Genomic DNA, 115,343 nt, shown 5'->3' on the forward strand with positions numbered 1-115,343 from the left:
GTCAGTGTCCGCTCCGGGTCAGGCCAGTGCCTCCCGGGTCTCCCCCGCGATCTGGAGGTCCTCCCGTGCGGTGATCACGAACACGCGCACCCGCGAGCCCGGACCGGTCAGCTCCGCGTCCGGTTCGGCCTCGGCGTTGGCCGCCTCGTCCAGACGCACCCCCAGGAAACCGAGCCCGCCGACCGCGCCCGACCGCACCAGGGGCTGGTGTTCGCCCACTCCCCCGGTGAAGACCAGGGTGTCCAGCCCGTCCAGGGCGGCGGCCATCGCCGCGACCTTGCCGCGCAGCCGGTACAGGTACACGTCCACGGCCAACCGCGCGTCCGCGTCGCCCGCGTCGGCCCGCGCCACCACCTCGCGCATGTCGGGGGTGCCCGCCAGACCGGCCAGGCCGCTGCGGTGCGTCAGGCCGAGGTCCAACTCCTCGTAGGTGAGCCGTCCCTCCCGCAGCAGCCACAGCACCAGGCCCGGGTCCACATCCCCCGGCCGGGTCGCCATCACCAGGCCCTCCAACGGCGTGAAGCCCATGGTGGTGTCCACGCAGCGCCCGCCACGCACCGCCGACAGCGACGCGCCCGCGCCCAGGTGGGCGACCACCACCCGGCCCGGGTCGCCGCCCACCAGGTCGGCGGAGCGACGGGCCGCATAGGCGTGCGACAGCCCGTGGAAGCCGTAGCGGCGCAGCGTGTACCGGTCACGCCACGAGGCGGGCAGCGCGTAGGTGGCCGCCGCCTCCGGCAGGTCGCTGTGGAACGTGGTGTCGAAGCAGGCCACGTGCGGCACGTCCGGCAGCAGCTCACCGAGCACGTCGATCGCCGACAGCGCCTGCGGCTGGTGCAGCGGCGCCAACTCCACCAGGGACCGCAGCCTCCGGCGCACCTTGTCGTCAATACGCACCGCCGACCGGTAGGCCGTGCCGCCGTGCACCACCCGGTGCCCCACCGCGTCGACCCCGCCGAACCCGCGCAGCGCCTCGGCGACGTCGTCGGCGGGCAGACGGCCGTCGACGACGTCGAAGTCGCGCCGCTCCAGCAGCGTGTCGTCGGAGTCCAGCAGCCGCAGTTTGACGCTGGTGGACCCGGTGTTGACAACAAGGATCCGCATCAGTGCTCCCACACCCAGTCGCGGATCTCGGGGGCGTCCTCGCCGTACTTGCGGGTGTACTCGCGGCAGCGCAACCGCTCGTCCTGCATGCGCTGGCGCAGCCCCGCCGCGCGCACGCCCAGCCCCGGCACCCGGTCGATCACGTCCATGACCAGGTGGAAGCGGTCCAGGTCGTTGAGCATCACCATGTCGAACGGGGTGGTCGTGGTGCCCTCCTCCTTGTAGCCACGCACGTGCAGCTTGGCGTGCCCGGTACGGCGGTAGGTGAGCCGGTGGATCAGCCACGGGTAGCCGTGGAACGCGAAGATGACCGGCTTGTCGCGGGTGAACAGCATGTCGTACTCGCTGTCGGGCATGGCGTGCGGATGCTCGCCCTCGTTGCTCAACCGCATCAGGTCGACGACGTTGACCACGCGCACCCGCAACTCCGGCAGGTGGCGGCGGAGCAGGTCGGCGGCTGCCAGCGTCTCCAGGGTCGGCACGTCGCCCGCGCAGGCCAGTACCACGTCGGGCTCCTCGCCGTCCTCGGTGCCCGCCCACTCCCAGATGCCCGCACCGCGCGTGCAGTGGGCGATGGCCTGGTCCATGGTCAGGTAGGTCAACTGCGGCTGCTTGCCCGCCGTGATCACGTTGATGTAGTTGCGGGAGCGCAGGCAGTGGTCCATGGTGGACAGCAGGGTGTTGCTGTCCGGCGGCAGGTAGATCCGGACGATCTCCGGTTTCTTGTTGATGACGTGGTCGATGAAACCGGGGTCCTGGTGGCTGAACCCGTTGTGGTCCTGCCGCCACACGTGCGAGCTGAGCAGGTAGTTCAGCGAGGCGATGGGCCGCCGCCACGGCAGGGCGCCGCTGGCCTTCAACCACTTGGCGTGCTGGTTGACCATCGAGTCCACGATGTGGATGAACGCCTCGTAGGAGTTGAACAGGCCGTGCCGCCCGGTCAGCAGGTAGCCCTCCAGCCAGCCCTGGCACAACTGCTCGCTGAGGACCTCCATGACCCGCCCGTCGGGGGAGAGCTGCCGGTCCACGGGCAGGCGGCCGGTGTTCCAGGTCCGGTCGGTGGCCTCGAAGACCGCGCCGAGCCGGTTGGACTGGGTCTCGTCGGGGCCCATGATCCGGAAGGTGCGCGGGTTGGCGGCCACGACGTCGCGCAGGAAGCCGCCGAGGACCCGGGTCGCCTCGGACTTCTTCTCGCCGGGCCGTTCGACCTCCACGGCGTAGTCGCGGAAGTCGGGCAGGATGAGGTCGGTGAGCAGCAGTCCGCCGTTGGCGTGCGGACTGCCGCTGATACGGCGCTCCCTGCTGGGCACCACGGCGGTCGTCTCGGACCGGGGCGCGCCGTCGGCGTCGAACAGTTCGTCGGGCCGGTAGCTGCGCAGCCACTCCTCCAGGCTCCGCAGGTGGTCGGGGTTGTCCCGGGTCTCGGTGAGCGGCACCTGGTGGGAGCGCCAGGTGTTCTCCACCTGCATGCCGTCCACGGTCTCGGGGCCGGTCCAGCCCTTGGGAGTGCGCATGATGATCATCGGCCAGCGCACGTCCTCGGCGGTGCCGTCGCCGTGGCGGGCGCGGAACCGGATCGCGTCGATGCGTTCCAGGCAGGTGTCCAGAACTCCGGCCATCTGCTGGTGGACGGTGTCCGGGTCGTCACCCGCGACCACGTGCGGTTCGTAGCCGTGGCCGCGCATCTGGGCCAGCAGGTCGTCCTCGGGGATGCGGGCCAGCACGGTCGGTCCGGCGATCTTGTAGCCGTTGAGGTGCAGGATCGGCAGGACCGCGCCGTCGCGCACCGGGTTGAGGAAGCGGGCCGACTGCCAGCTTCCGGAGAGCGCCCCGGTCTCGGCCTCGCCGTCGCCGATGACGGTGGCGACCACCAGGTCGGGGTTGTCGAAGGCCGCGCCGAAGGCGTGGGAGAGCGCGTAGCCGAGTTCGCCGCCCTCGTGGATGGAGCCGGGCGTCTCCGGCGCCGCGTGGCTGGGCACCCCGCCGGGGAAGGAGAACTGGCGGAACAGCTTGCGCATGCCCTTGGCGTCCAGACCGACGTCGGGATAGGTCTCGGAGTAGACGCCGTCCAGCCACGCCGTGGCCACGGCCGCGGGTCCGCCGTGTCCGGGACCGATGATCCACACCATCTCGGTGCCGCGGCGGCGGACCTGGTGGTTGAGGTGCGCGTAGATGAAGTTGAGGCCGGGCGTGGTGCCCCAGTGGCCGAGCAGCCGCGGCTTGATGTGCTCGGGAGCGAGCGGTTCGCGCAGCAGCGGGTTGTCCATCAGGTAGATCTGGCCGACGGACAGGTAGTTCGCGGCTCGCCAGTACCGGTCGATCTCCTGGAGTTCGGTGGCGGTGAGCGCCTGTCTGGGAACGGACTCTGTCGCGGTCATGCGGTTTCCCTCTGGTTCGGTGGATGTCACCTTTCCACTACCGATGTCGGCGCCGGTCCATGCGGGCCCTTGGTCGCCCGCGGGTAAGTACTCCCTCCCGGTTTCGGAGGAAAAACGGGGTGCGCGCGGTGACCGCGCCGGGTGATAGTGCGGTCATGGAACGAGACGATCCGATTCCGGTGGCGCACCCCTCGACCGAGGAGCTGGCCCGTGACCCGCTGCCGCTGCGCGGACGGGTCGCCCTGGTCACCGGGGTGAGCAGGCGGGAGGGCATCGGGTTCGCGGTGGCGCGGCGGCTGGCCGCCCACGGGGCGAGCGTGTTCTGCCACCACTACCGGCCGCACGACGAGGAGCAGCCGTGGGGCCCCGACGACGTGGCCTCCGTGCTGGCGGGGGTGCGTGCGGCGCTGGCCGGTCCGGGGGCGCGGGTGGCCGACGTGTCCGCGGACATGGCCGATCCGGACGCGCCCCGACAGGTCATGGCCGCGGCGGTCGCCGAGTTCGGGCACGTGGACATCCTGGTGGCCAACCACGCGCGCAGCGGCGGCGACGGCCGACTGCCCGAGGTGGACGCGGCGATGCTGGACGCGCACTGGGCCGTGAACACCCGTTCCGCGCTGCTGCTGGCCGGGGAGTTCGCCGCCCGGCACGACGGCCGCGAGGGAGGGCGGGTGATCTTCATGACCTCCGGGCAGGTGCGGGGGCCGATGCCGGACCAGATCTGCTACGCCGCCGCCAAGGGCGCGCTGGCCGCGATCACACCGAGCGTCGCCGCGGAGTTGGCCCGCCGCGGCATCACGGTGAACACGGTCAACCCGGGCCCGGTGCAGACCGGGTACATGACGCGGGAACTGGTCGAACTGCTGCTGCCGATGCTGCCGTTCGGCCGCTACGGCTTCCCCGACGACCCGGCGCGGCTCATCGCCTGGCTGGTCACCGACGAGGCGCGGTGGATCACCGGCCAGGTCATCAGCAGCGAGGGGGGATTCACCTGGTGATCTCCTGCGTGGTCCGCCCACGGCGGTGCGGGGCGGACCACGGTCTCGGGGTCAGCCGATCGGGACGTCGGGCCGCTCGTCGAGGAACCGGTGCGCCCGGTCTTCTCCCGCTCGGGGATCAGCCTCCGGTGTTTCCCCACCGGTGCCCGCCGGGGTCCCACCCGCGCTGCGCCATCGAACAGCGGCCGCGTCCGCCTGGGCAAAGGCACCGGCCCGGTTCACCACCCTGAAGAGCGGAGCGCTCCCGGACAGAACCGGTAGCGGTCAGTGACCGAGTCCCTTCCGGAGCCCCGGTGCGCGCACCGGAGTATCGGGTGGGGCTTGACAATTCGCCCTTTTCTGCCGAATGCTCACGGCAGTCCACCGGCCCCGTCACGGAGCACACCCCCATGAACGAATTCCTGCTCGTCCTGGCGGGCGGCGCGGTCAGTCTGGTGACCAGCGCCACCGTCACCTGGTTGCAGGGACGCTACGCCCGCAGGAGCGAGACGCGGCTGGCGGCACGCGACGCCACCCGGCAGTTGACCAGCCTGCTCATCGCCCAGCGCGACGCCCCCGAGGGCACTCCCTCGACCACCGTGCTGGCCGAGGCGGAACTTCTCGCCGCCACCATCACCACGCGCCGCACCCGCGAGGCCGTGCAGGAGGTGATCCGACTGCTCCGGGAGTGCGAACTGCCGGAACTCGAACAGCTCAGCGGGGTGCGGGCGGCGCGGGCCCGCCAGATCCTGTGCGACCACGGCCTGGCCGTCCTCGGCGCGCACCTGCGCGGTGACCGACTGCCGTCGGTTCCCGAGACCGTGCGCAGCATGCGCAGCGTGGAGAACGAAGCGCTGAACATCCGCGCGGGCGGCTCCCCCGCCTCCTCCGCGGCCACGTCCCTGCCCCCGGTTCCGGACGTCACGAGCGATCCCGCCCCCGCCGGGGAGACCCCCGCGTCGGACACCCCCGCGGTCTCCTCCCGCAAGGTGCGCAGTCGGCCGCGCGCCTCCCGCAAGAGCGGTGCCACCGAACCCGACCCCCTGGACTGACGCGGCCCCACGCGCGGACCGGACGTCCTCGGACCGCTGTCGGTCCCCCCGGCGGCGACCTCCGCCCCGGCGGCACGTTCCGTTCCGAGGGCAACGCCAGCGGGGGAATCCCGCGCCGCGAGCCGCCCCGCCCGCTCGGGACCACCTGGGTCTGCGGGGAGCCCACCGGCCACGGGGTCGAACTGCGACTGTCGCCCGCGGACGGCGGTGGCACCGTGCTGGAACTCGAACGACTTCTTGCCGAACGGGGTGTTCGACCGCCTCAACGATCCCGCGAAGGGGCTGTGGGGCCTTACCCGAACGCGGTCAGGAGGCCGCCTCCCGGAGGAACGCGGTGACGCGGGCGGTGCCCGGATCGGCGAACCAGTCGACGCGGCCCTCGGGACGCAGCACCCGCTTGGCCGCCGCGGTGCTGTCCGACGCGAGTGCGGCGGCCGACTCGCCCGCGCCGGTCAGGTCGACGGCGTCGACGTCGGCGTGCGCGGTCAGCAGCGGGGCGAGTTCGGCTGTACGCCCGGTCAGGATGCCCACCACGCCGTCCGGCAGTTCCGCCTCGGCGAGCGCCTCGGCGAGGGTGAGCGCGGGAAGCGGTGCGCGTTCGCTGGCCACCACCACCGCCGTGTTGCCGCCCGCGACCACCGGGGCGAGCAGCGACACCAGTCCCAGCAGCGGCCCGAACGGCGGCGCGACGATCGCGACGACACCGACGGGCGCCTTCCCGTCGCACGCTCCCCCGATGATCCGGTCCGCGTAGTGGGTCCACCGGTCGGCGGCCGTGGTCACCAGCCGTTCGGCCAGGTCGGGAGCGACCCCGTCGGCGTCGACGACCTCCTGGACGAGTCGGGCGTGCCGGTCCCGCAGCGCCTCGGCCACCCGGACCAGGGACCGTGCCCGCCGGTCGGCGGCGTGCTCCGCCCAACCGCCGAAGGCGGTGCGCGCCGCGCGCACCGCCTCGTGGGCGTCCTCCTGCGACGCTCGGGGCACGTGGCCCAGCGGGGTTCCGTCCGACGAGGTCACCGGGTAGCTGTCACCGGGGGCCGACCGTGCGGACGCGCCGTCCGGGGAGGCGGCCACGGTCGCACGCGTCGCCGGGTCGCCTGTGAACTCGGTCATCGAAACACGTCTTTCCACCGGATACGCCGCTCGCGCGGCCGCGGGGGCCATCGCCCGGGGGCGGTGGCCTGATCGTCGACGACGAGAGTAGTTCATCCGCCGCACGGGGTTCCTCCGGTTTCCGGCAACACGGCGCCGTTCCGCCGCCTCCGGCGCGCATCTTCCGGGCGCTCTCGGGCAGTCGTCGGGTGTCCAGAGAAATCGGGAGGTAAGCATGGAGATCGGCGGTGGATTCTTCGGCACCATCATCAGTGCCCTCGTCGTCGGCCTGATCGTCGGTGCGCTCGGACGGCTCATCGTCCCGGGCAAGCAGGACATGCCCATCTGGTTGACGATTGTCATCGGCATCATCGCAGCCCTGCTCGGAACCGCGATCATGGCGAGCTTCACCGGTTCCTTCTGGCTGATCCTGATCGTGCAGGTGCTCCTGGCAGCGGCCGGCGTCTACCTCGTCTCGATGATGCGCGGCAGGCGGCGTCGGCAGACCCCCGTCTGACACATCCCCCAGCACCCGGAGTGGGTTTCCGGACACACCACGAGCCCGCGGCTTCGGCCGCGGGCTCTTCCGTTATGCGAAGAAAATCAACTTTCGTCGTTTTTGGTGATGGACCGGACCCGACCCAACGGAAGAATCAGCGATAGTGCGGGACCGTATCCCACATGTCCGCACCATCGCACCCCAACCTTCTCTGACCTTGGGAAATCCCCCTATGTCTCTCTTCCTGTCCCCGGGCCGCCGCAACGGACTCTCCCGGTCCCGCGGGGCCGCCGCCGTCAGCGCCTCGACCGCGGCCCTGCTGGCCTTCGGCTTCTGCGCGGCCCCCGCCGCCCTGGCCGCCCCCATCACCGTCAACCCCGTCTCCGGCAACCACGGCTTCCTCGTGATGACCGAAGCCGAGGCCATGCTCGCCAACGGCCGCTCCGAGGGTCCCGTCGCGGTGGGCGGAGACCTGGAGTTCATGGACTACAGCGTGGCCACGGCCACCGCCGGATCGTTCGTGGCCCCCGGCGACGACCAGCCGTCGGCCCTGGTGGTCGGCGGCACGGTCGGCACCGCGCTGTCCGGAGGCGACCTCGAGGTCCGCAACGGCGGCTACGTCAAGATCGGCGACCTCGGCGACGCCACGGTCGAGACCATCGACACGCACACGGCCATCTCCCTCACCGGTGAGGGCAGCGCGCGCATCACCCTCACCACCCAGCAGCCGCAGGAGTCGGTCCAGGGCTCCCCGATCGACTTCGCGGCGGCCTTCGCCGAGTACCGCACCCGCTCGGCCGCCCTGGCCTCCTGCGAATCCACCGTGGTACCGATCGACACCGACGGTGGGGAGCCCTTCGGCGACTTCCCCATGGCCGAGCGCACCGCCCGGATCGTCCTGGAGCAGGGCAGGCAGAACGTCTGGAACGTCTCCGCCGAGGACCTGTCCAGCCTCATGGGCATCGAGTTCGGCGACGTCACGCCCAGCGCCGACACCCCCCTGGTGATCAACGTGCTGCTCCCCGAGGGGAGCGAGGAGGACGCCTCCTTCCTGTTCGTCCCGCCCATGACCGGGGTCGGAGCGGCGGAGGCCCCCTACATCCTGTACAACGTCTCCGGCGCCCACAACCTGCTCCTCGGCAGCGCGGGGGAGGCTCTGCCGGGCACCGTGTTCGCGCCCGAGGCCACCGTTGTCGCGCTTCTGGAGAGCGGCCTGCGGGGCAACGCCATCGCCAAGCGCTTCGGGGTCTTCTTCCCCGAGGATGTGGTTCTGACCGAGGAGACGGAGACGGTCGAGGAGTTCCAGGCCCTCGAGGAAGAAGCGACTCAGGGGGAAGCGGAGGAGCAGTTGGAGGAGGTGGAGAGGGTCCGTAACACGCTGTACAACGTCCCCTTCGCCGCCGAACTGGAACTGTGCGGCACGGAGGCCCCCGACACCGGCTCCGGAGACGGCGGGCAGGACGGACAGGACGGGCAGGAGACCGGAGGCGGCGGGACCACTCCCCCGCCGGGCGAGGGAGGCCAGGACTCCACCCCCTCCCCGACCCCCGTCGCGGACGGCCCGAAACCCGGTGACACCACCGACCACAAGGACGACGGCGGCCTCCCGGTCACCGGCGCCAGCCTCGTCGGCCTGATCGCCGCCGCCGTCACCGCCGTCCTCGGAGGCGCCGCCGCCCTCGTCCTGGCCCGCCGCCGCAGGAACGCCTGACCCCACGTCACGGCGCGGTACCGGGGGCCCGGCGACCGCCGGGCCCCCGGCGCGCTTCCTCTCACCCGCCACCACCACCGGATTGGACAAAGAGCAAAAAACTGGGACGGGACTGCCGTTCCGGGGCGTTATCACCCGATTACCGGGTAGCCGTCTTCACGTGTGACCGGTGCGACGCCCAGGAATTGGTGATGCCCATGAGCGATGACGCCCGAGGCCCTATCCAGGCGACGCGGACCTTCCCCGGAACGGCCGAGAACTGCGGCAGGGCACGTTCCTGGGTCCGCTCCCTGACCCTTCCCTACCCAGACGTCCGCGACTCGGTGGAACTGGTCGCCAGTGAACTCTTCACCAACGCGATCAGACACACGCGGTCAGGAGATCCAGGAGGGTTGGTCCAGATGACACTCAGCACCGAGGACGACCCTCCGACGCTCCTGCGTCTGGAGATCACCGACGGGGGCCTGAGAACGGACCTCCCCAAACAGGTGGCCCACGCCCTCCTGCCGCCCAGTGACGCGCAGAGCGGCCGCGGCCTGTTCATCGCCTCTGTGCTGTCACGCGCCTGGGGACGCTTCCCCGCCCACGGCAACGGCGACCACCTGTCAGGCGCCGCCCTCGGACCGCACAGCGGTTCCATGACCACCTGGGTGGAGTTCTCCCTCCACCCGGAACTGGAGATGGCCGGAAGCCGATGATCGGCTTCCGGCCATCTCTGTGCGGCGCAACCGCGGACGAAGAGCCGGGGACCTGTCCACCCGACGGTCCCCGGCCTGTTCAGAGGGCCTGCGTCACGGTGGCGACCAATCGGAACTCGGTGGTCGTCCCGGTGTAGGCCCCGGTGTCGTCCACGCCGACGAACCGCAGCTTGAGGTAGAGGTCCCGGGTGGCTTCGACGGGCAGTTCACCCAGTTCCGAGGCGATGACGCGGCCGTCGGGTTCGAGATCGGTGGCGACCTGCCGCCAGACCAGCGCGGGGTCGTGCCAGTCCTGCCCCGGGTCGGCGCTGACCGCGACCTCCAGCACCCTGCTCAGCGGCCCGGCGCCGCCGGGGCCGTCGTCGGCGACCTCCACCGTCTCCAGGCTGCTGACCACTCCGGCAAGGTCCCCGGTGTTGCGCAGCGACACCGAGAACGCGCCCTCCGTCGGCCACATCAGGTCCGGGCCGACCTCGGAGAAGTCGACCAGGATCGGCTCCTGCCCCCCGGAGGAAGTGAACAGCTCCACGTCCAGACGCCCCGCCGAGATCGGCAGCGACCCCGCGGTGGTGTGCGCGGTGAACGCGGCCTGCGTGGTCACCAGCACCCCGCACACCGCCGTCGCCGCGGCGGCGACGCTGACCGCCACCAGCACCGGCTTGCGGAGCTTCATCCTCTTCATCCGGACTCCCGTCACGCCTGACCGAGACTGACGTCGAACACGAACTCGGTTTCGGCGCCCTGGAAGCGATTGTCGTACTCGGGGTCGCTGTCGGGCCACCGGAGTTGGAAGTGTAGTTCGCTGGACCCGCCCGGCCGGACCAGGGCGGGCCGCCCGGGCAGATGGTCGAGCACCGGTCCCGAGTCCAGTCCGATCCATCCGCTGCCGCGGGACCAGTTCGGGCCGCGGCCCTCGGCGGTGAGACTGTACCTGGCCTCCAGGGCCTCACTGAGGTTCGGCCGAGTGCCACCGGTGACCACGACGTCGATGGAGTCGATCAACGCGGGCAGCGAACCGGTGTTGCTGATCACCAGGGTGTAGGACTCGGTGGAGGAGGCGGGCCAGCGTCCCCCCGGAGCGGCCCCGCCGAGACCGACCAGCCCGCTGGCCCCGCCCGGACCGTGCTCGTCCACCTCCACCGTGAGGTCGCCCGCGGTGATCTGGCCGGGCTGGGAGACCGCGCTCGCGGAGAAGTAGGCGTAGGTCCCGCCGGCGGACAACAGCAGTGCCGCACTGGCCGTGGCGACGCCCAGGGCCAGAACGGTCCTCTTCCTCATGCTCGCGCCTCATCTCCCCCGGGTTCCGGTGACCGTGGACGGCCCCGCACCGGGATTCCACCGGTGCGGGAGACACCACGGCTAGTTCCCCTGGTTGAACTGGTCCAGGTTCACCTGGAACTTGAAGGAGGTGGTCGCGTTCATGTACGGGTTGTCCTCTTCGGGACTGCCGTTGGGCCACTCGATCTGGAAGTAGACGTAGACGGAGCTGCCCGCGGGCACGAGCTTGATGCCGGGCAGGTTGTCCAGCCTGCCGCTGTCCAGCGGCTCGAAACCGGGGTTGCCGAACGAGCCGGGCTCGAAGTCGAGCTGCCTGACGACGGCGCGGATCTGCAACCGGTCGGCCAGGTTCGGGTCGCTGCCGGCCAGGTCGACGATCTCCAGGGAGTTGATCTCGCCGTCGATGCTGCCGGTGTTGGTGACCTTCATGCGGTACCACTTCTGACCGATGAAGGGGAAGGTCAGGTCCTCGACGTAGACGTCGCCCGGGGCGGCGTTGGTGACCTCCACCGGCTTGTTCGACACACCGTGGCCGGACTGGTCGACGCGCACCTCCAGGTCACCGGCCTCGATCGACTGCTCGGCGGTCTGCGCGCTGTCGGTGAAGTAGGCGTAGGTGCCGCCGGTGATCGCCACCGCGGCGCCGATCACCGCCGCCGCACCCAAGCCCGCAACGAGTCTTTTGCTCTTGTTCATCCCGGTGGCCACGACGGCCCTTCCTTTCACGCCGTTGTCGGCGAAGCTGGGGGAGGTTCGCAGGGCGAGCCGGAAGGCGGTGGCCCCGAGGGTGCGCCGGGTGACGGAAGCCGTACGCCGAACCGTCCCGTTGCCGTCTTCGTCGCTGTCGCGTCGACAGAGCGGGACCGTCAGGGGGATGTGACGCGGCTCCATGTCCAGAGACGCCCATCCAGCGGCGTTGCCGCCGTGGTGCGCGTTCTCCGCCACCGGGCCTTCCGGTTCTGCCGTGTAGAACTCTGCCGACGGGGACGGCCCCGGTCATCCCCAAAGTGAACGAAGTCGTTTCCCTCTTTTTTGGCGATGAGTCGCGGCCTCGCCCGGTGCAGTCTGGGTCAGCGACACCCGTAGTGGTCGTGGACGAGATCACCGCCCCGGCGATGCGACCCCGCTTCGAGGATCGAGAGCATGAACGTGAACCGTGCTGACCGCGGCGTCGACGAGTCGACGCGACGGCCGGGCCCGTTGGCCGCGGCAGGCCGCCTCATCGGCCTGGTCGTGCTGTTCACCGCCGTGCTCCCCGCGGTCGCGCTGTCCCTGCCGTCCGCGGAGAGCACGGTCGCCGCCTTCACGGTGCGCGCCACCACGCCCGTCATCGAGGCGGTCGCTCCCACGCCCACGGCCTCTCCGAGCCCGTCGGCCTCCCCGTCGACGCTGTCGACTCCCGCACCGACCGCGACGCCCTCCCCCACACCCTCCACGACACAGGAGCAGGAGGAGTACGACGACCCGGAGCTGTCCCCGCAGAGCCCCCAGAGCGATCCCTCGGGAACGGACGTCGAGGACCGCTCCCCCCGTTCGCCGGGGCACCACGGGTCCGAGAGCCCCCACAGCGGCATGAACCTGTACGGTTCGGACACGCCCTCCGTACGAGGGCCGAGAGGTGACGACCTTGATCCGGCGTGAACCCTCCAGCCCCCGTTCGATCGCCGTGCGGACCGCCTCGTTCGTGCTGTGCCCCGTCCTCGTCCTCTCCTCCTCCGGTGCGCCCGCCCTCGCCGACCAGCAACCGCGCCCCGGAGGGGTGATCCGGGTCGGCGAGCAGGTGGACGTGAGTGGTCTGCACGGCGTCAACGTGTCCGACATCGCCCCCGGCTACCGGGAGTCCTGGCTGGTCACCGTGGCCAACGAGCGGAGCGAGTCGGTGACGCTCGGGGTACGGGTGGACGGGCTGGCCGACGACGACAACGGGTGCAACGACCCCGAGTCCCGGGTGGACGACTCCTGCGACGGCAGAGGGGAGTTGGGCGACCACCTGGAGCTGCACCTCGGCGTCCCGGACAACGTCCGCATGTTCAGCGCGTCCCTGAACGAGGCGACGTCGGGCAGCGGCCAGGTCGTCACCGTTCCCGCGCGGGGCGAGGCCGAGGTGGTGCTCGGGTTGACACTGCCCGCCGCCACCGGAAACGAGGTCCAGACCGACTCGGTGGAGTTCGTCCTGGTCTGGCGGGCCGAGGCGGTCCCCGGCGCTTCGCCGGACTCCTCCGAGGACGGTGTCGAACTGCGGTCGACAGTCGTGGGCGGCGGCGACTCCGCGAACCTGGCGCTGACCGGGGCGCGGGTCATGCTGCTGGTCGGACTGGCGATGGCACTGGTCGCGGGCGGAACCCTGCTGTTCCTGGTGGTGGGGCGCGAGCGGGAGAAGCGGCCGACGGACCGGGCCGCCGACCGCTGAGAGCGCTTCGGCCTTTGCCGCCCACGGGTGCGGTCCCTCTGGGAAAATCCAAAGACTGTGCGATACCTCCCCCTTCAATATCAATTCTCCGTAAAATTGCTGACGGGCGACACAATCCGGTGCCGCTGTTTCCGTCCGTTCGACGCATCACGCGGGAACGGGCTCTCCGCCACACCGCCCGGATGCGGTCCCAGGCGGTGACCAGGCCCGCGAGGCACACGAACGCGAAGGGGAGACCGCATGGGCAACAGCCTCGATCCGCACGGTGGCGGCTCTCCGCCAACCGGTGACTCCCCCCGGAACGATCGGGAAGAGGGGCTGCCGGACCCCCGACCCAAGAGGCGTTCCGTGATTCTGCGCGTTCTCTCCGCGCTGTTCCGGGTCGTGGTGACGGTCCTCGTGCTCGCCGCGCTGGCGGTCGTCTTCTCGGTCTCGGTGCTGCCGCGCGTCACCGGGGCCCAGGCCCTGATCGTGCTCAGCGGAAGCATGGAGCCCGCGCTCCCGGTCGGTTCGGTCGCGATCGCCGGTCCTGTCGATCCCACCGAGATCGAGGTGGGCGACGTCATCACGTTCACCCACAGCGCCCCCGCCCAGACGGATGTCACCGACGCCCGGTCCGTCCCCCTGGTGACCCACCGGGTCATCGGCATCGAGGAGACCGCCGACGGTCGACTCTTCCACACCCGGGGCGACGCCAACACGGTCCCCGACGACCCCCCGGTGCCCGCCGCCGACGTCCGGGGGAGGCTGTGGTACCACATCCCCTACTTCGGCTACGCCCAGCAGGCCCTGGTCCAGGGACCGACGCTCGTGTTCGTTCTGGCCGGTCTGCTCCTCGTCTTCGGCGTCTGGCTGCTCAGCGTGGCCCTCAGCGACGACGAGTCGTCCGAGAAGAAGGAACGGCGGGCGACGACGCACCACACGACGGAGGACGGGGACGCGTCCCGATGACGAGTCGTGTTCCGGCCCTCTCCCTGTGTCGAAGGACGGTTGCACCGTGCGCAGACTCGTTATGGAATCGGCCGTTCTGCTGGCCCTGGTGGTCGGCGGCGCGCTTCTGCTGTCCTCCCTGGAGATCTGGCTCCCCCTGAGCTCGGGAGCGATGGCGACCCTGGCGATGTTCGCGGCGGCCACCGCGGTCGCGGCGGGCTTCGCCGCCGAACTCGTCTCACGGTTGTCGGAGCAGCCCTCCCTGCGTCGGATCGCGGCCGCCATGATGCTCTACGGGATGGTCGTCATCCCGACCACGGCCTCGGGCCTGGCCACGGCGACCGTGGACACCATCGTGGTCGCCACGATCCGGCACACCGCGACACTGCTGACGATCGGTCTGCTGCTGCTCGCGGTGGCCCCCTTCGACCGCCCCCGCCCCTGGCCGGTGCGGCCGCTGCGCACCCCGGCGACCGGTCTGCGCGGGCTGCTCATAGCGGTGGTGTGCTCCTTCGCGGCGGGAGTCGCCGCCGCGGCGTTTCCCGAGACCGCCTACTCGATGATCCGCTCGCCCGTGCTGCTCTACGGCACCGCGCTGCTGTGGTTGAACGTCGGCCTGGCGACCCTGGTGACGGGGGTCCTGCAGCGTCGGCGCGTGCTGGTGTGGCTCGGTTTCGGACAGCTCTCCGTCGTCATGGGGCACGCGCCCCGGTTCTGGAACGGCGATCCGCTGCTGTACTCGCCCCTGATGGTCCCCGGCGTCCGGGCCCTGGGAACAACCCTGATCCTGCTGGCCGTGCTCCAGATCGCCTACCGGACCTACCAGCGGTTCCAGCTCGATCGGGAACGGCTCGCCGAGGCGGAGGCCGAGGCCGTGGAGGCTCGGCAGCGGCTGTCGACGCAGGCGCACGAGCTCCGCAACGCCCTGGCCGGTGTGGACGGGGCCGCGCAACTGCTCACCATGGACGATCCGGAGGGGAGGATCGACCGTGCCGCGCTGAGCGCCGCGCTGTCCGCGGAGCTGAACCGGATGCGGGCGATGCTGTCCCCGCGGTCGGAGCAGGCCCGCCGGGAAAGCACCCGGCTCAGGCCGCTGCTGGAGCAGATGGTGCTGATCCGGCGCGGCAACGGCACCCGGATCGACCTCACGGTCGAAAGCGACCCCGTCGTCGCCGTGCCCCAGGACGTCATCGCGCAGGTGGTCACCAACATCCTCGCGAACTGCGAACGGCACGCCCCCGGGGCGCACGTGTGGGTGGAGGCCCACCTGCTCGGTGACACGGTCCGGGTGCGGGTCCAGGACGACGGTCCGGGCATTCCTCCCGGTCAGGAGCGTGAGGTGATGCGCCGCGGGGTCAAGGGCAGCGGCTCGGTCGGGGAGGGCATCGGTCTGGCCGTGTGCCGGGAGCTGGTCGTCGAGCACGGGGGACGGCTGCGCCTGGCCCCCAGCCGCCCGGACCGCCCTGGCTGTGTCGTCCTTATCGATCTGCCCGTAAAGTCACGTTCAGCGCAGGAGCCCGAGCCGGGTCGACGCGGCCATCGCGGTGCTTCGGCCCGCGGGTCCGGACGTTCCTCCGAGCCGTCCACCACGTCCACCACGAGTATCGGGAGCGGCAATGTCGAACCCTGACCGCCCGGTTTCCCCCGCCGTACTCATCGTCGACGACCACGAACTGTTCAGCGCCGCGGTCGAGACGATGCTGCGCAGCCGGGGCATCAACGCGGTGCGCGCCCCTTCCCTGGAGCCGCAGGAAGTGCTCGCTCTGGCCACCGAGACCCAGCCGTCGCTGGTCCTGCTCGACCTTGACCTGGGAACCGACGCCTCCGGGCGTCCGATGGACGGGGTGACGCTGGCCCGGGACCTGACCCACGACGGCTGGCAGGTACTGCTCGTGACCGGAAGCACCGAGCGGCCGCGGATCGCCGAGGCGATCGCCGCCGGAGCCGCGGCCTGGCTGTCCAAGGCGGTGCCCTTCGACGAGCTGATCTACGCCATCCTGGACGGTTTCGCGGGCCGCCCGATGATGGACCCCAGGGAACGGCAGCGCCTCCTCTCCGAACACCGCGCCCTCCAGTCGCAGCAGCGCTCCGCCAAGCAGATGTTCAACCAGTTGACCAAGCGGGAGCGTCAGGTGCTCGCCGCCCTGGTCGAGGGCAAACGCGCCAAGGTGATCGCCGAGGAGTCGTACGTCTCGATCGCCACGGTCCGCTCGCAGATCCGGTCGATCCTGGCCAAGCTCAACGTGAAGTCGCAGCTTGAGGCGGTCGCGCTGGCCAAGTCACTGGGCGAGTGAAAGGTCCGTCACCGGCCCGGGAAGGCGTCTCGCACCGCGTCCTCCCCGGTGGGGCGTCTCCCGGAAGATTTTTCCGGCCGGATGTTTGGGCCACCCCCTCTCGGTCAGGACTGCTAGCGGGGGGATGGCAGCGGGCGGTGGTTTCCGGGGGGATGAACCACCGCCCGCCTTCCTTTTGCCCGTGATCGGACCGGAGGAGGAACCGCGATGGCAGAGGCTTCGGAACGCGAGACCGAACGGCAGCGGGACCGCTTCTTCGCCCCGGTGGTGCGCGCCGACGACGAGCCGCAGGCCTCCGACCGTGCCCGTGCCCGTGGATACAAGGTGACCGGCACGGGGGTGCCCACCCGGGTCCCCGCCGAGGACGGCGACACCGAGGCCCGCTCCGGCCTGGAGGGCCCTCCGGACAACGACTTCGCCCCGGACCGCGGCGAGGATCAGGAACGCAGGTAGTGCTCCCTGGCCGGACGGGTCAACACCAGCACGGCCACCGCCACCGGCAGGACGAGCTGGGTGAGGACACCGTCCTGTCCGGGAAACAGCAGTGTGGCGGAGGCGGTCAGCGACTGCACGACGATGACGGCGGCCAGCACCGGCCACCCGCGCTGGTGCATCAGCAGTCCGAGAATCAACTGCGATCCGCCCGACGTGCCCGCGAACACCAGGTAGCCGACCGCCTCCGACGTCAGTCCCACCCGCAGCAGTTCGACGGCGCTCAACGCGAAGACGAGCCCCGCCAGTACGAAGACCAGGATTCTGGCCCAGCGGACGGGGCCGGGCAGGACGTCTCGCATCGCTCTCTCCACTGTCACACTCCCCGGTCAGTGCCGTTTCGGAACGGGAGCGCCCGGTCTGGGACCCGTTCCGGGCACCCGCTGGGGAAGCCGGCCGCCCGGTGCGTTCTGGTTGCTGCGGACCGCGGACTGGGACGGACCGGCGTAGGTCGCCCAGGACGGCCGCACTCCCCAGGACTGTCCGGGGCGCTCCTCCGTCTCGGGCTCCTCCTGGTACGGACCGTCGATGTCGTCGAACTCGACCAGCACCCCCTCGCCGGTGGCCGTGGCCCGGGTCGCACGCTTCAGGTGCTTGCCCGCGACCCTGCCCGCCGCGACGGCACGCTGCTGGTCCCGGTCGGTGAACGCGTCCAGGATGACACGCGGATGGCTGCGCAGCCCGTCCGCGATCCGCTCGACCAGATCGGGCTGCCGCTCGCCGTCGGAGACAGCGGACAACCGGAGGGGCTCACCATCGGTGGGAAGGGAGGAGACAGGCATTCAGAAGTCCGGTTTCACACACTGAGTTGCCGCTTGCTCGTTCGTCCGGCGAATCCGAGCGGTGGCGTGCGGGAACAGGACCGATCGCCCGGACTCCCGTCCACCCTAAGCCACCGGAACCGCTGTTTTCCGCGCGGTACCGATCTGTAACCCGGGCTGTCCGATATCGAAGCCTCTTCGTGTGCCTCGGAGGAGGATCTCATGGGATCATCTTCTAACCATCCCTTATCGTCCGTTGTGCACCTTTCGAGCTGGTGCCCCGGCCAGGCACACCGACCCCCGGAGTCCCACCCCTCTCGCGGAAAGCTCTCATGTCCGACGACGCCCCCACGCCCGCAGACTCCTCCCCAGACGCCCCGCCGCGCCCGCGCCGCCGCGGCAAGCGGCGGGTGGTGCTGTGGACCTCCCTGGTAGTGGTCGTGGCCCTGTCCGCCTGCCTCGGCACGGCCTACGCCTACTACCGGTCACTGCGCGCGAACATGGTCCAGCACGACCTCGCCACCGTCCTCCCCGAGGAGGAGCGGCCGCCCAAGATCGGCGACGCCGTCAACATCCTCTTCATCGGCTCCGACGGCCGGGAGGGCGGCAACGCGGCCTACGGCGGCCGGGACTTCGTCGGCGAACGCTCCGACTCGCTGCTGCTGGCGCACATCTCCCCCGGCAACGGGGTCACCGTCGTCAGCTTCCCCCGCGACTCGCTGGTGCAACTGCCCCAGTGCAACCCGTACGGAGAGACCGAGGGAACCCACGGCTACTACGGCATGATCAACGCCGCACTGTTCCACGGCGGACCGCCCTGCGTGGTCAGGACGATCGAGTCGCTGACCGGGATCCGCGTCGACCACTTCGTGCACCTGAGCTTCGTGGGTTTCCGGGAGATGGTGGACGCGATCGGCGGCGTGGAGATGTGCATTCCCGAACCGATGCACGACGAACGCGCCAAACTCGACCTGGAGGCGGGAAACCAACTGCTGGACGGCGAGGACGCGCTCGCCTTCGTGCGTGCCCGCTACGAGATCGGCGACGGCGGCGACCTGGGCCGTATCGACCGCCAGCAGATGTTCCTCGGCGCACTGGCCTCACAGGTGCTCAGCAGGGACGTCCTGGGCGACCCCGGCAGGCTGAACGCGCTGCTCACCTCGGTCACCCAGTACACCGCGACCGACTCGGAACTGACCCTGGACACCATGCTGTCGATCGGGTTCACCATGTCCGACGCCAGACCGAAGGACATCACCTTCTACACGGTGCCGTCCTGGCCCGCCCCCTGGGACCCCAACCGGGTGGTCTGGAACGAGGAGAAGGCCGAGCGGCTGTTCCGCGCCATCCAGGAGGACAAACGGGTGGACGACGCCCTGCTGGAGACCGGACGGCCGCAGGCCGATTCCAGCCCGTCGGCCAGTCTCACCCCGTCCTACCCGGCGGAGCCCTCCACCGAGCCGGAGCCGACCCCGTCCGCGACCCCCGCCGACGCGATCGAGGGACGCGACGCGACCGCGAACCCGTGCGTCAACGGCCTCGGCCTGGGCACGGAGGACACGGGCGCCTAGGCGGGCGAGGCGACACACCGCGTGACAACGACGAAGTCGGCCGGGTCCGCGCTCCCGGCCGACTTCGTGAGCGGCGCGTATCGGCTGCGGAGCCTGCCCGGAACAGCCGAGAGGAGTTCCCGCGCCCGCCCCCTGGGGGGCCTTCTCAGTGCGGCGGTCGAGGACCGCACTCCCGACCGCCACCATCAGTCAACCCCATCCCACGAGCGCGCAACATCGGCACAAAGACCGCATTCTCCCGGGGCTTTGGTCCCACGACGCGACTGGTCACGGCGTTTTCCGCAGAACCGGCCACCCACGGGGCCGCGTTCGTGCTACGGTCACTGACCACAGCGGGCCGTCACCTTGCGTAGGCAAAACATCACCCAAGGGGCCCGCGTGTCGTCGCACACCCGGAGGACGCCATGGCGTGGAGGAGACAGGAGGGACGCACGTCGCGTCTCCTCGCCGTCGCCCGCGCCGCCCGCTCCCTTCCGGTGCGGCGCGCCCTGGCCATCGGAGGTCTCACGCTGACCGCCTGGGCGCTCGGCTCGGCGGCTCCGGCGCTCGCCGACACGTTCGACACGGTCACCGAAACCGCCCGGCTCCGGGACGGCCAAGCCGTGGAACAGCACAACGTCGAGTTCACCGCCATAACCGAGACCGTGACGCCCCCGGTCGACCCCGACACCACTTCGGTGCCAGCGGTCGAATCCCCGCAGATCATCGACGTCGACCCGTTGCTCGACCTGGCCACGACGGAGACGGACGCGCTCCCGGTCCCGCCGGTCGAAAGCGCCCCGGGCGTGTCGGAGACCGCCCGTACCTCCGACGAGGACACGGACTCCCCGGCCTTCCACGACGACTCCGCGACCGGTGCCGCCACCGGTGCCGCCAAACACGACGCCGACCCCGCGCCCCACGAGCCCGAACGGTCATCCGCCGTCGAGGCCACCCCGGACACCGACGACTCCGCATCGGAGCCGTCGGTGTCCGCGGCGCCCGCTCCCACCCAGCCCGCCCAGGCACAGCAGCAGGGCCCCTCGTCCTCCGGAGCGCTCGCCGGCTACCTCACGTACCCGCCCGCCGCGCCGCGCCGCGACGCGCTCACCTCCACGGTCGGACACTCCACCGCGCTGCCGCCGCAGCAGCACGTGGCCGACCCGTTCTTCTCCCCCGACTAGGCCGCATCGGCCCCGGGCCCGCAGTCGCGCGCCGATCCCGGCACCCGCTCACGCCGTGACCGCGCCGCCTGTCCGGTGGCCGACCGGTCCCGTCAGAACCGAGCGACGTCCTCCGCACCCGATCCGGCCCGCGTTCCCAGCCCGCTCTGGGGGTTGACCTGAGTTCCGCGCACCCGTCCATCGCGGGGTTCAGGTCAGCCGGGCGGCCCGTCGAACCCCTCGGCTGACGCGCCGGCGCAACGGAATCGCGCACCCACACGCAGACTCCAGCGCACGGTCGCACATCTCGTGTCATTCCCTTCACAACGATCAGGGAGGAATCCCCGTGTCCGAATTCATCCGCTCCGCCGTGAAGACCTTCGTCCTCTCCGCGGGAACCGCCGGTCTCCTCGCCCTGGGCGGCGGCGTCGCCTCCGCCGCCGCACCGACCGCCGACGACCTCACCAACCCGCTCGACGGGATGGGCGTCAGCCTGCCCGGCGAGCAGCTTCCCACGGACTCGCTGCCGGGCGACCTGGCCGGAAACGAGATCGTCGACATGAGCGCGCCGGTCGTGGAGTCCGAGGACGAGCCGATGGTGTCGGGCGACCTGGCCGTGCTGCCCGAGGGTAAGGACACCCTCCAGGTCATGCTCGACGAGATCGAGCACCAGTCCATGGTCCACCAGGGTGAGGTCGAGTCGCTCCTCGGCGGGGCCACCGAGCAGACCTCCACCAGCGACACCGTCGGCTCGGTCACCGGCTCCGCGCCGGGCGTCGTGCCGCAGCGCGGCGCCGCTCCCGCGCAGCCCGCCGCCGAGGACCCCGCCAAGTCGCTGGGCCTGTCCACGGAGGGCCTGGTGGGCAAGGGTCTGCTGGGTGAGGGCCTGCCGCTGTAGCCACCGTCGACGGGACGGCCCGGGGTGTGCCGGCCGCGCGGACCGGCACACCCTCCAGAAGAATCAGGTCCCGTTCGGAGGAGTCCAGTCCTCCAGGGACCACGCCATCTCCCAGAACCGCACCTCGTAGTGGCAGCTGGCCACGAACGCACGCTCGATCCGCTCCCGCTCGGCGGGACCGGCCTCGGCGGCCAGCACGTCCAGCCGGGAACGCAGCGTGAGGAGCTTCTCCGTCATGGAACGCTCGACGTAGAAGTCCCACCAGCCGTGGAAGGGGTGGTCGGCGGCGAGAGGAGTCTCCTCGGTGAAACGCCTCGCCGCCCACAGGTAGGTCCACGGGCACGGCAGCAGCGCGGCCAGCAGCACGCCGAGCGTGTCGTGCCCCGCCGCCGTCATGTGGTTGATGTAGGCCTGCGCGCTGGGAGCGAGCCGGTCGACCTGCGCCTCCTCGTAGGAGACGCCCGCGTACTCGCACAGCGCCTCGTGTGCCCGGCTCTCCTCACCGAGGATGAAGGCGGCGCTGTCGTGGAAGAACCGCATCCACTCCCGGTCGGGCGACAGCGCCAGTCCCAGGCCGTAGCAGCGGACGTAGGCGGTCAGGTACTGGTGGTCCTGACCGACGTAGTGCAGCACCTGCTCCTTGGCCAGGGTTCCCTCGCGCATGCCCTTGAGGAAGGGATGCTGGTAGAAGGCTTCGAACAGGTCCGAGTGCCGACGCCCCAGGTCGGCGGTGAAGCCGGTCTCATCGGCGGCAACAGGAAGTACGCCCACCGTTCCTCCGCTCGTGCTAACGAGATCAGGTTCGACGGGTTCGGGCCCGCGGCCCGTCTCAGTCCCCGTATGGGACACCCCGCGTGGTTACGTCCGCCACTCTAGCCGTTCCGCTCCGCGTCCGACAGTGAGGGGTACGCGATGGCCGCCGGACCGGCCGAGCGGGCGGTCGCCGCCGGCCCCGGGGAAGGGGGATCGACGGAGGAGCCGCGGAGGAGGTCAGCGCCTCGTCGGGATGCGCCGCCCGGTGACGATGTCGGTCACGATGCGGATGTAGTGCGAACGGGACCCCGGCGCCCAGGGGTTCAGCGGCAGCGCCTCCAGCACCGCCCGCTCCGCGGGGTCGTCGACCGCCCGGCCGAGACCGATCACCATGACCGACCAGCCGGTGCGTTCCGTCACGTCGTAGTCGTCCACCTCGAACGCGACCACCGTGTCCTGGGTGGCCTGCGCGAGCTTGGACCCGGGCGACGTGCGGATGATGATGTCCGTTCCCAGCATGGCGAAGTTGACCGGCTGGACGGCGGGGAGCGCCTGGTCGGTGAAGACGATGCGTCCGATCGGGGCCTGGGACAGCAGCCGCAGGCACTCCTCCCGTGCGAGCACCTCCAACCCGGCCGTGTCGGTGGCGACCGCGTTGTGCCCCTCCACGTTCATGCGTGTTTTCCCTTCTGAGCGCTCTGTCCTCCCGGGGAGAGTCAGATCTCGTTCTTCGCCCGCAACTGCGCGACGAGCACCGCCGCCTGGGTGCGACGCTTGAGGTCGAGCTTCCCCAGGAGGCTGGAGACGTAGTTCTTCACGGTCTTCTCCGCGAGGAAGAGCCGCTCCCCGATCTGCCGGTTGGTCAGGCCCTCCCCGATGAGGTCGAGGATCTGCCGTTCCTGCGGGGTGAGCACGGCGAGCGGGTCGGGCCTGCCGCTGTTCTCACGCAGCCGCTCCAGCATGCGTCCGGTGCTTCGCGGATCGAGCAGCGAACCGCCCGCCGCGACCGTGCGCACCGCTCCGACCAGGTCGGATCCGTGGATCTGCTTGAGCACGTATCCGGCGGCGCCCGCCATGACCGCTTCGAACAGCGCCTCGTCGTCGGCGAAGGAGGTGAGCATCAGGCAGGCGATCTCGGGGTGACCGGACCGGATCTCGCGGCACACCTCGACCCCGGAACCGTCGGGCAGCCGCACGTCGAGCACCGCCACGTCCGGCCTGACCACGGGAATCCGGTGCAGCGCCCGCTCCGCGGTACCGGCCTCGCCGACCACCCGCAGGTCGCCCTCGTCCTCCAGCAGCGAGGCGACGCCTCTGCGCACCACCTCGTGGTCGTCGACCAGAAACACCCTGATCGGGTCAGGCGTGCTCGCCTGCGGCATGGCTGCCTCCCTGGTTCTGTCTCCTCCCTTCGACCGTAGCGGCCCCGGTGCGGGGGCGCCGCGCCGAACGACTCGATTACCACTGCCAAAGGTCCCGAACCCGGTGCCCGCCACCCGGTGGAGCCCTCTCGGGCGCACCGGAGGCGCGGGAGAAAAAAGTTTCCGGCTGGGGAATGATGCGAGTAGCCACCCTGTTGTGCAGGGTGTGGGTCGGTGCGGTAGCAAGTGTCCCCCGGGCTCCAACCCTTAGCCTTCGCGGAATACCGCGTCCGGACACCACCTCGGTGGCGTCCCGGACGGTCTCCGGAGCCGCGTTGCGCACTCCGCCGTGAGGCGACCGCCGCACCAACCCACAGCAGTGAAGACCCCGCCGGCGACCTCCCGCCCACGGGCGCACCGGAGGCGCGGGAGAAAAAAGTTTCCGGCTGGGGAATGATGCGAGTAGCCACCCTGTTGTGCAGGGTGTGGGTCGGTGCGGTAGCAAGTGTCCCCCGGGCTCCAACCCTTAGCCTTCGCGGAATACCGCGTCCGGACACCACCTCGGTGGCGTCCCGGACGGTCTCCGGAGCCGCGTTGCGCACTCCGCCGTGAGGCGACCGCCGCACCAACCCACAGCAGTGAAGACCCCGCCGGGTTCGCCCGGCGGGGTCTTCGCGTCTCACCGGTCGGTCACAGTCCGGCGATGCCGACGTACTTGGTCTCCAGGTACTCGTCGATGCCGACGGTTCCGCCCTCGCGTCCCAGCCCGGACTGCTTGACTCCCCCGAACGGGGCCGCCGGGTTCGACACGATCCCCTGGTTGAGTCCGACCATTCCGGTCTCCAACGCCTCCGACACCCGCAGCGCCCGCCCCAGGTTCTGCGTGAACACGTAACTGACCAGACCGAACTCGGTGTTGTTGGCCTCGGCCAAGACCTCCTCCTCGGTCTCGAAGGGGATGACCGGCGCGACCGGGCCGAAGATCTCGGTGCGTGACACCTCACTGTCCTTGGGAACGTCGGCGAGCACGGTGGGCCGGTAGAAGTAGCCCGCGCCGTCCTCCTGTTCCCCACCGACCAGCACCCGCGCACCGCGGTCCACCGCGTCGTCGACGAGCCCCTGCACCTTGGAGCGGGTCTTCTCGTCGATCAGCGGTCCCACATCCACCTCGGCCTCGGTGCCGCGGCCGACCCGCAGCGCGGCCATGCGTTCGCTGAGGCGGCCCGCGAACTCCTCGGCCATCCCGGCCTGCACGTACATCCGGTTGGCCGCGGTGCACGCCTCACCGGTGTTGCGCATCTTCGCCAGCATCGCCCCGTCCACGGCGGCGTCCAGGTCGGCGTCGTCGAAGACGATGAACGGGGCGTTGCCCCCCAGTTCCATGGAGGTGCGCAGCACCTGGTCGGCGCTCTGCCTGATGAGAGTGCGCCCCACCTGGGTGGACCCGGTGAACGACAGTTTGCGCAGGCGGCCGTCGCCCAGCAGCGGCCCGGTCAGCCCGCCCGCGTCGGTGGTGGTCAGCACGCTGAGCACCCCGTCGGGCAGCCCGGCCTCCCGCAGGATCTCGGCGAGCGCCAGAGCCGACAGCGGGGTCTGCTGGGCGGGCTTGAGGATCATGGTGCAGCCCGCCGCCACCGCCGGACCGATCTTGCGGGTGCCCATCGCCATGGGGAAGTTCCACGGCGTGATCAGCAGCGACGGCCCCACCGCCTGACGCATGACGAGGAAACGGGTCTGCCCGTTCGGGGAGACGGAGTAGCCGCCCCCGATCCGCACCGCCTCCTCGGCGAACCAGCGGAAGAAGTCGGCGGCGTAGGCGATCTCCGCCCTGGACTCGGCCACCGGCTTGCCCATCTCCAGGGTCATGAGCAGCGCCAGATCGTCCTGGCGGTTCATCAGCAACTCGTAGGCGCGCCGCAGGATCTCTCCGCGCTCCCGGGGCGGGTGAGCGGCCCAGGAGGACTGCGCGTCGGCCGCCATCTCCAACGCGTCCATCCCGTCGGCCTGCCCGGCGTCGGCCACCTCGCACAGCACCGCCCCGGTCGAGGGGTCCTCCACCTTGAACGTCGCTCCGGACCGGGCGTCCCGCCAGTGTCCGCCCACACACAGCTGCTTGGGTACCTGCTCGACGATCCGCGCCTCGCGCTCTGTCGTGGTCATGACCGGGCTCCTCTCGGTCGCGCTCACGGTCTCGCGGTACGCCCTTCCCTCCATCCCCCACGGCTAACGGCTGTCCGACCTCACCCCCGGATTAATCCGTCCGAGCCATCCCCCGCGCTGTGCTACAGTTTTTCGTGTCGGCGCGCGGAGCAGCGCCGCAGCACAACACAGTCCAGCACTCGTAGCTCAACGGATAGAGCATCTGACTACGGATCAGAAGGTTGGGGGTTCGAATCCCTCCGAGTGCGCTCGCTGAGACCAGCTAGACCAAGGCCCTGAACTGCGGAAACGCAGTGGCAGGGCCTTCGTCGTGTGTACGGGTGCCGTCGGGCGGTGTCGGGGGTGTGCGGGGGCCGCGCCAGATACGCGACAAAGCTTCGCGGGGTGGTGGCGGTTTCTGCCCGTCCGCGCGGGGGCAGCCGACCAGGGCACACCAGAGCCTCCGTCACACCCGGTACGGAACACTCTGAGCCGAACTCACGAAGTCGTTGGCGATGATGCCCCGCCGGAGCCGTCCACGGCGAACTTCGCCCCCTCGCGGCGCTCTGACGTTTCCTGGCACTTCTTCCCGGAGGAAGAAGACTCATACGACGGCAACCCTGCCGCGAGGCAGGAACAGCCACAGCACCGGCGACGCCGACTACGCGAAGATCGGGGTTTCCGGCACCGTGGCGATACGTGACTCCCGCAACCGCGACGCAGGCCACCGAGAAACCAGAACTGCTCCTCAGCCACTAAGGGAAAACCAGTACCCCCAGCCAGATGACGGAACCCGTGGGAAGCCGTTGGCCTCCCACGAGCGGTCGGTCAGAGTTCGTCGAGTCCTGCGGTGAAGGCGGTCCACTCCGCAGGGGGAAAGCCGAGGACGGTCTGTCGGGGATGCACGGAGTCGCGCAGGCCGATGGTGTCGGGGGTGTGGTGGGTGATGGCGGCTTCGACGCAGCCGAAGTCGCCGCTGCGGTCGGACTTGCGGAAGTCGGCGTCGGTGAACAGGTGGTCGGTTATGGGCGCTCCAGGGATTGGTCAGCGTTCGGCTGACAGGCCAACGGTTTTGAGGTAGTCGTCCAGGGGGATCGCGGCGGTCTGGGCGGTGCGCCGCCAGTCGGCGTGCTGGGCGGCGCGAGCTGGATCGGCGAACTCGACGCCGAGGAACTCGCCGTCGTCGTCGTAGTGGAGCAGTGCCGAGCGTTCGTCGTCGAACAGCCAGTAGTCCTCCCCGTCGGGCAGGCCCAGCGAGTCGGCGGTTGCCCTGCTGAGGATGCGTACGTCCTCTCCGGCGTCGACGCTGGAGGGGTAGGCGCAGGTGAGTTCGAACTTCAGGTAGTCGGTCAGTTCGTCGGGGACGATGTGGACGCGGCCTATGCCGCGTCCGCTGGTTCGGATGTCGCGGACCAGTCGCTGCCAGGGGCGCCGCCACCCCAGGTCCTGGGGGAGACCCGCCAGGAAACGGCGGTAGGGTTCGCGTTCGTTGCCGGCCACATAGGCGTCGAGGGTTTCCAGGCGGAACACCGAGGTGTGGAACCAGGACAGGAACCGGAGACGGAACCCTGTTCAAACGGACCGGCGGCGCTGAGGTGCGCGTCGAAGCAGACTTCCAGCGCATGCTGGCGGACCGGGGATTCCCGGTGTCCCGAATCGTTGAGACGGGAGAAGAACGGGGAGGGTTCTTCTTCGTCGAGCAGAGCGTCGGCGCGGAGTCGCTGCACGACGTCGCGATACGCGACGCAGGACGAAGACTTCGAGCAACGCCTCACGCAGGCGGTCACCGGCCGGACGCCGCACGAGCCGCTCATCCCTGCGCTACGCCGAGAGATCCAGACCCTGGTGCGACACTGCACGGTGGACAGCGCCGCCCCGATCTGGCGCATGGTCGACGAATCACCTGCCCTGCGGGAGTACGAGGAGTCGATGAGGCTGCGCCACGCGGAGTCGCTGGCAACGGCCATCGCCGCCGATCTCGACCTGTCACAGACCACGACGGCCTGCCGGGCGATCGCGAGGTTCGTGGTCGACGCCTATTCGCTGGCCCGTGAGGCGGCCGATCCGGAGGCCGCGGTGGACGACGTCTTCCGGATGATCGAGGCGGCCTGGGAGGTCACCTGCCCTTCTCAACGTGCGTGAGGAACTGCTCCTCCAGGTAGGACAGGGGCCGGTCGGGCCGTGGAGAACCCGCCGTGGAAGCGGCAGGATGCGAGCATTGGCGTACGGGTTCCCCGGTGAAGCCGTCCGGGAGTCTCGGAACCCGCGCGCCTGCGTCCGCGACTCCGGCGAGACCGTCGCCGTCGACCCCCGCCACGTGCGCGCGCTGTCGCACACCCTGGAGGCCACCACCCGCCCCGCGCCCGCCGTCCCGGGGAGACCCGGACCCTACTGTCCGACGCGCCGCACGGCCGGGAATCCGACACGGCGGCCTGGGTACCGCCCGCAGAACCCCTCTGCGCCGACGATCTGGAGGTCCACGTCCTGGACGAAGAGGGGTCGATCTCCTGTGCCCACCCGGCCGTGGCCGCCGAACACCACGTCCAGCGCCAGATCACGCCGTAGACCCCGCGCACCGACGCCGCCATCGAGGCCGGAGTGGCCTGCCCGCCCCCTCCCCGTCGCGCCTGACCCCCGGGAGAGACGGATCACGAGCTACTTTGCGGCTCGCCGTAGCTTCGGGAGAACTGGGCCTACCGGGCGGCCGCCTGACGCCGACCCGCCGCGCCGACTCCCGATCCCCTGCCCACCCGGGAACGCCTGTGATCGGAGCCACTCAACCCGTGGCCGCGATCGTCGTTGACCTTGCCCTTAGGTCAGGGTGAAAACCCCGCCCTTCGGTATGCCTCACCACCAGACTGCCGGAAGAACCGACCCACGCCCTGTCGGCCCCATCAGCAAGAATGGCACCCGTGGCAGGCAACGGATGGACCCCAACCGAGAAGGGCGCCCACCTACGTGGCAGGCGGACCAGCAACACCAAACCCGAGGTTGATCTGCGACGTGCGGTGCATGCGCTGGGGCTGAGGTTTCGGCTGCACCAGCGCGTTGTCGGCCGCTGCACCCCCGACTTCGTGCTTCCCCGGTGGAGGCTTGCGGTCTTCGTCGACGGGTGCTTCTGGCACGGCTGCCCGAAACACTCACCCGCCGAGTTCAGGGGGCCGAACGCCGAGAAGTGGCGGGAGAAGATCGACACCAACCGTGTCCGTGACCTCCGGAACAACTCCCTGCTGGAGGAGGCCGGCTGGCGGGTCCTCCGTGTGTGGGAGTGTGAGGTCAAACGGAGCCCCACGGAGGCTGCCAGACGCGTGGAGGCGGCTGCCAGGGCTCAGTAGAGCGTCTCCGGACTCCTGTTCCTCTCGGCGAATCGACACCAGTTCTGTAGCGGGCAACCACTGCACAGCGGCTTCTTGGGAAGACAGTTCGTGTATGAGAGATGCCGGAGTGCTGCCATGCGCACCGGAGCATCCTCACCGCCACCGATCAGACGGGCGATCTCGACACGTCCGTCGGTGAGCCGGTTGATCTGGTCCGACATACTGCCGAAGACCCTTGCCGCCGATCTCAGCGGCCCCTGGCCGGCGAGCATGACATCCTCTCCCATCAGCAACCGGAAGAGGGCCTTCTCCGCCGGTTTGAGACCGAGCACGCCAACGAGTTTGTCGGTGTCCCCCCAGACACCCTCCTCTGCTGTTGCCTTCTCGATCTGCTTGAGACGTTCCTTCGTACGGTCGTTGCGGACGGTGTCACGGAGGATACGGAACTCCTCCGCGGTGATCCTGACCTTTCCCCTGAGTCGTTCGAGCAGCCATCCGAGGTTGTGTGTCTCGGTCCGTTCAGGGCCGACAAGTGACACCACCAAGGCCACCGCCTGCTTCACGTCGGGCCCCGGATAGAGAAACCACGATCTTACGTTCCGTTGCCGAAGCCCCCAATCCACCAGTTCCCGATGCAACTCCAGCCAGGTGTTCCTGACGGGCTTCCCACCCGGAGAGGGTCTGACGACCGTGGCTGCGGCCTCCCCGAGTCGGGGAGGCACAGCATTGCCGATCTGACGGAAAGCGTCGCTACGGGTCCCCGCGAAGCGGAAGTGGTCGGGAAAGGTCTGGATACGGGCGGCTTCCCGCACTGTGAGGGTCCTGTGCTGCTCGGGATGGATGTACCAGTATCCGTCCTTGGCGATGTGGGCCGTGATGGCTCTGCTGAAGCTGTTCCCGTCCAGCCGCTTGTACTTGTCGTCGAAACTGTCAGCCCTGTAGCGGCGCAGATTCTCGGGGATGTCCGAGTACAGGGTCTCGTGGGTCATGAGTTTGAAGACCTCGAGGTCGTCCGGTCGGACCGGCCTCGTCATGTGGTCGTGGACGACGTTGGACTCCGTGACTTCCTTCCTCATGAACCGCACGAACTGTGATGGTTCCTCCGGAGGTGTGTAGGGCAACTCTCTGGCACCCACGGGATTGTCCTCGGGAAGTTCGGGAAGGTCGCTGATCGCCTCGTTGAGATACACCGGGGTTGTCTGCTCGGGCCAGTCGAAGTTCTCACTGTCTCGCCGTGCCAGGAGGATCAGTCTTTTGCGGTGCTGGGGTACTCCGTACCTCCAGGCGTCGACCAGCCGCACCTGGACGAAGTATCCGTTGTTCTCCAGGGACTCGGTGATGGTCCGGACCACGCGGAAGTCGTCACCGAGCGCCATGTCGGGGACGTTCTCCATCAGCACAGCGCGCGGTCCGACCTGCACAACGACGTCGAGGAAGGCACGCCACAGCTCTTTACGCAGGTCTTCGGGATCCCTTGCCCCGGCTTCGACCAGACTTCTGATCTTGCTACGTCCGGCCCTGCTGAACGGTTGACAGGGCGGACCTCCGGCGATCAGATCGATCGACGTCTGCCTGAACAGGGTGATGAGCCGTTCCCGCTGCTCCGGTTCACCGAGGTCAACCTTCAGCGCGAGCCCCGGGAAGTTCGCCCTGTGGGTCTCCAGCGCGCGCTGGTCGAAGTCGACCGACGCCGCAACGGTCCAACCCGCGTTCTCGAGGCCGAGGCTCAGCCCTCCTGCCCCCGAGAAGAGGTCCACGGCAAGAGGGGCCCCCGCACGGATCCTTTCCTCACACCAGGTGAGAAAGGTTTCCTCGGTACAAGCCTCGGGATGCTCGCCGAGTTGGAGTACGTCACTGCGGTGCAGTTTCACTCCGTAGAACGACACCCGGGCCTCCTCGTCAGGGATCAGTTCAGTGAGCACCAGGACAACACAGAGCCCCCTGGGATACAAGTCTCTCCGGAATACCTGGGGACAGGGGAGTGCTCTCCGGTTCCGGGGAGGCTGTGGGTGGGCGTCAGGTGTCCGGCCATACCGGGTTGTGCCCGTAGGTGGGGTACGGATCACCCCGTGAGTTGCCCACCGCCCCACACAGCAGTCGAAAACACTACTGCCCGAAGGTCAAGATCGGACTACTTTTTCTGCTGTCGGGCGATGGTGGGCGACGGACCTCCCCACCTGATGTCGAGAACGCTCTTCCAGCAGTCCTCCTTCTTGCACCACTCCGTCACATTGCCCGCCCCCGGAGCGGCGAGGAGCACCCTGCGTACAGGGCCGCTCAGTTCCTGCACGGCCCTGATGACCTCGGCGGGTACTTCCTGTTGCTTCCACGTCAGAGCAAAGACCTTCTCCAGATCGATGTCCTCGACCAGCCTGGCGAGTGTGTACGTGGTGACGTTGGCCAGGTAGCCCGCTTTCGGGTTCAGCCTGTTGATTTCGCTCCGTGCTCCCTCGAAGAGGATCCTCTTCGCGACCAACTTCCGGAAGTACTCGTCATCCGGGACACCCGTGAAATTCGACACCACCTCAGAGGTCCAGCGCTGGAAACACTTCTGTGCCCCAAGGCTGACCACGTGCGGTGCCTGTCGGAACGTCATCTCGTACTTGGCAGCGTCGGTCTTGGTGAAGCGCTGTTGCCTCGGGTACTCGGCAGCGAAGGCCCTCTTCTGGGCAGCCGTGGGGCGACGGCTCTTGTCCACGTCGTACTGCCCCCGGGCACGCTCGTAGTACCAACGACTCTGACGTGTGCCTCCCGCAACGGCCGGGGCCCAGACCCTTCGGGACGCCCGTTCCAACTCGACGTGGAAAGGGCTGTTCGCCTCGAAGTCCGCCTCGTTGATCGTGTTCTGGGAGTTGGCATACCTGGAGATGTTCGGCACGAGTTCGTCGAGCAACCCCGCACGGACGACCGTGATCTTCGCTGTTACCCAGATCCTGCTGAGGTCCGCACGGCTTCGTTTGGCAGCGTGGTGGAGCGAGGCGGTCGTCTGACCTCCGTTGACAATCTGGAGGTCGTCCAGCCGGACGATACGGGTCTTCTCCCCGTCGAACTCGACACCCGTGGCCGTTGCGGAGATTCCGTTGTTGTACGCCAGGAACCGTTCGGGGGCTGTACGGATCGTCTCGTTGATCCCCTTGTTGACCTTGCCCCGCAACTGCAGGAAGGAGCGGACGTTCCTCTGGAGGAGTTTTGCGCCGTACAACTCGTACATGTCGGCGAGTACCTGTCCGGGAATGACCGTCAGAAGACACTGGTAATCGTCTTCTCCGGTGGATGCAGGAAGACAGGGCAGCGGCCCGCCCAACTCGGTGAAATCGACGGAGATGGGCTCCTCGTGTCTCCCCGATGTCGCCAGTCGCCGGATCCGTTCGATGTCCCACAGGTCCTGGACGACGGGGATTCCCCCAAGTTCGCTCTGGGGAAGGTTGTCGAAGGTGCTACGGCCATCTGTGAGCAGGAAGATCCGGATCTTGTCGAAATCTGACCACTGGGAGTGAATCTTCTGGGCCATGTCGAACTCGGGAGTGGATTCGTCCATCTCCCGATGGTGTCCGTCGCGGCAGGCTTCTGCGAACAGCTCCGCCCACCTGAACCGCTTTCTCACCTGGTCGCGGGAGACGGTCTGACCGTAGTTCCCGTAATCCGCAACCACGAGGTCCAGTACATGCCCGTCGTCGCTGATCGCATAGCCGGACACCTCCACCCGGCTCCGTCCGTACGGATGGACGTAGTAGCAGACGTACAGATCCTCCAGGGTTCCGTCCTCGATCAGGTACTCACTGACCACCTGAACGAAGACGTCACGTTTGTGCAGACCCGACTCCTCGTTGAGGCGGTCGTCCACGGCCTGCTCGAGGCTGATGGCGAACTCTTCGACCGATGCGCCCTGCACCCACTACTCCTTCGCCTGGTTCGTCCGCGCGACCACTGCTCGCACCGTCTCCTCGTCCACCTGGTGTGAGCCGCATACTGCCAGACTGACAAGGTATGACACACCGGACACCGCTGGAGGAAGGTCTGCGGGGGTCACCCGTGGAAAAGTGTCAGTCACGGAGAAACACCGTCTTCGGACCAGCGCATACCTGTCACCGGCGTACTGGCTGCGGTGAACATCCAGCCATCCCGCCTGGAGCAGGCAGTTCTCGAAATGGGGGAGCTCTGCCCGTACTTCCGGAGCGCAACGGAGGTCATCGACCAACTCCTCGAGCAGGACGCCGTCCGACGACGTTCCCACCACCTGGTGAACCAGGAAGAGATCGGTCAGCCCAGTCGAGTCCAACTGGCGCTCGTGGCTGATCCGGCACCGCTCCGGCTCCCTGCTGGAGACGGTTTTGACCTCGATCGCAACCGGAGGAAGCACGAAGTCCTTGGCTCCTCCGGAGGGACCCACCCAGGCCCTGACTGCTGCCTCTCCCAGTGTGGGAAGCAGTACCTCACGGAGCACGACCAGCTCACCGTACAGACCGAGGCGTTGCTCGGGGGTCAGACCGGTGTGCAGGCCGCGGCCGAGCATTCGGCGCCAGGCTCTGATCCTGTGAGCCAGTGCGCTCACCGGTGTTCTCGTGGATGTCTCCAACTGCTTGACAATGTCGGCGAGGAGGGTACAGAACAGCAGCCGGTCGGTTCCCGACTCCGCTATGACCTCAACCGAACCGTTCTTCGTCCGACAGGTCAGCCCTGTTGTCAGAATGATGTCCTGGTCCTCGGTCCGCTCGTCACTGCCGACCAGGAGCACCCACTCCCGGCTGGGAAAGCGGACCTCCGTGAAGACGTCCAGTTCGGAATCCGGGATGAGTCGACGGCGGATTGCTCCCGGGCCGACACATCCATTCGCCTCGGCCTCACGGAAGGACGCCTCAAGCTGCTCGGGTGTGGCGGAGGCCATCACTCCTCACCGTCCCCCGAGTCCTCGACGGCCTTCCTGAGCGATTCCAGGAACACCTCGTTAACCCGGTAACTGATCCTCTCGGCCTGTTCGGAGTGGGGGAAGACAACCGCGTACCCGATGACCGGAAGCCCCGGAGCCCCAACCTCGATCTCCGAGGCGGCTGGGTCTATGGGGTAGAGCAGCAGAAGCCCCTCCCCGGGATCCCGAACCCTGCGCAGAGCGTCTCCACTCGCCCGTTTGGGCTCCCGTCCCCGCCCGCTTCTGTGGAACTCGTCAACCGTCCTCTCGAAAGCCCTGTTCTTCGCGGAAGGAGCGAGTCCCAGCGCCTCGTGGGCCGGGCTGACGAGAACGCCAACCTCGCACTCCCCGTCCAGCACCCGGGCGTGGGTGATGGTCCGGCGTTTGATCAGCGGGATGTCGACGTCCTGAACGGGCAACGGTTTCTTGGAACTGCCTCCCGTGATTCCCACCACCCAACGAACGAGTTCTCCCCTGGCTGTCTGCTTCCGGATGTAGGAGAGAAGGTTGTCCGGATTGGCGGTGAGGACACGGGGCGAAACGTGGAAACCCTCCAGGAACTCCACAACGGCTTCGGGTGGGACGTTCCGACGGAACAGGCCCCTTCCTGCACCGTGTAGCCGTTCCTCCGGCACGGGGTCGAGCGGAAGGATCCGCTCGACGAGCCGTTGCAGACGTTCGTGACCGTCCTCCTGGGCCTTTCTGTCTGTCCGCATAACCAGCGTCTCCGCCCTGGTCCCGGCCAGGCTCACCTTCATCGCCGTGGACGAGCGCATCTTGGCTGCCGCCGTGACCTGGAGGTTGCCTGTCCCCTCCCGTATGCGCAGCCCAACGTCTCCGGGAGTCTTCTGTGCTCTGGAGATGGCGGCGGTGAGGTCCATCAGTTCCCGGTTGGCCCGGGTGATGTGGACGTAGTAGTTGATCAGCTCTCTGGTGGTGTACAGCCGGATGACGTCCAGGTATCCGGGACGGTAACCGAACCAGCGTCCCATCTGGAGCAGGGTGTCGTAGGTTCTGGAAGCCCGCAGGTAGTAGGAGACGGTGAGGCCCTCCAGGGTCAGCCCCCGGGAGAGTTTGTCGCCTCCGACCGCAACCACGGTGACCGGGGTACTCGACTGGTAGTCGAGTACGTCGGCGACGCTGCCGTTGATCCGCTTCACGTTGGCAGCGGCCTCGTCCAACACGTGGGGGACAAAACTCTCGATGTCCTCCCAGGACACCCGGGGTCCGACCTGGGCACTGACGTCATCGCGGTTGGCGATCTCCTCGTGGGTCGGAACGAAATCCCTCTTCCACAGGTCGGTCAGCCGTTCCTGCAGAGCGATCCCGGCGTCCCCGTAGTCCCCCCAGGAGTCCGCCATGCGCCGCAGATGGTGCTCGATCTGACGGGCGACCTCGCCCTGGACGTCCGTGAACCGGGTCACGTGGACGAGCATGGTGTTGTGTCCACCGACTTCGCCGTTGTTCCTCTCCCGGGCCTTCCGGATCGCCGTGGCCAACACGAAGGCGTCCAGCGCCTCCACCAGCGACCCCGGAAGCGACACGTCGGGAACATGGCCCTTCCTGTGACCGTCCGGCATCCAGTCCCTGTGGTCACCGACCTCGTGAACGATGGGGAGTGGCTCACGGATGTCCGCCGCGGTGGGATCCTCCAACCCGAAGACGAGTTCCGGGCCGCAGTAGTTCGACGGGGGTTCCAGTGTGACGAGGAAGCTCCGTGGAAACAGGTCCTCGCCGTGCTCAGGGTGGTCTGTGCTGTGGGGGATGAAGATGTTCGCGAAGGGCGTCGCCGTGTATCCCAGGTACGCCCGCTTCTCGAACAACTCCAGCAGCCCCCGGATGGCCTTGTTGATCGCGGTGGGGTCGTGCTCGGGGTCGCTGTGGTCTCCTCCCCTGGTGGGGCGTTTCGTGTCCACCGAGGCGTAGTCGGCCTCGTCGTCGATGAGGAGGAGCGGTGCTCCCCCTACCAGCTTCGGCTCTCCCTGCGGGCCTGAGGCGAAGTTCCCCAACCAGTCTCTGAGGTTGGCCAGGATCCGCGCGTTCTTCTTGGCGACAACGAGTATCGGCACCTCGTGGATGTTGACCGGTGTTCCCTGGAACTGTGCCGTGGTGAAATCACTGTCCTGCGTCGTCACCGGTATACAGATGGTCGACACCCTGCCCAGGTTGCCGACACCGATGTCCATGGAACTGTCACTGGTCCGGTCGCGGCTGAACCTGCTGTTGAAGCCCAGGAACTCCAGATCCAGCCTCGCCTGGGTCTGGTGCCGGAGACTCTCGTGCTGGCTGGTGAGCACGATGATGACCCGGTAGCCGGCATCCACCGCCTTACAGATCACACCGGTGTAGTTGGCGGTCTTACCGGACTGGACCTGGCCGTAGACCATGCCGTAGGTCTTCCACTCACCAGCGCGTCGGGGGTCCTCCAGAAGTCCGAGGATCTGGTCGGTTGTCTCGTCGAGCGCCTCGACGACACTCTCCCTCCGGGTACGCCGGAACCAGTCGGCGTAGCGTCTCCAGTAGGAGAAGTCGATTTCACCACGGCGTTCCTCCAACCAGGGGACATGGTCGCTGGGATCGCTGACCACCGTCGCCCTCGGGACCCAGACGTCGAACTCGGCCTCGAGTCTGCGGAAGAGAACGTCCGCGGAAACGGTGCCGCCGTCGGAGAGCATTCCGAGAGTTCTCCGAACAATCTCACGGAGCCGTTCGGGGGTACGTTCGTGTCTCGGCAACTCCGAGACCTGCTGCTTGGCCAGGAGCAGCGCGGCCTCCGTGAGATCGAGCATCACATCTCCTCACGCGAATCAGACTCGATGACATCCCTGATGAGCCCGGGATGGCGGCAGAAGGGTTCGGCACCGGCCAAGGCCTCCGCCAGTGCCCTCCGTTTCAGTGGGTCCCGTGGAAGTCCGGTCAACATGGTGCGGAACGTCGACAGGACCTCCTCAACCTCGGGTGTTCGGTCGTGGGATGACCCCCCGGAGAAGCCCACAGCGGCTTCCTGGGCGATCAACTGCACCGGAAGTGTCGCCTCGATGAGGCGCAGCACTCCCTCAACCGCCTCCCCACCCGGCTTGTCCAGCATCTCCGCGATGAGCGGATGCTCCCTGTTGATCGCGTACTCGGACTGCCCCAGACGGCGGACCTGCTGCCATACCGGTTGCACCTCACGGAGGTCGCGCGGACGGGCCACCGGGGTCCCCCTGTGGGTGAACACCTTCTCCGACCTGGCCCGGACGCTCTCGGCAAGCTCGATGATCCTTTTCTCCAGGGCCACGGGGGGCCGCACGGTCGACTTCCTGACGTCCACCTCCCAGGCGAGGTCGGCTCCCGGCGGAATCTCCACAGCAACCCTGGCCAGTCTGGTGTGTGCGGAGTTGTGCATGCCTCCGAGACCGAGCCAGCTTCCTGCCACAACCAGTCGGTCCCCCCGGTACACGTAGAAGCCCTGCCGGGCGAGCATGCCGCCCGGCCCGGATGCCTTCCTGGCCTCCTGGGAACTCAGCCGGGAGGGATGGGGAAGAACCACGGGATTGACCCTGACCCGGTAGCCCTCGTACTCCAGTTCCTCGAAGCCGCGGTCCTGGGTGGCTGGGTGGCGGCGCAGGTACGGATCCAGGGGGGTCAGCTGTCTCCGTCCCATGTGGAGGGTGATACGTCCGTCCTCCATGAACCGGTGGAAGAGCAGGGAGAGTTCGCGCCCCGCCTCGGTGATTCTGCGCTGGAGTGTCTCCCCCTCCCCGAGCCTGTCCAGGTTCCGCCAGAGTACGACGGTTCCCTGTCCCGAGAAACCGAGCAGGTCAACAATCTTGAGGGCTCCCTCGTCTGCTTCGGTGAGTACGAGCCACTGGCCGTGTTCTGCGACGTGGTCGACATCCCAGGTCCGGGCGACCAGACGCCCCTCCCCGTTCCGGGACAGCACGCTCAGCTTCCTGGCCTGGGACAGAGATGCGGTCTTCAGGCCGAGCCCGAAACGCCCCAGATCGCCTTCTGTCCGTTCCTGCCTGGGATTACGCGCAAACCGCATTGCCTCCCGGAGTTCCTGTTCACTCATACCGCGACCGTCGTCCACGACCGCAATCCAGGCCTTGCCGGGATCTGAGTTGTAGGCGATACGGACGTTCCTCGCCCCTGCCGTGATGCTGTTGTCCACGAGGTCGGCCAGTGCGGTCGCCAGGTCATACCCGAAGGCCCGCAGCGACTCGACGAGATCCTCGGCCCGGGGGTCGAGACGCTCCACAGCAGCAGGCTCGGGTGACTCCATGTCGCGCTCAAAGCCTCCTGTGACGACGTCTGGGGCGGGGAGAAGACACAGATACCAACTGTGGACGGACTTCGGTAGGGCTCGGAGGAACTGTTCTGTGTCACCGCGCCCCCGTACGGGGAGCGGCGGGGTACGGGGCCTGCGGGGAAGCGTGCTCTCCCGACTTCCGAGTTTACCGACAGGAATTTCGGCACTGTCGGGAGCCCTTCGGACCGATCCCAGCAGCCCGAAAGGGAATGTACCCATAATTGGGGAAGAAGAAGCTCCAGGCTTGGTGTAGTGTCGATCTCTTTGTAAACAATCCCCACAACAGCAACGGAAAGAGATCAGCCGAACACCCAGAGAGAAGAGAATGGATTCATTCGGCCAGCTCACCGAGGAGGACCGTTCCAGAGCCGTTGAGGTCCTCAACAACAGGCTGACTCCCGGTGACCTCAGGGAAGTCCTCGACAAGGAGAAGAAGAACAACAGGACAGCTACTGTTGAATCCATTGTTCTCGAGGCCGAGAGAAGGCCCACACGAGGGCGTCCCAGGACCCACCTTCCCGACGAAGAACTCGCCCAGTTCCTGGTCGACCTCCGTGGGATCTCCCTACTGGAGGGAAAGGATGCCGGGAGAGAACTCAGGTTCCGCCTCGCCCGTCGAGCTTCGGATGACGAACTCGACCAACTCCACGGTTACGAGCACGGGCAGAAGAGCCGCAGGGGGAGGAAAGCCCAGGCAGAAGCTGTGGCCAGGAGACCCTGGCACTCCGGGAAGAGTTGGCCGAGGTACTTCGTACGAACCCTCGGTCTACCACTGGCCTTCTCCGGTCTTCCCGGCTCCGAGAAAGAGCCGGAGAACCTTGAGGTGGCGCCTTTTGTTCCACTCTCCCCCCTCGAGGCCTTCCAGGAGGAACTCAGGAAACAGGCGCTTGACGTCCTCAGCTCCCCAGCGGGTACCAACCGTGGAATTCTCTCCCTTCCCACCGGTGCCGGGAAGACCCGTACAGCCGTCGAAAGCCTGGTTTCCTGGAAACTTTCCCAGAAAGATTGTCCTATCATCCTCTGGATCGCCCAGAGCGAGGAACTGTGTGAGCAGGCGGTACAGTCGTTCAGGGAGGTCTGGATCGACCTCGGCCACCGTCCCGAGAGAATACGCTCCAACCTGACCATCGCCAGGTTCTGGGGGAGCTCCTCCGTACCGGCCCCCGAAGAGACCGACGTCATCGTGGCGAGCATCCAGAAACTCCACGCCACGGTCCGCGACGAGACTTCGGAGAACCGTTCCGCCCTTACCTCCGTTGGTGAGCAGCTCGGTGTGGTCGTTGTGGACGAGGCACACCGCATCGACGCCCCCAGTTACAGTGATGTACTCGGTTTCCTGGGCGTCGACATCTCCCCCTCATCCCGGTCGACTGTTCCCCTACTCGGCCTGACCGCAACGCCCTACCGCAGCGATGACGAGGGAAGCCGCCGGCTCGCGAGGATGTTCCACGGCCGACTGCTGAGGTCAGAACCGCTCGGCAACGACCCGATCAGCACGCTACGTTCCCGGGGCGTACTGTCGAACGCAGAGCACGAACTTCTACGGCACGACGCCCCGGAATTCGTCATGGACCGGAACAGGAAGTTCGTCGAGCACTTCGAACAGTTCAACGAGTTCCACTCGGGTTTCCTCCAGGAGATCGGAGAGTCGGAGAAGCGGAACAGGGCTCTCTTCGAGCGGATCAAGCAGATCCCCGAGAATTCCCCGACGCTCTTCTTCGGCTGTACCGTCGAGCACGCCGAGGCCATGTCCGTGCTTCTCCGCCGTGCTGGGCGCACGGCGGAGGTCATCACCGGACAGACTCGGAGTGCAACACGTCGTGCGCTCATCGAGGAGTTCCGGGCGGGAAACATCTCCGTCCTGTGCAACTACGGAGTGCTGACAACCGGATTCGACGCCCCACGGGTGGAGACCGTCGTCATCGGCCGTCCCACCCTGAGCCGGGTGCTCTACGAGCAGATGATCGGCAGGGGTATGCGGGGGCCCCGCTTCGGGGGAACACGAACGTGCACGGTCATCGACGTCCAGGACAACATCCGTTTCCGGGGAGAGTTGGCGTACAACCGGTACGCGCAGTACTGGTCCAGGGAACGCGGTTAGTCAGAGGTGGTGGCCGCGTGCCCGCGACCACCACCCGCCAGCGGAGCGGTCAGGGAAGGTTCTCCATGAGCAGGAGACGGTCCAACCCCTGGTTCCGGTGTTCACACGAGGTCTCCGAAACGAACAGACAGGAGTAGCAGGCCGCCCCGCCCGACGACGTCGTCTCCGCGCATAGAGGATCGTTGGAACAGGTGTCCACATCCTGTAGCGCGTACGCCAACACCCGGTCGAAGCGGTTGACCAGAGAGACGAGGCCTCCGAGAGTGCCGTCTCCTCCCGGTTGGACCGTGTAGAGCAGAATTCCCCCGCCGACCGCCACCCCGTTCTCGATCCGGGTGTAGATCCGTTCACGAATCGCCGCCGAGGAGTAGCCGGAATCAACCGACAGAGCCCAGAGCAGCCGATGGGCCAGACTGTGCCACCAGACGTGCTGTGGGTGGGGGAGGACCTCACTGTCTCCCCGTTCACCGGGCTGCTGGGAGTCATGACGGCTCTGCCAGATGGTGGCTCTTCCGCCGGTGGGGGTGAACGGGCCGTCGACCAGGTCGACGAAGATTCCCTCACCGAACAGTTCCACCCCGGGGTACCAGGTCAAGCCGTGACGCTCAAACGCCGTGGGCACAACCTGACCGGTTGTGGGCTCCAGACGGCGGTAGCCGGTCTGTACCATCACCATCCTGAGCCTGCTCACCGGAGCAACCCGGAAGGTGAGTCCCTCGTTCGGTCCCCGGAAGGTCCGAACGCCCGACCGGTGTATCTCGAAGAGGGGGGCTTCCTCCCTGCCAGCCGTACCGGACCGAACCGGGGCGCCGTGGGTTGCGGCCTCGCTGAGACGTTCGAGTTCGGCATCCCGTACCGACGACGATGGTGGTTCCTCCGTTTCCCCGGTCAACTGGGAGAGCGCGACTTCGATCTCCCGCCAGGGGATCTGGGCGAGGTAGTTAAGGTCGGCTTCGGAAAGTCCGGCCTTCTGCGCCACGTCGAGCAGCCCCTGACGCTCCAGTCGGGTGAAGCTGGCCAGGGTGCGGATCCCCATGAGGAGAGCACTGTCTCCCAGCAGATCGTGCAACCGGGCTGGCATGTTCAGGATGGTGAGCGCGGTCTGGATCTCGGTGGTGCGGAGATTGGCCGCTCCTCTCTGCACTATGCGCGCCGGTCGTGAGCACTGCGCCTCTCCGGTGTCAGGACGTCGTCCAGTCTCCACCTGGCGCCCCGTGCACTTCCACGTACGCCCGTACGCGCTTCCGAAGTTGGCTCTGTGCTTACACTTCGGACACTGGATCTCGACCTTCCTGAGGGCACGTCCTCCCCCGTTCCAGCGGTAGTGGTCCGTCTGGCAGGGCGATCCGCCCTGGTGTACCAGGCTCCGCCACGGAACCTCGTCCAGATGCCCGGCCTCGCACGCGGTAACGAAACGGATCGCCTCCCGGCCGGCTTTCTGTCTTCTCAGACTGTTGGCCATTCTGGGACACTCGGGACACCCCGAACCCATCCTGTAGAGAACCTGGTGGCCCTGGTGTTGGGTGCAGAGTGCCCAGGCCGGAAACCCGTCGGTGGGATAGATGGCACTGTCCGCCGGTAGCCCCAGTTCGGCGTTGGTTGGCATCCGGACGATCCTGGCGCTGTCCAGAGCACCTCTGGACAGCCTCTCGTCGAGAATCTCGAACTCTCTGGGGCTCCTGCCGATCGCGGTGAAGAGGTCCCCCAACGACTTGAGTACGACCGGTCCGGAGGGGGTCTCGACAATGCTCCCCGGCCCGAAGGTCGTGACGAACTGGGACGGACGTATCTCCTGGTAGGACTTGGCCACGGTCAACCCCTTCCCCTGACCGAGGTCGTGGCCTCGACCTCCCGCAGGGAGTTCGGGGCGTTCTCGAACACTTCGTCCGTTCCGGCCACGTGGTGTGCCAGATCGCCGAGTACCACCGGGGAGGATGCCGGACGTGTGACGGTGCTCTCGTGGAAGAGCAGACTTCCGCCGTGCTGTTCCGCGGTGTCACGCCAGCGGTCGAGTTCGGCTCTCATGTGTTCGGCGACTTCCGATTCCTGTGGACGTCTCATGACGGGTTGTTCTGCCGCCCTGATCTCCAGAAGTTCGGGAACGAGTTCGACGTCGGGTTCCGTGCGGGCGGAACTCATCTCGTCCGCACGGCAGTACCAACCGTTCTTGATGCGTTGCTGGACACGCCAGCGGCTGTCAACCGCCACGGTTCCTTCCGGCCCCTCCAGTCGGGCGGCCTGCCGCAGCAGACTCACCGCGAGCGGCCCCAGCGCCCGATCCCGCGCCCTGGGGGCGAAGGGATTCACGGTCACGGGTTCGACATGGCGGTAGAGGGTGTGGTGGTACCCGGCGAAGTACTCGTAGTGGCTCAGGTCCCGAGGGCGTGAGGCCCGGTAGAAGGTCACCACGAGGCCGCCCGTCGACCGGCCGACCCTACCGGTTGCCTGGATGTAGGCGGAGGTTGTCTTGGGTTGGCCGTTCACGAACATCAGCCCGAGTCGGTCCACGTCGACTCCGGTCCCGAACATGGATGTCGCGACGACCACGCTCACGGTCTCGTCCTCGTCCGGAATCCCTTTACCGAGATCCTCGAGCATCCGGGGCAACCGGAGGGAGTCCGCCCTGCTCGACAACTCCATCGGGTCCAAATGCTCGCTGAGTGTCCGGGATTCGGAATCCCCCGCGATGCTGTTCAGTCGTTGGACGATGTCCTGACGGACGAGTGCCACGGCCCCCGCCAACTCCCGGATGGCGTTGAAGTAGCCCACCAAGGTCCAGAACGGGTCGAGGCTTCTCTCGGACGCACCGGCTCCCAGCCTCTCCAGCGGTTCCTGGAGAAGCCGTGACCAGGCTCGGACCAGAGGTGTCTGGGCACCTCGTCCCGGCGCCACCAGTCCCACGTAGAGACGTCCGGGGCCATCGGAGTCCAGCGGGTGCCCACTGTCTCCCCAGGAGAAGAACGAATCGTCAACCCGTGCTCCTGGCGGAGGAAAGACCTGCAGGTCCCGTGCGAACAGTGACTGCACCTGTTCTTCGGCCTGTCGGACCGTGGCCGTGGATGCTATGTACTTGGGGCGTACGAGCGTGTCCCCGACGCGGGTGGTGGCAAGAAGGTCGATCCCCGTCTCGTAGAGCCCAACCATGCTGCCCAACGGTCCCTCGATCAGATGCAGCTCGTCCTGGAGGATCAGTTCCGGGGGCCGCAGCCGTCCGATCGCACTACTCCTTCCCCAGGTGGGATTCTCCCGGGGCTTGACGGGAAAACCCGATCTGCCACTCGGCGGTACCCACGTGCGGTAGTAGCCGAGATACTCGTGCTGCTTGTCGACGTTTCCGAAGATCGCCGCTGCTCTGGGCTCGTAGGCGAGCCGGGCGAACTTGTCGACGGTTGCGATGATCATGGACGGGCATCTCGCGTAGATCTGCTCGTCCACGGTCCACGCGGGAATCGGACAGCGGGTGGAGGTTCCGTCTCCCCTGTCGAATGCCTCGGGTACCGGCCAGGGCCCCGCATGGGTCTGCTCATCCCAGACCACGTCGGTGTTGAGATCACAGTGCGGGTTGGGGCAGAAGAGCTCGAACTCGACGTCTTCCTCCTTCCGCGCCATCACACTGCGGACGAAGTAGCCGGGCCTGGTGGCACGGGCCGATACGAGGTAGGGCCTGTTGGCGAACAGGTTCCGGAGGACGTGGTCCCCGAACCAGGTGTCAACTCTGTTGGCTGGAACGTCCTCACCTACGCGAAAGGTGAGGGACACCGTTGCGAACTCCTCGGCCGCGTGGGGAGTGACCTCAACAGAGAGGACCTCGAACGGCTCCTGGGAGAGCTGTGACGCTTCGGCAGGCACTGGAGGCTCCACCTCACCCAGAACGAGGTGGAGGGTGACGGTCTCTCCCGCGGCCAGCCCGTCAGATGGGATCGCGAGCACCGCCCTACAGGAGGGGCAGTTCAGGATCTGGGCTGGCTCGCCCTCGCCTTTCTTGCCACTCAGGATCGACAGGGCACCGAAGACCGGGATGTGCTTCCCCGAACTGTCCCTGTAGGCGAAGTCGTGCAGGTTGTTCGGGGTGACTCCGCCACCGACCCAGAGTCCGATCGAGAACCGGTGAGTGCCCCAGGGAAGGTCACCCGCGTCCTTCCAGCCCGTCGGGCGCCATCCACGCTCTCTGGGGGTTCCCGTTGTCCGTAGGAACTCGCATGCGGTGACCAGTGCCAGCGCCCTCCGGTACTGCTGGATCGTCAGGAGTCGGAGGGTGTACCGGGAGAGCACCGCCACTCCTGATCCCCCGTCAGGCCGTCTCTCACGGAGTGCACGGAGCCTCCGATGGGCGAGGGTGAACGCCGCCAGTCCCAGATACGCCTCGGTCTTGCCACCACCGGTCGGGAACCACAGCAGGTCACAGACGTTCCGGTCCGGGTGGGCCTCCTCCACCACGGCACGTATGTTGATCAGTTGGAACGCCAACTGGAAAGGCCACCAGGGATTGACCTTCCCCTTCGTCCACCTCGACTGGAGCGCGATCGCCCGGTTGGCGAAGCAGAAAGCCATCCGGGCGTCGTGGTCTGTTGCCAGAACCTCGATTCCGTCACGGACGCGTTCGAGGGCTCCACGGCAACCAGCAACGTGTCTCTGAAGAGCGGGGTTGGCGGCCAGTACATCGTCTTCGCCCCCGGCCAGGGCGTCGATCCAGCGACCGTATCCGTCCGCGAGCGGTGTGAGCGCCTCCCGCAACTCGACCCCGTCCGAGAGTTCAGCCAGTTTCAGGGGGTTGAGCTCGGGGGCCTCCCCCCAGTCCTCACGCCAACTCTTGTTCGGGGCGTTGACCGGTACCACGGGAACGAATTCGGAACGGGCGTGGGGAGCCTCGAACTCCGCCGCTGTCTTATTGTCGAAGAGGTGCCGACCGTCAGTCCAGACAAACGGAGCACGCGTCCCCCTCAGCCCTCCGGAGTGTGGCCGTTCCGGATCCACAGCCTCCCACAGTGCGGAGCACAGGTGGCCGCGCGCCAGAACCGGACGTTCCCCGTAGAGGAGGTCAAGCCCCTCCTCCTCGGGGTCGTGCGCCGGTCTGCTGCGCTCGACCGGAACAAGTCGACTGTCCCCGTGGCACCGGACACGGATCTGGGGTTGGAAGACATGATCCTGGGGTTTCGGTCTGTCGGATTCCGCCAGAGAACCGTTGACGAGGAACAGGGAGACCCTCCAGACTCCGCTTCTCGCGTCCTCACGGCTCCGGATCTCGAGTCTTACCGCCGGATCCGAGGGGTCGGTGAGGGAACGGGTGGTGGAACAGTCCACTGACCTCCAGACGACACCGTACGGCCTACGCTCCCAGGAGCCCTCGGTCTTCCCGTACCTCGCCCAAGTGCAGCAGAGGTCGAGAGTCGGAACGGAGGGGCTCTCGACCGCCAGCGAAATCCCCATGGAAGCCGGGCGGGACATCGGGTCCAGAACCAGTGAGGGCAGGGACGCCACCCCAGAGCCGCTTCCCGGAACCACCGTGCCCGGGTCTGCTTCGTCTTCGGCGGCGCTCTCCGATTCACCGGCGAGCTCCTCGTCCGAGTCGAGCTCGACCGACAGAGTGCTCTCCGGCGCGAGGACACCCACGATGTATTCGTCGAGAGGGTCCTCGGTGTCGGCCGTCATCCGTTCGGTCGGTCCCTCACGCGGTCCCAGCACCTCTGCGACCAACGCTTCGACCAGACTGTCCCGCTCGCTCACCAGAGTTCCTCCCGGTCCTGACTGGGTTTGGGGCCGGAGGAGAGCAGCCCTTCACAGATGGGCTCAGCCCCAGGACATGACCGTACACAGCGTCAAGGACAGACCTGAAGCCCGGAAGACCAGGTCACCGACCTACTACACAGCCAACGCGTTCCCTGAAAGACTAGGACCAATCAGTCCCTATCGCAGCAAAAAGGGCAGAAATCTGCCTGCTCGCTGTACCGAGAAGGCAGGGGGCGGTCCGGTCGTCCTGTGGAGCGCCGGCCGCTCCTTCTCCGGTGGGCAGCAAGCAGACAGCGTTCGTCAACGACCACGAACGGGAGACTGGTCAGGAATGAGGGACCCCGCCTGGGCCTGGGAGGAAATCGTTCTGGCGTGTGCTCTTGTCGAGCAGAACGGACGTCGGGAACTCAGGGAGCATGACCCTGCAACCGTCGAGTTGTCCCGCCTGCTACAGCGGTTGCCGATCCATCCGCCCAGTGTCCGCTCCGGTGTCTTCCGGAGTCCCGGAAGTGTCTCGCGTAAGACGACCGACCTGGCCACCCGTTATCCCGGCTACTGGGGAAAACCCACGCGCGGCAGCAAGAAGGACCAGGAGGTGGTCAATGCCTTCGTGGAGGCTCCCGAGCAGATGCTCGCAACCGCAGCGCGTATCCGGGAGAACGCACTCACCGGTCGTCTTCACAAACTTCTTCCGGTGCTTGACGAGGTCGAACCGGAGGAGGTCAGTGCCGCGGAGGGGCGCCTTCTCTACCTGATCCACCGCACCCGTGAACGTGACCCCAAGCTACGGAAGGCCAAGATCAGGCAGACCCGCACCGCGGGAAGACCGGTTGCCTGCGAGGTGTGCGGTTTCGACTTCGGGCGCACGTACGGGCAGCGCGGAGCCGACTACATCGAATGTCACCACATCGTGCCGCTCCACCACATCGGAGAGAGCGTGACACGACTGGAAGACCTCGCTCTTCTCTGCTCGAACTGCCATCGGATGATCCACAGGACACGGCCGTGGCTCACGCCAGGCGAGTTGAAGGAGATTGTGGAGAACCGTCGATGAGTCTCACAGAAGTGTGAGAGCCGCCCGGACCGGAATCCGGGTGTCTGTCCAGCCCCAGACAATGAAACGATTTCAGCCGGCTCCATGCACAGAGCCGGCTGGTGGCTGCCCTCGTCAAGACAGCCACCAATCCTCACAGGATCTTCGGTTAGGTCATGTTGATGGTCACGGCCATACCGTTGGCAGCAGCAACCAGACTGACCGCAGCCCCGATGACCAAAAGCAGCAGCGCCAGGCGAGTGGTCCGGGGCCAACTGCCCAGTGAGTCCCCAACCACCTGTACAACCGCCTTGAGCACGGGTCCCAGCCAACGCAGATCCATCGCCTCACCTCTCCTGAAAAAAGAAAAAGGACCCAACGTGGTCTGGCAACCGCTAACACCGAGGCTCGCACTCTGCGAGGAGAAATCCGCAGATGCGGCAAGGTGAAACTTGCCCTTACACGACAAAACAGCCACCAATAGTGGCTGTAACAGACTGCCGCGACCACGTCGAATCCACTTGGACCGACTTATGAAGTTTGTCCTCGGGAGGATCTCTCTCCGAGGAAGTAGCCATTGACCCCTGAGGCGTCAGAAAGGAGAGTAAGGGGAGAGCGGGGATCTGTCAAGTCCATTGATGTGGACAACACACCCGAAGCCTCCGTCCGTGTCGCGTTCCCAACCGACTCTCCTGACCTTGATGTCCTGCAGTATCACTCGGCACTGGATCGCCCTCGACTCGTTCCCGGACTGCTCTGAGTTCCCGGCCCCGCGACAAATGCGCGACAGAGTTCCCGCCGCCACATCGAACTCTTGACAAACCCGCAGGTCACAGCACCAAAAAGCCCTTCCATACAGTTCCCTACGGATCAGAAGGTTGGGGATTCCATTCCCTCCGAGCGCGCCACACTGGATAGTGTCTGACCTGGCCGTTCTCCCTTCGGGAGGGCGCCTTTGCCGTGTATACGGGTGCCGTCGGGGGTGTACGGGGGCGCGACAGAGTTCGCGCGGGGCGGCGGGAGCCCGGCCGGGCCGCGCGGGCCGGCGGTCTCGTTGTCCTGCTCCAGGAAGGAAGGCGGCGGGAGCCGGTGAGCAACGGATCTCGCCGCCGCTCACCGGGGACCTCAGTTCCCGTCTCCGGCCGCTTCGGCGTCGGCGATCCTGCCGCGCAGCATGAGACTCATCACCGCCATGAACCGGTCCGTCCGCCGCCGGCCGAGCACGAACGGGTTCTCCCCGTCGGGCTGGTTCCTGAGCTGTTCGACGCGGTCGAGTCCGTGGTCGACGGGGTGGTTGGACAGTTCCACGTCCACCTTCGCCCTGCGCATCCGGTTCCGGAAGGAGCGGATGGACGACAGGTAGGTCCGCAGTTCCGTGAGTGTCTCGGGCGGGTTGGTACCGCCCCACAGCATGGCCGTGTGGCGCTCGGAGCCCGCCCGCACCGGGAAGATGGGCGAGACGGTGCCCGGGGTGTGGCCGGGGGTGTGGTGCAGGTGGATCGTGGTGTCGCCGAGCGTGAGCCGCTGCCCGTCGGCGATCTCCAGGTCCCGGGCGGGGGCGTCGTCCGGCCGGGTGCGGGCGACGAGGTCCCAGTCGGCCGGTGACATCAGCACGCGCGCCCCGTAGCGGTCGGCGAGATACCGCGCTCCTCCGAAGTGGTCGTAGTGGCCGTGGGTGACGACGACATACCTGACCGTCTCCGGGTCGGCTCCCAGTTCCCGCAGCCCCGGGACGATCACGTTCTCGGCGTCTTCGGCAGACCTGAGCGCGTCGATCAGCACGATCCCGTCGTCCGTCAGGACCGCCATGGCGTGGACGAAGCCCACGCTCAGCATCGCGAGGTCGTCGAACAGCTTCACCGGGGCCGGGGGGTCGGGGAAGTCGGGAATGCTGACGTCGGGGGTGAGTGCCCTGACGAGAGCCAGCAGGACCGGGTCCTCCCCGGCCAGCCTGCGGGCGCGGTCGTAGTGGATCTGCCCGCCGGTTCCGGCGGCCGCGGCAGGCGAGGCGAGACCGACCACGCCGGCACCGGCCGCGAGCCCGAGGGCGGCGAGTTGGCCGAAGCGGCGCCTGGAGAGGTGGTCGGCCGTGCCGTCGCGGCGCGGAGAAGACTCCATGGTGATTCTCCTGACTGTTGTGGCGGACGAGCGGAGAGCGACCGCGCCCCATGAGCCTGTACGGCCGGAGACGGCGCCGCCCACAGAGGTTCGATACCGCTCGTTCCTCTCCGGTTCGCCGCGGATACGCGGTGTCACGCTGTACCGCTCACCGCTGCACGGCGGCGACCGCGCGGACCTGGCCGGGCAGCGGGCGTCCGCCCGGCGCTCGGTGGGAGGACCGGGAATTTCCACAGCCTGTGGAGGAGGCCCCGACCCGTCCGCCCGTCGGGCACGTGCGGTCTCGGAGCACCCGGTGTCCCGAGACCGCACACCGCCCGCTCCTGCGCTGTCGGTTCTGGCGCTGAGTAGGTCATCCAGACATGCGGGGCGCGCCCGGCGCCGGATCCGGTGCGGAGGTGCTGCGGGTGCGTCGGGTGAACTGGTCCAGTGCCCAGGCGCCGGGGCCGAGGACGGCGATGAGGAGGAAGGCCCAACTGTACATCGCGGCGAGTTCGCCGCCGTTGTTGAGGGGCAGCAGTGCCTGGGGTTGGTGGACGAAGAAGTAGGCGTAGGCCATGGAGCCGGAGGCGAGGGTGGCGTTGGTCCGGGTGAACAGGCCGATGAGGACGAGGGCGCCGCAGACGAGTTGGATGAGTGCGGCCCACCAGCCGGGCCAGGTGGCGAGTTCGATGGCCTGGCCGGTGCCCCGGTTGCCGCCGAGTACCCCGAACAGGGAGGCCACGCCGTGGAGCAGGAACATCAGTCCCACGACCATGCGGAACAGGGCGAGGACCGGTTCACGGAATTGGTCCAGATTCATGAGATCACCTCGAAGGGGACGCGCGGGCGGCGGCCGGGGCGCGTGGGGACCACCCCGGCCGCCGGAACGCGGTCGAACGGAACGCGGATCAGTCCTCGGCGATCCAGCCGACCATGATTCCCATCACGCCCTCATGGGAGTGACCGGGGATCACATACCGGGCCGTGGTGCGCAGGTAGTCGCCGCGGTCGATCCGGCCCAGGTCGCCACTGCACGGCGGCATGTCCGAGATCTGGCCGTGCCCGTTGAGGTCGATGAACTCGGGGGTGCCGCCCTCTTCCGCGGTGATGTGGCAGAGCGTCTGGCCGCGGTCGGACAGGTTCACGGTCCACAGGGAGTGCCCGGAGTGGTGCAGGTGGCCGCGCATGTGCACGAGGTCGCCGGAGACGGTGGAACGCCACAGGTCGGACTCCTCGCTGGTGCCCTCGGGGGCGTCGTAGGCGCTGCCGTAGCAGCCGCCGACGTCCAGCCACAGCGGCGTGAGCGGCTCCAGGTCGGCGCTGGAGGGCACGTGGGTGAAGGTGACGGAGATCTTGACCGTCTTCTCCTCGTGCGAGTGGTTCATCAGGTCGTAGTTGAGGTACCAGCGCTCGGAGCCGCCCACGTGCAGCCCGTACCCGTCGGGGAAGTCGCTCGCGACCCGCTCGTTTCCGGAGGCGAGGACCCGCTGTGAGCCGCCGCAGACGGTGTCCCGCTCGCTGGCGTTGAACATCACGAAGTGGTGCAGCATCGCCCCGGTGTTGACGTTGGCCTCCGAGCCGTCCTCGTAGAGGAGCGTGGGGTCGAAGCCGGTGATGTAGCAGTCCTCGCACGGCCTCTCGACGTTCAGTTCGATGCCGCTGGTCTCGGAGCCGCCGTGGCCGCCTTCCCCTCCGTCATGGGGCGCGGCGGGAAGGGTGAAGGGGCCGTATTCCACGATTGTGGTCTGTTCGACGCCGGTCGGCTGCGCCGCGGCCGGGGCCTGGGCGGCGCCGACGGCGAACAGCGCCGTGCCGAGCGCCAACGCGGCCGCGGCCGCGGTTGACATGATTCTTTGCAGGGACACGATTCCTCCTCGGGAGAACTCCTGGAAAGAAGATCAGGGGGCAGGCGGGATTTCCGGATGGGATCTCTCCCCCGCGCACGGAAAGCACCGAGCGTGGAAACGATCGACACTGGTCGGAAGGGGGTTCTGCCCGGCCGGACACGGCCGTGGATGCGGTTGGACTCGTGTCCGCCGCCGGTCCCGGTCTCTTTGCGCACTGTTGAGGGCAGCCCCGGGACGGACGGGGGCGCTGGTCGGTCGACACCTTCGTCGGCGCGTTCTCCGCATTCGGACCGGCAGGGGTGGGCCTGCCGAACGCGGTTGATTCCCTGATATGCCCTCAGTGCGGTTCTCTAAGAAGAGTGACCGTCAGTGAGTCGAATGTCAACGGAAAGTGACTATCCAAAGAATGGACGACACCCCTCCCTCCTTACCACCAGTAGTTTTCCGACCACCCGGTGAAGAGAACCGGTGATTTCGCCGATGAGGTGGCGGGGCGCGGTTGCCGCTCGCCGCGATCTTGCTTCCACAGCCACACTCAGTGCCCGAATCCGCCCCCGGGGACAGGGAGGTGGGTGTCCGCTCCAAAATTCCTGAACCGGTGTCGATTCCGCCCGCGCCCGTTCGACGCAAGGGTAGAGGGGCGATCAGCGGCCCCGGCGACAACAGGGAGACAGCGATGAAGTACATGCTCATCATGCGCACCACCGACGCGGCGGTCGAGGCCTCCAAGAACGTGGACTTCGAGGAGATCATCAACGCGATGGGCGCCTACAACGAGTCGATGATGAAGGCGGGCGTGCTGCTGGCGGGCGAGGGCCTGTCCGATGCCGAGGAGGGCTTCGTCGTCGACTTCGACGCCGAGGAGCCGATCGTCACCGACGGCCCGTACGGCGAGACGCACGAGCTGTTCAACGGGTTCTGGATCATCCAGGTCGCCAGCAGGGAAGAGGCGGCCGAGTGGGCGAGGCGCGCCCCGCTCGGGCCGGGCAGCAAGCTGGAGGTGCGTCGCGTGACCGACACGGAGGACTTCGCCGACTACGCCGACAACGAGTACGTCAAGAAGGAAGCCGGATGGCGCAAGGAGCTCGGCACCGAGTGACCGGGGCAGCGGTGAATCCCGAGACGACGGATCTTCGGCGCACGGTCGACGCCGTCTGGCGCATCGAGGGCCCGCGCGTGGTCGCGGTGCTCGCCAGGATGACGGGCGACGTCGGCCTCGCCGAGGACCTCGCGCAGGAGGCTGTCGTCGAGGCGCTGGAGTCGTGGCCGGAGCAGGGCGTCCCGCGCAACGCGGGCGCCTGGCTCACGGCCGTGGCCAAGCGCCGCGCGATCGACGCGTGGCGGCGGCGCGAACGCCTCGACGAGCGGTACCGGGCGATCGCGCGCGACCTCGACGAGGCGGCCGAGGACGAGTGGCAACCGATCGACGACGACGTGCTGCGGCTGGTGTTCGCGGCGTGCCACCCGGCGCTCTCCCGGGAGTCGCAGGTCGCGTTGACGCTCCGGGCCGTCGGAGGTCTCACGACCAGGGAGATCGCCCGGATGCTGCTCGTGCCGGTCGCGACGGTCCAGGCGCGCGTCACGCGGGCGAAGAAGACGCTCGCCGCCGCCCGCGTGAGGTTCGAGACGCCGGACCCGAACGAGTGGGGCGAGCGGCTCGGCGCGGTCCTCGGCGTCGTCTACCTGGTCTTCACCGAAGGCTACGCGGCGACGTCGGGGGACCGCTGGATCCGCACGGAACTCGCGAACGAGGCGCTGCGGCTCGGGCGGGTCCTCGCCGGCCTCCTCCCCCGGGAAGCCGAGGTGCACGGACTCCTCGCGCTCATGGAGCTGCAGGCGTCCCGGTTCGCGGCACGCATCGCATCCGACGGTTCGCCGGTCCTGCTGGCCGACCAGGACCGCACCCGCTGGGACCACGCGCAGATCGCCCGCGGCCGGGCGGCACTGAAGAGGGCCGGCGCCACGGGGCGGGGCCTGGGCCCGTACGGGCTGCAGGCGGCGATCGCCGAGTGCCACGCGGTGGCGCCCAGCGTCGAGGAGACCGACTGGCAGCGGATCGTGCTCCTCTACGAGGCGCTCGGCCGGATCGCGCCGAGCCCGGTCGTGGAACTCAACCGCGCGGTCGCGGTGTCGATGGCGACGGGCCCCGGGGACGCCCTGCGGATCGTCGACCGACTCACCGAGAAGGGGGCGCTGCGGGGCTCGCACCTGCTGCCGAGCGTGCGCGGTGAGCTGCTCGCCCGCCTGGGACGCACCGAGGAGGCACGCTCCGAACTGCTCGTGGCGGCGGAGCTCGCGGCCAACGAGCGCGAGCGCGCGGTGCTGCGGGCGAAGGCCGAGGCGCTGTGAGGACCGGTGCCGCACCCTTCGGAGACTTCCAGCCGATGCGGGGTGTGGCGCGGTTCTCCAACGCGCGGGTGATGCGCGGGCGCATGGACGGGTGGATCCGGTACCGGTCGGTCTCGTCCGGTTCCACCCAGGCGCCCCGGGTGGACTCCGCATTCGAGGCGGCTCACCGCGGAGAGGCCGGGCGGCCAGCACTGTGGAGAACTCCTGGCGGGCCTCGTCGTTGCCGGTGCAGCGGATGACGTGGCCGGGGTCGGTGTAGACGCCGGCGAGCCCGGTGGTCTCGCAGCGGATCCCGGTCTCCTCCGGTGTCTCGCACCCCCGCCTCGGCCAGGCGCTCCCCGAGGTCCACGGCTCCGCCGGGCGGTGCCCGGTTACCGTTGTCGCTGCGGCGGATCAGCAGCAGCCGCCCCATCGCGTACGGCGACGTTGACCGGCGGCACGATGCCCGTGGCCTCCGGCGCGTTCGGATCGTTGAGGTGGTCGATGCGGCGGGCCACGCGCTCACTCCTTGCTGTCCACCCTCTGGGCGGGTCGTGGTGGGTCCCCGGTCCACGGGTGTCCACGATCCGACGGTCCCATTGGCGCCCGGCCGCCGCGCCTTTTCCGGGGGTTTCCGGAAAGCGCGCCTGACAGGAGCCCCGAGGGCGCCTGTGCGAGCCGGCGAATCTGACCGCTGGCCAGCGGAGTCAGCGACGCTCGGACAGGCCGGCCCCGGTAGCCGCGCGGCAGGGCCCAGCGCTCCAGGAGGTCGTCGCTCCGTCCTCGCTGACCGTTCTTCCGTGCCGGAAGCGCCGAGTACATCGGGAACCCTGATGAGGACCGGGAGGCCGAACGCGTCGACCGGGTGCCCTCGGCCCGCGTCCCACCCGGTTCTGAGTGGTTGGCTCGATGGGGCGGAACCGAGGAGTGGAGACTGAGAGAGCGAAGCGACGAGACCGGCGCACGGTGTCGGTCGGGGCGGTCCGGAGGAGGCCGATCCGGTCGGCTGATGAGGATTTCGCGGGAGAGTCGGTGTCCCTCCGCCTGGGGGCTCGTTCCGCACCGCGCCAGTGGTGGGCGCACGGCCCGCTCCCCCGCTCCGGCAGGGCCTCCCCGCCGCCGGGACGGCGGGCATCGACCACCGCGTGCCCGTAGAGGCCCGACAACGTCGCGGAGGAGATCACCCCGTGGTCGGAAAGAGACGCGTCGGGGTTTTCCCTCCCTTCTTCTCCTTTGACAGCGGACCGCCTCCGATTTCTCACCCGGAGTGACAGAATGCCGCCGAAAATCAGGGACCCGGCCATCAGAGCGCGCCGTTTCGGACCGGAGAAGCGAATTCCGGACCGCCGTACCGAGGACCACGGCAACGCCGTTCCCGAACCGGAGGTCTCCGCAATTCCGGAGGCACGGTGGAACTCGCCCCGGCCGTGCACGCCCCCGACACCCGAGGCCGCGGCCGTGTCCACCGGACCGTTCACGGTATCGCCCCGACCACCGGAAGGATCGGCGGTTTCGGGAGGAGGCCGCCTGCCGGGCGGGGCCGAACGGCATTGGTGAGCGTGCCTACACCGGGCCGCGACCGCCTGCCGGGCACGGCGTCCGCCACTACCATTCCTGGATGTACGCGCTTGACACCCGCGTTACCGGTGAACTTTCGGGGGAAGAATTCCTCGCCGGGTACGGCGGCAACATCATCGAGCGGAACAGATTCGTCGCAACGTTCCCAACCTGATGTCGGGAGCCGGTCCGGACTCGTTTCCGGACCGGCTCCGACGTCAGCTCCGGGCATCGCGTGAGAGGGAAGGACGGGAGCACGTGACAGAAGGTCGGGGGCCGACCCCAGACGTGGACAGCGCCAGACGGGTGCTGGAGATACTGCTCCTGTTCTCCGAGGAGCGTCCGACTCTCAGCGTGGAGCAGATCGCCGACGACACCGGCATCCCGGTCTCTTCCGCCCGCCGGTTCGTCGCGCTGCTGCGGGAACTGGACCTGGTGGAGGAGAACGGCGGCGGCGCCTACGCGCTCTCCCCGAGAATCCTCCTGCTGTCCCGAAGCGTCGAGCAGGCCCTGCGGATTCCGAAGGTCCTGCGTCCGCTGGTCGAGCAGCTCTCGGAGGTCACCGGTGAGACCGCGCTGGTGATCCGGCGCGTGGGCGACTACGCGACCTGTGTGGAGATCAGCCAGACCGAGCACGCCATCCGCCTCTCGTTCGCTCCCGGCCAGGCCATGAGCCTGCACCGGGGGGCGGGCCCCAAGGTCCTGCTGGCGGCCATGGGGGAGGACTGGGCGTCGCGCTACTTCGACCGTCTCGAACCGATCCCGCCGCTGTCGGAGCGCAACATGGTTCTCGCGGAGATTCCCGACATCGTCTCGCGGGGGTGGGCGATCAGCGCGTCGGAGGTGGACGAGGGGGTCTGGGCGGTGGCGGCGCCGATCACGGTCGCCGACAAGGTGATCGCCTCGGTGGCGGTCGCCGGTCCGCACTTCCGGATCGACGAGAAACGCGCCGACTTCATCCGTGAGCAGGTGGTCGCCGGTGCGGCGGAGATCTCGCGCTCGCTGAGCACCTGGCGGAGCTAGGACCTGCCCGGTGGACCGGTGCCGCCCCTGACACCGGGGCCCGGCACACGGAGAACGACCGCTGGTGGCAACGCCACCGCGAAGCAGCGCAGAGGAGAACCTTCCGTGACCGTCAGAACCGCTGTGGACAAGGCCCTCTGCTACATCGTCCGCGGCGGCGAACTCCTGGTGTTCCGACACCTCGGCCACAGCCCCGAGGAGGTCGGTGTCCAGGTGCCCGCCGGTACCGTCCGCGCGGGCGAGTCCCCCGAGGACGCCGCACTGCGTGAGGCGCGGGAGGAGACCGGACTCGACGGGTTCCGCCTGGTCCGCAGGCTCGGGAAGACCACCTACGACATCACCCCGTACCGGTTCGAGGTCCAGCACCGCCACGTCTTCCACCTCGCGCTGGACGGCGATGCGCCCCGCCGCTGGCGCAGCCGCGAGCACCACGACGGTACGCGCCCGCCCACCGAACTGGAGTGCTTCTGGATCCCGTTGGAGCACGGGCACGTCCTCCAGTCGGGCCAGGGCGCCCTGCTGGGTCGGCTGTGGGAGTAGCGCTCCCGGTTCCGGGGCCAAAAAAGGAGGACCAGTACCCCACCGCCCGCTCACCGCGGCGCTGAGCGGAAACGGGTCGGGCAGCACGGAGGGCACGACGGTCGTGCGCACGTCGACGACCGTCCGCCGCAGACCCTACGGGAGGTCCTTCCGCGAGCCGACCGATTTTCCGGAGCGCTGTCGCCGTCGGGAAACCACTGGGCGGGAAGCAGCTTCCGTGGAATGCTCCGCATATGGATCTCCTCGCAGTCCTTCCGGCTTTCCTGCTCGCCGTCGTGTTGATCTCGGCGTCTCCGGGACCGGCCATGGCGCTGATCTTCCGGCGGGCCGCGCTCCGGGGGTTCCGGCCGACCGTGGCGACGGTGCTGGGACTGGAACTGGGCATCTACCTGTGGGCGCTGGCCGCCGGGGCGGGGCTGGCCGCGCTGGTGGCGACCTCGGAGACCGCCTACCTGGTGCTGCGGGTCGCGGGGGCGGCCTTCCTGGTCTACCTGGGGGTGCGCTCGTGGATCGCGGTGTTTCGCTCCGGGGGCGAGGACGGCGGTACGGCCGACTCCGCCGTGCCGGGCTCCCCGCAGCCCCGCGGATCGGCCGCCAGAGCGTTCGGCGAGGCCCTGGCCGTGCAACTGGCCAACCCGAAGGCCGCGGTGTTCATGTTCGCCTTCTATCCGCAGTTCGTCTCACCCGACCAGCCGCTGCTGCGGACGACCGCGCTCCTGGCGCTGCTCCAGGTCGCCGTGGAGACCGCGCTCTACCTGGGTCTGGCCGCGGGTGTGGCACACGTCGGCGCGTGGTTCCGCCGTCCGGTGGTCCGCCGCCGCCTCGAAGCGGTCACCGGGACCGTGCTGATCGCGCTCGCGGGGCGGGTGGCGTTCAGCCCGCGCTGACCGGGGAGGCTCAGGACGGTTCCGTCCCGCCCCGCCCCTGGTCGCAGCCCCTCTCGGAGCGGGGCGTTCGGCCCCTCACGGGGGAGTGCCGGCGGCCCCGCTCGAACCCGTGACGGTTGCCCGGCGTACCCGTGGGTAGCGACGACGGGCAGCGGAGCAGAGAGTGGAAGGGACAGCGGTGGGTCAGGCAAACATCTTCGTGATCGGGCTGGACGAGACCAACCTGGACACACTCCGGCACCTGCCGAATCTGGCGGAGTACCGGATCCATCCCCTGCTGGACAGGGCGGAGTTGCAGGAGGGCGCGACGATCCCCGTCGCCGACCTGCTCGCCAAGGCCCAGAAGACCCTGGACTCCTTCGGAGGAAGCGTCGACGCGGTCGTCGGCTACTGGGACTTCCCGGTGAGCACGATCGTGCCGATCCTGTGCGCCCGCTACGGGCTGCACGGCCCGAGCCTGGAGTCGGTGGTCAAATGCGAGCACAAGTACTGGAGCCGTCTGGAACAGCGGAAGGTGATCGACGAACTGCCCAACTTCGCGCTCGTCGACCTCGACGACGACCCGCGTCCTCCCGGGGGGCTGCGGTTCCCGATGTGGCTCAAACCGGTCAAGTCGTTCTCCTCGGAACTGGCCTTCCACGTGGCCGACGAGGAGGAGTTCCACGCCGCGGTCGAGGAGATCCGCGAGGGGATCTCCCGCGTCGGCGAGCCCTTCGAGTACATCCTCGACCAACTCGACCTGCCCCCGGAGATCGCCGACGCGGGCGGTCGGGCCTGTCTGGCCGAGGAGGCGCTCACGGGAGTGCAGGCCGCGGTCGAGGGCTACGTGTACAACGGCGACATCACCGTGTACGGGGCGCTGGACTCCGTCAACTACCCCGACTCCTCGGTCTTCCTGCGCCACCAGTACCCCTCGCGGCTGCCCGAGCATGTGCTGCGGCGGTTCGACGACATCGCCGAGCGGGTGATCGGGCAGGTCGGACTGGACAACGCGACCTTCAGCATCGAGTTCTTCTACGACCCCGAGACCGACGAGGTCAACCTGCTGGAGATCAACCCGCGGCACTCGCAGTCGCACGCCGAACTGTTCGACTACGTCGACGGCGCGCCCAACCACCACTGCATGGTCAGCCTCGGGCTGGGCCGCGACCCGGACCTGCCACACCGCAGGGGCCCCTACCGTCTGGCCGCCAAGTGGTACCACCGGCGGTTCGCCGACGGCGTGGTGCGGCGCGCCCCCACCCGGGAGGAGATCGAGCGACTGGAGCAGGACCTCCCCGGGGTGAAGGTCGACCCGGTCGCCCAGGAGGGGCGGCGGCTGTCCGACCTGGTCGGGCAGGACAGCTACAGCTACGAACTCACCCACGTCTTCGTCGGCGCGGACAGCGAGGAGGAGCTGCGGGCCAAGTACGACCGCTGTGTGGCGTCGCTGCCCTACGAGTTCGACTGACCGACCGGTTCCCCGCCCGGAGAGGAGGAGAGGCCCGCCCATGCGCACGGTCACCACCCTGCCCCACGACATCAGGGAGGAGGAGCACGTCCGGATACCGATGTCCGACGGTATCCACCTGTCGGCCCGGATCTGGCGGCCGACCTCCTCCGACGACGACCCGGTCCCGGCGGTGCTGGAGGCCATCCCCTACCGCAAACGCGACCTCACCTCCGTGCGCGACTCCGTCCACCACCCCTACATCGCCGGGCACGGCTACGCGTGCGTGCGGGTGGACCTGCGCGGCACCGGGGAGTCGGAGGGCGTGCTGGTCGACGAGTACCTGGAACGGGAGCAGCGCGACATCGAGGACGTGCTCGCCTGGATCGCCGTCCAGCCGTGGTGCACGGGGCGGACCGGGATGATGGGCATCTCCTGGGGCGCCTTCACCGCGTTGCAGGTCGCCGCGCGCCGCCCGCCCAGCCTGCGCGCGATCGCCATCGCGTCGTTCACCGACGACCGCTACGCCGACGACATGCACTACATGGGCGGCTGCCTGCTGTCGGACAACCTGGCCGAGGCGGGCACCATGTTCGCCTACGCCACCTGTCCGCCCGACCCCGAACTGGTGGGCGACCGCTGGCGGGACATGTGGCTGGAGCGTCTGGAGCACAGCCGCCCCTGGGTCCTGGAGTGGCTGCGTCACCAGCGGCGCGACGACTACTGGCGGCACGCCTCGGTCTGCGAGGACTACTCGGCGGTGCGCTGCCCGGTGCTGGCCTCCAGCGGCTGGGCCGACGGCTACTCCAACGCGGTGACGCGGCTGCTGGAGAACCTGGACGTGCCGCGCAAGGGGCTGATCGGCCCGTGGTCGCACAAGTTCCCGCACCTGGGGCAGCCCGGCCCGGCGATCGGCTACCTCCAGGAGGTGGTGCGCTGGTGGGACCACTGGCTCAAGGACGTCGACAACGGGGTGATGGACGGCCCCGTACTGCGCGCCTGGATGCAGGAGAGCGTGCCGCCGTCCACCTCCTACGAGGAGCGTCCCGGCCGCTGGGTGGGCGAGCCGACCTGGCCGTCCCCGCACATCACTCCGACGACCTTCCCGCTGGGCGGGAACCGTCTCGCCGCGCCCGGGGAGACGGTGACCGAGACCGGGCTGACCGTGCGCTCGCCGCTGTCGGTGGGCCAGTTCGCGGGCAAGTGGGCCTCCTACAGCGCTCCGCCCGACCTGCCCTACGACCAGCGGGAGGAGGACGGCGGCTCCCTGGTGTTCGACAGCGGGGTGCTCACCGAGCGGGTGGAGATCCTCGGCGCGCCAACCGTCGAACTGGAGTTGTCGGTGAGCGAACCCGTCGCGATGGTGGCCGCGCGACTGTCGGACGTGGCGCCCGACGGCAGCGCCACCCGGGTCAGCTACGGGCTGCTCAACCTCACCCGGATGGACGGCCGCGACGACCCGGAGCCGTTCGTTCCGGGGAGGCGGTACCGGGCCACGGTGCGGCTCAACGGTGTGGCGCAGGCGTTCCCGCCGGGGCACCGCATCCGGCTGTCGCTGTCCACCTCGTACTGGCCGCTGGCCTGGCCGCCGCCGCGGCCCGTGCTGCTGACCGTGTACACGGGGTCCAGCACGCTGACGCTTCCGGTCCGTCCGACCAGCGAGTCCGACGAGGTGGTGAAGGACCCGTTCGGCCCGCCCGAGGGCGCGCCGCCGTTGTCGACCACCCGGCTGCGCCCGGCCGAGCAGCGGTGGCGGGTCTCACGTGACCTGGTCGACTACCGGTCGGCGCTGGAGATCGTCAAGGACACCGGAACGGTGCGCTACGAGGCGGTCAACCTCGACGTGAGCCGCCGCGCCGAGGAGTGCTACGAGTCGGTGGCCGACGACTTCACGTCGGCGCGCGGCGAGACGACGTGGACGATGGAGTTCCGCCGCGGCGACTGGAAGACGCGGACCGTGACCCACACCGCGCTGAGCTGCACGGAGACGGAGTTCCTGGTGTACGCGACACTCGACGGCTACGAGGGCGAGCACCGGGTGTTCTCCCGCCAGTGGAACGAACGGCTGCCCCGCGACCACGTCTGAGCCGCCCCGCGGGTCCGGGCGCGGTCGGCCGGGGGAGTTCCCCCGGCCGACCGCCCGACGCCCTCCGGCCGCTCGCGTCTCCCCGATCGGCCTCGTTCACCAGGGCAGCGGCCTCCGCAGGGCGTCCAGATGGGCGCGCCACCGCTGTGCCCGCCGCTCGGCTCCCGGACGCACCGGGCTTCCGACCCACTCGGTCACCACGCGGATCCCGTGGAGCGCGTTCACCAGCCAGGTCTCGCATCCGTGCAGTCGGGACGGGGTCGCGTTCCGGGGGCGGACCGCGACCCCGAGGTCGTGGGCGTGCTCGACGAGCAGCCCGGCGGTGACGCTGGGCAGGACGTCCAGGTCGGGGGACGGGACACAGAGGTCGTCCCCCTCCCACCACAGCAGCGCACTGGTCGTCGACTCGGTCAGCACACCGCTTTCCGTGGTCAGCAGCGCGTCGTCGGCTCCGCCCCGGATCGCCTGCTCACGCACCTCCGCCAGCGCCGACAGGTCCGGCCCCTTCACCCGGGGGTGCTCGCGCGGGTCGGCGCCGTCCCAGCACAGGACACGGACGCGGGTGCCGCGGGTCGGCGCCGGGCGGAGGAGCAGGTCCAGGCGGGGCCGCTCCCCGCCGGTCAGCTCGACCCGGGGAAACCAGTCGCCCTGCCGGGGCAGCGCGGCGACCATGTCCGCCCAGAACCCGTCAAGGGTCCGCCGGTCGAGTCCGCCCCGCTCGGCGCATGCCCGGCCGAACCGGGACCGGTGCCGTTCGATGGCCCGGACCTCGCCGTCCGCCACGAGCCAGGAGTCGGCGGCGACGACGGGCAGCCCGTGGTCCTTCTCCTCCCGCAGGCCCGTGTCGGGGGACCAGGACAGGCGCCGGGAGAGCGCGATGTGCGGCGCCATGGTCAGTACCGTCCGCCCGGGTTGGTGGCGGCCCCGGTGCGGGGGCCGTAGGGCGCGTACTCCAGCCAGGCGCCGCACGCCGGGACCAGGGGGGCCAGCCGGGCCGCCACCGACTGCCCGAGTCGGCGTGTGCGGCTTCTGGGCCGCAGGTGGTCCAGTGCCACACCGGCCGCCCTGCTGTTGAAGACCGCCGCCTCACGGCGCTGGTGCGCGAAGCGGTCGACGGCGGTCTCCCGGGTGCCGGGCTGTTCGAGTGCCTCGGTGACCGCCGAGGCCGCGGCCACCGCGTCGGCGATCCCGCTGTTCAGCCCGCGGGCTCCGAACGGCGGGAAGAGGTGGCAGGACTCGCCGACCAGCAGCACCCGCCGGTTCCGGTCGGTGAACGCCTCGGCGACCACCTTGAGGAACCGGTACCGGGACACCCACAGCAGGCGGTCGGCGTACCTGGCGGGGACCACGCGCGCCATCCACCGGCGGACCGCGTCCTCGCTCGCGTACTCGTCGGGATCGTCGTCGTCCTTGCACTGGAGGTCGAGTTGGAAGCCGCCCGCGAACGGCACCCTCATCACGCTTCGTCCGCCGAGGCCGGGATGCTCGTAGTGGAAGACGCGCTCCAGCGGAAGCGGATCCGCCGCGTCCTCCTCGACGTCCACCACGACGTGGAAGGCGTTGGACCGCTCCCCCCTGAGCTCGATCCCGAGGGAGCGGCGGACCCCCGACCGGGCACCGTCGGCGGCGACCACGTAGTCGGCCCGCCACTCCGCGCCCGCCGCGGTCCTCAGTCGCACCTCCTCGGGCGTGGTCTCGACCTCCACGACCTCGGAGTCCCAGGCGAACTCCACCCCCGCGGCGCGGCACTCGCGCATCAGGTGCCGCTCGGTCTCCACCTGGCGGAGACTGGTGAAGGGAGGCACGCTCCCCTCGGGCGGCGGCGGATAGGTCCGGCAGAAGACCTCCCGTCCCCGGTACAGGGTGCGTCTGGTCGACCAGACCACCCCGTGGTCGGCGATGCTCCTCGCCACCTCCGGGCGGATGCGTCCGAGAAGCTGCAACGACTCCCGGTGGAGGAAGAGCGCTCTGCTCCCGGGACGGACCCGGTCCTCGGACTCGGCTTCCAGCACGGTGACCGGCAGTCCCGAGCTCCGCAGCGCCAGCGCCGCCGTGAGCCCCACCGGCCCCGCCCCGACGACCAGGACGGGACGGCGCCCTGCACTATCCAACCCAGTGTTCATGTCTGCCTTTCTCACGCGGCCCTCCGGTGGGGTCCGGGAGGGAGGACGGCCCCTCCCTCCCGGACCGCGGTCAACCGGCCACCGTCTCCCGGTCGATGACGGGAAGGGTCCCCTCCTCGAACATCCTGCGGATCTGGACCCGCTGGATCTTCCACGTCGACGTGCGCGGCAGGTCGGTGAACCGCACCTGGACCGGCTCGGCCAGGGGCGGCAGACCGTGGACGGCCTCCTTCCAGCGCTCCGTGTCGAGGGGCGCGTCCCGACGGGTGGCCACGACGGGGACGGGCTCACCGGAGGGGGAGGCGACGATCACGACCTCCAGCAGCTCGTCCAGCCGGGACAGCAGCACGTCCTCCAGTTCGAGGTTGCTGTCGACGCTGTCGATCTGGTCGATGTCGCGGTCGGTCAGGAAGAGCATCCCCCACCGGTTGAGGTAGCCCATGTCGCCCAGGCGCCACCAGGAACCGTTGAGCTGGCCCCGGTAGCGCTCGTCCTCCCCGAGGTAGGTGAGCACCCGGCCGCGGCTGCGCACCTCCAGGTGGCCGGTGCGTCCTCTGCGCACGGGCCTGCCGTCCGATCCGACGACCCGGACCCTGATGAAGCCGGGGAGGGGGATTCCGACGCAGCGGCCGTCCGTGGTCTGCGCGCTCTTGGACGTGTACCACCATCCCGAGATCGGACCGGTCTCACTCTGCCCGTAGAGCTGCACCATCAGCGGGTTCTTCCGGCGGGAGGCGCCCAGCAGCCGCTGGATGGTGCGCGGGTGGATGGCGTCGAAGGTGGTGCTGTAGTAGCGGACGCTGGCGAGGGGCGCCCCGGGGGCGTCGACCAGGTCCTCCCACTGGATGAAGTTGTTGGGATGGGTCTCGACCAGTCCGGGCCGGGTGCGGGTGAAGATCGGTCCGACGGAGTCGGGTTCGGGGTCGACCAGGATGTCCATCGGGTTGCCGTAGTTGACGAACACTCCCAGGGAGTGGAAGAAGCGGGAGTGGACGAAGGACATGCACAGCGCCACCCGCTCCCGCCCGCGCACCGGCCAGGCGATGGCCTGCTGGGGCAGCAGTCGGTGGAAGAGGGTCTGCGCGGTGTGCACCATGAGCTTGGAGACGCCGGTCGTCCCGGAGGTGTGGGTGATGAGCGCCGGCTGGCTCGGGTGCAGCCGCACCGGGGGGCGGCGGGGGGCGGCGTCCAGGTCGGTCAGGGAGCGGCCGGAGGCGTGTGCCCTCGTCCCGGCGAGGAGCACGCCCGAGGTCAGCTCGGACACGGCCACGCCCCGCAGGTCCCCGTCGAGCTTGTCCGCGTCGGTGACCAGCCAGGGGCGGTCCAGCCGCCGCAGGAGTTCGTCGACGATCTCCCCGCCCAGCGCGGGGGACAGCGGAACCGGGACGGCGCCGATCCGGGCGGCGGCGCACACGGTCAGGGATATGTCGAAGTTCGCGCCCTTGTAGACCGCGATCCTCTCCGTGGGGCGGACTCCCGCCTCCCAGAGGCGGGCCGCGAGGTCGTCGATGATGTCGGCGAGGTCCACGTAGTTCAGGTCGGTCCCGCGCTCGGGGAAGGTGTCGAGCGGCCTGTCCAGGGTGACGGGGACGCCGCCGTGGCGGGCCGCCGCCCTCTCGAAGAGCAGGCCGAGGAAGAAGGCGCGTTCGGGGAGGATTCTCTGCAGCATGTCGGTCCTAGTCCGGTAGTCGTCTCGTCGGGGAGGGGGAGGGGAAGTCCGGGGGCCGGTACCTGTCACCACGTGCCCTGGCGGACCCGGAAGCGCTGGATCTTCCCGGTCGCGGTACGCGGAAGCGCGGCGACCACCTCGACGCTCCGGGGCACCTTGAACGCGGCGAGTTCGGCTCTGGCCCGGCTGATCAGTTCGGTGGCGAGTGTCTCGGGGGAGGGCGACGACGGTTCGGGGACGACGAACGCGCGGAGTCTGCTCGCGCCCCGCCCGTCGGTGACGCAGGCGACGGCCACCTCCTTCACGCCTGGGTGGGCGCCCAGGACGTGCTCGATCTCCAGCGGGGAGACGGTGATCCCGCCGACCATCTCCAGGTCGTCCGTACGCCCCAGGTGGGTGTAGGTCCCATCCGGGTTGCGCACCGCCCGGTCCCGGGTGGCCAGCCAGCCGTCGACCAGGGTCTTCGCGGTTTCCTCGGGGCGGTTCAGGTACTCGGCCATCACGCTCGGGCCGCGCGCCCACAGTTCGCCCTCCTCGCCGTCGCGGACCCGGTTGCCGGCCTTGTCGCGCACCTGGAGTTCGAATCCCCGGACGGGCCTGCCGATCGTCCCCGGCGTGTCGGAGTCGATCCCGTTGGCGCACATGGCGTGTCCGGCCTCGGTCGATCCCAACTGGTCGAGGACGGGGACGCCCAGGAACCCGGTGAACCGCTCGTGGAAGGGAAGGGTGAGCTTCTCACCCGCCGAGACGGCCGCTCTGAGGCTCGCGAAGGCGGACGGGTCGGTCTCGGCGGCCAGGTTTCCGTAGGCGGACGGCACCCCGTACAGGACGGAGACGCCGTGCCGCTCCACCAGTTCGGCCACCAGCGCGGGTTTGGGGCGTTCGGGGGTGAGCACCGCCGATCCGCCCGAGAACAGGGGGAAGACGAAGGCGTTGCCGAACCCGTAGGCGAAGAAGAGCTTGGAGATGGAGAGGGTGACGTCCTCGGGCCGCAGGCCCAGCCGCGGCTCGCCGAACGCCGCGTGGTAGAAGGAGGGGTCGCTGTGCCGGTGGACCGCGCCCTTCGGCCGCCCCGTGGTTCCGGAGGTGTACTGGACGTACAGCGGGGTGTCCCCGCTGACGTCGAGTGCGGGGCCGGGACTGTCGCGCCGTGCCGCGTCGACCAGTTCCGCGCCGCGCAGCACCGTGACACCGGTGAACCGCTCGGCGGTCTCCTCCCCCGCCACGACGTGGGTGACCCGCGCGTCGGCCACGATGAACTCGTGGTCGCCCTTCGGCAGGGCGGGGTTGGTCAGGACCGCGGTCGCTCCGAGCCGCGCGGTCGCGAGGAAGGCGACGGCCCAGGCGATCCCGTCGGGGAGGGCCAGGAGCACCCGGGTTCCCGCGGCCACCCCCCGGCCCGCCAGCACGGTGGCCGCTCGGGCCGCCAGGTCGTGCACCTCGCCGTGGGTCCAGACGTGGTCTCCCTCCAGGAAGGCCGGACGCGACCACCAACGGCGCGCACGGGCCTCCAGGTCCGCGGAGACGTTCACCGTGGTTCTCCTCTCGTGTGGGCCGCGGGGGACGGTTCGGTCGGGGACGGGCCGTGCGGCACCGCGCACCGGAGGGAGGAAGCACCGCTCCGGTTCCCGCGCGGGCTCATCGGCGCACCGCCTCTGAGGTCCGGTAGGCCCGCAGGGGGGCGTTGGCCTTGAGCAGCATCTCCTCGTACTCCTCCTGTGGGTCGGAGTCGAGGACGATCGCGCCGCCCGCGCCGATCCGCCAGCGGTCCCCGATCCGCACGGCCGTGCGGATGACGATGTTGAGGTCGGCCGCCCCGTTGCAGGAGAGGTAGCCGATGGAGCCGGAGTAGACTCCGCGCGCCTCGGTCTCCAGCTCGTCGATGATCTCCATGGTCCGGAGCTTGGGCGCCCCCGTCATGGACCCGCCGGGGAAGCAGGCGCGGACGCAGTCGACCGCGTCGGTCTCCGTGCGCAGCCGCCCCCGGATCGTCGAGACCAACTGGTGGACGGTGGTGTAGGACTCGGTGGCCATGAGGCGGGGGACGTGGACGCTGCCCACCTCGCACACGCGTCCCAGGTCGTTGCGGAGGAGGTCCACGATCATCAGGTTCTCCGCGCGCGTCTTGGCGCTCGACGTGAGCGAGTCCCTCAGCCGCGCGTCCTCCTCCGGGGTGGCTCCTCGGGGGGCGGTGCCCTTGATGGGCTTGGTCTCCACACCGCCGTCGCGGGTGATGGACAGGAACCGCTCGGGCGAGGAGCAGGCCACCTCCAGCTCCTCCCCGAGGCGCAGGTAGGCGCCGTAGGGCGCCGGGTTGACCGCGCGCAGGCGGGTGTAGAACTGGTAGCCGTCCTCGACGGCGGGCAGCCACACCGAGTTGGTCAGGCAGATCTCGTAGCTCTCCCCCTCCAGGAGTTTGCTCTGGCACACGCCGATGTCCGCGACGTAGCGGTCCCGGCCGACCGTGAGATGGGCCTCGACGTCCACCGGAGCCGCGGCGCCGTCCGCGGCGGGCCGCGGCTCCGGTGCGGACCGGATCAGGAACTGCACCACGGAGGCGGTCTTCTCCAGCCAGTCGACGGCCTGGGCGACGCTGTCGGCGGTCCCGTCGCTCATAGCGACGAGATAGGTGGCGTCCTCCTGGTGGTCGACCGCGACGAACCGGTCCGCGAACAGCCACACGGCGTCCGGCGCCGGTGACCGGTGCCGGTTCGGGGATCCGCAGTCCGCCTTCGTCTCGTAGCCGAAGTACCCCACGTACCCGCAGGTGAAATCGAACGGGAGCTCGGTGTTGTCCACGCGGCGCCGTGCGAGCTCCCGCCCGAGGTAGTCGAAGACGGTCCCGAGGACCCGGCGAGGCGCCTCCCCGGTCCGGGTGACCTCCACCTCCTGGTCCTCGACGCGGTACCGGACGGTCTCCGCCAACGGTCCGGCGGTGTCGCCGAGGAAGGAGAACCTGGACCAGCCGGGTTCGATCCGGGCGCTGTCCAGCCAGAAGGACGGCTCCGGGGAGTCGGCGTACAGGCGGGAGAACAGCGCCTGCGTGTCGACGGCCGCCTCGACCACCCGGACGTGCAACTGGGTGTGCTCCGTTGTCCTCCCCGGCCGCTCCGTCCCGGCCGTCCCGCTCCCGCCGCGGCGGCCGGAGACCGTGTTGTGAGCGGCGGCGAGCCTGCGGAAGTTCTCCAGCAGGCGGTGGCCGTGGTCCGTCTCGATGGACTCGGGGTGGAACTGCACGCCCCAGAGGGGCCGGGTCCGGTGCCTGAGCGCCATCAGGGTGCCGTCCTCGGCCCAGGCGACCGCCTCCAGCGATTCGGGCAGCGGTTCGGCGACGGCGAGCGAGTGGTACCGGACCGCGGTGAACTCCTGGGGGATGCCCTCGAACAGTCCCTCCCCCGTGTGGGTGACCCGGGTCAGGTAGCCGTGCCGGGCCTCCTTGGCGGGGAGCACGGCCGCTCCCTCACTGGCGGCGATGCCCTGGTGGCCGAGGCAGACCCCCAGCACCGGAACGGAGGCCCTGGCGATCACCGCCGCGGAGACACCGAAGTCCCGGGGGCGCTCGGGGTGTCCCGGGCCGGGTGAGACGACGATGCTGTCGAACCTGTCGAAGTCGAGGTCGGTGTCGGAGGCGTCGTTGGTGACGACGGTCGGCTCCTCGCCGTTGACCTCGGCGATCATCTGGAACAGGTTGTAGGTGTAGGAGTCGTAGTTGTCGATCAGGAGGGTTCTCATCGCGAAGCTCTCTTCTCTACGGCCGTGTCCACACCGCTTCGTCCGCTGCCGGTACCGGCTGTTCCGAACCGCCGTCTCCTCCCCGGGCGAGCAGTCGGCCCGTCAGGTCGGCGATCATGATCGACTGCTTCTCGTTCAACCGCGGGTCGCACAGGGTCCGGTAGCCGTCACCGATCTCCTCCGCGCTCATCGGACCGCCCTCACCGACGCACTCGGCGCTGTCCCCGTCCGCCACCTCCAGGTGCAGACCGCCCGGCCGCTCGCCGACGTCGCGCAGGACCTCGAAGAAGCCCCTGATCTCGGCGGCGATCCGCGCCACCCGGCGGGTCTTGCGGCCGTCGGGCAGCCTCTCGGTGTTTCCGTGCATCGGGTCGCACACCCACACCACGGGGTGTTCGGCGGCCCGGACCGCCCGGACCAGCCCGGGCAGCCGGTCGTGGACCGCGTCGGCTCCCATCCGTGAGATCAGGGTGAGCCGCCCCGGTTTCCGGGTGGGGTTCAGGGCCTCGCAGAGCCCGACGACCTCGTCGGGAGTGGTGCTCGGACCGATCTTGCAGCCGACGGGGTTGGCGATGCCCGCGTGGAACGCCACGTGCGCCTCGCCGAGTCGGCGGGTGCGGTCCCCGATCCACGGCATGTGGGTGGACAGCAGGAACCACTCCCCGGTCTGGGGGTCCCGGCGGACCAGCGGCTCCTCGTAGTCGAGGATCAGCGCCTCGTGGCTGGTCCACAGCCCCGTGTGCGCCCATCCGCCGCTCGGAGAGCGGCGGGTCTCCCCGTAGTCGCCGAGGATGGAGCGGAGGGACCCGTCCCACGACCGCACCAGCCCGGCCTCGTCGACGTGGCCGGTGGTGAACGGGGCCGGCCACGCGTCCGGCAACCTGCGCACCGCCGTCTCGTGGGCGATGATGTACAGCTCGTTCAGCACGGCTTTGGACGCGCGGTAGGCCCCCAGGAGGCGGCTGGGGTCGGGGGTCCGCAACCGCTCGTCGGCGCGCGGGTCGTTCACCATCTCGCCGCGGAAGGCCACCAGTTCGCGACCGTCGACGGTCTCCGTCGGCCGGGAGCGGGGTTTGGCGAACTGTCCGCCGATCCGGCCGACGGTCACCGTCGGCAGACCGGTACGGTCGCTGATCGCCTCGGCCATGGCCCCGATCAGTCGGTTCTTGCCCCGGACCGCGGCGGCTCCCGAGGCGTCCATGGGTTCGGCGCAGTCGCCCGCCTGGAGCAGGAACGCCCGGCCGGACGCGGCCTTGGCCAGGGACACCTCCAGACGGCGGACGTCGGCGACCGAGGTCAACGGGGGCAGGGTCGCCAGGCGGTTCCGGACCGCGTCCAGGGCCGCGGTGTCCGGCCACGAGGGCTGCTGCCTGATCGGAAGTCGCCGCCAGTCGTCCCGGCGCCAGACGAGGGACTCGCTGCGCCGACCGGGGAGTATCGCGGCGGTCGGTGATGCTGCCGTGTACATGGATCGGTGCTCCTATCCAGAGGAGGGCTCTTCGGTTCCGGACGCCGGTACGGTCTCGGGAGCCGGGCGCCCCGGCTCCCGGGACCGGTGACCGCGGAGCGGTCCACGAAGCGGCCGTCCTTCCTTCCCGGTGGCGGATTCAGGCGGAGGCCACGGCGTTCACGACCGCCTTCGGCTCCATCAGGAAGCCGGCGAGGCTGCCGTCGTGCGGTAGTTCGGGCAGGGATGTCCACGGGCGGGTGCGTCCCACCACGACCTTGCGCACGCTCGGCTCCAGAACCAGCGCCTCGGCGAGGTCTTCCCGCTCGCTGAGCACGCTCACCACCAGCGAGTCACGCAGCGGAGCGATGCCGTCCTCCTCCCTCCAGGGCGCCACCACGACGAACGGGAACGGCAGCTCCGTGCCGACCAGGGGATGAGACGGATCGTCGGTGGACACGACGAGGGGCCTCATCAGGACGTTGCCGTCGGCGGTCTCGGTCACCGGCCCGTCCGCGTAGTGGTGACCGGAGTGGTCGACCGCGCCCTCCGTCAGGTTCCGCAGATACTCGCGCATCGCGTCGGCGTCGTCCCGGTTGATCGCGGGAAGCACCGCCTCCGGGTCGGTCGGGGCAAGCAGCGGCAGCTTCGCGAGGCTCTCCGCCAACTGGTCGGCGAGCGCGGTGTGGTCGCCGTTGACCAGTACCGCCGAGATGTTGTTGCACCGGACCCCGCCGTCGTCGGCGATCCAGTCCACGAGGTCGTCGACGAGGTCCTCGGTCACCGGCGCGTCGACCAGTGCCTTGCTGCGTCCGGGACCCCGCACCAGCACGTCGCCGCGGGTCCGCCAACGCTCCACCGCGCCCGGCCCGCCGTAGAACAGTCCCAGGTCGGTCTGGGTGAGCAGGTGCTCCCCCAGCTCGTGGCTTCCCGGCAGAAGACTCGCCTTCTCCGGGGGCAGTCCGGCGGTGAGCAGCGCCGCCATGAGCCGACGCGGGGTGAACGGGTCGCGGCTGCCCGGCCGGACGAGCACGCTGTAGCCGAGGGAGAGCGCACGCACCCACGAGACGTTGGGTTCGGGGTGGTTGTTGGGCACGATGGCGGCCAGCAGGGACCCCCGGGGCACCCAGCGCGTCTCGAACCCGGGCACGGCGAACGGCTGGGGGAGTTCCGCGCGGTTCAGCCGGTCGGTCCGGCCGAGGCTGTCCCTGATCCCCTCACTCGCCCGGTCGATGACGCCGATCGGTGCGCCCGTCGCGGCGCTGACCCGGCGCCGGTAGTCCTCGGGGGTCTCTCCGTCCAGTTCCGCCGCCGCGAAGAGCCGACCGGCCTCGGCGAAGACGTCGGGGTCCGGTGCCCCGCCGCCGGAGGAGCGGCGCATCCGGTTGACGGCGGCCTGCGCCAGGAGTCGGGGCGCCGTGCCGATCTCGGCGAGCGGGGTGCCGTCGACGCCGTCCAGCCGGGTCCGGTCCCTGCTGGGAACCGTCTCTCCGCAGACGATGGGGTTGATCCGGACCGCTGCCGTCGGTTCTGCCATCAGTAGACTCCCTCGATGACCTTTGTTCCGGACCCGTCCTGGTAGGGGGCGATGTCGGCGAGGCCGTCCACCGTTCCCGCGCCGGGCTCGACCCGGGTGGCCATGTCGCGCTCCAGGACGTTGGGGAGGAACATGTCCCTGCTGAGCAGGTGCATGAGCACCCTGCCGCGCTCCCCGTGGCCGACCTGGTCCCGGGTCTCGGGGTCGACGACCTCCACGACGGACTGGGGGAAGAAGGGCGTGAACACGCAGTGGTGGGTGTCCCCCTCCGCCCGCGGGCGCTGCGGCGCGATCCCCATCAGGGTGTTTCCGTAGATGGCGGCCACGGCCGCGTCGGGGAAGAAGGTGTTCTCGATCTGCCACAGGGTCTCCGCGCTGACGCTCGTCCCCGCCCACAGCAGCCCGAGCAGGCGCTCGGCGACCCGCTCGTACAGCGACGTCCGGGTGCAGAGGGCCTCCAGGACCGGCGGGGTGATGAAGAGCACCCGGATGTCCTGTGAGCTGACGATCAACTCCACCTGGTCGAGGAGGTATTCGCGGTACTCGTTGGCGAGGTCGGTCCGGCCCGCGGCGAGCAGCCGCTTGACCCAGCGCGGGTCGAAGTCGACGGTGAAGCACAGGGCGCCGCGCTCCGCGGCCAGGTGTTTGACGGTGCGGCCGACGACGTGGGGGCCGGTGGGGCCGACGTGCAGCCAGTCCCCCCGGTCGGGGAAGCCGTGCTCCCGCAGCACCGCGCTGACCCAGAGGACGTTCTGGCTGCGGGAGGCGCTGTCCACCACGCGCTTGGGCGCACCCGTCGTGCCGCCCGACTCGAACACCTCGAAGGTGTCGCCTCGGGCGCCCGCCGGGATCAGGTCCTCCGCCGCCACGGTGCGCAGGTCGTCACTGAGATCGGGGAAGCGGCGCAGGTCGCCGATCCGCTCGACGTCGGCGATCGGGTCGAATCCCAGTTTCGCGGCTCGTTCGAGCCAGAAGGGGGACCCGGTCTCGGGGGAGAAGTGCCATCTCAGGACCTCACGCATGTAGCCGTCCGGGTCCTTGGCGGCCTCCTCCGCGGATATCCCGTTCAACAGGTTTTCCATGTCCACCTCCGCATTCACTGCGTCGTCGCTGTGTGCCCGCGTTCCGGCCCCGGCCGGCGGCGCCGGTCCGGCGGGGTCCCGGTTCCGGGGTCGGGGAGCCGACCGCTCCTCGGAGAGGTCCCGGCGGTCGGCGCGGGGTGTCCGGCGCACGGGCACGCGGCGGCCGTGCGCCGGACCGGTCGGGGAGAGGTCGGGGCTGTCTCCGGGCCGCTGCCGGGTCAGGAGACGGACTGCTCGAAGTCGAAGAAGCCGTGGGGGTCGTACTTCTTCTTGATCCGGTGGAGCCGGTGGCGGTTGTCCCCGTAGTAGGCCTCCCGCCAGTTCTCCAGGTAGGGGTCGGTGAAGTTCTGGAGCGTGTGGCCGTTCGCGTAGGAGTCGAACACCTCGAACCCGTCGTGGAGGTGCCCGAGCACCGTCTGCTTCTCCTCCTCGGAGGCGTCCGTACTGGTGAGGCCGAAGGTGAAGGAGATGTTGAACGCGGCGGTCCGGTGGAAGAACGCGGTGTCCCGGGGATCGGTGGAGTTGACCTGTCCGCCCATGACGCGCAGCGACATGACGCGGATCTGGCCTGCGGCGCGCCCGTTCTCGAACGCTCCCAGGATGTCCTCGACGCCGGTCTCGGGAATCGGGTCGTCGACGAGCCGGGAGCGGGTGAGCCGGAAGGCGTCCCTGGGGAGGGTCCCCTCCGGGGTGGAGCCGGTCCGGTGGCACTGCTCGACCGTGATCTCGGAGCATCCCCACACGCGCATCATCGCGTCGCGGTAGGGCAGGTCGACCGCGGAGCGCTCCGTCGGCTGCCGGCCCGTGAGGCCGACGAGCCGGTCGAGTTCGGTGTCGAGGGTGTCCAGGCTCCCCAGGGAGGTGCCCACGAGCTGCACCAGCGGCGCCGCCCCGGGCGTGGTCGGGGCGATGACCAGCAGGTCGGCGGCGATCTCCTCGGGCAGGTCGGTGATCCACTCCTGCAGGCCCGTGATCAGGTGGACCGCGTCGTTCCAGTGCCACACGAGCCGGTACTGGCACATCCTGGTGATCGGGACCTGGTCGAGGGTGTACTGGGTGATGATGCCGAAGTTGCCCCCGCCGCCACCGCGTACGGCCCAGAGCAGGTCGGGGCGGCGGTACTCGTTGCAGACGACGGTCCGGCCGTCGGCGAGGACCACCCGCGCGGCCCGGATGTTGTCCGAGGCGACCCCGTGCTTCCGGCTGAAGGGACCCGTGCCGCCGCCGGTGACGAAGCCCGCGGCGGCCACGGTCGGGCAGGTGCCGTTGGGCAGCGCGATGCCGTGGGGAGTCAGCGCGTCCAGTGCGTCGACGGCCTGCAGGCCCGTCTCGATCCTCGAACACGTCGCACCCACCGACACCCCCTTCATCCGGGACACGTCGATGACGAGGCCCTCGGTCGTGGAGTATCCGGCGTTGCTGTGCCCGCCGCTCCGGGCCGCCGTCCTCAACCCGTGGTCCTGGGCGAACAGGATGCCCGTGCGGACGTCGTGCTCGTTCTCGCAGTAGAGGACGGCGGCGGGGCGGATCCTGTCGTACTCGGCGACCTGGAGCTGGATCGCCTGGTCGTAGGAGGGGTCACCGGGCAGGACGACGTCGCCGCGGACGTGGCGGCGCAGCCTGTCCCACTTGCCGCGGCGGCCTCCGCCGTGGGCGAACGCGGGGGCGGCCGCCGACGCGCCCGCTCCCCCGGTCACGGAGGCTGCGGCGACGGCGGCACCGATACGCAGGAGACTTCTTCTGTCGATAGCCACAACTAGCCCTTTGCCTGGGTTGTCGGAAACGGAGGGGTGCCGGGGAGGGTCGGGGGCCGCGTCACCGCGGGCTTCCTCGGGTTGCGGCGGCACCGGCGGCCGCGTTCCCGGGATCGGCCGAGCACACCGGGGTGGCGGGGCGGTGTCCCGTTCGCATCCGGCTCCTTCCTCTCCTCCGGTCGGACGTCCTTCGAACAATTCACAAAAGAGTTCCCGTACCGTCAGCGGAAAAGGTGTCCGGCAGGCCACCGGAAGGAAAACATCCCCTTTTTCCGCGGGGACCGCGGAGTTACTCCGAACCGCAGAAGCGCGGGTCGGCGGGGATGTCAGCCTCCGGAGGACGACAGGACGGCCACCTCCAACCACTCACCGAATCCGGAAAGGCAGCACTCCGCCTCGGGATTCACAATCGGGCAAACACGGGAAGCGTATCCACCGGAATGCCCGATATAAATGGCAATTCGCTGGCTGGTCCCTGCCATCCGGGGAAGGGCTGAACATTGCCATCCCCGTGGTCCTGCGGCCCTCCGACTCCCTCCCCCGGAGCACCGGTGCGGCGGGGAGCACGGCCGGAGCGCCGTCGGTCCCCGTGGCTCCGACGTCGCCGGCCTCCGCTCCCGGCCTGGCGGACGCCGTGTCCGTCACCGGGGTCCCGCGCGGAACACGGGCTGGGAAAGTGGCGTGGAACATAGCAGTCCCTTGCCATTCCCTGCTCCCGTTCCAGCCGTTATCGTCTTTTCCTTGGAATGTCATGGCACCGGAGCCGTGTGGAGGAGACAGCTTTATGGCCGGCAATCGGGTTCAAGCCGCGAAGCAGCTTCCCGACGCGTACGCGAAACTCGCCGAAATCAACGGGATCCTCGAAGGGGTCCTCGACCAGGAGCTCTACGAACTGGTCAAGCTCCGCGCCTCGTTTCTGAACGGGTGCGCTTTCTGCGTCGACCTGCACGCGCACACAGCGATGAAATCGGGTGAGTCGGTGCAGCGCCTTCTCCTCGTCGGGGCGTGGCGGGAGGCCGGCGACCACTTCACCGACTCCGAGCGCGCGGCTCTGGCCCTTGTCGACGAGGTGACCAGGCTCGGCGAGCACGGTGTGTCGGACGGCGTCTACGCCGAGGTCGCCAAGCACTTCTCCGAGAAGGAGACCGCCGCGTTGCTCATGGCGATCGGGCTGATCAACCTGTACAACCGTCTCGGGGTCAGCACGGAGATGAAGCCGCCCAAGCGCTGAGGCGGCACCCGATCTCGTCCCGGTCGGAGGGGACGGCCGGGAGGAACTCCCCCGGTCGTCCCCTCACCGGGGTCCGCTGGTCCGGTTCTGTGGTGGGTGGCGGCTTCTCCCTGGAGGACCGGGGAGAAGACGAGGCGTTCCCGCCAGGCGCCCGGCACGGCCCGCCCCGGTCGGCAGCGGGTGGGGAGGCGCCCCGGTCACGCGGCCGCACGTGAACCCCGTCACCAGGGTTCAGTCAGTACCGGACCTTCCGCAGCGGGGGGCCGAACGGCGCCGAGTCGAGCCACCGCCCCGCCGGTTCCCAGAACGGGGCGAGCAGCGCGGCTCCCCTCTGGCGCAGCCGGTCCGCTCGCGTACGGGCCAGCAGGTGCGCGCACGCCGCCCCGGCGGCCCGGCAGTTCTGCCACGCGGCGGCCCGCCGGTCCCTGTCGTAGGAGCCGACGTCGCCGTCGGCCACGGCGTCCACCGCCGCGACGGCGTCGACGATCCCCGAGTTCATCCCCCGGGCTCCGAAGGGGGGAAACAGGTGGGCGGCCTCTCCGGCGAGGAGCACCCGGTGGTGGTCGTCGACGAACCTCTCCGCGACCCGCTGGTGGAAGCGGTACCGGGACACCCACGTGACCTCGTGTCCGGGGAGTACGCCCGCCACCCATCCGGCGGTGTCGTCCGCGAAGTCGGCCGCCTCCTTCTCGTCGGCGCACTGGAGGTCGACGCGCCATCCTCCCCGGAACGGGACCAGGAGCACGTTGCGTCCGCCGACGCCCGGGTGCCGGTAGTGGAACACCCGCTCGGGAGGCAGCGGGCGCGCCGCGTCGGCGACGTCCACGACGACGAAGTCGGTCCCCGACGTCGTGCCGGTGAGGGGTGTGCCGAGGGACCTGCGCACCGCCGACCGAGGGCCGTCGGCGGCAATCACGTGGGCGGCGCGTGTCTCGCCGCCGCCCGCCACCCGCACCCGGACGCCGTCCGGCCACGGGTCGACCCCCGTGACAGGGGTGCTCCAGGCGATCCGGCCCCCAGCCTCCTCGTAGGCGCGGCGCAGCCGGTCCTCCAGCAGCGTCTGCGGAAGGCTGGTGAACGGCGGGAGGTCGGAGGCCGTCCGCCTGCCGTAGGTGCGGGCGTAGACCTGTCTGCCCGCCCACAGCGTCCGCTTGGTGCTCCAGACCAGGCCGTCGGCGGCCAGTTCCCGTCCCAGGCCCGGCCTGAGCCGTTCGAACGTCCGCAGGGAGGCCTGGTGGACGAAGACGGCTCTGCTGCCGGGGCGGACGCGTGTCGAGGGCTCCGCCTCCAGCACGGTGACCGCCATGCCGCGGCTCGCCGCGGCGAGCCCCGCGGTGAGCCCGACAGGCCCCGCTCCGACGACGACGAGCCCGCTCATGAGGCGTCGACCAGACGGGGATCGAAGCGTTCCTCGACGTAGAGCACCGGTGCTCCGCCGGAGCGGATGACGTAGCCGCGCCAGACCGCCCTCCCCGTGCCGGCGCGCTGGGCCTCGGTCCCCCGGTGCCACGGGGAGCGGCCGGACGCCACGAGTTCCCGCTCGTAGTCCGCCGCGTACGGCGCCAGGGTCCGCCCCAGCGGCCGGGAGAGGTCCGCCAGGGCCGCGGCCAGCCGGGGGTCGGCCGCGGCACCGGCCACGACGATGTTCCGCGAGACCGGTGCGCCGTCCGGCGCCGCGAGCTCGGAGTGGCGGACGACGACCTGCGCGTCCCGGTCCAGGCGGAGGATGTCGGCGACACTCCGGCAGACACTCGGGGCGGGGCACCGGTCCTGCCGGAGCACCCGCACCGCCAGGGGGTGCCCGGTCCGCTGCTCCAGGAACTCGGTCGTGGAGCCGGTGTGCTCGACCAGCCGCCTGGTGACCGGATCGGCGAACTCCACCGGTCCGCGTCGGGAGCACAGGTCCAGACCGCATCGCGGTGGGGCTCCTCCGGGGAGGCCGGGGCATCTTCGGCCAGCCGGCGCGGGCCGGAGACTAGCCATCTCCGACTCCCCCTCCCGGTTCCGCGCCCGCGCGCCGGATCTGCGTGAGGTGGGCGAGAAGCTGCTCTCTCGCGTGGTCGTGGATGAAGGGCCCCCAGGAGATCCGCGCTACCCCGAGGTCGGCCAACTCCCGGACGGAGAGCCCACCGGGAAGACACAGGATGTTCACGGGGCCGGGGATCTTCCCCACGAGTTCGCCGACGGTCTCGCGGCCGGACGCGAGAATGGGGAAGACGCAGTCGGCCCCGGCCGCGAGGTAGGCCTCGGCCCGCTGGAGCGTCTCCGCGACCAGTTCCGCCTCCGGTGTTCCCCCGCCGCTGATCCTGTCGCGCAGGAAGGTGTCGATCCGGGCGTTGACCACCAGGGGGGTGTCGCCCGCCGCCGCCCGGATTCCGGCGATGCGCTCGGCCTGCTCCTCCACGTCGGCGAGGGATCCTCTCGCGTGCAGGCTGTCCTCGATGTTGCAGCCGGCGGCGCCGACCTCGGTCAGCCAGCGGACGATCTCCTCGGCCCCGAGTCCGTAGCCGCCCTCCAGGTCGACGGTGACGGGCAGCGGCACCGAACGGACGATCCGGGCGGCGGCGGCCAGCATCTCGTCCCGGGGCGCGCTCTCCCGTCCGCCGTACCCCAGCGTGGACGCGATACCGTCGCTGGTGGTCGCCACGGCGGAGAAGCCCGCGGCCTCGGCGGCACGGGCGCCTGTCACGTCCCACACGGTGGGCAGCAGCAGAGGGCCGCTCCCATCGCTGTGGAGTCTCCTCAGTTCCTGCGCTTTCGAATTCATCCGTTGAGTTTCTCCGGATTCCTGTTCACCCAGTTCGCGATCTGGATACGGGACGAGCACTGCAGCCTGCGCATGACCTCCCGTACGTGGTTGATCGCCGTCCACTCGGCGATCCCCAGGTGTTTCGATATCTCCCGGTTGGTCAGCCCGTCCGCCACCAGTTCGGCCACCTGTCTCTGCCGCGGGGTCAGGATGGAGGGGTGGTCGCGCATCATCGAATCCCGACGGAGGGCGACGCCTCCCCGCACGCTCCTCTCGGCCGCTTTCTCCCGAACAAAGGTACGCATGGTGTTGAGAAACGTGAACCTGGGGCGGTTCTGCGAGTCGTGGCTGGCCCGGAGGAAATTCCGCTCTATCAGCATCCGCAGGAAGTGGTCGGCCCTCTCCGAGGACTCGCCGATGATTTCGCGCGCGCCGTCGAAGGTGAATTCCTCGTGTCCGCCGAGTTGCACCAGGATTCTTCGCGCCTCGACCGGGAGCGCACGGTAGTGCCCTTCCAGCGCCTCGCGCATACTGCTGTGGCGCAGGGACACCGAGCCCGAGCCGCTGCTGAGTATCCCGATACCGTTCCGGATGCGCCGGTGCAGCGGTTCCGCTCCCAGGATCCGCAGCAACGGGGCCGCGAACTCGATGGCCAACGGCAGCCCGTCCAGGTCGTGCAGGAGTTCGGTGACCGCCGTCCGGTACTCGGCGGTCATCCCCGAGACGCGGAAGCTGCCGGACCTCTGCGCGAGGAGCCGTGTCGAGGGGGCGGCGAAGAACTCTTCGGCGGTCGCGCCCGGCCCCTTCGGCGGCAGGGGAAGCGGCTGCAGTTCGTAGATCCGCCCCTGATAGAGGCTGACCGCCTCCCGGCTCGTCACCAGCAGGCTGAGGTTCGGGTCGCGCGCGAGGAGCCCCGTCATGACCCGGGTGATCCCCTGGTCGGCGGAGTCGTAGTTGTCGATCAGGAGGAGCCCGCGTCGCGGGGCGCCGTCCGCCGACAGCGGCACGGGGTGCCGGTCGGCGAGTTCGGCGAACGCCCTCAGCCTCTCCTCCGAGTCGGTGGCGGAGGCGCAGTCGAAGAGGTGGACTCCCCGTGGGAAGACCTCCTCCAGGCCGTACGCCACCGCCAAGGCCAACCGGCTCTTGCCGCAGCCCACCGGACCGGTGATGACCGTCGGATCCTTCCCTGAAGCGATGCCGTGGGAAAGCTCATCCAGCTCCCTTTCGCGCCCGATCATGGGAGGAAGGGCGTCGATCAGCTTTTTCATATCACCAGACGTCAACGGTCGCAGAACGGGGGGAAACGGATCCATCAAAGGCACTCGTCATCCGATTGGCACGGCTCTCCAAGGGAAATCGGCACGCTACGAAAGCACTTTCGGAACTGCCCTCCCCCCCCAGCAGAGAACACACTCCGACACTGGCCGTTGCGCATTCTACACGCCAGAAACAAAAAAAGAATAATAGTTTAAAACAAAACAAAAATTACTCTTAGTAACATGGATGTTACACACAGATCGGTGTCTCCACCTGGAGATACTTCGAGGGCTTTCTCGAAAAAAGACACAAATGCCCGATTCGCCACCTATGAGAAGATTGACGCATCTCTCCGGTGTCCGCTTCCGGCCAGAAATGACCGATATACGGTCGTCAGAACAGGGACGATTTCTCCCCGCCGAATAGGCGGCCTCCACGGTGGGACCGAACGGCCGTCCACCGCCCGCTCCCCTCCGCCGCCCCGCCGGGCGGCTGCTCACCGAACTTTGATGACGGGGTCCGCGTGAGGCCGTGTGGCCGGAGTGCGGGTGGGTCGGCGCCCGGGAGCGCCTCCCCACTCCTGCGCCAGCCCACCCCCTCCGGCGGACGTGTCCTCACAACGCGTCTCGCCCGCCCCCACGGGGCTGGGGGTGCAAGACCCTGAGGTTGCAAGACCCCCCGGGGTGGAGGTCACCCGGAAACCGATGCGGCAAAGTCAGGCGGGCCAGGCGTTCCACCCCCTGAAGAAGCCCCCACCACAGAACCGGACCACCAAACCTCGGTCAGTGGGCGACCACGGTGAGCTGCGCGGCGATGCTCTCCGCCCAGTCGTCGACCTCCGCCCAGTCGCGGAAGTCGCCGTAGCGTCCGCCCATCATCCTGTAGATGCCCCGGGCGAACAGCGGAAGGTGTTTCGGCTGGATGGCTCCGGCGAGCAGCCGGTGCTCGCGGGCTCCGACGGCCTGGCGGAGCTCGGGAGTGCCCCTGGGCTCCCCGCCCGCCTGCTCGAACCTTCCGCCGAGGACCCGCGCCAGTCCCACGCTGAACAGCCAGACGGGCCGCTGCGCGAGCGTGTCCGTCTCCCGGCGCGTGAAGTCGACGGCCTCCCTGAGCCAGGAACTGCCGTGTACCGCGCTGCCGAGCACGAAGGCGTCGTAGCGGTCGAGGTCGGCCACGGGTTCGTCCAAGGGGCGAACGTCGACGTCGTGGCCGTGTTCGCGGAGGCGGTCGGCCACCCGCCGCGCGATCCCCTCCGTGGAGCCGTGTGCGCTCGCGTACCCGATCATCACCAGCATTCCGGCACCTCCTGACAGCCGTTGACCGTGTGCTCCCACTACCCGGCGCAGGCCCCGGACCACCTCTCCGGAGCATCCCGCAGAAGGGGGGACAGTCCCGGGCCGCGTATCCGCCGTTCAGGAGGTGTCGCCTCCCCCGCCGGCACGCAGCACGTCCAGGCGGTGTCGGTACTCGTCCTCGTCGATCTCCCCGCGGGCGAACCGCTCCGGCAGGGTCTGCCCGGCCGCGCCGGACCCGCTGCTCCCCCGGTCGGTCCGTGACCGATCCCCTCTGGTGGCCGAACGGAGCAGGGCGATGATGGCCGCGATGAGCAGCAGCCAGAACAGGATCATGGTGACCGTCATGGACACGGCGGCCCACCCGCCCATCCCGTAGCCGTAGTCCCAGTGCATGCCGACCGTTCCTTTCCGGAAGGCAACGGGCCTGCTTCCGCTGTTTCCCGTACGCGGCCGGTCCAACGGGACGAAGGACCCGCGCTCCGTAGACCGACGGCACCCATCACTCGGGCGAAACGGGGCAGTCGCTTCCGTGGACGGCACGAACCCGAGGAGGTGGCTGAGGTGTCCGAGTCGACGGTTCCCACCCGGCGTTATCCACTCCGTGTCAGCGGCACCCTCGACCCGGGGGTGAGCCGCTGGTTGTGGCTGGTCAAATGGCTGCTGGCAATCCCGCACTACATCGTGCTGGCCTTTTTGTGGATCGCCTTCCTCGTGTTGACCGTGGTGGCGTTCTTCGCGGTCCTGTTCACCGGCCGCTACCCGCGGGGAATCTTCACCTTCAACGTCGGGGTGCTGCGGTGGAGTTGGCGGGTCCTGTTCTACGCCTACGGCGTGCTGGGCACCGACCGCTACCCGCCGTTCTCGCTGTCGGCGGACGTCGACTATCCGGCGCAGTTGGAGGTGGGCTATCCGCAGCGGCTGTCGCGGGGCCTGGTCCTGGTGAAGTGGTGGCTGCTGGCGATCCCGCACTACCTGCTGGTGGCGGCCTTCACCGCGGGCGGCGCCCGCGCCCTGGCCGGGGCCACCGGGATGGACGGCCCCGGCCAGGGCGCCCAGGCGGCGCAGGACGGCGTGTGGGTGGTGCAGACCGCGCCCGGTCTGCTGGGCCTGCTGGTGCTGTTCGCGGCCGTCGCGCTGCTGTTCACCGGCGGCTACCCGCGCGGCATCTTCGACTTCCTGCTGGGCCTGCACCGCTGGAGGCTGCGGGTGATCGCCTACGCGGCGCTGATGACCGACGAGTACCCGCCGTTCCGCCTCGACCAGGGCGGCCCCGATCCGGCGGCGCCCGCGCGGACGGAGCAGCCGGGACAGACCGCCTGATCGGGGCATACGGCGCGGGAGTCGCGGGTAGCCGGGCCGCATGCCGTCAACGACGCACGAGGAGGAACGGTGAAAGCGGTCGTTTACAAGGAGCCGTACAACGTGGCTGTGGAGGACGTCGACGATCCGCGCATCGAGGATCCGACCGACGCGGTCATCCGGATCACCACGTCGGCGATCTGCGGCTCCGACCTGCACATGTACGAGGGACGCACCGGTGCCACCTCCGGCATGGTGTTCGGCCACGAGAACATGGGGATCGTCGAGGAGGTCGGCCCGGGCGTCGCGAGCATACGCAAGGGCGACCGGGTGGTGCTGCCGTTCAACGTGGCGTGCGGATTCTGCAAGAACTGCATGGCGGGCAACACCGGGTTCTGCCTGACCGTCAACCCGGGTTTCGCCGGCGGGGCGTACGGCTACGTGTCGATGGGTCCCTACCGGGGCGGCCAGTCCGAGTACCTGCGGGTGCCGTTCGCGGACTTCAACTGCCTGCAACTGCCTCCCGGCAACGAGCACGAGGACGACTTCGCGATGCTCGCCGACATCTTCCCCACCGGCTACCACGCCACGGAGCTGGCGCAGGTCAGCCCCGGGGAGACGGTGAGCGTGTTCGGTGCGGGCCCGGTGGGGCTGATGGCGGCCTACTCCGCGATGCTGCGCGGCGCCTCCCGGGTGTTCGTGGTCGACAAGGTTCCGAACAGGCTCCAACTGGCCGAGCGGATCGGCGCGACCCCGGTCGACTTCTCCAAGGCCGACCCGGCGGAGCAGATCAGGGAGCAGACCGACGGCGAGGGCACGGACAAGGGCATCGACGCGGTGGGCTACCAGGCGACCGCGCGCGAGGGCGAGGAGCAGCCCGCGCTCGTGCTCAACACCCTGATCAACTCGGTCCGCCCCACCGGGATCCTCGGGGTGGTCGGGCTGTACGTCACCGAGGACCCGGGCGGCCCGTCGGAGAGCGCGAAGAAGGGCGAACTGCTGTTCGCGATGGGCAAGCTGTTCGAGAAAGGACAGCGGATGGGCACCGGGCAGGCCAACGTCAAGACCTACAACCGGCAACTGCGCGACATGATCATCGCCGGGCGGGCCAAGCCGAGCTTCGTGGTCTCCCAGCGGGTCCCGCTCCAGCGGGCCCCCGAGGCCTACGAGCGTTTCGACAAGCGGGAGGAGGGCTGGACCAAGGTCCTGCTCAAGCCCCGCCAGGGCGACTGAGGAGGCGCGTCGTGAGCGTGACACTGGCACAGGCCCGAAGCGTCATCGAGGCGGGCGAGGCCAAGGCGGCCGAGATCGGGCAGCCGATGAACATCGCGGTCGTGGACGCGGGCGGCAACCTCGTCGCGCACGCCCGGATGGACGGCGCGTGGATCGGCAGCATCGACATCTCGATCAACAAGGCCTACACGTCGCGGGCGTTCGACATCGCCACGAAGGATCTGGCCGAGCACTCGCAGAGCGGCGGACAGTTCTTCGGCATCCACGCCTCCAACCGCGGCCGCGTGATGATCTTCGCGGGCGGGATTCCGCTGCGGCGGGACGGCGCGGTCGTGGGCGCGGTCGGCGTCAGCGGCGGCACCGGGGAGCAGGACCAGGCTGTGGCCGAGGCGGCGGCGGCAGTTTTCTGAGGGATGTCCACAGGCTGTGGACAGGGGCGGGCACTCCCGGGACGGCGGCGGGGGCACCCGCCCTGTTTCGACTCCGGAAGGGGAGGAAATGGACGAGCACAAGGGATCCGACATCATCAGGGACTGGCCGGAGGAGTCGCGCGAGGCCGCCCAGTTGGTCATCGACGCCCACGGCGAACCGCACGAGGCGACCCCGTCGCTGCTCAACTGGTACGGCGTGGGACCGTGGAAGCGGGTGACGGCGTCCCGCACGTTCCACGAGCACCACTTCCCGGTCCCGCACATCGACTCGGTGGAGTCGTCCGTGGACTACCGGGTGCCGCCCGAGAGGTGCGCGGATCTCGCCCGGTTCGACGGGAGTGTCGTCGTCGAGCGCACCGCGGGCGAGGTCTCGGCCCGCTGCCACGACGAACAGGCGAACTTCCTGGCCCTCAACCTCATGCACGACATCGTCACGGGTCTCAGGAGCGCCGAGCAGGCCCGGAACTACTACGCCAAGGCGTTCCTGGACTATCGGCGCAAGGAGCCCACACCCTACATGGACAGGCTCCAGTTCCGCCCCGACGGCAACACCGCCGATCCCGACGAGCGGGTCCTGTCCGACGAGGACCTGCAGCGGGCGGTCGAGGAGGGACGGCGGAAGGGGTGACGAGGGCCCCGTGGTCCCGGTGGCGGGTGTCCCTGCGCCGGGACCGGTGCCGCCGTGGCCTGTGGGGCCGGAGGGCGTTGGGCGTCCCGGGGGCCGAAGCGCCGGGCGGGGTTTCGCTCCGGGGAAGCGGGTAGCCGCAGGACACGATCAGCGATGAGGGGAGTGACCCATGGCGGTCCTGAACGACACCGAGGCGCTCAGGAAGATCCTCAACACTGTGGAGTTCCCCGCGAGCAGGGACGACGTCCTCGCCCACGCCGAGAACGCGGGCGCGTCCCGGGAGATCCTCAGCGCGCTGCGCGCGATGCCGCCCGCCACCTACGCCGAGGCGGACGAGGTCATGCGCGCGGTCCCGACGGCCACGGCGACACCGGGGCGGCGCCGTCCGGGTGGCTGACCCGGCGGTCCTCCCGGTGTCCGGCCCTCCGACCGGAGGCCGCGGCCGTCAGGACGGCGCCAGGATCTTGAGTGCGGTGTTCCAGTTGAAGTCCTCCAGCGCGGGATTGGCCTGGAGTGTCATCAGCAGGAACTGGAATCCTTCGAGTTCGCGGGCGCGGCGCAGCGGCCCCGCGTCGATGGGGCGCAGTTCCGCGGCGGTCACCAGTTCGGCCATCGCGGTCTTGGCCTCCTCGGAGTCGCCCGCGACGAAGACGTCCAGCCGCTGACCGGCGACCTCGCCCACGGCCAGGGTGGCGGCGAAGGTGGTGTTGAACGCCTTGACCACGGTGGCCCCCTCCGCGGCGAGACCGGCGATCGTCTCGGCGGCGGAGGTGTCCGGGGGAACGGCCAGGGAGTCGAAGGTCGAGAAGTCGACGGGGTTGCTGATGTCCACGACGATCTTGCCGGACAGGGCCCTGCCGTAGGAGGCGACGAGGTCCTTGGCTGCGTCGAAGGGCACCGCGAGCACGACGATGTCCCCCTCGGGTTCCTGGCCGACGGGTCCGGCGAGGATGTCCCCGCCGAGCCGGGCGGCGAGTTCGCGTGCCCTCTCCGCCTCACGGTCGAGGAGTTGGAGCCTTCGTGCCGCGGCGAGGACGCGGGTGCCGATGGCCGCGCCCATGTTGCCGGTGCCGATGATCGTGACGTCGGTCATGGGAGCCTCCCTCGCGGGATGGGTGGCGGGGCGGCGGTCCTCTCGTGTCCCCGTCCGTTCCGGAGGGTCGCCCAACGATCGGGGCGGACACGGACCGCCTGGTCAGGGCACGGCTACCCGGTCCGGCCGAAGGCAACCGCCCCGCCCGGCCGAGCGCGGCCGGTGTGCGGCGGCTACTCCCGGTCCGGCAGGTCGGCGAGGTCCTCCTCGCCGCGCGCCAGGTGGGCGAGCACGGTCTCGCTGATCTCGGCGAGCGTGTCGAGCTGCCGGGGGGTGAGCAGGTCGAGGAACTCGGCGCGCAGCCGCGCGGTGTACTCGGGAGTGGCCCTCTCGACGGCGCAGCGGCCCTTGTCCAGCAGGCAGACCACGGCGCTGCGGGCGTCGGCGGGGTTGGGCTCGCGGCAGAGCAGTCCCCGTTGCGCCATGCGGCGGATCTGGTGGGACAGGCGGCTCTTCTCCCAGCCCAACGCGCAGCGCAGGTCCAGGGCGCGCAGTCTTCCCCCCGGACTCGCCTGGAGGGCGAACAGCACCTCGTAGTCGGCCCAGGACAGCCCGGCGTCCTGGTGGAGTCCCTGGTGCAGACGTGCCAGCAGCGCGGAGCTCATGCGCTGGTAGCCGGTCCAGGCACGGAGTTCACGCGCGTCGAGGGGGGAGCCGTCGCCCATGTCCCCAGGATAGTTGAGGTTGACAGGTCATCCAGTTGTGGACGGTTGCCCGCCCTGTCCGAGGAGCCAGTAGGTGACGGTCATGCCGACGAACGCCGCGCCCAGACCGGCGGCGAGGTTCGCGCCGGCATTGAGCAGGGCGTGCCACCGGGCGCCGCCGCGCAGCAGTCGCAGCGTCTCGTATCCGAAGGTGGAGTAGGTGGTCAGCGCGCCGCACAGGCCGGTGCCGAGCAGCGCCACGGCCGCCGCGGGCAGCGGCAGGGCGGTCAGTACGCCGATGAGCAGGCAGCCGAGGGTGTTGACGCACCACGTCCCCCAGGGGAGCGCCGAGCCGTGGCGGGCCTGGACCACGCGGTCGAGCAGGTAGCGCAGCGGCGCACCGACGGCCGCTCCCACGGCGACCAGCAGCGCCGTCACGACGTGCCCCCTCGTGCGGCGACCCGGTCGAGCAGCGCGGCGGTGGCGGTGCTCGCCGCCCACACCGCGACCAGCGCGCCCGCCAGGTTGGCGGCCAGGGAGAGCAGTGCGACCCGCGGGTGTCCGGCGGTGAGGGCGGCCGTGGCGTCGGTGACGGAGGCGGAGAAGGTGGTGTAGCCGCCCAGCACGCCCACGCCCAGGAAGGGGCGGAGCAGCGGGTGGGTTCCCGGCCGACGCGTGATCACCTCCATGAGGACGCCGATCAGCGCGCAACCGGTCACGTTGACCAGGAACGTCGCCCAGTCCACGGTTGCGGGGGCCTGCGGCAGCGCGACGAGGACGGCGTGGCGCGCCAGCGCGCCCAGCATGCCGCCCGCGGCCACGGCGGCCACCGCCGGCCAGAGTCTCCCCCCGGTTCCGGAGGACGGGACGGGAACACCGGAGTCGGCCGCCTCCGTTCCTCCCCGGTCTGCCACGTCGGCTTCCTCACTCCTGCGGGTTTCGGGTACCGACAGGTACGGTACCTGCCCTGTGACCGCGGCGACTTCGCACATAAGTTGATGCGTCATCCAAATCGGATAAGGTTGATCCGTCAACAGATCCGACGTCCGAGAGCGGCGGGACCGCTTCCGGGCCGACCTCATCGGGGGCGACCACCCTTGACCGACTACGGCCACGAACTGCGATTCGGCACCTTCCTCACCCCGACCAACCAGGCTCCCGAGCGTGTGGTCGCGCTCACCCAGCTCACCGAGCAGGTCGGACTGGACCTGGCGACCTTCCAGGACCACCCCTACCAGTCCGCGTTCCTGGACACCTGGACCCTGCTGTCCTACCTGGCCGCCCGCACCGAACGCATCAGCCTGGCGGGCAACGTGCTCAACCTGCCGCTGCGCCAGCCCGCCGTCCTGGCGCGCAGCGCCGCCAGCCTCGACCTGCTCAGCGGGGGACGGATCGAACTGGGCCTGGGCGCGGGCGCGTTCTGGGACGGCATCGAGGCCATGGGCGGGCGGCGGCTCACCCCCGGACAGGGGGTGACGGCGCTCGCCGAAGCCATCGAGATCATCCGGGGCATCTGGGACGCGGACGAACGCCGCGCCCTGCGCGTCGAGGGCAGGCACCACCGGGTGGCGGGCGCCAAGCGCGGCCCCGCGCCCGCCCACGACATCGGGATCTGGCTGGGCGCCTACAAACCGCGCATGCTCCGCCTGGTCGGCCGCATGGCCGACGGCTGGCTCCCGTCGGCGTCCTACCTGTCCGACCTCGGCGACCTCGCCAGAGGCAACGCGGTCATCGACGAGGCGGCCGCCGGGGCGGGCCGCTCTCCCGACGCCATCCGCCGCCTGCTCAACATCAACGGCGTGTTCGCCCGCTCGAACAACGGCTTCCTCAACGGACCGGTCGAGCAGTGGGTCGAGGAGCTCGCCGAACTGGCACTCGATGACGGGGTGAGCGTGTTCGTCCTCGGCGCCGACCACCCGGAGACGATCCAGCGGTTCGGCGAGGAGGTCGCCCCGGCGGTCCGGGAACTGGTCGCCGCGGAACGGTCCCGGCCCCGCCCGCCCGAGGGACCGGGCGCGGCCCTCGTCATGGACGTCCCCGCGGCCGCCGAGGAAGCCGAGCACGTCCCGGCCGCCGCCCCCGCACAGGACCGGTACGAGCGGCTGGGCGTCTTCCCCACCCCCGACGACGGAACCCGGCTCAGCCCCAGAAGCGGGGAACTGTGGGACGAGAGCACCCGGCCCACCCTCCCCGACCGTCCCGGCCCCGAGGGCGGCTACGACGACACCGGCCGCGCCCTGGGCCAGCACCTCGTCGACGTCCACGACCACCTGCGCGAGGAGCTCGCCCGGCTCCGGGACCTCGTCGACCGGGTCCGGGCGGGCGCGCTGAGCGCGGGGGACGCCCGCTCGGCCATCAACCAGATGACCCTGCGGCAGAACGACTGGACCCTGGGCGCCTACTGCGCCTCGTACTGCCGGGTGGTCACCCAGCACCACACACTGGAGGACTCCTCGATCTTCCCGCACCTGCGCGCCCAGGAGAAGGAACTGGAACCGGTCATCGACCGGCTCACCGAGGAGCACCACGCGATCCACCGGGTCCTCGACGACGTGGACCGCGCCCTGGTGGCGTTCATCAACCGGTCGGACGACTTCGCCCCGCTCCAGGAGGCGGTCGACGTGCTGACCGACGTCCTGCTGTCGCACCTGTCCTACGAGGAGCGGGAACTGGTGGAACCGCTGGCCCGCTACGGCTTCTACGCGGGGCAGGTCGGTTCGCCGCGGCGGCGCTGACCCGGTCTCCGGCCGCCCCTCCCCACACGGGGCGGCCGGAGGGGCGGTCTACTCGCCGCCCGGTTCGCGGTGGTGCCGTACCACCGCGACGGGGGCGGAGGAGCGGTGCAGCACCGACTGGCTCACCGAGCCGAGGAGCAGCCCGGCGACGCTTCCCCGGCCGTGGGAGCCCACGACCACCAGGTCGGCGTACTCCCCGGCGTCGAGCAGCGCCTGGACGGGGTGCTCGTAGACGACACGGACCCCCACCGGGACGTCGACGCCCTCCTCCGAACGCACCCTGTCGATCAGTTCGTCGATGTGCTTCTTCGTGCGTTCCTCGAACACGTCGAAGTTCATGGTGTATCCGGCGGCGGTCAACGCCATCGGGTCGAGGGGCGCCGGAAGCTGCCAGCCGTGCACCACGGTCAGGGAGCCGTCCATGCGCGCGGTCTCCCGCAGCGCGAAACGCAGCGCCTCGCCGGAGACCTCGGAGCCGTCCACGCCCACCACGACCTGACAGCCGTGCACGCGCGCGGCGTCCGCCCCGGGCGGGACCACGACGACGGGGCAGGCCGCCCCGGCACTGACGCCCACACTCGTCGACCCCAGCAGCAGCGAGACGAGCGTTCCGTGCCCGCGCGTCCCCACGACCAGCAGTTCCGCCGCCTCGGAGACGGTGACGAGAGTGCGGACCGCTCCCCCCTCGAACGCCGCGGTCCGCACGTGCAACCCGGGGTGGGCGGCGCGCGCCCGTGTCTCGGCCTCGGTCAGCATCGCGCTGACGCGCTCCCCGCTGTCCGCGATCTCCGGGCCGAAGGGGTCGACCATCGCGTACACGATCCGCAGTCCGGTGCCGCGCTCCACAGCGGCGCGTGCCGCCCAGTCGAGCGCTCCCCGGCTTGCCTCGGATCCGTCCACGCCCACGACGACCCCGAACCGGGTGTACTCGCCGCTCCGCTCCACCAGTCGTTCCACGCTCTCCGTCGCCACCCGAGCCTCCGTTCTCCGGCTTTTCTGTCCCTCACCCTGTGCTATCCCGGAACGCTCCTCAGCAGACAGTGCCCATCGGAAGCGACAGAACAGGACGTTTGTCCTCCAATTCCCCGAATCCAGGGCGTTTCGCCAGGCGGCGGGGAGGACCTCAGCCCCGGACACCCGATCCGAACGGCCCCGCTACGTACCCGGCCGCAGTGAGCATGATCAGGGAGAAAAGGGTTAGTCGCGCTTGTGAGAGACACAGTGGGAGGACTCGTGAACGTCAGGGACCAAAGGGCCCAGGGCGACCTCGGCCGCCGGGTGGCCTACCGCCGCGCCGAACTCGGCCTCTCCCAGGAGGAGGTGGCCGAACGCGCGGGCATGGCCGCCGGCTACATCGACTATCTGGAGCGCAACCCGCCCAACCTCAGCCGGGGCGCGCTCACCCGCCTGGCCGACGCGCTGCGCACCACCCCCGACACGCTGCTGGGTGCGGGCTTCGAGGAGCCGGAGGGCGCGCGCGTCACCCACATTCCCCGACCGCAGTTGCGTGAGATCGACTCCCAGGAGTGCCTGGAGTTGATCAAGGCCGGAGGGGTGGGCCGCGTCGCCTTCACCGTGCCGGGCGAATCGGCGCCCACGGTGCTGCCGGTCAACTTCCTCGTGCACAACGAGAGCATCGTCTTCCGCACCACGGGCCACGGGGTCATCGCCGAACACGCGACCGACGGGTACATCTCCTTCGAGGTGGACCGGTTCGACGGCGCGACCAGCGAGGGGTGGAGCGTACTCGTGATCGGCCGCGCCCGCCCGATCCGCGACCCGCTGGACCTGTCGCGGCTGCGGGAGACCGCATCGGTCCAACCGTGGGCGGCCGGGGAACGGGACCTGTTCGTCACCATCGTTCCCAAGAAGATCACCGGACGCCGCGTCGCCCGCGAGACACCGGGGTGAGGTCCGGCGCCGCCCGTCCGTTCCCCCGTGACATCCCCTGTGGAGACAGGGAATCCGCACCCGGCCCTCCCCATGGGCCCGGCCGTGGGCCTAGGGTGCCTGGTGGACCTGTCGAGCGGACGTGAGGAGAGACACCGGCGATGCCCGATTCCCAACAGCTCCCCATCGTGGCCGGGGTGGACGGCTCGGCCAACAGCGACCGTGCGCTCGACTGGGCCGTCTCCCAGGCGACCCGGTCGCGCCGACCACTGCGTGTGATGCACGTCCCCGAACCGGGACTGTTGGCCCACTTCGGTTTCCCGCCGAAGGGGGATTCCGCCGAACGCGCGGTCCGGGCGGCTCGGGAGCTCGTCGACTCCCGCGTCGCCCGCGTCCGCGAGGCGGCCCCGGACCTCGCGGTCTCCGGAGAGGTGATCGAGGGGCCGCGCAACCGCTGCCTGGAGGACCAGAGCCGCGCCGCCCATCTGCTGGTGCTGGGAGCACACGGGCTCGGCGGCGTGGAGTCGCTGGTCACGGGATCGACCACGCTGAACCTGGCGGTCCACGGCTCCTGTCCGATCGTGGTGGTCCCCAAGGAGACCACCACCACGACGGTCTCCCGGGTGGTCGCGGGCACCGACGTGTCCAAGGCGTCGCTTCCCGCCGTCGACCTGGCTTTCGCACAGGCCCGTCTGTGGGAGGCGGCACTGCGCATCGTGGTGGCGTGGGAGTCGTCGGCGTTCGCCTGGCCTGCGGACCAGGACGAGGGGTGGCCCGTCGACCAGGAGCCGTCCCCGGAGCAGGCCCGCGCCCGCATCGCGAACTTCCTGGCCGCCAAGGAGGCCGAGTACCCGAACGTGCCGGTGGAGAAGGAGATCGTGCCGGGCGCGGCGGTCCCCGTGCTGGTCGACGAGAGCGACCGGGCGGATCTGCTCGTGGTGGGGTCCCACGGCCACGGGCACGGCATCATGGAGTCGCTGAAGGACCTCGGATCGGTCAGTCGCGGGGTGCTGCGCCACGCGCGCTGCCCGGTGGCGGTCGTCCCCGTGCACTCGGGGAGCACCTCCACCGAATGACCGGCCGCCGCGCGGTCCGGGTGGGGACCGGGGAAAACCTGCGCCGAATGAGGAGGACGGGGCTCGATGACGGAAACCACTGACCCGATTCGGGTCTTCCTGGTCGACGACCACGATGTGGTACGGCGCGGCGTGGCGGCCTTCCTGGAGTCGGAGGGCGACATCCGGGTGGTCGGGGAGGCGTCGACCGCGGCCGACGCGGTCTCCCGGATTCCCGCGGCACGCCCGGACGTGGCCGTGCTCGACGTGCGCCTGCCCGACGGCAGCGGAGTCGAGGTGTGCCGGGAGGTGCGCTCCCGGCTTCCGGGACTGGCGTGCCTGATGCTCACCTCCTACTCCGACGACGAGGCCCTGTACCAGGCGGTCATGGCCGGGGCCGCCGGGTACGTGCTCAAGCAGATCCACGGCGCGGACCTGGTGGGCGCGGTGCGCACCGTCGCGGGCGGCGGCTCGCTGCTCGACCCGCAGAGCACGGCCCGGATCATGGAGCGCATCCGCGACCGGTCGGAGCGCGAGGATCCGCTGGCCCGCCTGTCGGAACAGGAGCGCCGCATCTTCGACCTCATCGGTGAGGGGCTGACCAACCGGCAGATCGGCGAGCGCATCTTCCTCGCGGAGAAGACGGTGAAGAACTACGTCTCCAGCATCCTGGCGAAACTGGACATGCAGCGCCGCACCCAGGCCGCCGCCTACGCCGCCCAGTTGAAGGCGGAGTCCTCCCAGCGCCGCGCCGAGTGACGCCCCTTCCAGTTCCCGGAGGAGAAGAGCATGGCCAGAACCGACAACGCGCTGATCGTGGCCGCGGTCGACGGCACGGAGCCCAGTCTGCGCGCTCTCGACTGGGCGGCGCGGGAGGCACGGCTGCTGGGGCGGAAGCTGCGCGTGGTGCACGCGTTCGACTGGCCGCTGCACTACCGTGTGCCGCGCGGCCTGCCCGGGTTCGACATCGACGAGTTCGCCCGGCGGGTGGTGCACGAGGCCGTGGACCGGGTGCGGGAGCGGGAGCCGGAGGTCGAGGCGGAGGCGCTGCACATCGTCGGCACGGTGGGGCCCACGCTGCTGCAGCAGTCGGAGAACGCGCACCTGATCGTGGCGGGCTCCCGGGGGCTGTCGGGGCTTCGCGCGGTGGTTCTCGGTTCGGTCGGCGTGCAGTTGGCCGCCCTGGCGGAGTGCCCGGCCGTCATCGTCCCCGACCGGGATCCGGGCGCGGAGACCGGGCGTGTGGTGGTGGGCGTGGACGGCTCCCCGTCCGCGCTGGCCGCGACCGACCGGGCGTTCGTGGAGGCCGAGGCGCGGAGGGCGACGCTGCGCGCGGTGGCCGTGGCGGGCAGCGCCTCCCACGGGGTCTTCGCCGCGCTGGAGACCCCCGAGGGCCCCGGCTCCCCGGAACGTGAGGCGGCCGTGGCGGAGGCCCGCCGCCGCCTGTCGGAGTCCCTGGCGGGGCAGCGGGAGCGCCACCCCGGCGTGTACGTGGAGGAGGAGGTCCTGCCCGGCCACCCCGCCGAGGTGCTGATCGACGAGTCGGAGTACGCCGACCTCGTGGTGGTCGGCTCACGGGGCCGCGGCGGCTTCACCGGCATGCTCCTGGGCTCGGTCAGCCAGACCCTGCTGTCCCACTCCCACTGCCCGGTGATGGTGGTCCACGCGGCCAAGTCGTGATCCCGGCACCGGAGGGCGGCCCCGCGTGCTCTTCCGCCCCGGTGCCGCTCTCGGCCACGGGGACCTCCAGCCGTCAGACCTCGAAGACCTGGAGTTCCAGGTCCCTGGCGAGTGCGTCGACCAGGGTGGGGAGCTGGTCGGGGGCCAGTTGCAGACAGAGGCGTATGCTAGGTGCCTTCTCACGATGGGCCTCCCTCGCGAGAGTCCGGCCAAAATCAATGATCTGCTCCAAGCTCGCATGGACCGAAAGACGATCTTGAAGTCTGAGCGTCCGCCGTTCCTCTTGGTAGTGCTTGACGGGTCAGTGCTAAGCCGCCCAGTGGGAGGAAGAAGGGTCATCCACGAACAGCTTGGCCACCTTCTAGATCTGGGCGAACGTCCGAACGTCTCTCTACAGGCCATCCCATTTGAGACTGAGCGCCCCCCTGGCCTGTTTCATGCGTTTTCCCTGTTCATGGTGACCAACCAAGGAACAGTGCTGTACACAGAGACTCGACACTCCGGCACACCCACCGATGATCCGGGCATAGCGGCCGATTCCGCTCGACACTACGGAGATCTTCGGGGAGCTGCTCTGCCCCAAGAGGCGTCCCTTCAGCTCATCGCACAAGCTCAGCAGGAGTCTTCGTGAGTACCCACGATCTGAACTGGCACAAGTCCAGCCACAGCAATCCCAGTGGTGGACACTGTGCCGAAGTCGCGGAGACTCCGCGTGCGGTGCTGGCGCGTGACACGCAGTATCGGGAGCTGGGGCATCTGGACTTCACGCCCGGTGAGTGGACGGCGTTTCTGGCCGAGGTCAGGGCGGGGCGTCTGTAGCTGGTCCGCTTGCTGGTTCTTTGCACCCTCGGGGTCCTCGCCTCGGGGGTGTTGTCATGTGTGGGGGTGGTAGGTGTCGGCGAGTCGGGCGGGGTCGGCGCGGTAGGCGGTGCGTACCACCATGCGGGGTGCCGCCGTGGTCTAGGTGTGCTGTTCTGGACGAGGACGATTCCGACGGGGTCACCCAAGACGGTGCGCTCAACGGTGACGGCTTCGGTGGGGTCGGTGTCGAGCATGGGCGCGACGGCGGGCGGCGCGGTCCGCGTGCGGTCAAACGCCCGTTGCCGCCGTACGCCCATCGCGGACTGCGGCACTTCCCCACCTCGCCGCTGGCCGATCGCGGTCAGAGCGCTCTCAGGACTCACTGAGGTTTGACGGTCGCCTTCGCGACGGACACCGGCCGTGCGGAGAAGAGGGGGCGGCTGATCGGCCCAGGGCATTCCACACCGACCCCCGCGGTGGGACACCACCGGTTGCCCGTGGTGGCCCGCCCCGAACGCGGGGGTGGAATGCCTCGCCTTTCCCCGGTCTCTCCGAAAAGAACCCGCGCCCGCCGCAGAACCGAACACTCACACCTCGGTCAGAAGCGGATGGGGCACGCCAGCGTGTCCGTGACCACGAACGGCTGCGGGCACCTGATGCCGGGCTCAGCCGATGACCCGCGCTCGCCGTGGATGACGTGCTCGGTTCCGGACTGACGGGGGGCGCTCCGGACCAGTGCGGTGGCACAAACGGCGACACCCGTCCGCTGCGGCTCCCTGAACTGGGAGAACCCGGCGGACGGGCGTTACCTGTTCCTATCGCCAAGATCAACGGGGTCAGGCCGGGGGAGGCGGTCGGGTGGCGGGTGGTGTCTCGGCCGCGAGGCGCGGCAGCCCCGACCGCCGCTCCAGTCCCGGAGGGACTGCCACCACCCCGCGGCGCCTCACCTCCGAACCCCTCCACGACCATGCACCCACGCCAAAGCTGCCGGGCCTCCCGGCCGACAACCGCACGGCATCGGCTCCCGGCGGCGAGCCGACGCCCGCGCCCTCACCCGCCCCCAGACCGTCCTGACCGCCCTCGGTACCCCCGCTGACCCGCGATCACCGTCGCGAGGCCAGCGCCCGGCGGATCGCCTTCTCGATCTCGACCACCACCAGCACGCTGAACGCCACCGCCACGATCCGCCACCACGCGTCGGCGTCCAACGGCTCCACGCGCAGCAGGATCTGGGTGGGCGGGAAGTACAGCGCCGCCACGTGCAGCACGAACGTGCCGATCGTGGCCGCCACCAGGAGCGGGTTGTGGTACGGCGGCACCCGCAGCACCGACTGGGTGGCCGAACGGGCGTTGCCCGCCTGGAACGCCATGAACACCACCATGGTCGTCAGCGCCACCGTCTGCGCCGCCGTCAGCGATCCGCTGCGGTCCCACTCCCACCAGAACAGCGCGAGCGTGCCGATCGCCATCACCACACCGGTCACCCCGATCCGCTGCCACAGCAGCGGCGAGACGATGCCCTCCCGGGCGGAGCGCGGCGGCCTGCGCAGCAGGTCCGGTTCGGCGCGCTCGAACACCAGCGCGATGTCCTGGAGCGCGCTGGTGACCAGGTTCAGCCACAGCAACTGGGCGGGCACCATGAGCAGCGGCCAGCCCAGCAGGGTGGAGACGGTCAACGCCACTACCATCGCCGCTCCCGTGGACACCAGGAAGAACACGGCGCGCCGAATGTTGTCGAAGGTGACGCGCCCCTCCTCGACCGCGTGCACGATCGTGCTGAAGTTGTCGTCGGCGAGCACGATCTCCGACGCCTCACGCGCCACGTCGGTGCCGCCCCTGCCCATCGACACCCCCACCGACGCCGCCTTCAACGCGGGCGCGTCGTTGACGCCGTCCCCGGTCACCGCGACGACCTCGCCGTTGGCCTCCAACGCGCGCACCAGGCGCAGCTTGCCCTCCGGCGGGATCCGGGCGTAGACGTTGACATCGGCGACCGCCGCGCGCAACCGCTCGCCGTCCAGGTCAACGATCTGGTCGTAGGTCAGCACGGGGGCGTCCGGCTCGCAGATGCCCAGTTCGGCGGCGATCGCGCGGGCGGTGACCCCGTGGTCGCCGGTGATCATGACCACGCGTATGCCCGCCTCGCGGCAGGCCCGCACCGACTCGCGGGCGCCCTCACGCGGCGGGTCCATGATGCCGACCAGGCCGAGCAGCACCATGCCGGACGGGTCCTTCGGGTCGACGGGAGCCGTCCCCGGCTCGTACGGCCTGCTCATCGCCAACGCCAGCAGCCGCAGCCCCTCCGCGGCCATCCGCTCCCCCGCCGCGTGCAGGTCCTCGGGGCGCACCGACTCCACCCCGGACTCCCCCGCCTGGCCGTCGCACATCGCCAGAACCCGCTCGGGGGCGCCCTTGACGAAGAGAACCTCCCGGTCCCCCCAGCGGCGCGCCGTGGCCGAGAAACGGCGGGCCGGTTCGAAGTGCACCTCGGCCGTCTTCGGGAACATCACGTCCCGTGCCGCGCGCAGCAGCCCCGCGTTGTGGGCGGCGTCCAGCAGCGCCACCTCGGTGGGATCGCCGTGTGCCTGGCGGTGGACGCCCTCTCCGCGCACCGTGGCCTCGTTGGTCAGCGCCCCACACAGCAGCAACAGCAGATAGGGGTCAACGTGTTCGGGGTCCTCGGCGGTGATGTCGCGGCGGTGGGGCCGCACCGCCGCCGGACCGATCCGCCCGTCCACCGGACTCCACAGCCGCCGCACGGTCATCCGGTTCTCGGTCAGGGTTCCCGTCTTGTCCGAGCCGATCACGGTGGCGCTGCCCAGGGCCTCCACCGCGAGCATCCGCCGCACGACGGCGTTGCGGCGGGCCATCCGGGTCACCCCGATCGCCAGCGCCACGGTGAGCACGATCGGCAGGCCCTCGGGCACCGCCGCGACCGCGAGCGCCACCGCCACCAGCAGCAACTCCATCGGGTCGCCGCCCCGCAGCAGCCCGATGGCCATGACCAGGATCGCGGAGGCCACCGCCGCGACCGCGATGATCCGCGACAGCCTGCTCATCCGCTCCTTGAGCGGGGTGGCCGTCTCCGGTGCGCCCTTGATGAGTCCGGCGATCGCGCCGAGCTCGGTCCGGGCGCCGGTGGCGTACACCACGCCCGTGCCGCGTCCGCTGGCGACCATCGTCCCCGAATGCCCCACGCTGAGCCGGTCGCCCAGCCCCACCTCGGGGGCCACCGCCTCGGTGGACTTGGTGACCGGTTCGGACTCGCCGGTCAACAGCGACTCGTCCACCTCCAGGGCGTGCGCCTCGACCAGGCGGATGTCGGCCGGTATCCGACTGCCCGACTCCACGAGCACCACGTCGCCCGGCACCAGGGCGGCGCTCTCCACCTCGAGGCGGCGGCCGTTCCGGACGACGTGGGCGTGCGGCTGGCTCAGGCTCATCAGCGCCCGCACCGCCTGTTCGGCCCTGCGTTCCTGGACGAACCCGATGACCGCGTTGACCAGCAGCGCCACCGCGATCACCGCCGCGTCCAGCCACTCCCCGAGGACGGCGGTGAGCACGAACGCGAACAGCAGGATGGCGATGACCGGACTGGCGAACTGGCGCAGGAACACCACGGCGGCGGACGTGGGAGGCGTCTCCTCCAGCGCGTTGGGGCCGTGGCGCTCCAGGCGGCGGCGCGCCTCCTCGTCGGTCAGCCCCTCGGGTGCCGTGTCCAGGGCCGCGAACGCCTCCGGGACATCCACGGCGTGCCACTTCCGCTCCCGTAGTGCGGGCTCGGTCATACGGTCTCTTCCTTCCGGGGCTGGAGCGGGCCTCTGCTGTCGGTCCGGCGCCCGAGGGAGGAAACGCTCACCGGTTGGGCACCACCATGACCGGGCGGGCCGCGTTGTGCAGCAACCCGTGGGCGACCCGGCCGAGCGCCAGTCGGGTGATGCCCCGGCTGCTGTGCGCGCCCACCACGACGAGGCGGGCGTCCCGTGCCGCGTCGGCGAGCGCGGCCACCGTCGGGGCCTCCACGACGTCACGGACCACCGTGATGTCCGGGTAGCGCTCCGCCCACGGGCGCAACTCCTCGGCCAGTTCCCGGGCCTGGGCGGCCTCGACCGCCTCGGGTTCGTACAGCAGCGGCCGCATGCCCGGGGACGGCAGGATCGGCTCCGACCACGCCCGCACCGCGCGCACCCGCTTACCGCCCAGCGTGGCCGCCTCGAACGCCTCCGCCAGCACGCGGTCGGAACGGTGCGAACCGCCCACCCCCGCAACGACCTCGGTGTCGTCCAACGGGACCTCCTCGCCGACGACCACGGTCGGCACCGGCGAGTGCGCCGCCACCCGGTAGGCCACGGAACCGATCCGCAGCCCCGGGAAACCGCCCCGGCCGCGGAGGCCGACCACCACCATCGCGGCGTCGCGGGCCTGCTCCAGCAGCGCCGACACGGGGGAGTCCATGATCACGGCTTCGGAGATCTCCAGGCCGGGCGCGATCTCGGCCGCACGGTCCCGGGCGACGCCCACGGCCTTGGCCGTGTCCTCCTCGATCGCCTCCGGCGGCCACACGAACGCCGCCTCCGCCGCGGGTATGACGTAGGCGCTCACCAGGGACAACCGGCACCCCCTGCGTTCGGCCTCGCGGGCCGCCCACGCGACGGCACGCAGCGCCGCCTCCGACCCGTCGATCCCGACCAGGATCGCTCGCTCCATACGAACCTCCGGTTCCCGCTTCCGTCTTCACTTCCTGATTGTGGTCGCCACCGCCCCGCCCGACCCCCGCCACAGGTCCCGACCGTCGGCGTCGAGGTCCCGCGTCCTCGTCCTCCCGGTGCGAGGGTCCGGCCCCGAAGGGACGTAAGGCACTACCGAAACGGGTGTTGCGAGTCGCACAGTGGTGGGCAGAGGGCGTGGGAACGGTCACTACCCGGCCCGGGGGAACGGCATGCGCCCCGGCCACGAGCGGGACCGACCGCCCGTCCGCCGGCAGGGGACCGGTCCGGGAGTCCAAGGGAGTGAGCAGCATGGACAGCACCGTCGTCCGTGACATCATGACGGCCGCACCGCCTTCGGTCGTCGAAGACGCCGGCTTCAGGGAGGTCGTCAGGACACTGGTGACCCACCGGGTGAGCGCGCTGCCGGTGGTCGACCGGGACGGCCGGGTGGTCGGCGTGGTGTCGGAGGAGGACCTGCTCCACAAGGAGGAGTTCACCGGCGACGACGACTACTCCCCGCCGCTGCGCGCCCGGTTGCGCGCCCGCCTCAGCGGCACGGACGCGCACGCCGAACGCGGTGAGGACAAGGCCCTGGCCAACCGCGCCGACGAACTGATGTCCCACCCCGCGATCACGGTCTTCCCCGACACCTCCGCCGCGCAGGCCGCCCGGACGATGGAACGGCACGGGGTGAGGCAACTCCCGGTCGTGACCGACGACGAACGCCTGGCGGGGATGGTCACCCGCCGCGACCTGCTCCTGGTGTTCCTGCGTGACGACAACGACCTCGCCAGGGAAGTCCACGCGGAACTGGTGGCGGCCATCCGGCCGGTGCGGGGAGAGCCGCCCGCCCTCTCCGTCGACGACGGCGTGGTCACCCTGTGGGGGACCGTGGAGCGGCGCAGCCTGGCCCAGACCCTGATCCGGCGGGTCAGCCGCCTGGAGGGCGTGGTGGACGTCGTCAGCGATCTCGACTGGCGGATCGACGACGTCGTGCCCGAGTACGTCCGGTGGCGCGGCAGTTCCTGGTGACGCCGACCGGCTCCCGATGCCGTGGTGGAGGTGGGTGTTGGAGACCATCGCCGAGGAGATGGCCGCCCGGGGCGCCGACCGGGTGAACGGTGCGGCCGTCCTCACCGTCCCCTCACGACCGTGCCGACGTTCCACGGCCGTCGACACGGCGGTCGCGTCCCCGCGGTCCGGCGGACGCGGAGACACCCCCACGGGCCGTGGTCGAGTGACCGATCGGAAGGGAGCGTGGTGACGGTGACCGGCGGCAGCAGGAGGGCCATTCCCCTCGACCGGATCTCGGCGGTGGTCTTCGACATGGACGGAGTCATCACCGACACCGCGCCGGTGCACGCCGCGGCCTGGAAACGGACCTTCGACGAGTTCCTCATCGACCTGTCCCGCGGCGGCGGGCCGCGGTTCCGGCCGTTCGACCTCAACGGGGACTACCGAAGACACGTCGAGGGGAGGACGCGCGCCGACGGTGTGCGCGGGTTCCTCGCCTCCCGCGGTATCGCCCTGCCCGGGACCGCGCCCCCCGACCGTCCCGAGGTCATCACCGTGTCCGCTCTGGGGGACCGCAAGGACCGCTACTTCATGGACTACGTCGACCGGTACGGCGCCACGGCCTACCCGTCCACGGTGGAACTCGTCCACGGACTGCGCGGCCGGGGCGTCGGGACCGCCGCGGTCTCGACGAGCCGCAACTGCGCCGCCGTGCTGCGGGCCGCCCGGGTCTGCGACCTGTTCGACGTGCGGGTCGACGGCGTCGACGCGGTCCGGATGGGACTTCCGGGCAAGCCCCATCCGGCCCTGTTCCTGGAGGCGGCCCGCCGCCTGGACGTCTCCCCCGCCGACGCGGCGGTGGTGGAGGACTCCCCCGCCGGAGTCGAGGCGGGACGGCGCGGCGGTTTCGCGCTGGTGGTCGGGGTGGACCGCGCCCACCGGCGTGCCGACCTGCGGGCGCGGGGAGCCCACGTGGTCGTGGCCGACCTGTCGGGACTCGAACTCACCGAGGCGGAGGTCTCCTCGTAACCCGTGGCCGCCGCGCCACCGGTCCGACAGCACTCCGCCCGTGTTCCAGCAGGCCACGGCTGTGCACTGCCTCTGCCGGGGCCGCGTTGACGGGACCGGGACGGAGGTCCCGCCCGGGCACTTCCTTGGCCCCTGGACGGGGGCCGCCCCGTGCGGTTGGCTGGGTGGTGGGCAGGGGAAATCCGCTGACAGGGGGCTTCGATGAACCCGACACCACGGAAGAACCGGATCGTTGTCGGTTTCGACGGTTCGGCCATATCCCTGGCCGCTCTGGACTGGGCGGCGGAGGAGGCGCGCGCCCGAGACAGCGAACTGTGGGTGGTGCACGTTCTCGACGACGGCCCGGCCACCCGCCCCAGTTACGCCGGCGCCCCTCCCTCGCAGGCCGACCGCCATTCCCGCCTCGTGCGTCACCTGCACCGGGCGGTGCGGGAGGCCGAACGCATCTGGCCGCGGATCGTCCCTTTCGTGGTCGGCGGCGGCCTGGTGGCGCCCGCCCTGCTGCGCGCCGCCTCCGACGCCGACCTGCTCGTGGTGGGCACGCCCGAACACCGGTCGCTCGACACGCCCACGCTCAGTTCGACCGCGGCGGCCTGCGTGCGTGAGGCCCACTGCCCTGTCGTGATCGTGTCGCACGTCGCGGGCGGCGAGAAGAGGCCGCTCGCTCTCGTCCCCGCCGCGCGGGTGGGAGCCGACGCCTGAGATGGGGCCCGGACGGGGCGGCCGTCCCGTCCGGGCCCCATCTCACGAAATGAGGCACCTGATGGTGATGTCACCGTCACATCTCCGACAACGTGCCTAGACTGGCCTCAAGGGTGGGGAACCGTCCACCGCAACGGAGCGGATCCGGCATTCCGAGGGCAGGCGATGGCTGACGGCACACCGAGCGGCGAGCGTGACAGCGTGTTCGTCCCGCACATGCGGCTGGACGAGCTGCTCAGCGAGCTCCAGACGCGGATCAACGCCGTCATGCTCACCCGCGACCGCGTGCGTTCCCTGCTCGACGCCGTCGTCTCGATCGGCACCGGCCTGGACCTGGAGAGCACGCTGCGCCGCATCGTGTCGACCGCCATGGACCTGGTGGACGCCCGCTACGGCGCCATGGGCATCATCGGCGCCGAGGGCAATCTGCAGCAGTTCATCCCCCTGGGGTTGGACGACTCCGAGATCGCCCGCATCGAGCACTGGCCGGAGGGGCGCGGCGTCCTGGGCCTGCTGATCAAGGAGCCGCAGGCGCTGCGCCTCGCGCACATCGGCGACCACCCCGAGTCCGCGGGCTTTCCCGAGGGGCACCCACCGATGCGGACCTTCCTCGGTGTCCCGATCCGGGTCCGCGACGAGGTGTTCGGCAACCTCTACCTGACGGAGAAGGCGGGCGACTCCGTCTTCGACGAGGAGGACGAGGCGATCGTCACCGCGCTGGCGACGGCGGCCGGAATCGCCATCGAGAACGCCCGCCTGTACGAGGAGACCCGCCGCCGCGAGACCTGGCTCGACGCCTCCGACGAGATCACCACGCGCCTGCTCTCCGGCACCGCCCCGCGCGAGGTGCTGCACCTGGTGGCCCGCAAGGCCCGCCGGATGGCCGACGCCGACCTCGTGGCCATCGCAGTGCCCGACCAGGGCGGCGAGGAACTGGTCGTGCAGGTCGCCGACGGCCCCGACGCGGTCGGCGTCCAGGGCCGTGCCGCGCCCCTGGACGGCACCCTCACCGGCCGCGCGTTCCGCGGCGCCGACCCGATCATCACCGATCTGGCCCGCGACTCCGACGATCCGTCGCTGCTGTTGGAGGGGCTCGACATCGGACCGGTCATGCTGGTGCCGCTGGGCGCCCCCGACTCCCGGCGCGGGGTGCTGCTGCTCGGCAACCGCACCGGCCGTCCGCCGTTCACCGTGCCGACCGTGCACATGCTGCACGCCTTCGCCGGGCACGCCGCCGTCACCCTGGAGTTGGCGGAGGCGCGCCGCGACGCCGAGCGGCTCATCGTCCTGGAGGACCGCGACCGCATCGCCAAGGACCTGCACGACGTGGTCATCCAGCGGCTCTTCGCCATCGCGATGTCGCTGATGAGTTCGATCCGCCGCATCGAGGACCCCGGAGCGTCGCAGCGGGTGCGGCAGGCCGTCGACGACCTCGACGACACCATCCGCCAGATCCGGTCGACCATCTTCGCGTTGCAGCACACCAGCGACGGCGGGCGCACCTGGCTGCGCAACCAGATCCTCGACGTGGTCAACGCCGCCACCGAGTCCCTCGGGTTCTCCGCGGGGCTGCGCCTGGACGGCCCCATCGACAGCGCGGTGCCCGACTCCGTCTCCGAGCACGTGCTCGCCGTGCTGCGCGAGGCCCTGTCCAACATCGCGCGGCACGCCCGGGCCTCCCGCGCCGACATCACCGTGTGCGTCGGCTCGGGGGTGACCCTCACCGTGACCGACGACGGGGTGGGACTGCCCGAGCGGGGCCGCCGCAGCGGTCTGCGCAATCTCGCCGGACGCGCCGAGGCGTTGGGCGGCTCCTTCGAGGCGGTGCGCCGCCCCGAGGGCGGCACGCTACTGCGCTGGCAGGTGCCGCTGCCCCGGGAGTGACCGGTCGGCTCTCACTCGTCCCACCACAGCCGCTCCTGGACGCTCAGCCACTCGGGGTCGGTGAGCAGCTTCAGGTGGTCGCGTCTGAGGATCTCGAGGGCGACCAGGTAGTGCGCGAGGCTCTGTTTGTTGAGCCTGACGTTCTCGGGGACCTGCCCGGTCTCCCCGAGCCGGGTCATCAGGTACTTCAGGTGGTCCCGAATCCGCTGGGTGAGACGGTTGGACTCGTTGAGGTCGCCCGCGTCGATCCTGTTCAGGAGGTGGTGGGCGCTGGTGAGTTCCAGGATCGCGTGGGCGATCTGCTTGGCGCTGGGGTCCCTGCCGCTCTCAGCCGAGTTCTCCAACCGGTTCCGGCACAGCACCAGGGCGACGGCGAAGTACCGGGTGGCCGTGTTCATCTCCCACGGACCCACCGTGGACGCCTCCTCGGGGGCGGGGAGGGGCGTCGGCGGAGGCGTGCCCGAGGCCGTGGAGACGACGGTGACCTGCAGCATCCGGTTCTCGGTGTGCATGCCGGGCGAGCCGACCAGCACCGTTCCCGTGTTGACGATGAGGGACGCCGCGGGCGTCTTGTCCTTGGCCGGGGGCAGGGTGTTGACCCCGGTCCCCATGACGATCCTGAGCAGGTGGGTCTGACTTCTGTTGGTGACCCGCACCCCTCCGGCCTCGGCCGCGATCTCTCCGGCGAACCGGGAGAGGCTCAGTTTGCTGTCGGGGATCACCAGGTCGTTGTGTTGGCTGCGACCGAAGCACAACCGCATGCCCGGAGCGAGTTCGCGTGTGGCGCCGTCCGGTGCGGTGATGATGGCGAGAGGACGCTCGGCACGAGAGGCGGTGGGGGAGGCCGCGGCATCGGTCATGGTGGAATCCTCCCAGATTCGGTGCCGCACCGGAGTGGGCCGCGTGGCGTTCCGCTCCGGCGCGGCAGGGCCGCTACTTCCAGCCTCCACCGTGCTCCAGACACACCTGACCGGTGTTCTTGCAGGTCGAGCAGGTCAACGTGTTCCCGAAGCCCTTCTTGCGCCCTCCGTCGCAGGCCGCGCAGATCCGCAGCGGCCGCCCGCACCTGCGGCACGTTCCCATCGTGCGCCTCCTTTCTTTTCCCGTCCGCCTGGTTCTCTCGGACAGTCCGCGTCACGGTTCGCGCACCTTCCGGGGCATCGCCCGCCACAGGTGCACCGCGCCCACCGCCGCGCTCACGCATCCCAGGAGGCCGCCCCAGGCGACCATCGATCCCCACACCGCGGCGGTCTCGTGCAGCAGGAAGCGCAGCCACTCCGGCGCCCACACCCCGGGGAAGGGCACCGGGGGCAGGGCGAGCAGCACGGCCGCGGCCGTGCCCACCGCGCTCACCCAGCGCAGCGCCTCCGCGCGCAGCACCACCACGCCGAGCGCGACCGCCAGCAGCACCACGAAGAGGTCGGCGGCCCGTTCGGCCGCCACCGCGCCGAATTCCCGTCCCACCCGCGAGGCTGTCGCGTACACGTAGGGCTCGCCGATCGTGCGGGTGAGCATGCCGACGGCCAGCGCCAGCACCTGCCACACCGTGTAGCAGACGAGGGCGAGCAGCGCACGGGGCCGCAGGGTGGCCCACACCTGGCGCGGCGGGGCGAACAGCGCGGGAACGCGCCGGGGTTTCGCCGTCGGCCGCGCCCTCGGCGGCGCACTGGCGCGGGGAGCGGTCGACGGATAGAGGGCCAACGCGATCAGCGCGGCGGGCCGACCTCCGTCGCCGGTGTCGCGGCGCGCGTCCGCGCGGAGCCGCCACCACTCCCGGTCGCGTTCTCCGTCCGGTCGGGACCACTGCGGCTCCTCTCCCAGAAGCGACAGCACCGCGAGTTCGCGGGCGCGGCGGCGGTGCTCCTCGTCCACCGCTCTTTCCGCGCGCGTCAACCGGTTCACCGCGGCCTCGGTGAGCGCCGGTACTCCGGAGGCCAACTGCTTCAACCGGGCGTGCCCGCAGCGGCCCAGCGCCGCCACGACCCCGTGGTCGAACACCTCGGTCAGCACGGCGCGGTCGGCGCCGCGCGGCCCCCGCCGGGCGAGTTCGGCCAGCCCGTCGGCGTCCACCGCCACCCCCCGGTACCGGGGGGTGGCGCCGGGGCGGAACACCGCGGCGAACACGGTGATCGTCCGTTGCGCCGCCGTGCCGCCCGATCCGGCGGTCTCCAGTTCGTCCGCCACGGTCTCGGCGCCCTTCCGCCCGGCCAGCCAGGCCCGCAGGCGAGCCGCGCCGCCGTCGCGCAGCCACCTCTCGGCTTCGGCGGGGCGGCTCGCCATGGCGGTGGCGAGCCGCCCCGGATCGGTGAAGGACTGGTGGGCGAACACCAGTGCGTCCGCGTCGCCCCGCCGTCGCCGTGCGGGTTTCGGGACGACGCCGCGCCGAGCCGCCCCGACCGGTCCGCGCCTCTGCTTCCTGACGCCGCCGTCCTCGGTGATGCGCCAGTTCTCGTCGAGGAGGCGGCTGGTGAGGTCCCGGGTGCTGCCGCCCGGCTCCACCGTGGTCGTCTCGTCCAGGGACTCGGCGAAGAACGTGAACAGTTCCATGGCGCTGGGACGCTGCTCCGGCCGTGGGGAGAGCGCCCGTCCGACGACGTCGCGGACCGCTTCGGGAAGCTGGCTCAGGTCCGCCCCGCCCTGCCGGGCGCGCTCCGCGGACGCCCTGATCCTCTCCTGGCGGGTGCCGAGGACCGCGCCGAAGGGGTTGGTCCTGGTGGCGGCGAAGGCCATGACCGCTCCCCACGCGAACACGTCCGCGGGCGGGCCCAGGGCGCCGTGGACGCGTTCGGGGCTGATGTAGCCGGGGGTGCCGAACAGGTGGGAGCTCTCGTGCAGCGGGTCGATGTTGAGCGCCCGGGCCAGGCCGAAGTCCAGGACCCGGGGACCGTCCTCGCTGAGGATGATGTTGCCGGGCGTCAGGTCGAGGTGGACCACCCCGGCCCGGTGGATGGCGGCCAGGGCCTCGGCGGTGCCCAGGCCGAAGGAGAACAACTGCTCGCCGCTCAGTGTCCCGTACGTTCTGACGTGCTGGGACAGGGTCTGGCCGGACACGTACTCCATGGCCATCCACGGCCGGCGGCCGTACAGGCCGGTTTCGAAGATCGTGGGGGTGCAGGTCGCGTTCACCAGTTGGATGATCGCGGCCTCCTGGGCGAACCGCAGGCGGGCCGCGCGGTCGGGGTCGGCGCCGCGCGGCTGTCCCTCCTTCTGCCTGATGACCTTGATCGCGACCAGGTCCTGCGGGGTGCCGGGTTTGTGTCCCGCGTAGACCACGCCCATTCCACCGGCGCCGATCCGCCCGGTCAGCCGGTAGGAGCCGACCTTCTTCGGGTCTCCCGGTTCCAGGTCCCCCACCCGCGCCGCGCGCACCACCCTGGGCCCCGCCCCTTCTCACTAGACGACTGTGGGCTCCTCGCCCTCCGGGCAGCCCGCGACGACCTGGGCGGGGCGGAGGACGACGCCGCCGTAGCGGTAGCCGCGCCGCACCAGCGCGACGATCTCCGGCTGCCGGTCGGCGGAGACCTCGCCGCGCACCTCGACGACCTCGTGCAGGTGCGGGTCCACCGGCCCGGCCGCCGGGATCGTGGTGACCCGGTGCTGGCGCAGCGCGCTGAGGAGTTCGGCGCGCACCGACTCGACGAACTCGACCTGCTCCCGGGCGGTGCCGGGCGGCGGGGCCACGGCGTAGCCCAGGTAGCGGTCGAATCGGTCGACGACCATGGCGATCCGGTGGATCAGGGGGGCCAGGTACTCCAGTGCCTGGCCCTGTTCGGTGGCGCGCATCCGGTCGTGGAGGTGTTCGATGAGTCGGCGCTTGTCCCGGTCGTCGAGGATCTTGCGGTCGAAGCGGTCGTTGAGCGCCCGCAACTGCTCGGCGATCTCGGCGAGGCCCGGAACCGGCGTCTCGGCGGCCGCGGCGGTCCGCCCGTCCGGGGGCTGGGGGTCGCGGTTCATCGCACCTGCTTTCGCGCCAGTTCCGCGGACATGAGTTCGACGTCCGCCCGGGGGAGGTTGAGTTCCCGTTCGATCTCCACCATGCCGAGGGACCTGTCGGCGACCAGGTCGAAGACCTCGACCTGGACGATGCCGTCGACGTCGTAGGAGATGGTCACCCTGATCGGGGACCCCTTGGGGTGGGGCGGGATGCGGATGGGCATGCCCTCCTTGTCCCTGGTGATGATCTCGACGTAGTCGGGGTCGGTGTCGTCGCCGAGGGTGACCCGGGCCATGATCACGGTCTGGTCGTCGTCGACGGTCTCGAACAGCTCGGAGCGCTGGCCGGGGATCTTGCTCTGCGCGGGCAGGATGACGTTGTTGACGAACCGTCCGGTCTCGCGGTCCAGGGAGATCACGCCGAGGCCGTGCGCGGTGACGTCGCTGACCTCTCGGTCGCCCACCGTCGACGTGCGGCCCGTGGCCCGCGCGTCGACGAGTTCGCCCTGGACCGCGGCGCCCAGCGCCACCGCCTCGTCGGGGTGCAGCGACTCGCTGGGCTCGATCCCGGTGAGTCCGGTGAGCATCCGCCGGACCATCGGCATCCGGGTGGAGCCGCCCACCAGCAGCACGTGGTCGAGGTCGGCCATGGAGATCCCGGCCTTCTCCCTCGCGACCTCCATCACCTCCTCGACGATGTCGGCGGTGCGCTGGAGCAGGTCCTCGGTGAGTTCCTCGAAGACCGCCCGGGTGACGGTGAACGCCCTGGCTCCCACGGAGGTGTCGATGAAGATCTCGGTGTCCTCGAGGTTGCTGAGGGTGTGCTTGGCCACCTCGCACTGCTCGCGCAGGAGGCCCAGGACGCGCAGGTCCTCGCTTTCGTGCAGGTCCTCCGCACCGACCGCCTCCACCTGGTCGTTCACCCAGTTCATGAGGCGCTCGTCGAAGTTGACGCCGCCGAGTTCCCGGTCTCCGGAGGTGGCGATGACGTCGAACGAGCCGTCGGCGATGCGCAGCACGGTGACGTCGAAGGTGCCGCCGCCCAGGTCGTAGACGAGGACGGTGCCCGCGTCGGCGTCCCTCAGCCCGTAGGCGAGGGCCGCGGCGGTGGGTTCGCTGATGATGTTGACCACGTCCAGGCCGGCGATCTCGCCCGCGTCCCGGGTGGCCTGGCGGCGCGGGTCGTCGAAGTAGGCGGGGACGGTGATGACGGCCCGGGTCGCCTCGACGCCGAGGGCCCGGGAGGCGTCCTCGCGTAGTTTCCTCAGGATGAACGCCGAGATCTGTTCGGGGGTGTGGTCCTCCTCGGTGGAGGTGACGTGCCGCCACGCGGGGTTGCCCATGTGGCGTTTGACGTTCTCCACCACGTCGAGGGGGCCGGACAGCACGCGCTGCTGTTTGGCGGCGGCGCCCACCAGGACCGAGGAGCCGCGGAAGTACACGACGGAGGGAGTGGTGTTCTGCCCCTGGGCGTTGCGCACCACCTCGGGGCGGCCGGTCCCGTCGAGGACCGCGACGACGGAGTTGGTGGTGCCCAGGTCGATGCCGAGGACGGGAGCGTCTTTCTCACTCATCGGTTGTCTCTCCGGGAGTCGTGGGAGTGTCGTGCGGTGCGGTCACTGACTCAGGGACCGCAGGTGCCTGCGGTCCCTGAGGTTCTGCTTCCAGCGCGGGACGACCATGTAGGCCCACCAGGCCCAGCCGAGCAGCGCCGCGACGACGAGCAGGAGGACACCGGTTTCGGGGTCGCCCGCCCCGAAGGCCGCGAAGGCGCCCACGGCGGCGTGGAGCGGGCTCAGGAAGACCGTCACGACCAGGAGGAGAAGGAGGCAGCCGACCCGGTCGGCGGAGAGCGGAAGCCTGCGGAGCGCGCGGATGTCGAGGACCTTCCTCTCCTGCCTGGCGAGGTACTCGCGTACGCCGCTGATCGCGCTCCGCACCTCGGGGTCGCGGGCCCCGAGCCGCGCCGCACGCTCCACCAGCGGGCGCATCGCGTCGATCTCCTGCTTCGAGGTGATCACGTAGCTGTCCGCGTCCCGGTCCTGGGGGACGGCTTCGGCCTGGGTGACCAGGGCCGCGGCCAGCATGTCCCGCACCTCCCGGTCGTCGGGGTGCTCGCGGTGCAGTCGGTCCAGCAGTTCGACAGCCGCGTGGAACTGCTCGGTGTCCAGGTGGACGCTGGCGGCCAGCAGGCGCGGACCGATCTCCTCGGGGGCGAGTTGGGACGCTTTCTCGAAGGCCGCGATCGCGCTGGACGGCTCGTCCAGCACCTGGTGGATGATGCCCAGGTCGATGTGGTACATCGGGTTGTCCGGTTCCAGACCGACCGACTCCTGGGCCGCGACGGCCGCGCGGCGGCCGTCGCCCTCCCCGGCGTAGGCGCGGGCGCGCAGGTTCCAGGCGCGCGCGGAGTTGGTGGCGCGGCTGGCCTCCTCCGCGAAGAGCATGGCCCGGTTGTAGTCGTTGGTCCGCAGGGCCTCCTCGGCACGCTCCAGCGGATCGTAGGCGTCCGCGGCGCCCGCCGGGGCGGCTGTGGTCGGCTGCCTGGGCCGGGAGGCCCGCTTCCGGTCGTGGGCGGCCCGCCGGGCCGGGTCGCCCAGGGTCTTTCGGGCGTCGGCCAACTGCGCCATCATGCGCTCGGCCTCCTGGCGGCGGTTCAGATCCGAGAGCGTGGTGCGGGCGCGCCACTTGCGCTGCTGTTGCTTGATCTCCTTCTCGACCGTCGCCCAGTCGGCTTCCGGGTCGACGCCGAGCAGTTGGTAGTAGTCGACGAAGGAGTCGTCCGGGGGATAGGACATGGGGCTCGTCTCCTTGGCGGTGGTGGGCGGGGACGGCTGGCAGCCCCGCACCGGACGTCTCTCGGACAGTCCCGCCGAGGCCCGGCGCGGCGGGGTCGGGAGCGGCCCGGGAGGACGCGCGCCCTCTCACTGAGGTGTGAGTGTTCGGTTCTGCGGTGGGCGCGGGGATTTTGCGGAGACCCCGGGAAGGGGTGAGGTATTCCGCATCGGCCGTCCGGGGCGGGCCCCACGGGCGGATCAGCCGGAAGAACACCGGCCCCCCGGGCCGGTACCCCAGGGGTGCGGGGCCGTTGTGGAAGGCGCGGGTGGGTGGGGCCGTGTCCGGACTCGGCGCCCGGGGCGCCTCGACCGGCCACCGGCAGCCGGTGGTGTCCCGCTTCTGAGGGGTTCTGTGGAATGCCTCGGCCTCGCCGGGGCGCGGCGGAACCGCATCCGCCGCGAACCCGACACTCAAACCCCGGTCGGAATCCCTCGGTCGAGCCGAGCGCACCACCGGGCGGCGGAAAAAGAAATCCCCATTTCTGGGGAGACAGGAAAAGGACATACTCCGCCCATTGATCCCCACATATCCGAAACGGCGCTCTCTCGGTTCGGAATTGTGGATCGTCCGGTTCTGCTCGACCGTCGTCCTTGACGGCGGTGCCACCGGGTCACGGATCGTCGACGGGGCGGAGTTGATGGTGCGGGCGGTCTCCTCAGCGGGGATCACGCCACACGGCTCGGCGCCGTGGGCGGGCTCGCGCGCTTGGGAGGGCAGAGAATCCGACGTGTCCGCCTCCGGCGCCGGCTCCGTTTTCCGCCGCGCATCCCTGCGAGCTTCCCGGAAATGGCAGCACGCAGCGGGCAGGGCGGAGAATCCCCATTTATGGGGAGTGGTCTTCCGGAACAGAGGAGGCCAGCGGCTCCGTGAAAGAACATCCCCTTTTCTGGGGATCACTCACCGCTGGCCTCTTCACGCGAGGAGCGTCGGGCGGTCGCGCCGATCAGGGCCTGCGGGAGAGGAACGGCCACGACCGGCCGTGGAACGGCCACCAGTTCGCGGTACGCCCCTCGGGGATCATCTCGTCCAGTTTCATGGTCAGTCGCAGGGCGAAGGCCCCCGCGATCATGCCGGTGGCCAGGTCGCTGAACCAGTGGAAGTGCAGGTAGATCGAGACCGCGGCCTGGAGGAACGCGATGCCCGCGATGCAGTAGGCCAACCGCGGCACGATGTGCGGCCGGACCGCGCGGTAGCGCACGATCAGGAACAGCACGAGGCCGTAGATGAGAATGGCGTTCGCTCCGTGACCGGACGGAAACGAAACACCGCCTTCGGTGAAGAAGGAGGGGTCACCGGTGCGCGGATGCGAGCGACCGAGGGTCAGTTTCATGCTCGCGACCAGGCAGATCATCCCGAACACGCCGCCGACGGCGAGTACCACGGGGCGCCAGGAGCGGTGCCAGTACGCCAGGTGCAGGGCGACGACCGCCAGGACCGGCAGGGCCACGGCTCGCGAAGCGACCGTGTCTGGCCATAAGATGAGGAACGTCCTGATCTCGTCCTCGAACGGGCGCGGCAGTGTGTTGATGACGATGTCGATCGGCTGCAGCGTGCCCGCGGACAGGACTGTCAGCGTGACCAGAACCACAGCCAACAGGATCGCGATCTTGTCCGACGCAAGTCCCCAGGCGATCTCGCTCGTACTGGGCCATTCCACGACGTCGGGCCGCCCGGGTTCTGCCTGGCGGATCATGTTCGCACCCACTCGGGGGTCGTGGTCGGCGCCGTCATGTCGCTTACGGACAGAGATGGGACTCCCGGCTGGATGATGCGGTCTCGGCCGGATCCGCGATATGTGCATCATGTGCTCAGTGCTGTCTCACAGGTGTGGGCTGGCCTGCGGCACGGCTGTGCTCAAGGGGATGGCTGGCCGCTGAAGGTCCTCGGGGTCGCAGGGATGCGCGCGCGTCCTTCAACCACGCGCGCATGGGCCGGTCGGGGGGACCGGCCGCTTCGGGTGGACACCGCCCTGGATCGGCCCGTCACCGACAGATGCGGGGGCACCGCTGTCGATGTCACACGGGCACGGCTGCCCCGAGCGGTCGCTGCCGCCGGACGCAGTCGGTGATCAGAACATGTCCGACAGATGAGCATACCCGGCGGCTCTGTCAAGAGACCCTGATACCCATTGATTACGATCGGTCCTACCTCGTGCTTTGCCCCGGGGCAAGATCCTGGGGGCATGCTGTTCACGGGGGCGAGACCCAGGTGTGAGCGTTTTGTGAACGAACGGCGTCCTGACGACGCATTCGGCGGACCGCGGGGACGCACGGGTAGTGACCGAAACCCGATATGGCACGCTTGAGCAGCCCGCCCGGCCGTCGCCCACACAGCAAAGCAGAGAAAGGCCGTCGATGGTCGAACTTTCCCAGAATCCGGAGGACGCCTCCCGACTGGCCCGCAATCCGCTACGCGAGCAGATCCGACGCGTCCTGGTCGACGGCCTGCTGTCCGGCCGCTGGAAACCGGGGGAGCGGATCGTGGAGCGGCGGGTGGCCGCCGAGCTCAACGTCAGTCAGGCCCCGGTCCGCGAGGCGCTGCGCGAACTGGAGGCCCTGCGGCTGATCGAGTCGGTTCCCAACAAGGGCGCTCGGGTCCGTGCCTTCGGCGTCGCGGACATGGCCGAGATCTACCCGGTGCGCGCCGGCCTGGAACTGGTGGCGGCCCGCCTGGCCGCCCCCCGCCTGGCCGAGGACATCCGGCCGCTGGAACGCGAGGTGGAGGCGCTCCGGCGCGCCACCGCCGCCGGGAACGTGGACGGGGAGATCAAGCACAGCGTCGAGTTCCACCGGGAGATCGTGCGCGCGGCCCGCAACAGTGTGCTGCTGCACACCTGGGAGTCCCTCGGCGTGGAGGTGTGGACGGCGCTGTCGGTGCGCTGGCTCGACATGGAACTGCACGCCAAGGCGGCCGACCACTGGGCGATCACCAAGGCGTTCCGCGACCGCGATCCCGACGTGGGCCGGATGCTCAGCGACCACGTCCTCAACTACGTCGAGGCGGCCCTGCGCTCGCGCGGTACCGTCGGCTGAACCGTCCCCGTCCCCGACGACCCCTCCCCCGCCCGCGAAAAATGCCGAAGCGCCCGTAAAGTCATATTGATCGATCATCGATCAGTACATAGAGTGTGCGCGACGAAGGTCACACCAGCCACACTGAAAAGACGGAGAACCAGCCACTTCCGCGCACCACCGTTGAGCCCGGTGGGTAGCGCACCGGTCATACCGCGCACACTGTCCGCGGTGGGACCGAGGCCCGTGGGAGGTCCATCCACCCGACACGGGCCTTCTCGCACACAGAAAGGCATCGACATGGCTGACACGGCCAAGCCGAAGGCGACCGGCAAGACCGGTACCCGCCGCCGCGCGGCCCGTAACAACGCCGGTCCCGACCTCAGCGGCGAGCAACCCAAGGTCCTCCTCGACTACTACCGGCAGATGCTGTTGATCCGCCGCTTCGAGGAGCGCACCGCACAGGCCTACACCCAGGCCCGCATCGGCGGCTACTGTCACCTGAACCTCGGTGAGGAAGCCACCGTCGTCGGCCTCATGACGGCGCTGCAGGAACGCGACTACCTGTTCACCAACTACCGCGAGCACGGCTACGCCATCGCCAAGGGCATCCACCCGCGCCGGGTGATGGCCGAGCTGTACGGCCGCTCCACCGGCGTTTCCAAGGGCTGGGGCGGCTCCATGCACATGTTCGACACCGAAGCCCGCCTGCTGGGCGGCTACGGCATCGTCGGCGGCCAGCTCCCGCTCGCCGTCGGCGCGGCCCTGGCGGTCACCTACCGGGGCGGCGACGAGATCGTCATGTGCCAGATGGGCGACGGCACCACCAACATCGGCGCCTTCCACGAGTCGCTGAACATCGCCGGACTGTGGAACCTGCCGGTGGTCTTCGTGGTGATCAACAACTACACCGGCATGGGCACCCTGGTCGAGAAGTCCTCGGCAGAGCCCGAACTGTACAGACGCGGCTCCTCCTACCGGGTCGAGGGCGTGCGCGTCGACGGCCGGGACGTCCTCGCCGTCCGCGACGCCGCCGCCACGCTGGTCGAGCGCGCCCGCAGCGAGCAGCGGCCGTTCCTGCTGGAGACCCTCAGCTACCGGATGAAGGGCCACTCCGTGGTGGACCCGGCCAAGTACCGCACCAGGGAGCAGGTCGAGGAGGCCCTCGCCAACGACCCGGTGGCCGCCTTCGAGGCCCGCCTGGACGCGGCGGGCATCCTCACGGAGGAGACCAAGCAGGAGATCGCCGACTCGGTCAAGGCCGAGGTCGCCGACGCCGCCGACTTCGCGGAGAACAGCCCGCACCCCGAGGTGTCGACGCTGTTCGACTACACCTACGCCACCCCGGTGGCCAACGAGTCGCGCCGGATGCCCGCCGACCCGGTGTTCGCCGAGTAGACAAGGAGCGACTCCACATGCCCGTCATCACCTACCGTCAGGCCCTGCGCGACACCCTGCGCGCCGAGATGCACCGCGACGAGAACGTCTTCCTCATGGGCGAGGAGATCGGTGTCTTCGAGGGCTCCTACAAGATCACCGAAGGGCTGCTCAAGGAGTTCGGGGAACGCCGGGTCCGCGACACCCCGATCGCGGAGGAGGGGTTCGTCGGCGCGGCGGTCGGCGCCGCCATGCTCGGTCTGCGCCCGGTCGTCGAGGTCATGACGATCAACTTCTCCCTGCTGGCGCTGGACCAGATCGTCAACCACGCCGCGAAGATCTACGGCATGTTCGGCGGCCAGAACAGCGTGCCGATGGTCATCCGCACCCCGGGCGGCGGCGGCCAGCAGCTCGGCGCCACCCACTCGCAGAACATCGAGCTGTACTACGCGTTCGTGCCGGGCCTGAAGGTCGTGGCGCCCAGCACCCCCGCCGACGCCGCGTCGATGCTGCGCGCCTCGATCCGCGACGACGACCCGGTGCTCTTCCTGGAGAACCTGGGCCTGTACAACACCAAGGGCGAGGTGCCCGACGACGACTCCGTCGCCGAGATCGGCCGCGCCGCGGTGACCCGCGAGGGTTCCGACATCACCCTCATCGGATACTCCCGTATGGCCATGGTCGCCAACCAGGTCGCCGACCGACTCGCCGAGGAGGACATCAGCGTCGAGGTCGTTGACCTGCGCTCCCTGCGTCCGCTAGACCG

At 69.8% G+C, this 115,343-nt stretch carries 100 protein-coding genes, 1 tRNA gene and 1 riboswitch (1 of these 102 cut by a window edge); of the genes, 47 read left to right on the forward strand and 54 right to left on the reverse strand.

Annotation, left to right across the window (positions count from 1 at the left end; translation table 11 throughout):
- Positions 1-18 precede the first annotated feature (18 nt).
- Both NI17_RS19030 and NI17_RS19035 read right to left on the reverse strand, forming a co-directional pair.
- The gene (locus NI17_RS19030; RefSeq protein ID WP_068691570.1) at positions 19-1,104 is read right to left on the reverse strand and encodes an acetate/propionate family kinase; all 1,086 of its coding nucleotides are present in this window, start codon (positions 1,102-1,104) and stop codon (positions 19-21) included.
- Entirely contained in the window at positions 1,104-3,482 is a 2,379-nt protein-coding gene (locus NI17_RS19035) for a phosphoketolase family protein (RefSeq protein ID WP_068691568.1), read from the reverse strand. Before NI17_RS19035 ends, NI17_RS19030 begins: the two co-directional genes overlap by 1 nt.
- Before the next feature lie 155 nt (positions 3,483-3,637).
- On the opposite strand from NI17_RS19035, the gene NI17_RS19040 reads away from it, so the two are divergent.
- Together NI17_RS19040 and NI17_RS19045 are read left to right on the forward strand one after the other, a co-directional pair.
- Positions 3,638-4,480: an SDR family oxidoreductase gene (locus NI17_RS19040; protein ID WP_119268184.1), complete on the forward strand. Its 843-nt coding sequence runs from the start codon at positions 3,638-3,640 to the stop codon at positions 4,478-4,480.
- Positions 4,481-4,869: 389 nt separating this feature from the next.
- Positions 4,870-5,511, forward strand: a complete 642-nt coding sequence (locus NI17_RS19045) for a hypothetical protein (protein WP_068691566.1) — start codon at positions 4,870-4,872, stop codon at positions 5,509-5,511.
- Positions 5,512-5,817: 306 nt separating this feature from the next.
- Here the strand turns inward: NI17_RS19045 and NI17_RS19050 are convergent, their stop codons facing one another.
- A complete protein-coding gene (locus tag NI17_RS19050; RefSeq protein WP_068691564.1) occupies positions 5,818-6,624 on the reverse strand; it encodes an aldehyde dehydrogenase family protein in 807 nt (268 codons plus the stop codon).
- Between the two features lie 214 nt (positions 6,625-6,838).
- Here NI17_RS19050 and NI17_RS19055 point away from each other — a divergent pair, with 214 nt between their 5' ends.
- The 3 genes from NI17_RS19055 (at position 6,839) to NI17_RS19065 (ending at position 9,511) form a co-directional block, all read left to right on the forward strand.
- The gene (locus NI17_RS19055) at positions 6,839-7,120 is read left to right on the forward strand and encodes a GlsB/YeaQ/YmgE family stress response membrane protein (protein ID WP_068691562.1); all 282 of its coding nucleotides are present in this window, start codon (positions 6,839-6,841) and stop codon (positions 7,118-7,120) included.
- 214 nt (positions 7,121-7,334) lie between these two features.
- Positions 7,335-8,813, forward strand: coding sequence for a collagen-binding domain-containing protein (locus tag NI17_RS19060; RefSeq protein ID WP_119268177.1), 1,479 nt, complete (start codon positions 7,335-7,337; stop codon positions 8,811-8,813).
- Between the two features lie 191 nt (positions 8,814-9,004).
- The gene (locus NI17_RS19065; protein WP_243597546.1) at positions 9,005-9,511 is read left to right on the forward strand and encodes an ATP-binding protein; all 507 of its coding nucleotides are present in this window, start codon (positions 9,005-9,007) and stop codon (positions 9,509-9,511) included.
- A 79-nt stretch (positions 9,512-9,590) separates the two neighbouring features.
- Here NI17_RS19065 and NI17_RS19070 read toward each other — a convergent pair whose 3' ends face one another.
- From NI17_RS19070 to NI17_RS19080, 3 genes are all read right to left on the reverse strand, one after another.
- The gene (locus tag NI17_RS19070; RefSeq protein ID WP_068691558.1) at positions 9,591-10,193 is read right to left on the reverse strand and encodes a hypothetical protein; all 603 of its coding nucleotides are present in this window, start codon (positions 10,191-10,193) and stop codon (positions 9,591-9,593) included.
- Positions 10,194-10,204: 11 nt separating this feature from the next.
- The gene (locus NI17_RS19075; protein ID WP_068691556.1) at positions 10,205-10,789 is read right to left on the reverse strand and encodes a TasA family protein; all 585 of its coding nucleotides are present in this window, start codon (positions 10,787-10,789) and stop codon (positions 10,205-10,207) included.
- An 81-nt stretch (positions 10,790-10,870) separates the two neighbouring features.
- Positions 10,871-11,734, reverse strand: a complete 864-nt coding sequence (locus NI17_RS19080; protein WP_243597547.1) for a TasA family protein — start codon at positions 11,732-11,734, stop codon at positions 10,871-10,873.
- 198 nt (positions 11,735-11,932) lie between these two features.
- Here NI17_RS19080 and NI17_RS19085 point away from each other — a divergent pair, with 198 nt between their 5' ends.
- The 6 genes from NI17_RS19085 to NI17_RS19110 all read left to right on the forward strand — a co-directional run bounded on the left by NI17_RS19085 (position 11,933) and on the right by NI17_RS19110 (position 16,876).
- Positions 11,933-12,430, forward strand: a complete 498-nt coding sequence (locus NI17_RS19085) for a hypothetical protein (RefSeq protein WP_147417014.1) — start codon at positions 11,933-11,935, stop codon at positions 12,428-12,430.
- Entirely contained in the window at positions 12,408-13,199 is a 792-nt protein-coding gene (locus tag NI17_RS19090) for a hypothetical protein (protein ID WP_234401941.1), read from the forward strand. Before NI17_RS19085 ends, NI17_RS19090 begins: the two co-directional genes overlap by 23 nt.
- A gap of 348 nt (positions 13,200-13,547) precedes the next feature.
- Positions 13,548-14,150 carry a signal peptidase I gene (locus NI17_RS19095; protein ID WP_234401940.1) on the forward strand — a complete coding sequence of 201 codons (603 nt, stop codon included), beginning with the start codon at positions 13,548-13,550 and terminating at the stop codon, positions 14,148-14,150.
- A 46-nt stretch (positions 14,151-14,196) separates the two neighbouring features.
- The gene (locus NI17_RS19100) at positions 14,197-15,759 is read left to right on the forward strand and encodes a sensor histidine kinase (protein ID WP_084012615.1); all 1,563 of its coding nucleotides are present in this window, start codon (positions 14,197-14,199) and stop codon (positions 15,757-15,759) included.
- The gene (locus tag NI17_RS19105) at positions 15,746-16,423 is read left to right on the forward strand and encodes a response regulator transcription factor (protein WP_068691550.1); all 678 of its coding nucleotides are present in this window, start codon (positions 15,746-15,748) and stop codon (positions 16,421-16,423) included. The genes NI17_RS19100 and NI17_RS19105 overlap by 14 nt, the downstream gene beginning before the upstream one ends.
- A 207-nt stretch (positions 16,424-16,630) precedes the next feature.
- Positions 16,631-16,876, forward strand: coding sequence for a hypothetical protein (locus NI17_RS19110; RefSeq protein ID WP_068691548.1), 246 nt, complete (start codon positions 16,631-16,633; stop codon positions 16,874-16,876).
- Here the strand turns inward: NI17_RS19110 and NI17_RS19115 are convergent.
- Positions 16,861-17,217, reverse strand: a complete 357-nt coding sequence (locus NI17_RS19115) for a hypothetical protein (RefSeq protein WP_068691546.1) — start codon at positions 17,215-17,217, stop codon at positions 16,861-16,863. The genes NI17_RS19110 and NI17_RS19115 overlap by 16 nt on opposite strands.
- A gap of 27 nt (positions 17,218-17,244) precedes the next feature.
- The gene (locus NI17_RS19120) at positions 17,245-17,655 is read right to left on the reverse strand and encodes a hypothetical protein (protein WP_068691544.1); all 411 of its coding nucleotides are present in this window, start codon (positions 17,653-17,655) and stop codon (positions 17,245-17,247) included.
- A gap of 353 nt (positions 17,656-18,008) precedes the next feature.
- On the opposite strand from NI17_RS19120, the gene NI17_RS19125 reads away from it, so the two are divergent.
- The 3 genes from NI17_RS19125 to NI17_RS19135 all read left to right on the forward strand — a co-directional run bounded on the left by NI17_RS19125 (position 18,009) and on the right by NI17_RS19135 (position 21,287).
- The gene (locus tag NI17_RS19125; protein WP_068691542.1) at positions 18,009-19,247 is read left to right on the forward strand and encodes an LCP family protein; all 1,239 of its coding nucleotides are present in this window, start codon (positions 18,009-18,011) and stop codon (positions 19,245-19,247) included.
- A 404-nt stretch (positions 19,248-19,651) separates the two neighbouring features.
- Positions 19,652-20,410, forward strand: a complete 759-nt coding sequence (locus NI17_RS19130; protein WP_068691540.1) for a hypothetical protein — start codon at positions 19,652-19,654, stop codon at positions 20,408-20,410.
- A 325-nt stretch (positions 20,411-20,735) separates the two neighbouring features.
- A complete protein-coding gene (locus NI17_RS19135) occupies positions 20,736-21,287 on the forward strand; it encodes a hypothetical protein (RefSeq protein ID WP_068691538.1) in 552 nt (183 codons plus the stop codon).
- Positions 21,288-21,350: 63 nt separating this feature from the next.
- Here NI17_RS19135 and tenA read toward each other — a convergent pair whose 3' ends face one another.
- From tenA to NI17_RS19155, 4 genes are all read right to left on the reverse strand, one after another.
- On the reverse strand, positions 21,351-22,058 hold the full coding sequence (gene tenA, locus NI17_RS19140) for a thiaminase II (RefSeq protein ID WP_157129735.1): 708 nt from the start codon (positions 22,056-22,058) through the stop codon (positions 21,351-21,353).
- Positions 22,043-22,150: riboswitch (TPP riboswitch) on the reverse strand. (Overlaps the previous gene by 16 nt.)
- A 127-nt stretch (positions 22,151-22,277) precedes the next feature.
- The gene (locus NI17_RS19145; protein ID WP_068691536.1) at positions 22,278-22,715 is read right to left on the reverse strand and encodes a pyridoxamine 5'-phosphate oxidase family protein; all 438 of its coding nucleotides are present in this window, start codon (positions 22,713-22,715) and stop codon (positions 22,278-22,280) included.
- A 41-nt stretch (positions 22,716-22,756) separates the two neighbouring features.
- Positions 22,757-23,422, reverse strand: a complete 666-nt coding sequence (locus NI17_RS19150; RefSeq protein WP_068691534.1) for a response regulator — start codon at positions 23,420-23,422, stop codon at positions 22,757-22,759.
- A 669-nt stretch (positions 23,423-24,091) separates the two neighbouring features.
- A complete protein-coding gene (locus tag NI17_RS19155; RefSeq protein ID WP_068691607.1) occupies positions 24,092-25,561 on the reverse strand; it encodes an NAD-dependent succinate-semialdehyde dehydrogenase in 1,470 nt (489 codons plus the stop codon).
- A 175-nt stretch (positions 25,562-25,736) separates the two neighbouring features.
- On the opposite strand from NI17_RS19155, the gene NI17_RS19160 reads away from it, so the two are divergent.
- Positions 25,737-25,809 (forward strand) — tRNA-Arg (locus tag NI17_RS19160).
- A gap of 559 nt (positions 25,810-26,368) precedes the next feature.
- Here NI17_RS19160 and NI17_RS19165 read toward each other — a convergent pair.
- The gene (locus NI17_RS19165) at positions 26,369-26,581 is read right to left on the reverse strand and encodes a DUF397 domain-containing protein (protein WP_341721528.1); all 213 of its coding nucleotides are present in this window, start codon (positions 26,579-26,581) and stop codon (positions 26,369-26,371) included.
- Positions 26,582-26,584: 3 nt separating this feature from the next.
- Complete coding sequence (locus NI17_RS19170; RefSeq protein ID WP_068691532.1) at positions 26,585-27,091, reverse strand: DUF6879 family protein; 507 nt, start codon at positions 27,089-27,091, stop codon at positions 26,585-26,587.
- A 294-nt stretch (positions 27,092-27,385) separates the two neighbouring features.
- Between NI17_RS19170 and NI17_RS19175 the strand changes: the two genes are divergently transcribed.
- Both NI17_RS19175 and NI17_RS19180 read left to right on the forward strand, forming a co-directional pair.
- Positions 27,386-27,682, forward strand: a complete 297-nt coding sequence (locus tag NI17_RS19175) for a hypothetical protein (protein WP_234401937.1) — start codon at positions 27,386-27,388, stop codon at positions 27,680-27,682.
- Between the two features lie 770 nt (positions 27,683-28,452).
- Complete coding sequence (locus NI17_RS19180) at positions 28,453-28,875, forward strand: very short patch repair endonuclease (RefSeq protein ID WP_234401936.1); 423 nt, start codon at positions 28,453-28,455, stop codon at positions 28,873-28,875.
- Here NI17_RS19180 and dcm read toward each other — a convergent pair.
- The 5 genes from dcm to NI17_RS19205 all read right to left on the reverse strand — a co-directional run bounded on the left by dcm (position 28,869) and on the right by NI17_RS19205 (position 38,030).
- On the reverse strand, positions 28,869-30,779 hold the full coding sequence (gene dcm, locus NI17_RS19185) for a DNA (cytosine-5-)-methyltransferase (RefSeq protein ID WP_211329505.1): 1,911 nt from the start codon (positions 30,777-30,779) through the stop codon (positions 28,869-28,871). The two genes, NI17_RS19180 and dcm, sit on opposite strands and share 7 nt — an antisense overlap.
- A 209-nt stretch (positions 30,780-30,988) precedes the next feature.
- Positions 30,989-32,749: an AIPR family protein gene (locus NI17_RS19190; RefSeq protein ID WP_068691528.1), complete on the reverse strand. Its 1,761-nt coding sequence runs from the start codon at positions 32,747-32,749 to the stop codon at positions 30,989-30,991.
- Between the two features lie 3 nt (positions 32,750-32,752).
- Complete coding sequence (locus NI17_RS19195; protein WP_119268176.1) at positions 32,753-33,742, reverse strand: PD-(D/E)XK motif protein; 990 nt, start codon at positions 33,740-33,742, stop codon at positions 32,753-32,755.
- Positions 33,742-36,552: a Z1 domain-containing protein gene (locus NI17_RS19200; protein ID WP_068691524.1), complete on the reverse strand. Its 2,811-nt coding sequence runs from the start codon at positions 36,550-36,552 to the stop codon at positions 33,742-33,744. Before NI17_RS19200 ends, NI17_RS19195 begins: the two co-directional genes overlap by 1 nt.
- Complete coding sequence (locus NI17_RS19205; protein ID WP_068691522.1) at positions 36,552-38,030, reverse strand: ATP-binding protein; 1,479 nt, start codon at positions 38,028-38,030, stop codon at positions 36,552-36,554. Before NI17_RS19205 ends, NI17_RS19200 begins: the two co-directional genes overlap by 1 nt.
- A gap of 352 nt (positions 38,031-38,382) precedes the next feature.
- Between NI17_RS19205 and NI17_RS19210 the strand changes: the two genes are divergently transcribed.
- Positions 38,383-40,158 carry a DEAD/DEAH box helicase gene (locus NI17_RS19210; protein ID WP_068691520.1) on the forward strand — a complete coding sequence of 592 codons (1,776 nt, stop codon included), beginning with the start codon at positions 38,383-38,385 and terminating at the stop codon, positions 40,156-40,158.
- 49 nt (positions 40,159-40,207) lie between these two features.
- On the opposite strand, the gene drmB is transcribed toward NI17_RS19210, so the two are convergent.
- Together drmB and drmA are read right to left on the reverse strand one after the other, a co-directional pair.
- A complete protein-coding gene (drmB, locus tag NI17_RS19215) occupies positions 40,208-41,968 on the reverse strand; it encodes a DUF1998 domain-containing protein (RefSeq protein WP_068691518.1) in 1,761 nt (586 codons plus the stop codon).
- Between the two features lie 2 nt (positions 41,969-41,970).
- Positions 41,971-45,882 carry a DISARM system helicase DrmA gene (gene drmA, locus NI17_RS19220; RefSeq protein WP_068691516.1) on the reverse strand — a complete coding sequence of 1,304 codons (3,912 nt, stop codon included), beginning with the start codon at positions 45,880-45,882 and terminating at the stop codon, positions 41,971-41,973.
- Positions 45,883-46,216: 334 nt separating this feature from the next.
- Between drmA and NI17_RS19225 the strand changes: the two genes are divergently transcribed.
- Positions 46,217-46,939 carry an HNH endonuclease gene (locus NI17_RS19225; protein ID WP_170163098.1) on the forward strand — a complete coding sequence of 241 codons (723 nt, stop codon included), beginning with the start codon at positions 46,217-46,219 and terminating at the stop codon, positions 46,937-46,939.
- Between the two features lie 148 nt (positions 46,940-47,087).
- Here the strand turns inward: NI17_RS19225 and NI17_RS24480 are convergent, their stop codons facing one another.
- The 4 genes from NI17_RS24480 to NI17_RS19240 all read right to left on the reverse strand — a co-directional run bounded on the left by NI17_RS24480 (position 47,088) and on the right by NI17_RS19240 (position 50,883).
- The gene (locus NI17_RS24480) at positions 47,088-47,216 is read right to left on the reverse strand and encodes a hypothetical protein (RefSeq protein WP_279395506.1); all 129 of its coding nucleotides are present in this window, start codon (positions 47,214-47,216) and stop codon (positions 47,088-47,090) included.
- Between the two features lie 827 nt (positions 47,217-48,043).
- Positions 48,044-49,036 carry an MBL fold metallo-hydrolase gene (locus NI17_RS19230; protein ID WP_119268175.1) on the reverse strand — a complete coding sequence of 331 codons (993 nt, stop codon included), beginning with the start codon at positions 49,034-49,036 and terminating at the stop codon, positions 48,044-48,046.
- 352 nt (positions 49,037-49,388) lie between these two features.
- Positions 49,389-49,838 (reverse strand): DoxX family protein, encoded by a 450-nt coding sequence (locus tag NI17_RS19235; RefSeq protein ID WP_068691510.1) that lies wholly within the window; start codon positions 49,836-49,838, stop codon positions 49,389-49,391.
- An 88-nt stretch (positions 49,839-49,926) separates the two neighbouring features.
- Positions 49,927-50,883, reverse strand: coding sequence for a hypothetical protein (locus tag NI17_RS19240; RefSeq protein ID WP_147417012.1), 957 nt, complete (start codon positions 50,881-50,883; stop codon positions 49,927-49,929).
- 658 nt (positions 50,884-51,541) lie between these two features.
- Between NI17_RS19240 and NI17_RS19245 the strand changes: the two genes are divergently transcribed.
- Positions 51,542-51,964: a YciI family protein gene (locus NI17_RS19245; RefSeq protein ID WP_068691507.1), complete on the forward strand. Its 423-nt coding sequence runs from the start codon at positions 51,542-51,544 to the stop codon at positions 51,962-51,964.
- Positions 51,961-53,214, forward strand: coding sequence for an RNA polymerase sigma factor (locus NI17_RS19250; RefSeq protein ID WP_234401935.1), 1,254 nt, complete (start codon positions 51,961-51,963; stop codon positions 53,212-53,214). The genes NI17_RS19245 and NI17_RS19250 overlap by 4 nt, the downstream gene beginning before the upstream one ends.
- Positions 53,215-53,585: 371 nt before the next feature.
- Here the strand turns inward: NI17_RS19250 and NI17_RS24555 are convergent, their stop codons facing one another.
- A complete protein-coding gene (locus NI17_RS24555) occupies positions 53,586-53,711 on the reverse strand; it encodes a hypothetical protein (RefSeq protein ID WP_324609962.1) in 126 nt (41 codons plus the stop codon).
- 749 nt (positions 53,712-54,460) lie between these two features.
- On the opposite strand from NI17_RS24555, the gene NI17_RS24745 reads away from it, so the two are divergent.
- The 6 genes from NI17_RS24745 to NI17_RS19280 all read left to right on the forward strand — a co-directional run bounded on the left by NI17_RS24745 (position 54,461) and on the right by NI17_RS19280 (position 60,715).
- Positions 54,461-54,925: a hypothetical protein gene (locus NI17_RS24745; RefSeq protein ID WP_084012612.1), complete on the forward strand. Its 465-nt coding sequence runs from the start codon at positions 54,461-54,463 to the stop codon at positions 54,923-54,925.
- An 83-nt stretch (positions 54,926-55,008) separates the two neighbouring features.
- Positions 55,009-55,773: an IclR family transcriptional regulator gene (locus NI17_RS19260; RefSeq protein WP_243597548.1), complete on the forward strand. Its 765-nt coding sequence runs from the start codon at positions 55,009-55,011 to the stop codon at positions 55,771-55,773.
- A gap of 105 nt (positions 55,774-55,878) precedes the next feature.
- Entirely contained in the window at positions 55,879-56,313 is a 435-nt protein-coding gene (locus NI17_RS19265; protein ID WP_068691505.1) for an NUDIX hydrolase, read from the forward strand.
- 233 nt (positions 56,314-56,546) lie between these two features.
- Positions 56,547-57,200 carry a LysE family translocator gene (locus tag NI17_RS19270; RefSeq protein WP_068691504.1) on the forward strand — a complete coding sequence of 218 codons (654 nt, stop codon included), beginning with the start codon at positions 56,547-56,549 and terminating at the stop codon, positions 57,198-57,200.
- A gap of 178 nt (positions 57,201-57,378) precedes the next feature.
- Positions 57,379-58,650 carry an ATP-grasp domain-containing protein gene (locus tag NI17_RS19275; protein WP_119268174.1) on the forward strand — a complete coding sequence of 424 codons (1,272 nt, stop codon included), beginning with the start codon at positions 57,379-57,381 and terminating at the stop codon, positions 58,648-58,650.
- Positions 58,651-58,690: 40 nt separating this feature from the next.
- Positions 58,691-60,715 carry a CocE/NonD family hydrolase gene (locus NI17_RS19280; RefSeq protein WP_068691502.1) on the forward strand — a complete coding sequence of 675 codons (2,025 nt, stop codon included), beginning with the start codon at positions 58,691-58,693 and terminating at the stop codon, positions 60,713-60,715.
- 96 nt (positions 60,716-60,811) lie between these two features.
- On the opposite strand, the gene NI17_RS19285 is transcribed toward NI17_RS19280, so the two are convergent.
- From NI17_RS19285 to NI17_RS19325, 9 genes are all read right to left on the reverse strand, one after another.
- A complete protein-coding gene (locus NI17_RS19285) occupies positions 60,812-61,606 on the reverse strand; it encodes an aminotransferase class IV (protein ID WP_068691500.1) in 795 nt (264 codons plus the stop codon).
- A gap of 2 nt (positions 61,607-61,608) precedes the next feature.
- Positions 61,609-62,838: an FAD-dependent oxidoreductase gene (locus NI17_RS19290; protein WP_068691498.1), complete on the reverse strand. Its 1,230-nt coding sequence runs from the start codon at positions 62,836-62,838 to the stop codon at positions 61,609-61,611.
- Positions 62,839-62,908: 70 nt separating this feature from the next.
- Positions 62,909-64,507: a class I adenylate-forming enzyme family protein gene (locus NI17_RS19295; RefSeq protein ID WP_068691496.1), complete on the reverse strand. Its 1,599-nt coding sequence runs from the start codon at positions 64,505-64,507 to the stop codon at positions 62,909-62,911.
- Positions 64,508-64,572: 65 nt separating this feature from the next.
- Positions 64,573-66,039 (reverse strand): AMP-binding protein, encoded by a 1,467-nt coding sequence (locus tag NI17_RS19300; protein WP_068691494.1) that lies wholly within the window; start codon positions 66,037-66,039, stop codon positions 64,573-64,575.
- Between the two features lie 106 nt (positions 66,040-66,145).
- Positions 66,146-68,239, reverse strand: a complete 2,094-nt coding sequence (pabB, locus tag NI17_RS19305; RefSeq protein WP_119268173.1) for an aminodeoxychorismate synthase component I — start codon at positions 68,237-68,239, stop codon at positions 66,146-66,148.
- 16 nt (positions 68,240-68,255) lie between these two features.
- Positions 68,256-69,707, reverse strand: a complete 1,452-nt coding sequence (locus tag NI17_RS19310) for a 3-deoxy-7-phosphoheptulonate synthase (protein ID WP_068691492.1) — start codon at positions 69,705-69,707, stop codon at positions 68,256-68,258.
- Between the two features lie 139 nt (positions 69,708-69,846).
- Positions 69,847-71,223, reverse strand: a complete 1,377-nt coding sequence (locus NI17_RS19315) for an aldehyde dehydrogenase family protein (RefSeq protein WP_068691490.1) — start codon at positions 71,221-71,223, stop codon at positions 69,847-69,849.
- A complete protein-coding gene (locus tag NI17_RS19320; protein WP_068691488.1) occupies positions 71,223-72,305 on the reverse strand; it encodes a phenylacetate--CoA ligase family protein in 1,083 nt (360 codons plus the stop codon). The genes NI17_RS19315 and NI17_RS19320 overlap by 1 nt, the downstream gene beginning before the upstream one ends.
- A gap of 218 nt (positions 72,306-72,523) precedes the next feature.
- Entirely contained in the window at positions 72,524-74,059 is a 1,536-nt protein-coding gene (locus NI17_RS19325; protein WP_170163097.1) for an FAD-binding oxidoreductase, read from the reverse strand.
- A 784-nt stretch (positions 74,060-74,843) separates the two neighbouring features.
- Here NI17_RS19325 and NI17_RS19330 point away from each other — a divergent pair.
- Positions 74,844-75,290, forward strand: a complete 447-nt coding sequence (locus NI17_RS19330) for a carboxymuconolactone decarboxylase family protein (protein ID WP_068691486.1) — start codon at positions 74,844-74,846, stop codon at positions 75,288-75,290.
- Between the two features lie 235 nt (positions 75,291-75,525).
- Here the strand turns inward: NI17_RS19330 and NI17_RS19335 are convergent, their stop codons facing one another.
- From NI17_RS19335 to NI17_RS19360, 6 genes are all read right to left on the reverse strand, one after another.
- A complete protein-coding gene (locus NI17_RS19335) occupies positions 75,526-76,668 on the reverse strand; it encodes an FAD-dependent monooxygenase (protein ID WP_119268172.1) in 1,143 nt (380 codons plus the stop codon).
- Positions 76,665-77,171 carry a hypothetical protein gene (locus NI17_RS19340; protein ID WP_084012610.1) on the reverse strand — a complete coding sequence of 169 codons (507 nt, stop codon included), beginning with the start codon at positions 77,169-77,171 and terminating at the stop codon, positions 76,665-76,667. Before NI17_RS19340 ends, NI17_RS19335 begins: the two co-directional genes overlap by 4 nt.
- A 94-nt stretch (positions 77,172-77,265) precedes the next feature.
- Entirely contained in the window at positions 77,266-78,057 is a 792-nt protein-coding gene (locus NI17_RS19345) for an isocitrate lyase/PEP mutase family protein (RefSeq protein ID WP_068691484.1), read from the reverse strand.
- Positions 78,054-79,307, reverse strand: a complete 1,254-nt coding sequence (locus NI17_RS19350) for a LuxR C-terminal-related transcriptional regulator (protein ID WP_068691481.1) — start codon at positions 79,305-79,307, stop codon at positions 78,054-78,056. Before NI17_RS19350 ends, NI17_RS19345 begins: the two co-directional genes overlap by 4 nt.
- 771 nt (positions 79,308-80,078) lie before the next feature.
- Positions 80,079-80,591, reverse strand: coding sequence for a flavodoxin domain-containing protein (locus NI17_RS19355; RefSeq protein ID WP_068691479.1), 513 nt, complete (start codon positions 80,589-80,591; stop codon positions 80,079-80,081).
- Positions 80,592-80,708: 117 nt separating this feature from the next.
- Positions 80,709-80,984 carry an SHOCT domain-containing protein gene (locus NI17_RS19360; protein WP_068691477.1) on the reverse strand — a complete coding sequence of 92 codons (276 nt, stop codon included), beginning with the start codon at positions 80,982-80,984 and terminating at the stop codon, positions 80,709-80,711.
- Between the two features lie 168 nt (positions 80,985-81,152).
- On the opposite strand from NI17_RS19360, the gene NI17_RS19365 reads away from it, so the two are divergent.
- From NI17_RS19365 to NI17_RS19385, 5 genes are all read left to right on the forward strand, one after another.
- The gene (locus NI17_RS19365) at positions 81,153-81,911 is read left to right on the forward strand and encodes a DUF4389 domain-containing protein (protein WP_068691476.1); all 759 of its coding nucleotides are present in this window, start codon (positions 81,153-81,155) and stop codon (positions 81,909-81,911) included.
- Positions 81,912-81,980: 69 nt separating this feature from the next.
- The gene (locus NI17_RS19370; RefSeq protein WP_068691474.1) at positions 81,981-83,123 is read left to right on the forward strand and encodes a glutathione-independent formaldehyde dehydrogenase; all 1,143 of its coding nucleotides are present in this window, start codon (positions 81,981-81,983) and stop codon (positions 83,121-83,123) included.
- Positions 83,124-83,134: 11 nt separating this feature from the next.
- The gene (locus NI17_RS19375) at positions 83,135-83,533 is read left to right on the forward strand and encodes a GlcG/HbpS family heme-binding protein (protein WP_068691472.1); all 399 of its coding nucleotides are present in this window, start codon (positions 83,135-83,137) and stop codon (positions 83,531-83,533) included.
- Positions 83,534-83,621: 88 nt separating this feature from the next.
- Complete coding sequence (locus NI17_RS19380; RefSeq protein WP_068691470.1) at positions 83,622-84,182, forward strand: hypothetical protein; 561 nt, start codon at positions 83,622-83,624, stop codon at positions 84,180-84,182.
- 169 nt (positions 84,183-84,351) lie between these two features.
- Positions 84,352-84,579: a DUF2795 domain-containing protein gene (locus tag NI17_RS19385; protein WP_068691468.1), complete on the forward strand. Its 228-nt coding sequence runs from the start codon at positions 84,352-84,354 to the stop codon at positions 84,577-84,579.
- Positions 84,580-84,627: 48 nt separating this feature from the next.
- On the opposite strand, the gene NI17_RS19390 is transcribed toward NI17_RS19385, so the two are convergent.
- From NI17_RS19390 to NI17_RS19405, 4 genes are all read right to left on the reverse strand, one after another.
- Positions 84,628-85,275, reverse strand: coding sequence for an NADPH-dependent F420 reductase (locus NI17_RS19390; RefSeq protein ID WP_068691466.1), 648 nt, complete (start codon positions 85,273-85,275; stop codon positions 84,628-84,630).
- A 173-nt stretch (positions 85,276-85,448) separates the two neighbouring features.
- Positions 85,449-85,940 (reverse strand): MarR family winged helix-turn-helix transcriptional regulator, encoded by a 492-nt coding sequence (locus NI17_RS19395; RefSeq protein WP_068691464.1) that lies wholly within the window; start codon positions 85,938-85,940, stop codon positions 85,449-85,451.
- Between the two features lie 27 nt (positions 85,941-85,967).
- Positions 85,968-86,357, reverse strand: coding sequence for a fluoride efflux transporter CrcB (gene crcB / locus NI17_RS19400; RefSeq protein ID WP_068691462.1), 390 nt, complete (start codon positions 86,355-86,357; stop codon positions 85,968-85,970).
- Positions 86,354-86,833, reverse strand: a complete 480-nt coding sequence (locus NI17_RS19405) for a fluoride efflux transporter FluC (RefSeq protein ID WP_068691460.1) — start codon at positions 86,831-86,833, stop codon at positions 86,354-86,356. The genes crcB and NI17_RS19405 overlap by 4 nt, the downstream gene beginning before the upstream one ends.
- A 183-nt stretch (positions 86,834-87,016) precedes the next feature.
- Between NI17_RS19405 and NI17_RS19410 the strand changes: the two genes are divergently transcribed.
- The gene (locus tag NI17_RS19410; protein WP_068691458.1) at positions 87,017-88,654 is read left to right on the forward strand and encodes an LLM class flavin-dependent oxidoreductase; all 1,638 of its coding nucleotides are present in this window, start codon (positions 87,017-87,019) and stop codon (positions 88,652-88,654) included.
- 48 nt (positions 88,655-88,702) lie between these two features.
- On the opposite strand, the gene NI17_RS19415 is transcribed toward NI17_RS19410, so the two are convergent.
- Positions 88,703-89,626, reverse strand: coding sequence for a universal stress protein (locus tag NI17_RS19415; RefSeq protein WP_234401933.1), 924 nt, complete (start codon positions 89,624-89,626; stop codon positions 88,703-88,705).
- A gap of 261 nt (positions 89,627-89,887) precedes the next feature.
- On the opposite strand from NI17_RS19415, the gene NI17_RS19420 reads away from it, so the two are divergent.
- The 6 genes from NI17_RS19420 to NI17_RS19440 all read left to right on the forward strand — a co-directional run bounded on the left by NI17_RS19420 (position 89,888) and on the right by NI17_RS19440 (position 94,098).
- A complete protein-coding gene (locus tag NI17_RS19420) occupies positions 89,888-90,565 on the forward strand; it encodes a helix-turn-helix domain-containing protein (RefSeq protein ID WP_068691592.1) in 678 nt (225 codons plus the stop codon).
- A gap of 140 nt (positions 90,566-90,705) precedes the next feature.
- The gene (locus NI17_RS19425; RefSeq protein WP_068691456.1) at positions 90,706-91,620 is read left to right on the forward strand and encodes a universal stress protein; all 915 of its coding nucleotides are present in this window, start codon (positions 90,706-90,708) and stop codon (positions 91,618-91,620) included.
- A gap of 66 nt (positions 91,621-91,686) precedes the next feature.
- Entirely contained in the window at positions 91,687-92,358 is a 672-nt protein-coding gene (locus tag NI17_RS19430; RefSeq protein WP_068691454.1) for a response regulator transcription factor, read from the forward strand.
- A gap of 30 nt (positions 92,359-92,388) precedes the next feature.
- Positions 92,389-93,279: a universal stress protein gene (locus NI17_RS19435; protein WP_068691450.1), complete on the forward strand. Its 891-nt coding sequence runs from the start codon at positions 92,389-92,391 to the stop codon at positions 93,277-93,279.
- A gap of 25 nt (positions 93,280-93,304) precedes the next feature.
- Entirely contained in the window at positions 93,305-93,910 is a 606-nt protein-coding gene (locus NI17_RS24750; protein ID WP_369975015.1) for a DUF5753 domain-containing protein, read from the forward strand.
- Positions 93,907-94,098 carry a DUF397 domain-containing protein gene (locus NI17_RS19440; RefSeq protein WP_068691448.1) on the forward strand — a complete coding sequence of 64 codons (192 nt, stop codon included), beginning with the start codon at positions 93,907-93,909 and terminating at the stop codon, positions 94,096-94,098. Before NI17_RS24750 ends, NI17_RS19440 begins: the two co-directional genes overlap by 4 nt.
- A 1,085-nt stretch (positions 94,099-95,183) precedes the next feature.
- Here NI17_RS19440 and NI17_RS19445 read toward each other — a convergent pair.
- Both NI17_RS19445 and NI17_RS19450 read right to left on the reverse strand, forming a co-directional pair.
- Positions 95,184-97,868 carry a cation-translocating P-type ATPase gene (locus NI17_RS19445; protein WP_068691446.1) on the reverse strand — a complete coding sequence of 895 codons (2,685 nt, stop codon included), beginning with the start codon at positions 97,866-97,868 and terminating at the stop codon, positions 95,184-95,186.
- A 67-nt stretch (positions 97,869-97,935) separates the two neighbouring features.
- Positions 97,936-98,787, reverse strand: a complete 852-nt coding sequence (locus NI17_RS19450; RefSeq protein ID WP_068691444.1) for a universal stress protein — start codon at positions 98,785-98,787, stop codon at positions 97,936-97,938.
- A gap of 311 nt (positions 98,788-99,098) precedes the next feature.
- On the opposite strand from NI17_RS19450, the gene NI17_RS19455 reads away from it, so the two are divergent.
- From NI17_RS19455 to NI17_RS19470, 4 genes are all read left to right on the forward strand, one after another.
- Positions 99,099-99,821, forward strand: a complete 723-nt coding sequence (locus NI17_RS19455) for a CBS domain-containing protein (protein WP_068691442.1) — start codon at positions 99,099-99,101, stop codon at positions 99,819-99,821.
- 234 nt (positions 99,822-100,055) lie between these two features.
- Complete coding sequence (locus NI17_RS19460; RefSeq protein ID WP_369975121.1) at positions 100,056-100,832, forward strand: HAD family hydrolase; 777 nt, start codon at positions 100,056-100,058, stop codon at positions 100,830-100,832.
- A gap of 201 nt (positions 100,833-101,033) precedes the next feature.
- Entirely contained in the window at positions 101,034-101,534 is a 501-nt protein-coding gene (locus NI17_RS19465) for a universal stress protein (protein ID WP_068691438.1), read from the forward strand.
- A 165-nt stretch (positions 101,535-101,699) separates the two neighbouring features.
- Positions 101,700-103,418 (forward strand): GAF domain-containing sensor histidine kinase, encoded by a 1,719-nt coding sequence (locus tag NI17_RS19470; RefSeq protein WP_068691436.1) that lies wholly within the window; start codon positions 101,700-101,702, stop codon positions 103,416-103,418.
- Between the two features lie 11 nt (positions 103,419-103,429).
- Here the strand turns inward: NI17_RS19470 and NI17_RS19475 are convergent, their stop codons facing one another.
- The 6 genes from NI17_RS19475 to NI17_RS19500 form a co-directional block, all read right to left on the reverse strand.
- Positions 103,430-104,278 (reverse strand): hypothetical protein, encoded by an 849-nt coding sequence (locus NI17_RS19475; RefSeq protein ID WP_068691434.1) that lies wholly within the window; start codon positions 104,276-104,278, stop codon positions 103,430-103,432.
- Positions 104,279-104,552: 274 nt separating this feature from the next.
- A complete protein-coding gene (locus NI17_RS19480; RefSeq protein WP_119268143.1) occupies positions 104,553-106,790 on the reverse strand; it encodes a serine/threonine-protein kinase in 2,238 nt (745 codons plus the stop codon).
- A gap of 21 nt (positions 106,791-106,811) precedes the next feature.
- Positions 106,812-107,372, reverse strand: coding sequence for a nucleotide exchange factor GrpE (locus NI17_RS19485; RefSeq protein WP_068691430.1), 561 nt, complete (start codon positions 107,370-107,372; stop codon positions 106,812-106,814).
- Complete coding sequence (locus NI17_RS19490; RefSeq protein ID WP_068691428.1) at positions 107,369-108,925, reverse strand: Hsp70 family protein; 1,557 nt, start codon at positions 108,923-108,925, stop codon at positions 107,369-107,371. The genes NI17_RS19485 and NI17_RS19490 overlap by 4 nt, the downstream gene beginning before the upstream one ends.
- Before the next feature lie 42 nt (positions 108,926-108,967).
- Complete coding sequence (locus NI17_RS19495) at positions 108,968-110,149, reverse strand: J domain-containing protein (RefSeq protein WP_068691426.1); 1,182 nt, start codon at positions 110,147-110,149, stop codon at positions 108,968-108,970.
- Positions 110,150-111,132: 983 nt separating this feature from the next.
- On the reverse strand, positions 111,133-111,882 hold the full coding sequence (locus tag NI17_RS19500) for a phosphatase PAP2 family protein (protein ID WP_068691424.1): 750 nt from the start codon (positions 111,880-111,882) through the stop codon (positions 111,133-111,135).
- Between the two features lie 661 nt (positions 111,883-112,543).
- Here NI17_RS19500 and NI17_RS19505 point away from each other — a divergent pair.
- From NI17_RS19505 to NI17_RS19515, 3 genes are all read left to right on the forward strand, one after another.
- Entirely contained in the window at positions 112,544-113,221 is a 678-nt protein-coding gene (locus NI17_RS19505; protein WP_068691422.1) for a GntR family transcriptional regulator, read from the forward strand.
- A gap of 279 nt (positions 113,222-113,500) precedes the next feature.
- The gene (gene pdhA / locus NI17_RS19510) at positions 113,501-114,598 is read left to right on the forward strand and encodes a pyruvate dehydrogenase (acetyl-transferring) E1 component subunit alpha (RefSeq protein ID WP_068691421.1); all 1,098 of its coding nucleotides are present in this window, start codon (positions 113,501-113,503) and stop codon (positions 114,596-114,598) included.
- Between the two features lie 17 nt (positions 114,599-114,615).
- On the forward strand, positions 114,616-115,343 hold the 5' portion of the coding sequence (locus NI17_RS19515) for an alpha-ketoacid dehydrogenase subunit beta (protein WP_068691419.1). The gene runs 268 nt beyond the window's last position; the window shows 728 of its 996 coding nt (coding positions 1-728); its start codon is at positions 114,616-114,618; its stop codon lies off the right edge, out of view.

This window comes from Thermobifida halotolerans, from assembly GCF_003574835.2.
GTDB classification, from domain to species: domain Bacteria; phylum Actinomycetota; class Actinomycetes; order Streptosporangiales; family Streptosporangiaceae; genus Thermobifida; species Thermobifida halotolerans.

Bases quoted from the DNA above. Each gene is read 5' to 3' on its own strand.
- NI17_RS19030 (WP_068691570.1), bottom strand. From the start codon at position 1,104: ATGCGGATCCTTGTTGTCAACACCGGGTCCACCAGCGTCAAACTGCGG.
- NI17_RS19035 (WP_068691568.1), bottom strand. From the start codon at position 3,482: ATGACCGCGACAGAGTCCGTTCCCAGACAGGCGCTCACCGCCACCGAA.
- NI17_RS19040 (WP_119268184.1), top strand. From the start codon at position 3,638: ATGGAACGAGACGATCCGATTCCGGTGGCGCACCCCTCGACCGAGGAG.
- NI17_RS19045 (WP_068691566.1), top strand. From the start codon at position 4,870: ATGAACGAATTCCTGCTCGTCCTGGCGGGCGGCGCGGTCAGTCTGGTG.
- NI17_RS19050 (WP_068691564.1), bottom strand. From the start codon at position 6,624: ATGACCGAGTTCACAGGCGACCCGGCGACGCGTGCGACCGTGGCCGCC.
- NI17_RS19055 (WP_068691562.1), top strand. From the start codon at position 6,839: ATGGAGATCGGCGGTGGATTCTTCGGCACCATCATCAGTGCCCTCGTC.
- NI17_RS19060 (WP_119268177.1), top strand. From the start codon at position 7,335: ATGTCTCTCTTCCTGTCCCCGGGCCGCCGCAACGGACTCTCCCGGTCC.
- NI17_RS19065 (WP_243597546.1), top strand. From the start codon at position 9,005: ATGCCCATGAGCGATGACGCCCGAGGCCCTATCCAGGCGACGCGGACC.
- NI17_RS19070 (WP_068691558.1), bottom strand. From the start codon at position 10,193: ATGAAGAGGATGAAGCTCCGCAAGCCGGTGCTGGTGGCGGTCAGCGTC.
- NI17_RS19075 (WP_068691556.1), bottom strand. From the start codon at position 10,789: ATGAGGAAGAGGACCGTTCTGGCCCTGGGCGTCGCCACGGCCAGTGCG.
- NI17_RS19085 (WP_147417014.1), top strand. From the start codon at position 11,933: ATGAACGTGAACCGTGCTGACCGCGGCGTCGACGAGTCGACGCGACGG.
- NI17_RS19105 (WP_068691550.1), top strand. From the start codon at position 15,746: ATGTCGAACCCTGACCGCCCGGTTTCCCCCGCCGTACTCATCGTCGAC.
- NI17_RS19110 (WP_068691548.1), top strand. From the start codon at position 16,631: ATGGCAGAGGCTTCGGAACGCGAGACCGAACGGCAGCGGGACCGCTTC.
- NI17_RS19115 (WP_068691546.1), bottom strand. From the start codon at position 17,217: ATGCGAGACGTCCTGCCCGGCCCCGTCCGCTGGGCCAGAATCCTGGTC.
- NI17_RS19125 (WP_068691542.1), top strand. From the start codon at position 18,009: ATGTCCGACGACGCCCCCACGCCCGCAGACTCCTCCCCAGACGCCCCG.
- NI17_RS19130 (WP_068691540.1), top strand. From the start codon at position 19,652: ATGGCGTGGAGGAGACAGGAGGGACGCACGTCGCGTCTCCTCGCCGTC.
- NI17_RS19145 (WP_068691536.1), bottom strand. From the start codon at position 22,715: ATGAACGTGGAGGGGCACAACGCGGTCGCCACCGACACGGCCGGGTTG.
- NI17_RS19150 (WP_068691534.1), bottom strand. From the start codon at position 23,422: ATGCCGCAGGCGAGCACGCCTGACCCGATCAGGGTGTTTCTGGTCGAC.
- NI17_RS19155 (WP_068691607.1), bottom strand. From the start codon at position 25,561: ATGACCACGACAGAGCGCGAGGCGCGGATCGTCGAGCAGGTACCCAAG.
- NI17_RS19195 (WP_119268176.1), bottom strand. From the start codon at position 33,742: ATGGCCTCCGCCACACCCGAGCAGCTTGAGGCGTCCTTCCGTGAGGCC.
- NI17_RS19200 (WP_068691524.1), bottom strand. From the start codon at position 36,552: ATGCTCGATCTCACGGAGGCCGCGCTGCTCCTGGCCAAGCAGCAGGTC.
- NI17_RS19205 (WP_068691522.1), bottom strand. From the start codon at position 38,030: ATGGAGTCACCCGAGCCTGCTGCTGTGGAGCGTCTCGACCCCCGGGCC.
- NI17_RS19210 (WP_068691520.1), top strand. From the start codon at position 38,383: ATGGATTCATTCGGCCAGCTCACCGAGGAGGACCGTTCCAGAGCCGTT.
- NI17_RS19225 (WP_170163098.1), top strand. From the start codon at position 46,217: ATGAGGGACCCCGCCTGGGCCTGGGAGGAAATCGTTCTGGCGTGTGCT.
- NI17_RS19230 (WP_119268175.1), bottom strand. From the start codon at position 49,036: ATGGAGTCTTCTCCGCGCCGCGACGGCACGGCCGACCACCTCTCCAGG.
- NI17_RS19235 (WP_068691510.1), bottom strand. From the start codon at position 49,838: ATGAATCTGGACCAATTCCGTGAACCGGTCCTCGCCCTGTTCCGCATG.
- NI17_RS19245 (WP_068691507.1), top strand. From the start codon at position 51,542: ATGAAGTACATGCTCATCATGCGCACCACCGACGCGGCGGTCGAGGCC.
- NI17_RS19270 (WP_068691504.1), top strand. From the start codon at position 56,547: ATGGATCTCCTCGCAGTCCTTCCGGCTTTCCTGCTCGCCGTCGTGTTG.
- NI17_RS19280 (WP_068691502.1), top strand. From the start codon at position 58,691: ATGCGCACGGTCACCACCCTGCCCCACGACATCAGGGAGGAGGAGCAC.
- NI17_RS19285 (WP_068691500.1), bottom strand. From the start codon at position 61,606: ATGGCGCCGCACATCGCGCTCTCCCGGCGCCTGTCCTGGTCCCCCGAC.
- NI17_RS19290 (WP_068691498.1), bottom strand. From the start codon at position 62,838: ATGAACACTGGGTTGGATAGTGCAGGGCGCCGTCCCGTCCTGGTCGTC.
- NI17_RS19295 (WP_068691496.1), bottom strand. From the start codon at position 64,507: ATGCTGCAGAGAATCCTCCCCGAACGCGCCTTCTTCCTCGGCCTGCTC.
- pabB (WP_119268173.1), bottom strand. From the start codon at position 68,239: ATGAGAACCCTCCTGATCGACAACTACGACTCCTACACCTACAACCTG.
- NI17_RS19310 (WP_068691492.1), bottom strand. From the start codon at position 69,707: ATGTACACGGCAGCATCACCGACCGCCGCGATACTCCCCGGTCGGCGC.
- NI17_RS19315 (WP_068691490.1), bottom strand. From the start codon at position 71,223: ATGGCAGAACCGACGGCAGCGGTCCGGATCAACCCCATCGTCTGCGGA.
- NI17_RS19320 (WP_068691488.1), bottom strand. From the start codon at position 72,305: ATGGAAAACCTGTTGAACGGGATATCCGCGGAGGAGGCCGCCAAGGAC.
- NI17_RS19330 (WP_068691486.1), top strand. From the start codon at position 74,844: ATGGCCGGCAATCGGGTTCAAGCCGCGAAGCAGCTTCCCGACGCGTAC.
- NI17_RS19335 (WP_119268172.1), bottom strand. From the start codon at position 76,668: ATGAGCGGGCTCGTCGTCGTCGGAGCGGGGCCTGTCGGGCTCACCGCG.
- NI17_RS19345 (WP_068691484.1), bottom strand. From the start codon at position 78,057: ATGAATTCGAAAGCGCAGGAACTGAGGAGACTCCACAGCGATGGGAGC.
- NI17_RS19350 (WP_068691481.1), bottom strand. From the start codon at position 79,307: ATGAAAAAGCTGATCGACGCCCTTCCTCCCATGATCGGGCGCGAAAGG.
- NI17_RS19355 (WP_068691479.1), bottom strand. From the start codon at position 80,591: ATGCTGGTGATGATCGGGTACGCGAGCGCACACGGCTCCACGGAGGGG.
- NI17_RS19360 (WP_068691477.1), bottom strand. From the start codon at position 80,984: ATGCACTGGGACTACGGCTACGGGATGGGCGGGTGGGCCGCCGTGTCC.
- NI17_RS19380 (WP_068691470.1), top strand. From the start codon at position 83,622: ATGGACGAGCACAAGGGATCCGACATCATCAGGGACTGGCCGGAGGAG.
- NI17_RS19385 (WP_068691468.1), top strand. From the start codon at position 84,352: ATGGCGGTCCTGAACGACACCGAGGCGCTCAGGAAGATCCTCAACACT.
- NI17_RS19390 (WP_068691466.1), bottom strand. From the start codon at position 85,275: ATGACCGACGTCACGATCATCGGCACCGGCAACATGGGCGCGGCCATC.
- NI17_RS19395 (WP_068691464.1), bottom strand. From the start codon at position 85,940: ATGGGCGACGGCTCCCCCCTCGACGCGCGTGAACTCCGTGCCTGGACC.
- NI17_RS19425 (WP_068691456.1), top strand. From the start codon at position 90,706: ATGCCCGATTCCCAACAGCTCCCCATCGTGGCCGGGGTGGACGGCTCG.
- NI17_RS19430 (WP_068691454.1), top strand. From the start codon at position 91,687: ATGACGGAAACCACTGACCCGATTCGGGTCTTCCTGGTCGACGACCAC.
- NI17_RS19435 (WP_068691450.1), top strand. From the start codon at position 92,389: ATGGCCAGAACCGACAACGCGCTGATCGTGGCCGCGGTCGACGGCACG.
- NI17_RS19445 (WP_068691446.1), bottom strand. From the start codon at position 97,868: ATGACCGAGCCCGCACTACGGGAGCGGAAGTGGCACGCCGTGGATGTC.
- NI17_RS19450 (WP_068691444.1), bottom strand. From the start codon at position 98,787: ATGGAGCGAGCGATCCTGGTCGGGATCGACGGGTCGGAGGCGGCGCTG.
- NI17_RS19455 (WP_068691442.1), top strand. From the start codon at position 99,099: ATGGACAGCACCGTCGTCCGTGACATCATGACGGCCGCACCGCCTTCG.
- NI17_RS19465 (WP_068691438.1), top strand. From the start codon at position 101,034: ATGAACCCGACACCACGGAAGAACCGGATCGTTGTCGGTTTCGACGGT.
- NI17_RS19470 (WP_068691436.1), top strand. From the start codon at position 101,700: ATGGCTGACGGCACACCGAGCGGCGAGCGTGACAGCGTGTTCGTCCCG.
- NI17_RS19475 (WP_068691434.1), bottom strand. From the start codon at position 104,278: ATGACCGATGCCGCGGCCTCCCCCACCGCCTCTCGTGCCGAGCGTCCT.
- NI17_RS19485 (WP_068691430.1), bottom strand. From the start codon at position 107,372: ATGAACCGCGACCCCCAGCCCCCGGACGGGCGGACCGCCGCGGCCGCC.
- NI17_RS19490 (WP_068691428.1), bottom strand. From the start codon at position 108,925: ATGAGTGAGAAAGACGCTCCCGTCCTCGGCATCGACCTGGGCACCACC.
- NI17_RS19495 (WP_068691426.1), bottom strand. From the start codon at position 110,149: ATGTCCTATCCCCCGGACGACTCCTTCGTCGACTACTACCAACTGCTC.
- NI17_RS19500 (WP_068691424.1), bottom strand. From the start codon at position 111,882: ATGATCCGCCAGGCAGAACCCGGGCGGCCCGACGTCGTGGAATGGCCC.
- NI17_RS19505 (WP_068691422.1), top strand. From the start codon at position 112,544: ATGGTCGAACTTTCCCAGAATCCGGAGGACGCCTCCCGACTGGCCCGC.
- pdhA (WP_068691421.1), top strand. From the start codon at position 113,501: ATGGCTGACACGGCCAAGCCGAAGGCGACCGGCAAGACCGGTACCCGC.